Source organism: Stenotrophomonas sp. YJH_SMC_6 (assembly GCF_059371335.1).
The window spans coordinates 226,192-334,211 of sequence record NZ_JCAFUM010000003.1 but is presented as its reverse complement, the minus strand read 5'-3'; the positions used below and the strand labels follow the sequence as shown (position 1 = coordinate 334,211).

Sequence of the window (108,020 nt, the reverse complement as noted above, 5' to 3'; positions counted from 1 at the left end):
CCGTGCCAGGGTACGGCGCAGCGTCCCGCCTGCATCGAGCGTGTCTTCCTTGAGGCGATTGCCGGCATTGTCCAGCGTGTAGTGGATGGTGTTGCCAGCGCTGTCGGCGATGTCCGTCAGCCGCTGCGCGGCGTCGTAGACATAGGTAACGCTGCTGCCGTCAGGCTCGGTGACCTGTTGCACCTGGCCGGTCGGCCAGTAGCTGATCTGGGTAGCCCGGTCCTCGGCTGTGGTCGCGCCGCGCACGGTGATGGAGGTCGGCCAGCCGCGGGGATGGTAGGTGTAATCAGTCACCACGCCGTTGGCGTCCTTGACCGACAACGGCCGCCCGAACGCGTCGTAGGCCGAGGTCTCGGCCGTCTGGCCCAGCGCATTGGTCACGCTGCGCAGGTCGCCCTTGCGATAGGTGCAGGCACCTCCGGTCGCGCACCCTGCATCATCCGCCGAGTAATAGGCATAGGTAACGGCATCGGCCACATCCGTGCGCGGGCCATCCACACTCTTCAGCAGCCCCTCCACCGGGCAGCTGCCTGCCGCTGCCACATCAGCGGCTTCGCAGTACGTGTAGCTGGTGATGCGCGTCTGACCGGAAGCGGTGTCGGTCACAGTGTTGGCCGTCGGTTGGCGTCGGGAATTGAAGGCCGTGCGGGTTTCGCGGCTACCGATCCGGGTGGTCAGTACCGCATTGGTTTCGACGTCGCGCGCCGTGGTCACCACCCGCTGTTCGGGCAGGCCGACCGCTTCGGTCACGGTATGGATGCTGACGGCACGACCGCTCACCGGATCGGTGCCTTGCGCATAGGTGTGCTTGGTCTGGATACCGCGGCGATCGGTGTAGGTATCCAGACGCCGGCGGAAGTCGACACTCTGGTCGTAGTAGGTCCGGCTGACGGTTCCCTGCGAATCCGTCAGGCCGGTCACCTTGCGCGACGGAGCGGTGTCGCCCCCGGGTGTCAGGGTGTAGTCGGTCTGCCGCCCCAGCGCGTCGGTCACCACCGCACCACCATTGGGGCTGTAGGCCAGTGTCACGCCATCGGCACCGCCGGCATGCTGACTGGAGATCACACGGCCGATGGAATCGTAGGTAAAGGTGCTGTAGCGGCGACCGTCCTCGGCGGTGATGCCGGTCAGGTGCTGGGGGAAAGCCTGGTTCTCGTAGTGATACGTACGCACACCGCCACCCGCATAGGTCACCGTGGCGACCTGGTTCTGCGGCGTGTAGGTATAAGTGGCGAGCGCAATGCCTTCGACCAGCACCGAACTGATCAGCGCCTCATAGTCGTTGGACTGGTAGACGAACTCCAGTGTGCGGCCACTGCTGTGGGTGACCGCCGCAAGGCGGTCGCTGTCGTCGTAGATGTAGGTCAGCGACGTGCCATCCGGGAAGCGCTTGGCGGCAAGACGCCCGTCCGCGCCGAAGGTAGAGATGGAATCCGCCGAGTACAGTGTCCAGTTGCCGTTCTGGACCAGACGATCCCCACTGTCGTCGTCCGCCTCATAGGCCTGGCCGATCTTCTTGAACGCCCGCTGGAAACCGGTGCTTTCAATGATGCCAACACTGTCAACACCATCCAGTGCCAGGTGGGCGCCCAGCGAATGGGTCCAGCCATAGCCGAAGCCACCGGATGAAGTAGAAATACCGGAGTGATAGAAGCGCGTCAGTGCGATCCAGCCCAGATCGAAATCCTGTGCGATTTCGTACTTCTCGCCTGTTTTTACGTCGCAAGGGTTGCCTACGGCTCCGTCGCAGGGCGCCTTGTTCGCGGCCTCCCCCTGTTCTTCCGACTCACAATTCGTGCCAGCGCCATCCTTGTCGCACTTCTGCGACTTGGAGGTGATGGTCGCAACGAACTCCTCGTTCACGCAGGCGTTGTGTGTGTTGGACCACTGCGTAAGTGGAACAGGGCAATCAAGCCGGCGTTTGCGGCCGAAGGCCATCTGGCTCACGTAGGGAGCGCAGGGCGATTCGGCCGTGTTCTCCCCGATCATATCGGTGATTTGATAGAACCTGGACTCGACTACGCCTTCCATTTCGGGCACGCCGGAGAACCAGTCACCCTGTGGCGTAACAGCAGCACCCGGACACACAGGGTTACTTGCCTGGACTTCAGCGAGATAACTCGCGACCATCGCCTCTTCGGTCGAAAACTCCGCTGTACTCAGATAGGTCCAGTCTGGATCGGAGGGTTGTGCCTTCCCCATCCAGTAGGTGATCGACGTATTTCCGTTCAAGTCCACGACTTTCGACTTGATCTTGTCGACAGACTGCCAACCGAACTGGAACTCCGGCGGGAACGGACTCGGTGCGGGCAGGCTCTTGATCGCCTGCACCGCCTGCTGCTGGGTCTTGTACTGCGTCGAATTGCCGCCGGGCTGCGAAATACGCCAGGTGATCTTGCTTTCCTGCGCCTGTACAACAGCCGGCGCAATGCAGCCAACGGCAACGATCGTCAGCACGGCACACAAAATGGTCTTCAGTCGTTCCAACATCCCTGTTCTCCTTCCTGGACGAACACAGCGCCGGCGGGAACGAGAACGCGGAGCTGTGCCCCGCGTCATGCTTCGGATCGTCCCTGGTCCGGAATGCGGCAGTGCCACATGCCGCCTTTATCGTTGAGGACGCTTGCACGTTCAAGTGTGGAGCCGCGTAACCGATCACAGATTCAAGCATCCAACGCCATTCAGCGGTCTACGCCCCGTCCCCATGACTTCCTGCACAGGGAGTCGGTGTTATACCTCACTACATTACCAACACGACCTGTCGCGAGGTCGGCAGGCTGTGGCACTCCGCTGCAGACCTGACCCATCGGAAGGGCTGGCACGCGTCACAGCCCAGGGGAATGGCAATGAAGAGCAGCCGAGTGACGTTGTGGGCGCTGGCCGCCATGATGGTCGCAGTGGGCACCGCGCACGCAGGGGAAATCCAGGTGGATCGCGGCGCCTACGCGCTGCAGGCCGAAGAGACCGGGGCCGGCCCGATCACCGTGGTCTTTGAATCCGGTTTCGGGCAGGGCGCGGGCGCCTGGAAGGAGGTGGTTGCCGGTCTGGGGCGCGACTACCACAGCATCACCTACGCCCGTGCGGGACTCGGCAAGTCCGGCAGCGACGGTCACCCCAAGCGCATCGATGCGCATCTGGCCGACCTCACGGCCGTGATCGATACGCTCGCCCCCGGTCGCCGCGTTGTGCTGGTGGGTCACTCCTATGGCGGCCTGCTGGCCACGGAGTTTGCACGCCGCCATCCGGAGCGCCTGCAGGGCCTGGTGCTGGTGGACCCGGCCACGATGGGTCAGCGCCATGCGTTCAAGCAGGCCGACAGTGCCCGCGTGCAGGCAGATGATGCCCGGCTGCGGGCGATGCTGCCGCCAGCCATGGCCGCCGACTACGCCGTGCTGACCGAACAGCTGGATGCACCCGGTGCGGAAACCCCGCGCACGATGCCGGACGTGCCGGTGGCGCTGCTGACTGCAACCCAGCTGGCTGCCGAACCGCTGTTCTTCGAAGAAACCGCAGCGGGCAAGGCGCTCTGGAAAGCACAGCACGCCCTGCTCTTCTCGGGATTCACGCGCGGCTCGCACCGCTACCTGGCAACCGGCCACACCCTCCAGCGCGAGGATCCTGCTGCGGTGGTGGCCGCGATTCAATCGGTCTCCGGCGCCTTGAAGTAGCTGTTCCAGGCAGGCGCTTCCCGGGTTGTTCCCGGCTACTGCCCACGCAGGCGCACCGCAAAGTACCGCGCCGGGGAAAGGCCAAGCGCTTTCTTGAACATCGTGATGAAGGCCGTCACCGACTCATAGCCCAGCGTCTCGGAAACGCGTTGTACCGGTGCACCGGCGGCGAGTTCACGAATGGCGATGAGCAGGTGCAGTTGCTGCCGCCAGCGCCCGAAGGACAATCCCGTTTCCCGTTCGATGAGGCGGGTCAACGTGCGCTCGCCCAGGGCCAGGCGCACGGCCCACTGGCCGATGGTGCTGCGGTCTGACGGATCCGCCGACAGCGCCGCCGCCAGCGCACGCACCTTCGGGTGATGGCTGACCGGCAGCGACAGATGCTCGGCCGGCATCTGTACCAGCTCGTCCAGCAACACCCGCGCCAGCCGGTCGGTGTGGCTGCCATGCGGATAGTCCAGCGGCGCGTCGGCCAGGTGCAGGATCATCTCGCGCAGCATCGGCGAGATGGCCAGCGTCACGCACTGCGCCGGCAGGTCGACGATGCCGGGCTCGACGAACAGGTAGCACAGGCGCGCGTTGGCGGTGGCGCGGTTGCTGTGCGGCATGCCGCCCGGAATCCAGACGCCACACTGGGGCGGCACGATCCACAGCGCATTGGCCACTTCGCAGGTCACCGCCCCATGCAGCGCAAGAATGAGCTGACCCTTTCGATGCTCATGCACCGGAATTTCCGCGTCGTGCTCGGCCACCTGCAGGCGGCTGGCAACCGCCGGGCGATCGGTCTCGTCCGGGTCCAGGTCAAAGCCGGGGAGCGAAATGCGAGCCATTCTCACATTGACCGGTTTTAGTGATTGATTGTCATTGTAGCGAAATTCGCCATGCCGGCCGATCACTAGGATGAGCCGCATGCACTCCTCCAGCCCGCTCCGCCCCCACCTGCTCCAGGCATTTGCGCGGTTTAAAAGCCCTGCCGTCAGCACCGACCAGGAGGCGGTGCTGTTCTCGCTCAAATGCCTGCTCGCCGCGTCGCTGGGGCTCTATGTCTCTCTAAGGGTCGGCCTGAACCGCCCGTTCTGGGTGATCGGCACGGTCTATCTGGTATCACAGCCTCTTTCCGGGGCAACGCTCAGCCGCGGCCTGTTCCGCCTGCTCGGTACCGTGGGCGGGGCCGTCGCCACCGTCGCGCTGGTGCCACGCTTCGCCAATGCGCCCTTGGTGCTGAGCGCCGCGCTCGCCACCTGGATGGCGCTGTGCCTGTACCTGGCGATGCTCGACCGCACGCCACGTGCGTACGCGTTCCTGCTGGCCGGCTATACCACCAGCCTGATCGGGTTTCCTGCGGTCATGGTGCCGGGAGAAGTGTTCACCATTGCCGTCACGCGGGTGCAGGAAATCGCCATCGGCATCCTGGCCGCAACGCTGGTACATGGACTGGTGCTGCCGCGCCGGGTTTCGATGCGCGTGCACGCACGGGTTGCTGCCGTGCTGGAAGATGCGGAACGATGGACACGCGACATGCGCGCCAGTGCATCGGACACGGTGCTGGCGACGGACCGCTCGAAAGTGGCCGCCGACCTGCTCGAGCTGCATGTGCTGTCGATCCACCTGCCCTTCGACAGCGCCCACGGCGTCGCCCAGGTGCAGATCCTGCGTGCCCTGCATGACCGGATGCTGGACGTACTGATGCTGTCCAGCGCGGTGGAAGATTCCATCGCTCGGCTGCGTGCACCGCAGGCCGGCACAATGGATGCAAGCGGCTGGCGCGATCTGCTGCAGGCCAGCCTCGCCGCTCAACAGGCCGAGCTCGACCTCGCCCACTCCCACTGCCGCGTGCTGCAGGCACAACTGCACACTGCCCGCCCCGACTGGCGCCTGCATGTGCCTGACCGTCTTGCGCGGAATGTGCAGGGCGCAGTGATTCACCGGGATCACAGGAACGCCGCGCGCAGCGCGCTGGGCGCGTTCGTCGGCATCCTGCTGAGCTGCGTGCTGTGGATCGTTACCGGCTGGTCGGAAGGCGCCACGGCGGTGTCCATCATCGGCACAGCGTGCGTGCTGTTCGGCACGATCGAAGCGCCGGCACCACATGTCATGCGCTACCTGGTGGGATCGTGCATCGGCGTTGCCGTCGGCCTGGTCTACGGTCTGCTGATCTTCCCCGCGCTGTCCGATATTGTCGGCCTGATTGCCGCGCTCACGCCGGTGCTGCTGCTGTGCGGATCGTTCCTGGCCCGGCCGCCCTTCATCATGGCCGCCCTGGGCGTGGTGCTGACCTTCCCGCTCATCGCAGGCCTGGGTGCGATCAATACGGTCAACATCGTCGGCGCACTCAACAATAGCGTTGCGTTGTTCATCGGTACGGCAATCGCACTGTGCAGCATGCAGTTGTTCCAGACCGCCGATGCGGGCCGTAACCGCGCACGGTTGGAGCGTTCGATCCGTCGGGACATCGCACGACATGCCGCCGGCCATGGTGATGTGACCCGCGCCTGGCTCAGCCGCATGCTGGATCGAATCGGGCTGCTCGCTCCCAGGTTGCAGGGCCGTTCCAGTGCAGCACACGACCTGCGGGCATTGTTTGCGGACGTTCGTGCGGCACGTGCATCCAGCCAACTCCGCGCACTGGACAAGTGCCTGGACACCCCGCACGTTCGGGCGCTTCATGCGGCGCTGATCGAACGCGTCGCCGCACATTTCAGGGTTCGCGCCCACTCACCACGCAGTGTCGACGCCCATCTTCTGGAACTCCTGGACCACATGCGCGAGGCAGCGGCAGCCAGCGCCGAGGCCGATCGAGGGTATCTGCTGCACCTGCTCTGCGGGTTGCGCCGCGATCTGCTGGCCCCCCTGCTCACCCATCGGCACTGACCATGTTTTCTGATATTTCCATTGATGGCGTACTGATCCCCGGCCTGCTCGCCGTGGCCGCCGCCGCGCTGGTGCTGTCAATGCTGACCTCACGCCTGCTCGCCAGCCTCGGCCTGTACCGGTTGTTCGCCGCGAGGCCCTTGGTGGGCCTGTCCCTGTTCGTGATCCTGGCGGAGCTGATGATCCGGCTCTCGCCCCTGCTCGAGAAATGAAATGAAACACCTGCTTGCCGTCATCGGGCGCTGGAGCGCTACGCTGGTTGTATTCGCGATTGCTGTCGTCGCCGCACTGTCCATCTGGAAGCGTTACGAAACACGCCCGTGGACGCGGGACGGGCGGGTGCGCGCCGATGTGGTGCGCGTTGCGTCGGACATGGGGGGACTGGTCACTCAGGTGCTGGTTCACGACAACCAGCGGGTCAGCGCCGGAGAGTTGCTGCTGGTGCTGGATCAACCGCGCTTCGCTGCCGCGCTTGAGAAGGCCGATGCAGCGGTCAGCAGCGCACGCGCGACGCTGGCGCTGGCCCGCCGCGAATCGACCCGGGACAACGCACTTGGCAACCTGGTCGCCTCGGAAACACGCGAACGCAATGCCGCCAAGGTCGATACCGAGCTGGCCGCCCTGGCCCAGGCACGAGCCGAACAGCGCGTAGCCCAGCTCAACGTGCAACGCACCGAGGTGCGCGCGACCACCGATGGCATCATCACCAACCTGGACCTGCACGCGGGCGACTACCTGCAACCCGGTGCGCAGGCACTGGCGCTGATCGACACCCGCAGCCTGCGTATCGAGGGCTACTTCGAGGAAACCAAACTGGGCTGCATCACCGAGGGCGATGCCGCCGTGGCCCGGCTGATGGGCGACGACCACGACGTCCGCGGACACGTTGACAGCATCGCCGCCGGCATTGCCGACGATCAGCGCTCAAGCACGCACAACCTGCTGCCCGCCGTGGCGCCGACCTATACCTGGGTGAGGCTGGCACAGCGCATCCCGGTACGCGTCCGTATCGATGATGCGCCGCCTGATACGCGCCTGATCGTGGGTCGCACCGCAAATGTGACCATCACGCCATCGGCAGCGGGAGCCTGCAAGTGAGCGTGCGGACAGTACGTGGCGGGCTGCTTGCCCTGCTGCTGCCGATGACGGCCTGCGTGTCCGGCCCCGACTATCACCTGCCGGCGAGCGCTGTCGCAGCCTCCCCACGGGCGGCGCGGGCGTTCGTCTCGGGCCAGAAGGCATCGTTCAGCCACGACGCGCCACCGGATCGGTGGTGGCAACTGTATGGCGACCCTCAGCTTGACGCCTACGTACGCGAAGCACTGGCGGCCAATACCGACCTGCGCGCCGCCGATGCCAACCTTCGGCGCGCCAGCGCAACCGTGCTGGAGTACCGTGCGCGCGGTGCCGTGCAAGGGGACGTGGATGCATCGGGCACGCTCACCCATGCCGGTGGCTACACCCAGGCGTCGGCCGCGCCGCAGTCGTACGCGCTGGGCCTCCACCTCTCCTATCCGCTGGATCTCGCAGGTGGCATCCGCCGCGGCATCGAAGCCGCCAACGCGGACGCGGAGGCGGTTGCTGCGGCACGCGACCAGGTCCGCGTGGTCGTCGCTGCGGCCGTCACCCGTGCCTATCTCCAAGTGTGCACAAGCAATCACACGCTCACTGCAACCCGGCAAGTGCTGGCAATACAGCGCGCCACGCTGGAGGCAACCCGACGGCTGGCTGCAGGTGGGCGCGGAACGGACTTCGATGTCAGCCGTGCCGGTGCCGCCGTCAACCGCAGCGCGGCGGGGATACCGCGCCTGCTGGCCGAACGCCAGGCCGCACTGTTCGAACTGGCCGCATTGATGGGCAGGCTCCCGGCAGACTATCCCAGGGAGGCCGAAGCATGCCCGCAGCCCCCTGAGCTGGAGCAGGCGCTACCGGTCGGTGACGGCTGGCAACTGCTCCAGCGGCGCCCTGACATACGCGCAGCCGAACGCAGGCTGGCCGCCGCAACTGCAATGATCGGCGCTGAGACGGCGGGTCTCTATCCGCAGATCACCCTGGGCGCCTCTTCGGGCGTGGCCGGCACACCGGCGCATCTGCTGTCGGCTGACGGCTTCGGTGCGAGCATCGGCCCCGTGCTGTCATGGCACTGGCCCAACCGCCGCGCGGCCAAGGCCCGCATCGCAGCGGCCGGTGCCAATGCAGATTCAGTTCTCGCGTCCTTTGACGGCATCGTGCTGCAGGCATTGCGCCAGACCGAGACCGCGCTTTCTGCCTGCACACAGGAGCTCGAACGCGAGCACAGCCTGGCGCAGGCGCGGATGGACGCAGCGCGGGCCGCCGGGCAGGCACAGCAACTCTACCGTTTCGGCAGGATCGATTTTCTCGACGTGCTTTCGGCCCAGGCCGCGCTGGCAGATGCGGAGTCCGCATTGGCTGCATCGCGCGCGGAGCGCATTGACCGGCAAATGGATCTTTTTCTGTCGTTGGGCGGAGGCTGGGCCGCAACGGACTCGGCCCCGGGCGCGGTCCAATGATCCGCTGCCTGGCGGCGACTGCAGGCCGCGCCGTCCGTTCAGAAAAGCACCGCCTACACCCGCATTCATTCACATGGATTGCCCTATATTCCCGCCACAGCGCCGCATGCTGCGGCCATGACGGAGGCATCCCCATGAAGACCACACGTTTGCTTGCCATCGCATTGAGCGCAGCCACCGCGTTGGCCGCGGCCCCCGCCTTCGCCGATCCGCCGCACCACGCCCGAGGCAACGGCCCGCCGCCGCACGCAGGCGGCCCGCACCACCGCGATGCGCCGCCGCCGGGCTGGCAGAAGAAGGCCTGGCGACGTGGCGAGCGCCTGCCGTGGGCCGAAGTGGACCGCCGCTACTGGGTAGACGATTACGCGCGCTATGACCTGCGCGAGCCGGGCCGCGACCGACGCTGGGTGCGCCAGTCCGATAACGAGTACCTGCTGGTGGAGATCGCCACCGGCTTGATTGTTGACGCGCTGCATCGTTGAATGCGGAGCGCGCCGGGGCCCTGTAGCCGTGGCCCTGGCGCGCTCCCACCACACTGCGGCCGAAATGAATGATGCGAACCACCGGATTCCAGAGCGCGTTTCTCATTGTTGGCCTCATCGCAGGCCAGCCGGCCCACGCAAGCCAGCAGCCATCAGCGGCGGATGTAAAAGCGATCGAACAGGTGGTCGAATCGTTCCGCACCTCGCTGATCAACAAGGACAAGCCGACCTACATGGGCCTGTTCTTCTCCGACAAACCGGAAGACATCGGCTGGCAGTTCGTTTCCGAGGATGTGCGCCTGCAGGACATCCGCAAGGCCAAGCCCGATGCAATCAAGGCACGGCAGATTCCCGCCAACAACTTCATCGCGCTGATCGACGGGGTGGTCGCCTCGCCGAAGCCGAAGGAGGAGACATTCTCCAACACGAAGATCGAGACGGATGGCGATGTGGCTTCGGTGTCGTTTGACTACAGCTTCCACGACGATGGGGTGAAGACCAACTGGGGCAAGGAGATGTGGCAGTTGATCCGCACCGAACAAGGCTGGAAGATCTTCTCGGTGATCTACTCGGTCCGCGATTCACGCAGCCCGGCCGATTGAGCAGGGCTTGATGCGGGCGCCCTCACCCGCGATCCATTCAGCAAGGGCATTGGCATTCGGCGAGCGATCGGGCAGAGTTCGGCCACGCGCAAGGACGCATGCCATGACCCGCCTGCTGATCATCGAAGACAACCCCGAGCTGGTTGCCAACCTGTATGCCTTCTTTGAACCGCTGGGCTACGTCCTGGACGACGCCCGCGACGGCGCCAGCGGACTGCGCCGGGCCACGCAAGACGACTACGACGCCATCCTGCTGGACCTGATGCTGCCGCGGCTGGACGGCATGACGCTGTGCCAGAAGCTGCGCCAGGAGTTCCAGAACCCGGTGCCGATCCTGATGCTGACCGCGCGCGATCCGGTCGAAGACCGCGTGCAGGGCCTGGCCCTGGGCGCGGATGACTACCTGGTCAAACCGTTCTCGCTGACGGAACTGGATGCGCGGATCAAGGCCCTGGTACGACGGGCGCAGGGTCGCCAGGTCCAGAGCGTGCTGGCGTGGAAGGACCTGCAGGTAGACACGCGCTCGCCACAAGCCTGGCGGCAAGGCCGCTGCATTGCGCTGACGCCCACGTCGCACAAGCTGCTGATGTGCCTGGTGCGTGCGGCGCCGGCCGTGGTGCGCAAGCAGGAGATGGAATACCTGGTCTGGGGCGACGAGCCACCGGACAGCGGCGCGCTGCGAACCCACATCCATGAGCTGCGCCTGCAGGTGGACCGCAGCTTCGACACCGCGCTGATCACCACGGTGCACAGCGTCGGCTGGCGCATGCAGGCGTGACCCGTGCCTCCCTCTACCGCCGCCTGAGCCTGCGCACCCGCATCACGATCTCGTTCGTGCTGTTGATGGCCGGTGCCATGGGCTTCATCGTACTGGCCGAACAGGTGGACTACGACCAGGTCCGGGCCGCTGTCGTCGCGCGGACCCAGGACAATGAAGTACGCCGCCTGCAGGACGAACTCGCCCGTGGTCGGCGTCCCGACCTGCCCTCCGGCAGCGCACTGTTCGATGCCCAGGACGTGCCTGTCGTGCTGCGCCAATATGGCCCGGGATATCACGGCGAAGCAGCACCCAACGAGTGGCACCTGCGCGTGTTCGACAGTGCCGGCCAACGTTACTACCTGCTGCAGGACGCAGCGCCCTATGGCTATCTGGAATACCTGATCAATGCCTTTGCGGCACTGGTCATTTCGATCTGCGTGCTTGGCGCCTTCCTGATCGGTCGCAAGGTAGCGACCCACGTCATCGCGCCCATCACACGATTGGCCGATGCGGTGCAGGACGGCCACAAGCCCTTTCCCTACCAGGACGCACGCGATGAGATCGGCGTGCTCGCGCGCGCCTTTGCCCGCCATAGTGACGAGCTCGAACGGTTCCTGCATCGCGAACAGTGCTTCAGCGGCGATGCCAGCCACGAGCTGCGCACGCCCTTGGCCATCATCGGTGGTGCTGCCGAGACGCTGGCCTGCCAGCTTCCGGCCGACAGCCACCTGGTTCCCAGTGCCGAGCGCATCCTGCGCACCACCCAGGAGATGCAGCGCCAGCTGACCTGCCTGCTGCTGCTCTCTCGCGCCCCCAGCACCGTGCCACGCAACGAGGTGGCCCTGCGTGCGCTGATTGAATGCTGCATGGATCGCTGCCAGCCCTGGCTTTCCGGCAAGCCGGTGATCGTTGCGTTTGATGCCCTGCATGACACCGTGCTGCACACCAACGCGGATCTTGCGCGCAGCGTGATCTGGAACCTTCTGCGCAACGCCTGCCAGTACACCGAAAGCGGCGAAGTCCGGATCTCCCTCCACGACGCCGCACTCATCGTCGCCGACACGGGGCCCGGCCTGCCCTCCAGTATCGATCCACAGCTGTTCCAGCGCTTCGTACCCGCTAGCGTGCACAGCGGCGAGGGGCTGGGGTTGTCGATCGTGCAGCGCATCGTCGAGCACCTGGGTTGGAGGATGACGGTGCATTCATCGCAGCAGGGATGCCGGTTCAGCCTGGAGTGGCCCCTCTGACGATTTCCTGACGCACGCGTGCACATGCTGGGGATTGCTCACTTCACGGCGGAAACCGCATGCAGCACCCCAAGGACAGCGGCAAGTACCCGCACGGGAAGACCGGCCTGAGCCGCATCTTCCACACCCTCATCCATTCGCGCGATGGATTCGTCGCCACCTTCCGCGGCGAGGCTGCCTTTCGCCAGCTGCTGCTTCTGCACGCGCTGTTGATCATTGCAGCGTTCGTACTGGACATCAGCGCGGTCGAGCGCGCGATAGTGCTGGCGGTCTGCTTCATCAGCCTGCTGGTAGAACTGCTCAACTCGGCGATCGAAGCGGTGGTTGATCGCATCTCCCTTGAACAGCATCCGCTGTCAAAGAACGCCAAGGATATGGGCAGCGCCGCGCAGACCACCGCACTGTTGATGGTGGGTGCTGTGTGGGGCCTCATCCTGCTGGGCTAGTCCGCCCAACCTGACAACTTCCTGATAAAGCGGTTTCGATACTGCGCGCACTCCCGCTCCACGGAACCTGCTCGTGCGTCAATGCCGCCGTTTTCCACGGCCCCATCCGATCGTTCTGGTCTGGGCCGTCGCACTGTTCTTCACCACGATTGGAAACATCGCCCTCTGGAAGACGCTGTGGGGGCTGGTCGACCTCAACAGCGTGCGCAGCGTGCTGTTCCTGGCCAGCCTGCCGGTGGTGCTGTTCTGCCTGTTCAACCTGTTGCTGACGCCACTGCTGGCACTGCCATTCCTGCGCAGGCCGCTGCTGGTGCTGCTCGTTGTCGTCAGCGCCGCCTGCAGCTACTTCATGCTGCACTACAACGTGCTGATCGATCGCAGCATGGTGCAGAACGTGTTCGAGACCAACCAGGCCGAACTGAACGCCTATCTGTCGCTGCCACTACTGTTGACCCTGCTGGCGCTGGGCGTGCTACCTGCTGCCGGGCTCGCCCTGGTGCGCACCACCAGCGGGGCCGGTTCGATACGTTCGCTGCTGGTGTGGCCGGCCAGCGCTCTGGCGTCATTGCTGGTACTGCTGGCAATCGGCTTCGCGTTCTACAAGGACTACTCCTCGCTGCTGCGCAACAACCGCTATCTCCGTGACCAGGTGCTGCCGTTGAATGTCGTGCGCCATACCCACGGTTATCTGAAAGGCCTCTACAGCGCCCGCCAGCAACCCTTGCGCCCGATCGGCATGGACGCACGGCGCGTACCGGGCCCGCGTCCGAAGCTGGTGGTCATGGTCGTCGGCGAGACCGCGCGATCACAGAACTTCCAGCTCAACGGCTACCCACGCGCGACCAATCCCCGGCTCTCGCGCAAGGAAGGCGTCATCAGCTTCAATGATGTCTCCTCATGCGGAACCGCCACGGCCATCTCGGTGCCGTGCATGTTCTCGCAGATGACCCGAGGCCAATACGACGACGTGCGCGCCGCAACCGAGGAGAACGTGCTCGACATCCTGCAGCGCACCGGCATAAGCGTGCTCTGGCGCAACAACAACAACGGCGGCTGCAAGGGCGTGTGCGAACGCGTACCGACCGAGGACATGCCTGCGCTGAAGGTGGCCGGCCAGTGCGTCAACGCCGACGGCACCTGCTACGACGACGTGCTGCTGCACCAGCTCGGCGCACGCATCGATGCCATCAACGGCGACGCCCTGATCGTGCTGCATCAGCTCGGCAGTCATGGGCCGACCTACTTTGAACGGTATCCCGCAGCGTCGCGGGCCTTCAGCCCGACCTGCGACAGCAACCAGATCCAGCATTGCAGCAACGAGGCGCTGGTCAACACCTACGACAACACCCTGGTCCACACCGACCAACTGCTGGGCAAGGCCATCGACCTGCTGCAGGGCTATGCGGACCAGCGTGATGTCGCACTGATCTATGTGTCCGACCATGGCGAGTCGCTGGGCGAACGCGGGATGTACCTGCACGGCACGCCCTACTTCATCGCCCCGCGCGAGCAGACCCAGGTGCCGATGGTGATGTGGTTCTCACCGGAATTCAGCCGCAACGCAGGCCTGGACCTGGCCTGCCTGCACCAGAATGCCCTGCACCGGGCGCACAGCCACGACAACCTCTTCCACTCGCTGCTGGGCCTGTTCGCGGTCAACAGCGGGGTGTACCAGCACGATCTGGATGTGTTTGCAGGTTGCCGCGCGTCGGCTTCGCCGGCTGTGGCCACCTCACCGGCGAAAGAAAGGCGCCGGCTGATGCCGGTCGCTGCCCGGAACGTGGCGCGCTACTGCGCCGCCAGGGCGAAATCCAGGCCCGCACACACCGCCGCCACCTGGGCGTCGTTGCATTCCTGCGGGTTGGTGCGCGGGCTGTCCGGGTAGACCTCGGTGGTGGTGGCAAAGCGCGCGTCGGTGAAGCCGGCGCAGGCGCCGATCGAACGCGATTCACCCCAGACCACGCCCGGCGACTGCAGCGGCAGGCCGACCAGGTTGCCTTCGGCATCGGCCGGGGCGATATGGGTGACCGGGGCCACGGCGGTGATCAATGCCTTCTGGAACTCGGCCTGCGGATCTTCGCTGTTGCCGATCACGTAGAAGCCATCCGGAATGGTGTCGCGCTCGAACGGCTTGCCATCGCGGGCGCAGCGGGCCGGGTCGAACTCGTGCAGGTCGCTGTCGGTGGTCTCGTGCAGGTCCAGGTGCACCAGCAGGTTCGGCCTGCGCTCGGCCACCCAGCGCATCAGCGCGGCGGCTTCTTCGATCTGGCCGCCGTCACGGAAGCTGCGGTTGGGGTCGATGGCATCCGGGTTCCAGCGCTGGATGCGCTCGTAGCCCCACGGGCTGACGCACGGCGCCACGATCAGGTTCAGCCGGCCCAGGTAACGCTCAGCCTGCTGTTCCAGGAACTGCAGGGCGCCATGCACGCCGCTGGTCTCGTAGCCATGCACGCCACCGGTGATCAGTGCGGTCGGCAGCGCCGGGTTCCAGTCGTGGTTGACCACGGCGAACAGCGGGTAATGGTCCGGCGCATAGTCCAGCTGGCCGTACTGGATCACATCGAAGCTGTCGTCCAGGCGCTCGAGCGCGGCCACCACGTCATCGTGGTAGCTGCGCTGGCGCTGCTGGCGAGCCCGCCACTGTGCGCGTTCCGCGTCGCCCCAGGGCTGTCCGGGGGTGCCGATCGGGTAGAACTGCGCAACGGTCATTGGGTACTCCGGGGGTCGAACGGGATGGGTGCAGCCGGTCATTCTAAGCCTTGTCGCGCCTGCGGGTCCCCTCCCCCGGCCCCGCCTTCATCCAGGCCGGGTCATCTGGTTGTAAAATCAACGGTTTTTGGCCCCTCACCCCTTGATGGCGAACGCAGCGCAGCCGGTCCTGGGTGGACCGGAGTTCCTCCGCCTGCTCGCCCGTCTCAGCGACGGCGCGATGCCGGCCAGCAGTCCCGCCCTGACCGATCGGCTCGGCCAGTGGGTGGACTGGAGCCGTGCCGTGGCCCTGTCCGGGGCGCTCGGCGGACGCCTGCCCGAGCCCGGTGAAGCCGCCGAAGCCGTCCAGGATGTGCTGGCCGACTGCGTCCAGGCGCACACCAGCCTGCTGGCCTCGATCAGTGAGGACGCCGAGGCCGAGCGCCTGCTGGATCTGGCCGAAGCTGCCGCTGCACCCAACTTCGCCTCGCTGCGCCAGCGCTACCGGGTACTGCAGCAGGCCATCCAGACCGCCACCGGGCGCCTGCGCGGCCGCCTGCGCGACCAGCTGGTGCAGGTTTCGCCCGAGCTGGCGCGGCTGGCCGAGGTCGATGCGGTGATGGAACAGACCCTCACCCCGCGCGAGCACAGCCTGCTGGCCACTGCGCCGGCCGTGCTCGGCGCCCGTTTTGAACGCGTGCACGGCCAGCCCGGCTGGCGCGCGGCCTTCCGCCATGACATGCGCACCCTGCTGCTCGCCGAGCTGCAGCTGCGCTTCCACCCGATCGAAGGGCTGCAAGACGCCCTGCGCTCCCACTGACCGGAACACCATGTCCAGAACTGCTTTCCATGTCGTTGTTTTCCTTGTCGGCCTGCTGGCCGTGTGCTGGATCGGCATTGGCTATGTTTCGGTGCATCCGCTGGGTGCAGCGGTGGCGGCGATCATCGCGGCTTGCTACATCGCCGGTGGCGTGGAGCTGTACCGCTACCGCCAGGCCAGCAACGGCCTGCGCAGTGCACTGAACGACCTGTCCAGCGCGAAGGAGAGCCTCGCTCCCTGGCTGGAGCGCGTGCCGGCAGGCCTGCGCAACGCCGTGCGCCTGCGCGTGGAAGGCGAGCGTACCGCCCTGCCCGCTCCGGTGCTGACCCCTTACCTGGTCGGCCTGCTGGTGCTGCTGGGCATGCTCGGCACCCTGCTGGGCATGATGGACACGCTGCGTGGCACCGGACTGGCCCTGCAGAGCGCGACCGACATGGCCGCGATCCGCGGCTCGCTGGCTTCGCCGGTGCAGGGCCTGGCGGTGGCATTCGGCACCTCGATCGCCGGTGTGGCCAGCTCGGCCATGCTCGGCCTGCTGGCGGCGCTGCTGCGTCGTGACCGCCTGCAGGCCGTGCAGCAGCTGGATCGCGCCATTTCCGGCGACCTGCATCCGTACTCGCAGGCCTGGCAGCGTGCCGAATCCCTGCGCCTGCTGCAGGCGCAGTCCGCGGCGCTGCCGGCGCTGGTCGACCGCCTGCAGGCGATGACCAGCACATTTGAACAGCACAGTGCGGCCGCCAATGAGCGCCTACTGGCCGGCCAGGCCGAGTTCCTGACCCAGAGCCAGGCACTGCAGGAACGCCTGGCGGTCTCGCTGCAGCAGTCGCTGCGCGAAGGAGCTGAAGCCAGCGCCGCCGCCATCGGTGGCGCGCTGCAGCCGATGGCCGAGACCACCCTGGCTGGCCTGGCCCATCACGGCGAAGCACTGCATGCCCGCGTCGAGCAGGCCGTGCAGCAGCAGCTGGCCGGCCTGAGCGACGGTTTCGAGCGCAGCCGCGTCGCAACCGAGGCCAGCTGGGCCAAGGTGGTGAGTGAACAGACCCAGGCACAGCAGGCACTGGTGAGCGACCTGCGCCAGCACCTGCAGGCCTTCAGCGATGGCCAGGCCACGCATGCCGAAGCGCTGGTCACACGTATCGGCGAGCGCCTGCAGGCCGATGCACAGGACAATGCGGAGGCCTTGCGTGCTGCCGCCGAACAGCAGCAGGCCCTGAATACTGCGCTGGTCGAACGTCAGCAGCAGGCGTTGATCGCCGCCAGCGAGCATCTGGACGCGCGTGCGCAGGCGCTGCTGCAGGCACTGGAGCAGCAGCACAGCGCCAGCCAGTCGCTGCTGCAGGACCACGAACAGCAGCGTTTGCAGGATTGGCAGGCCGCGCAGGCGGCCGCTGCCACCGCGCACGCCGAACTGCAGGCCAGCCTGGACAGCCGCGAGCAGCAACGCCAGGCGCGCTGGGACGCGGTCAGCGCCGAGTTGCAGCAGGCCCACGCCGCCCTGCAGGCGCAGCTGCAGGCCGGCGACGAACAGCGCCTGCAGCGCTGGAGCGATGCTCTGCAGCACGTTTCCACCGAGCTGGCCGAGCGCCTGCAGGCCAATGGCGAACGCCTGGCCGCGCAGCAGCAGCGCGTCTGCGACACGCTGGCGGAGACCGCACAGCAGATCGGCGAGAACGGTCGCGCACAGGCCAGCGCCACGCTGGCCGAAGTGTCCACCCTGCTGCAGACCGCCGCCGCCGCGCCCAAGGCCGCTGCCGACGTCATCAACGAGCTGCGCAGTACGCTGTCCGAGAGCCTGGTGCGTGACAACGCGATGCTGGAGGAACGCGGACGCCTGCTGGCCACCGTGCAGACCCTGCTGGATGCGATCAACCACGCCTCGCACGAACAGCGCACCGCTGTGGACGCACTGGTCGGTGGCTCGGCCGAGCTGCTGGAACGCGTCGGCAACCGCTTCACCGACCATATCGCCGCCGAGACCGGCAAGCTGGATGGCATTGCCGCAGCGCTCCACGGCAGCGCGGGCGACGTCGGACAGCTGGCCAGCAGCTTCGGCGAAGCGGTCGCGCAGTTCGGCAGCGCCTCCACCGAGCTGTCCGGCCGCCTGGAACAGATCGGCGGCGCACTGGATGCCTCGCTGGCCCGCAGCGATGAGCAGCTGGCCTACTACGTGGCGCAGGCGCGCGAGGTGGTCGACCTCAGCCTGCTGTCGCAGAAGCAGGTGATGGAAGAACTGCAGCAGCTGGCCACGCGCCGCGGCAAGGCCGGTAGCGCATGAGCGACGAGTTGGAGGTCGACGGCGGTTCGCACGCCCCTATCTGGGCCGCCTTCGGCGACCTGATGTCGGTGCTGCTGGGCGCGTTCGTGCTGATACTGGTCGGTGTGGTCGCGGTGCAGCTGGAGCTGTCGCAGCGGCTGGACCAGGAAGTGAAGCAGCGCCAGGCCGAAGCCAAGCGCCTGCAGACACTGGAGCAGGCACTGGCTGGCCCGCTGGCCGCCGGTCGCGTGACCCTGGTCGACGGCCGCATCGGCATCAGCGGCAGCGTGTTGTTCGCGCTGAACTCCGACCAGCTGCAGCCGGAAGGCCAGGAGCTGCTGCGCAGCCTGGCCGCACCGCTGGCCGCCTATCTGGGCAGCCGCGAAGAGATCCTGATGGTCAGCGGCTTCACCGATGACGCACCGGTGCGCGAAGGCAATCGGCGTTTCGCCGACAACTGGGAGCTGTCCGCGCAGCGCTCGCTGACCGTGACGCGTACGCTCATCGCCGATGGCGTACCGGCCGACGCCGTGTTCGCCGCCGCATTCGGCAGCGAGCAGCCGGTCAGTTCCAATGCCAATGAGGAAGGCCGCGCACGCAACCGTCGCGTCGAGATCGCGCCGATTCCCAAGCCCAAGGCCCCGCATGCCAAGTAAGCCGCCAGCGCTGGAAGGCCTGCGCGCACTGGTGCGCGACCTCGATGCGGGGTCGCGCTCGCTGCCGCATTACCCGCAGGTGCCGATGCTGCAGCAGGTGCAGCGCGAGTGGTCGGAGCTGCGCAGCGAACTGCAGGTGCGCCGCTCACTGCGCACCGAGGCCCCGGCCGACGGCGGCCCGCTGAACTCGGCGGTGCTGGTGCAGCGCATGCTGGACACGATGCAGGCCACCAGCCCCGGCTACCTGCGGCACTTCATCGACTATGTGGATACGTTGTCGTGGCTGCAGGCGCTGCAGGACGGTGCCGCCAGCGGTGCAGATACCGCGAAGCCGAAGCGGACACGCAGGCCGCGCTGAACACCAATTGGTAGTGCCGGCCGCTGGCCGGCAGCTATGCATCTTCGCGCGGGTCATGGGGTTGCCGGCCAGCGGCCGGCACTACCACCGAGGGTGCTCTGTGCGCCGGAACGCAATCTGCGCTGCGCTTCGCCTTTGCTTTGGTAGTGCCGGCCGCTGGCCGGCATCACAACCAGACCGACCATCGCCGACGCGCGCGAAAGCGGCGCTGAACAGCGAATGGCCGTGCTGAACATTCACTGGTAGTGCCGGCCGCTGGCCGGCATCACAACCAGACCGACCACGGCCGAGGCGCGCGCAAGCGGCGCTGAACAGTGAATGGCCGCGCTGAACATTGACTGGTAGTGCCGGCCGCTGGCCGGCAGCTATGCATCTTCGCGCGGGTCATGGGGTTGCCGGCCAGCGGCCGGCACTACCATCGAGGCTGCTCTGTGTGCCGGAACGCAATCTGCGCTGCGCTTCGCCCTTGGTTTGGTAGTGCCGGCCGCTGGCCGGCATCACAACCAGGCCGACCATGCATACGGATACTCGCCAATCTGCCCAGCAAGACCGGCGCGCACCGGATTCCCCAGGATGTACAGCGCTTGCTGCGCCAGCGACTCCTCGGCCCTCACGGCATGATCAAAGTAGCCAGACTGCCAGACCGTACATCGACGCCCCACCAGGCGATTCAGGGCGAGCGCGCTCGACGATTTCATCCGGCGCGCGATGTCGGGAAGGTGAGCTGCGCGCAGCTCGAACATCCAGTGGACGTGATCCGGCATGACGACCCATGCGTGTGACTGTACGAGCCCGCGCTGTTCGATGTAGTGGAACTGGTCGATTACACATGCTGCTGCAGCTTCGCTTTCAAAGAGCCGGCTGCGCTGGTGTGTCGTGGTTGTCAGAACGTAGGACTGGCCGATGATCGAGTGACGGCCCAGGCGGAGGCGATGGCTGCTCATGCGCCATGGTGGGTCGATCATTGGGCGTTGGCTGTCGGGCCATGCCTCGATGGAGGTTGGGAGATGTCTGAAGTTGAATGAGGTTGCCGGCCAGCGGCCGGCACTACCGGAGCTGTGGGTTGCCGGCCAGCGGCCGGCACTACCATTGCCGGCAGGCGGCCGTCGGGGCTCAGCCGCGCAGGGTGGCGCCGCCGTCGACGTACAGATCGCTCATCGCCACGTGCCCGGCCTGCTCGGAGAGCAGGAACATCACCGAGTGCGCGATGTCCTCGGGGGTGGCCAGCTTGCGCAGTGGAATGCCGGCCTTGTAGGTCTCCAGGTTACCGGCGATTACCCGCTCGGCACCACGCTCGTCCTGCCACATGCCGGTCTGCATCGGGGTCAACGTGGACCCCGGGGCGACGATGTTGCAGCGGATGCCCAGCGGCGCCAGTTCCAACCCGAGGCAGCGGGTGAACATCGTGGCGGCGGCCTTGGACGCGGCATACGCCGCCATGCCATGCCGCGGCACACCGGCCGCATTCGAGCTGACGGTAACCATCGCGCCCTGCCCGCGCGGCGACATCACCCGCGCCAGGGCACGCCCGACATGGAACACGCCGTCGGTGTTCACCGCGAACACCCGGCGCCAGTCGTCATCGCCGGTCTCGGTCACGCCGCCCACATGCAGCACACCGGCCACGCTGACGGCAAGCATGATTGGCCCGATGCTGGATTCGACCTGGTCCACCAAGGCGTCCACGGCGGCACTGTCGGTCACGTCGAGCGCAAAGGTGTGCACACGCACGTCTGCCGTAACAGAGGCCTCGCGATCGGTCGCCACCACGGTGCAGCCGGCCTCGGCCAACAACCGTACCAGTGCCTCGCCGATGCCGCCGGCGGCACCGGTCACCAACGCCACGCGGCCTTCAAAACCGGTCAACTGCATGTTGCGATCTCCTGTTGCTCGTCCCATTGGCGCAACCGCGCCGACAACCACGGCGCCAGCTGCGCCACCGCATCGCGGCCGGTCAGCTCGGCGTGCAGGAACGGCAGTTCCAGCGCCTGCACCTTGCGCGCGTGGGTCCGCCACAACGCCGACTGCAGCTGCGGCCGCGCGTGGTGATCCCGGCCCGCGCGGACGTGCACCAGCGTGCCGTCGAACGGTTGGTGGATGTGTTCGCGGATCAATCGATTGGTGCCGGTCACCGCGCGCACCACGCCATCGAGCACCACATCCGGCAAGCTGCCGAGTGCACTGCCACCACGCCGCAGGAACGCGAGAATGCGTTCACGGCTGTCCAGTTCCGGATGCGCATCCGGGTCATGACCGGCAATCGCCAGCAGTGCCCGCAATGCACCGATGGCATCGGGTTCCGGCTCGGCCCGCCAGCACTCGCTGGGATAAGCGTCCAGCAGCACCAGCTCGCCAACCTCGCGCCCGATCTCGTGGAGGCGCACCGCCATCGCCTGGGCGAGGATGCCACCCACCGACCAGCCCAGCAGATGCACCGGCCCCTTCGGCTGCAGTGCGACCACGCGCTGTACGTAGTCGTTGGCCATCGCCTCGATGCTGCTTGGCAGCGGCAGCCGCGCGTCCAGTGCCGGCGACTGCAGGCCATACACCGGGCGTGCCGGCTGCAGTGCACGGGCCAGGGTGCGGTAGTTCCAGGCGATGCCACCGGCCGGGTGCGGCACGAACAGCGGCGTGGGCCCGGCAGCGTCGGTCGCGGCCAGCGCGATCACTGGCCCCAGTGCGTGATCGGCCAGCGCGGGCGGCTCGGCAATTCGAACCGCCAGCGCGGCCACGGTGGGCTGCGCGAACAAGGCACCCAGACCCAGATCGCAGCGCCAGCGCTGCTCGATGGCCAGCAGCAGGTGCACCGCCGAAAGCGAGTCACCGCCGAGACTGAAGAAGTCCGCATCCACCGCCACCGGCGCCTCACGCCCAAGCGCCTGGGCGAACAGCAACGCCAGCTCCTGTTCCAATGGCGTGCGCGGCGCCAAGCCGGCAACTTCAAGTTGCGGTGGCTTCGGCAACGCGTTGCGGTCGAGCTTGCCGTTGGCGGTCACCGGCCAGTGGTCCACGCCGACAAACGCCGAGGGAACCATGTAGTCCGGCACACGCGTGGCGAGGTGGCTGCGCAGCATTACGGCATCGGCAAGCGCGGTTGGCACATAGGCCACCAGCCGGGCGTCGCCGGGCGCATCCTGGCGCAGCAGCACTTCCACGCGCTCCATGCCAGGCAGTTCGCGCAGTGCCGCCTCGATTTCGCCCAGTTCGATACGCAGGCCGCGCAGTTTCACCTGGTGGTCGCTGCGGCCCAGGTACTCCACCGCACCATCGCGGCGCCAGCGTGCTACGTCGCCGGTGCGGTAGATGCGCTCGCCCGCCAGGAAGGGATCGGCCAGGAAGCGTTCGGCGGTCAGGTCATCGCGACCGAGATAGCCACGTGCCAGTTGCACCCCCCCCAGGTACAGGTCACCGGCCACGCCTACCGGCACCGGCTGCATCCGCGCGTCCAGCACGTACAGGCGGGTGTTCCAGACCGGGAATCCGATCGGCACCGGCCGCGAGCGATCCTGCGCCGACGCCGGCCAGTAGCTGACATCCACCGCGGCCTCGGTCGGGCCGTACAGGTTGTGCAGCTCTGCGTGCACGTGCGTGTGGAAACGGTCGCGCAATGAGGCGTCCAGCGCCTCACCGCTGGTGAACACCCGGCGCAGCTGCAGCCCTGCCGAAGCCGGCGCAGCGAGGAAGGCATCGAGCATCGACGGCACGAAATGCGCCGTGGTGATCCCATGCCCACGGATCAAGCGCGCCAGTTCGGTGGGATCGCGATGCGCGTCAGGCCCAGCGACCATCAGGGTGGCCCCACACAGCAGCGGCAGGAAGAACTCCCAGACCGAGACATCGAAGGTGGCCGGGGTCTTCTGCAGCACGCGGTCATCGGCGCGAATGCCGTAGTGCTCGCGCATCCACAGCAGGCGGTTGACGATGGCACGGTGTTCGATGACCACGCCCTTGGGCTCGCCGGTGGAACCGGAGGTATAGATCACATAGGCCGCATCGCTGGGCGCCGGATCGGCCCACGGCGCGGCGAAGCTCAGCGCGGTCCACTGCTCCGGCGCGAGCACCGGTACGCCGGCCATGCGCGCCGAATCCTCGGCCGCAGCCAGTACGCACACCGGCTGTGCCGAGGCGAAAATACGTGCCAGCCGCTCATCGGGATGGGCAAGGTCCAGCGGAAGATAGGCCGCGCCTGCGCGCAGTACCGCGACCAGCGCGATCACCAGCTCCAGCGAGCGCGGCAATGCCACCGCCACCACGCTGCCCGGGCCGACATCCATCGCCCGCAGCTGCGCCGCCAGCGCGAAACTGCGCGCTTCCAGCGTTGCGTAGTCCAGCGTAGTGTCGCCGAACACCAGCGCAGGCGCGTGCGGATCCCGATCCATGCCCTGCTGCAGCAGCTCGACCAGGGTCGTCTCCGACAGCGCGTGCGCGGTGGCATTGAATTCCTGCAGCACCTGCTGCGCCTCCTCGGGCGTCGCCAGGGGCACGGCTGCGATATCGTCAGCCTGCAGCGCCGCCGATACGAAATGCAGCAGCCGCGCCGCGTGCGCCTCGACATCCTCGCGACTGTACAGCGCGGGATTGGCCTCGATCTCCAGATCCAGCAGCGCCTGGCCATCGCCACGGAAGCCCAGCGTCAGGTCATCCACCGGCCCGGTGCACAGCACCTCCAGCGTCGCCTGCACGTCGGCCAGCGTCAGCGCCTTGTAGAACGGCTGCACATTCACCAGCGGACCGTGCAGGCGCTGCTGCGCGCCGACCAGGCCCAGGTCCCGGCGCAGCTGCTCACCGCGGTAACGGCCGTGCTTGCGACCCTGGCTGAGCTGCCGGCCCAGGCCGCGGGTGAAGGCCTCCACGCTGCCCTCGCCGGCCGCCACGCGCAGCGGCAACACATTCATCACCATCGCCGGCACCCGCGCCGACGCGTTGCCGAGCCGCCCCATGTAGGGCACGCCCAGCACCACTTCATCGGCCGCGCTCATCCGCCGCAGGTACTCGGCCGACAACGCGGCCAGCACATCCGGCCAGGGCTGCAGCCAACGCACAGAGGCCTGCAGCAGCTGCTCACGGAAGGCCGCATCGAGCGGCTGCACCCAGCGCAGCGCGTCGTCACTGGCCGCGAGCGTGCCGGCCAGGCCCACGCCTGCCGGTGCGCCCTGCATGTGCTCACGCCACCACTGCCCGGCCAGCGCGCGGCGCGGATCGGCACGATAAGCGGCATCATCGGCCAGCACGCCCGCCAGCCCCGGCAGTGGCTCACCCATGCGGCCGGCGTACAACGCGCACACGCGATCGGTGAACAGCGCCATGCCATAGCCATCAGCCGCCAGATGATGCACCCGCAGGTACCAGACCCAGCGCTGCCCGCCCAGCTCAAGCAGCATCTGTTGGCTGATCCGGTCGCGGGCGGGGTCGACCGGGCTCAGCCGGTCGGCGTGCATCAGGCTGCGTGCCGCAGCGGCAGCATCCGCTTCGGCGGAAACATCACGCACCGAGAGCAGCGGCACGTGTGCCGGGTCGTACCACTGCAGCGGCTGGCCATCGGCCCCTTCGGCAAAGCGCAGCGCAAAGGCCTGGGCTTCGAACGCAGCCTGGTCTGCCGCTGCAACGAACGCGGTCACGTCCAGCGGGCCATCGATCCACACCGCGTGCGCGGTATTGAATGACGGATTGTCCGGCGCCAGCCGCTGTGCAAACCACAGTCCGGTCTGGGCCTCGGTCAATGCCACCGGCGTGGCCAGCGCAGCGGCGTTCATGCGTTCTGCGCGGCCTGCAGCGTCTGCACCACGTTCCACCACTGGCGCAGCGTGGTGTGTTCGGCCAGCTGCGAGAACTCAATCGGCAGGCCGGTGTTGCCCCAGGCCAGGACCAGGCCGAGCATGCGCATCGAGTCCAGGTCCAGGTCGATCAGGTTGTCGTCGTCACCGATCTCGGCAGGCGTACATTCCAGAACGCGCGCCACGTCGGCACGCATCCGCTCCAGATCCAGCATCTCAGCGGTGGCAGCCATCACAGCACCTCCAGCAACTGGTCGGTGGTCATCGGCACCCCGCTGGTGCGCGCGATCCAGTGCAGCGCCTGATCGTGATCGGCGCGCGAGAAGTCCGCCACGGCATCGGCGGCAATGAAGGCCTCGATATCACGCTGGAACGCCTCGACCACGGTCGCCGTGCAGCCGATATGGGCGTACACGCCGGTCGCCAGCAGCTGGTCGCGCCCGCGCGCCCGCATCAGCGTCTCCAGGTTGCTGCGCTGGAACGCGCTGTAACGGTGCTTCACCAGCACGTTCTCGCCCGGCTGCGGTGCCAGCGCCTCGATGATCGGTTCATGGTCGGCGCTGCGGCGCATGCCCGGTCCCCACAGGTCGGCCTGCAGGCCACGGTCACGGCGGTCCTGGTCGCCATGCTGGGCCGTGTAGAACACCGGAATGCCGTGCGCGCGGCAATGCGCCAGCAGGCGTGCGATGTTGTCCACGGCCGGCCGCAGCGGTGCGTTGCCGGCGTCGAACGCAGCCAGGAAGTAGCGCTGCATGTCGTGTACCAGCAGCGCGACGCGATCGCGCTGCGGGCGCCACGGGCCGCGTGCCTGTGGCAGCTCGGCGGCAGTCGGCAAGGGGTAATCGGTGATACGGGGCAGCGCCATCAGCGCGTTCCTCCTGTCTGTTGCAGATGACGCGCGCGCAGTTGCGCGCGCAGTTCGCGGCGGCTGATCTTGCCGACCGCGGTGGTATCGAAACTGTCGACGAACACGACCTGGTCGGGCACCTTGAACGCCGCCAGGCCGCGCCCGCGCATCCAGGACTTCAGCGCCGGCGCCTTGAACGGCTCGCCCTGCGCAATCACGAACGCACAGCTGCGCTCGCCCAGATACTCATCGGGAATGGAGACCACGGCGGCATCGAACACGCCCGGATGTGCCAGCAAGTGGTCTTCGATCTCCTCGGCGGAGATCTTTTCGCCGGCACGGTTGATGTGGTCACCGGCGCGGCCCTGCACCACCAGGTAGCCTCCGGGCAGCTGCTGCACACGGTCACCGGTACGATAGAAGCCGTCATCGGTGAACGAGCGCGCATTGGCCACCGCGTCGTTGTGGTAGCCGCGGATGGTGTACGGGCCACGGGTGAGCAGATGCCCCACCTCGCCTTCGGCCACCGGCTGGTCATGGTCATCGACCACGCGCACTTCATCATCCGGACTGATCGGCCGGCCCTGGCAGGCCACGATCAGCTCCTCCGGGTCATCCAGCCGTGTGTAGTTGACCAGGCCTTCGGCCATGCCGAACACCTGCTGCAGCGTGCAGCCAAGACCATCAATCACCCGCCGTGCAGCTTCCGGCACCAGTTTGGCGCCGCCTACCTGCAGTACCTGCAGGCTGGACAGGTCATGCTTGCTCGTAGCCGCGGCCTGCGCCCACAGCAGCGCCAGCGGCGGCACCAGGCCGCAGCAGGTCACCTGCTCGCGGGCGATCAGCGGGAAGGCCGCATCCGGCCCGGAGCCGGGACTGAGCACCACGCGGGCACCGGCATACAGCGCGCCGAAGAAGCCCGGCGAACTCATCGGGAAATTGTGCGCGGCCGGCAGCGCGACCAGATAGACGCTGTCGCGGTCGATGCCGCAGAGGTCATTGCTGGCACGGAACGAGTAAATGTAGTCGTCGTGGGTACGCGGAATCAGCTTGGACAGCCCGGTGCTGCCTCCGGAAATCTGCAGGAACGCCACCGACTGCGGGTCCGGATCGGCCGGCAGCTGGCTGCGATCGCCCTGCAGTGCCTCCAGCGCGACGAACTCCGCCGCATCGCCGTCGATCACCACATGGCGAACGGCCGGCACTTCGGCCTGCAGCGCCCGCGCCAATCCGCGATGATCGAAGCCATCGTGCAGTGTGGTGGTGATGTAGGCACTGGCTTCAGCCTTGTTGGCGAAGTGCACCAGCTCGGTGATGCGGTGCGCCGGCAGCGCGTACACCGGCACCAGGCCGGCGCGGAACAGGCCACAGACCGTGGTGATGAAGCCTGCCGTGTTGCCCAGCTGCACCAGCACCCGTTCGCCGGGCTGCAGACCGAGCGCCAGCAGGCCGGCACCGATCCGTCCGGCCTCATGCCACAGCTGCGCGTAGCTCAGGCGTACGTCGCCGGCGACCACCGCGATGTCGTCGGCATAGCGTTCTGCACATTCGCGCAGGAACGCCGGGAAGGTCTCGCCACGCCAATGACCGGCTTCGCGATAGCGCGCCACCAGCGTGTCGGGCCACACCTGCTGCAGCGGCAGGCGGGAAGAGTCAGTGGAGGTACTCATGCGGCAGGCTCGATGGCGGGCGCGGATTCATGGACACCCAGCGCGTTCAACAGGGCAGCGAACTTCGCTGCGGTTTCGGCCACCTCGGCCTCGGGGTGTGACTCGGCGACGATGCCGGCACCGGCATACAGGCGCAGCTGCGTGCCCTGCAGGCGCGCGCAGCGGATCGCCACGTACCAGTCGCCGTCACCCTGCGCGTCCAACCAGCCCACGGCACCGGCGTAGAAGCCGCGCGGCACCGGTTCCAGCTCGCGGATGCGCTGCAGCGCCGCCAACCGTGGCGTACCGCAGACTGCCGGCGTGGGGTGCAGCTGCGCCAGCAGTTCGGCGGCAGACGCCTGCGGATCCTTCAGGGTGGCGTGGATGCGGGTGCCCAGGTGCCACATGCTGGCGGTGGCATGCAGCACCGGGCGCGGCTGCGCATCGATGTGGCTGCAGTACGGTGCCAAGCCCTCGACGATGGCTTCGACCACGTGGCGGTGCTCGTCGTGGTCCTTGGTCGAGGCCAGCAGCGCCTGCGCCGCACGCTCGTCCTCGGCGGCATCGGCGCTGCGCCGCGCGGAACCGGCCAGCGGATGCGACAACAGCTCGGCGCCGCGCTTGCGCAGCAGCAGTTCCGGCGTCGCCCCCACCAGCCAGGCCGGTGCCTGGCCCAGCTCCACCGGCAACGGCACCGCGTAGGTCGCCACCGACGGATCTGCGCCCAGGCGTGCCAGCAGCACGTCCGGAGACAGCGCCTGGCGGGTGCGTGCCAGCAGGCTGCGCGCCAGCACCACCTTCTGGAGGTTCAGTTCGGGCGCGCGCAGTACCTGCACCGCCGCGGCAACCGCTGACGCATAGTCCTGCGGCGCAGGCTCGGCCTTCAGGGAACCGTCCAGCGGCGGTGCGGCCTGCGGCTGCAGTGCCAGTGCCGGCAGCAGGCGCTCGGGCTGGAATAGCGCATCGTCCGCACGCGGTTCGAACGGCACTGCGCCAACCAGCAGGCCCGGGCCGCCACGCTGCCGGGCAAAGAACGCCGAGACGCGTTCTGCCAATGTCGCCAGTGCACCGGCCGGCAGCGTGGCGCGGCAGCCGCGTGCATGCACGTGCTGGCCGGCATGCTGCAGCAGGAACAGCGACGCGCCGTCGGTGCTGTCCAGTGACGCTGGCGCAGCCTCCGGCCACGCGCCCTGCATCAGGGAATCGTTCATGGGGTCTCCTTCGTCCGATGCGCTGCAGCCAGCGCGCACAGCAACAGCAGCAGCGCACCGACCAGCAGGTAAGGCAGGCTCGGCCCGCCGCGATACAACAGCGTGCCGAGCATCGGCCCGGCCACCATGCCCAGCCCCTGCGCGGCAGCGACGGTGCCGGCGGCGGCGCCCTGCTCGTGCGCCTCCACCGCATCGGCGGCCAGCGCCTGGAACGAGGGGAATACGAAGCCCATGCCAAACGCGGCCAACGCGTACGCCGCCGGCAACTGCCAGCCCTGCTGCACGCCCGCCACCGAAGCAAAGCCAATGCCGGAAATCAGGGCGCCAAGGACGATCCAACGGCGTGGATGTACCTCCAGCTTCATCACCAGCGCCTGCGCCAGGATCAGGCCGACACCGACCGCGGTAAGTGCGATGCCGGCCATGCGTGCACCGGCCGCCGCATCCAGGCCCAGGCGATCAATCGCGAAGAAGCCGACCGTGACCTGCGCGATGGTCACCGAGACCATCGCGATGAACGCTGCCAGCTGCGGCAGGCGCAGGCGCGCGTCGAGACGGCTCATCGGCGTGCGGCGCTGTGCGGACGCGCCCACCACCGGTGGTGTAGCCGGCAGCCGCCAGGCCAGCAATGCCAGTGCCAGCAACGGCAGCAACGCGGCCACGTACAGCGCCAGCGAAAGATTGGTATAGGCCAGCCAGCCGGCAGCGGCCGGACCCAGTACCATGCCCAGCGCGTTGGCACTGCCCAGCCGGGCGAGGAAACTGGCGCGCTGCCCGGTCGGTGCCTTGTCGGCAATCAGCGCAGCGGCCGTGGGCGGCACGGCCGCGTAGAACAGCCCGATCAAGCCGCGCGCGCCGACCAGCACCAGCACCGACACCAGTACCGGCGGCACCGCCTGCAGGGCGACGTCGATGAACACCGCCAGTGCGATGTAGACCGCCGTATAGGCACTCATCGCCAGGATCAGCACGCGCTTGCGCCCAATGTGGTCGCTGAGCTGGCCCCAGGGGCGCGCGGCCAGCATCCACAACACGCCTGCGGCGGTGACCGACAGGCCGGCATGCCACTCGGACAAGCCGAGCATGCGGACCACCGGGCCGATCACGGCGACGAAGGACATCATCGCCATGGTGCCGATCAGGGCAGCCAACACCAGCGCCGGCAAGCCGGGAACGACGGGACGTGCGTGCATGGAACACCAGCCGTAACAGGAAAGGATGGCCGGGCACGCCTGCGCACCCCGCCCGGCACCGGCCCTGCTCAGGACCGGACGCCACCCTTAAATGATAACGGCTCGTATTTGCATTTGATACCCATTCTCTTGAATGGGCGCGCAACAGTGGGTTCAGCGCATTGCATGCAGGCCGAGCAGGCCACGGCGCTTGAACCACCACTCCAGCGGCAGCGTCACCAGCGGCGGGATGGCTGCCAGCAGCGCCAGCGCACTGGCCCACCACGGCCAGCGCAGGCGCACCGCCGCGAACAGGGTGACTGCCACATAGACCAGGAAGGCCACGCCGTGCAGCGGCCCGAACAGCTTCACCAGCGCCACGTTGGCCATCGGGCCGTACTTCATCCACATGCCGATGAGCAGGCCGGCCCAGGTCACGGCCTCGATGAAAGCGACCGCGGCGAACAGACGTCCGGTCGGGTGCATGGGGGAATGTTGGGTCACGTGGGGCTCCGGCATCGGGGTATCAAATGCGAATGATACGCAGATGCGAACCCCATGTAGAGTCGAGCCGTGCGCGACTGCTGGAGCGTGCCCACCGAGGTGGACAGCTACCGGAGCGTGTGTGGCAGAACGTGCTCCCCGATCTCACGCAGCACCGCGTCCATCGGCCGCCCGTTGTCGACCAGGTTGAACATCACGTGCGCCACGCCCTGCGCATGCACGCGCAGCAGGTAATCACGCAGGCCATCGCGGCCGACCTTCAGCCCCAGCGGCAGCGGCTCGGCTGGCGCCTGCGGATCGGCCTGCAGGTCCAGCAGCATCGACTGCACGAACGGCTTGGCTGGCCCACCACGCTGCACCAGCGCCTGCTGCCACAGGCCGATGCGTCCTTCCTGCGCGGCCTCCTCGCGGTGATAGGTGGCCCAGCCTTCGGCCTCGCGCGCGATCCACTGCAGGCTCTGCCGCGCGGTACCCACCACCAGCATCGGGATGCGGGTGGCCGGCGCCGGCAGCACGTCGAAGCCGCCCGTCGCCTGCAGTACGGCGGTCCGCTCATCGGCCTCCGGTGACAGCGCCGCGCGCAACAAGGTCCAGCGCGCACGGAACGTCGCCGCCCTGCCCTCCAGATCCTCGCCGAATGCGGCGAACTCTTCCGGTCGGTCACCCGAACCCAGGCCCAGCACGAAGCGCCCGCCGCTGATCCGGTCCAGGCTCAAGGCCGACTTCGCCACCTGCAGCGGCTGCCGCAATGGCAGCACGATGGCCGCGCTGCCGACCACGATGCGTCCGGTCGCGGCAGCCAGCATGCCCAGCCACAGAAACGGATCATCCAGCGCGCTTGCTGTCGCGTCCGGACCCTGCGGCACCATCAGTGGTACATCACGCGTCCACAATGCGGCAAAGCCCAGATCATCGGCCAGTCGCGCAATGCGCCGCGCCTCATTCGGATCGGCCAGTCCATGCGCGGCGACAGGCGTCATCAAGCCCAGGCTCAGGCCCTGTTGCGGAAACAAGGCAGCGTAAGCAGGATTGAAATCACTCATGCCGCCAGCTTAGCGTGCAGGCCTGCGGCAACGATGACGCGCCGCCCACTACCGGAAGAACACTGCATGCCGACGATCCGCCCTGCCCACGTCGATGACCTGCCTGCGATCAGCGCGGTGTGCCTGGCCGCGTTCACTGCGGCGGTCGCGCCTTCGCTCAGCGCGGCCGGCATCGCCACCTTCGGCAGTGTCGCCGCTGCCGAAGCGTTCGGCGCGCGCCTGCGCGGTGACAACCACATCCTGGTGGCCGAGCAGGACGGCCGTGTCATCGGCGTGATCGAACTGAAGGAGGGTCGGCATCTTGCGATGCTGTTCGTCGATCCCGCCTGCCAGGGCCAGGGCATCGGCCATGCTTTGTTCGAGGCGGTGCTTCCACAGGTGCGCGAGCCGGTCCTGACCGTGCGCGCCTCGCTCAATGCAGTACCGACCTACCTGCGCTATGGCTTTGCGCTGGACGGTGACGTCGGCGAGTTCAATGGGTTGGTGTATCAGCAGATGGTGCGGGCAGCGGCCTGAAGGCATCCGCCCGGCGTTGCCCGGCAATGCCCGGTGGGCGTCATGCCCTGCAGCACGCCCGTCATGAGCAAACTGAATCAGCGGGCTCCCCGGCGGTTCCTACAATGGCCTGTCACCCTGCCCTTCGAGATGCTGCCGATGCGCGTCGCGCTTTCCGTGTTGCTGCTGGCTTCGGCGCTGAGCGCCTGCACCCCGGCCCCGGTTTCCACCGCCAACTCCGCTGAGGCACCCGCGCCGGCGTCCGCCATCGCCTGGCGCCAGGGCGATGTGGACGATGCCTTCGCCGAAGCCGCCGACAGCGGCAAGCCGGTGCTGCTGTACTGGGGCGCGGTCTGGTGCCCACCGTGCAACCAGCTCAAGGCGGGCCTGTTCAAGGACCCGGCCTTCATCGCGCTGACCAGCAAATTCGTGCCCGTCTATCTGGATGGCGACGAAGAAGGTGCGCAGGCCTGGGGCGAACGCTTCGGCGTACGCGGCTATCCGACCCTGATCGTGCTGGACCCACAGCGCAACGAAATCACCCGCGTGGCCGGCGGCAACGACGCCGCCGAACTGACCCGGGCACTGACCGTTGCCGCAGGCCGCCGCAGTGCTGTTGCCGCCACCTTGGCCACCGCGCTGGCGACGCCGGACCGCCTGGCCGCCGAAGACTGGCAGGTACTGGGCGACTACGGTTGGGAAGTGGACGCCAACCGCCTCGCCGGCGAGCGCAAGAGCCAGGACGTACTGCGCCAGTTGTCCAAGGCGGCACCGGATGCCGCCCTGCAGCGTCGCTTCGCTCTGCTTGCCTTGGCAACCGCCGAAAAGCCCGATGCCTCGCCCACCGAAGTACGCGAGCTGCTGCAGGCGGTGCTGGCGCAACCGGCGGAAGTGCGCCGCAACCGGGAGCTGCTGGGCTATGCGGGCGTGCAACTGGTCAAGCAGGCCAGTGCCGGGCCGGCCACCAGCAACACGCTGGGACAGCAGCTGCTGGTCGCACTGGAGCGCGCAGATGCCGAGCGCGGTGATCGCGCCGACGACGCGTTGTCGCGTGCGCTGACCGAAGTATCGCTGGCCCGCCAGCAGCAGCCGAAGGGTGCACTGCCCGCGGCCCTGGTTGATCGGGTCAAGCAGCGCGTGGCCTCTGCCGATGCCGCCGCCACCGATGCGCATGCGCGCCAGGCCACGATCAGCAGCGCGGTCCATGCGCTGCGCGAGGTTGGCGACGACGCCGGTGCCGAGGCGCTGTTGCTGGCCGAGCTGAAGCGCAGCGAACAGCCGTATTACTACATGCCCGAGCTGGCCGAACTGGCCGAGCAGCGCGGCGATACCGCCGGTGCACTGGAGTGGTTGAAGCGCGCCTACGACGGTGCACAGGGCCCGGCCACCCGCGTGCAGTGGGGCGTGCTGTACGTGGAAGGGTTGCTGAAGCTGGCACCGGACGACGCACCGCGCATCGAGCAGGCCACCGCCTCACTGATCGCCGAACTGGAAGCGCAGCCGTCGGGCTACCACCAGCGCACCCGCCAGCGCTTCGAGCGCCTGGCCGGGCAGTTGAAGGCGTGGAGCGGCAAGCACCAGGGTGCGGAGACGCTGGCGCGGCTGCAGCAGCGGATGCAGCAGGCGTGCGGCGAACAGGTTGATGGTGCGTGCAAGGACTGGTTGAGTTGAGTTGATGAAAGCGCTGGCGGCTGGTTCGCCTGCCGGCGCTTTTGTTGATATCGGTTATGGCGGGGGAAGGGGCTGGCCGGGACACGCCGTAAACCCATCCATGGGGGCTCGATGGCGCCATCCATGGCGCCAACGGTCCCGGCCAGCCCATTCCCCCGCCATCGGACGGTTTCCTGCGAGCGCGGGCAGCACATCAGCGCGCCGGTGAGGTTCGAAAAGCGGGTTCTGGTAGTGCCGGCCGCTGGCCGGCAACCCTACCTTGCCCGCATGCCGGCCAGCGGCCGGCACTACCATGCCGCTCCTGCTCCTGCCTTTGACTCCGTCTCCGCGCAAGCGTACGGAGCTGTCCTGCAGGGGCTGATGGGTCAGCGCAGGACCGTTGGCGCCATGGATGGCGCCATCGAGCCCCCATGGATGGGTTCACGGCGTGTCCTGCGCTGACCCATCAGCCCCTGCCTACCAGAAAGAAACAAAGCGATGAACGCGCACGCATTTCAATCCCGCCCCTTGACCTCAACCAATGTTGAGGTGCGATAACGATCTCCCCACGGCCAGCCCTCTGGCCTTCCCCACGGAGATTGCTTCGATGTCGTACTCGCTTCCCCCGCTCCCCTACGCCTACGACGCCCTCGAGCCGCATTTCGATGCGCGCACGATGGAGATCCACCACAGCAAGCACCACCAGACCTACGTCAACAATCTCAACGCCGCCATCGAGCAGTCCGGCATCGCCGAGCAGCCGGTCGAGGCGCTGATCGCCAACCTGGATGCCGTGCCCGAGGCCCAGCGTGGCGCGGTCCGCAACAACGGCGGTGGCCACGCCAACCACAGCCTGTTCTGGACCGTACTCAGCACCCACGGTGGTGCACCCGATGGTGAGCTGGCCGCCGCCATCGACCGCGATCTTGGCGGCTTCGATGCCTTCAAGGACGCCTTCACCAAGGCGGCGCAGACCCGCTTCGGCAGCGGCTGGGCCTGGCTGACCAGCGATCGCGATGGCCGCCTGCAGGTGGAAAGCAGCGCCAACCAGGACAGCCCGTTGATGGGTGCAGCCGTGGGCCTGTCGGGCAACACCCCGATCCTCGCACTGGATGTCTGGGAACACGCCTACTACCTGCACTACCAGAACCGTCGCCCGGACTACATCGGTGCGTTCTTCAACATCATCAACTGGGCCGAGGTCGGCCGGCGCTACCGCCAGGCCAGGGCCTCATGAGCGGCGAGACACTGCCGTACGCCGGGCCGTGGGCGGGGGTGTTCCCCGCCCCGGCCCCGGTGCCGTCGGTCGAGATGCCGCCGCGCGCACTGCGGCGGCTGCTCGGCCACTTTCCTACCGGCGTGGCCATCGTCTGCGCACGCGATGCGCAGGGCAAGCCCATCGGCCTGACCATCAATTCGTTCGTGCCGGTGTCATTGCAGCCGCCGCTGGTGCTGTGGAACCTGGCATTGCACGCGCAGAGCCTGTCCACCTTCCAGCGCGCCACCCGCTTTGCGATCAGCGTGCTGGCGGCCGACCAGGAAGCGCTGGCCCGGCGCTTTGCCGATCCGCAGGTACGCAACCGCTTCGACGGCCTGGCATTGCTGGATGACGATGAGGACGCCCCACCGCGCATCGCCGGTGCGGTCGCCCATCTCACCTGTACCCGCCACGCACAGTGGCCGGTGGGTGATCACCTGCTGCTGGCCGGCCGCATCATCGAAGTGCACGAGAACGGCGGCGCGCCGCTGCTGTTCCATCGCGGCCGCTTCCAGCCCGGCCCAGCCGAGCTGCTGGTGGAGGTGCGCTGATGAACATTGAAGCTCTGGAATGCATGCTTGCCGCCGGCAAGGACGGCGCGCTGCTGCGCTTCGGCCTGGGCAAGGGCTGGCTGGATGCCGGCAACCCGGTGCGCGCGGCCACCCATCTGGGCCGTTGCGTGGTGCTTGATCCGCAGTACTCGGCGGCCTGGAAGCTCCTGGGCAAGGCCTGGCTGGCCAGTGGCCAGCCGCAGGCGGCGCGCGAAGCATGGCAACGCGGCCTGAGCGTGGCCGGCAGCAAGGGCGACCAGCAGGCACGCAAGGAAATGCAGGTGTTCCTGCGACGCCTGGACCGCGAGCAGGCGGACCTGGCGAAAGCGGGCTGAGTCGATCAGCCCGCGTTGGCCGATGCCGGTGCGGACATGATGTCCGACATCGGCAGGCGGCGCGGCTTGCTCGGGAACGCGTGACGCAGGATGCGCCAGACCACCTGGCCGAACTGGCGCGGCAGCGAGCCGTTGTTGTAGTGCTGGCCGTAGCGGCGGCAGATGTCCTTCACTTCCTTGGCGATGGCCGCATAGCGGTTGGCCGGCAGGTCCGGGTAGAAGTGGTGCTCGATCTGGTGGCTGAGGTTGCCCGACAGCACGTTGATCAGGAAGCCGCCGCTGATGTTGGACGAACCCCGCAGCTGGCGCAGGTACCAGTGGCCGCGCGATTCATTGCGCAGGCATTCCTTCGGGAAGGTTTCCGATTCGGCGGTGAAGTGGCCGCAGAAGATGATCACGTAGGTCCAGATGTTGCGCAGGCCGTTGGCGACCAGGTTGCCCAGCATCACGGTGAGGAAGAACGGGCCGGCCAACAGCGGGAAGAACACGTAGTCCTTCAGCACCTGGCGGGCCATTTTCCGCGCCACCGGGCGGGTCTGCATCCACATCGCACGGCCGCTGATGCGGCCCTTCAGCCAACGGCCCAGGCGCAGGTCCTGCGCGGCCACGCCCCACTGGAACAGCAGCGCGAAGATCGGTGCGATGATCGGCTGCAGCAGGTAGAACGGCTTCCAGCGCTGTTCCGGGAAGATGCGTAGCAGGCCGTAGCCGATGTCATCGTCCATGCCACGCACGTTGGTGTAGGTGTGGTGGCGGAAATTGTGGGTCTTGCGCCAGTTGTCGGCGGTGGCAACGATGTCCCACTCATAGGTGTTGCCGTTGAGCTTGGGGTCGCCGGTCCAGTCGAACTGGCCGTGCATGACGTTGTGGCCCAGCTCCATGTTCTCCAGGATCTTTGACAGCGCCAGCAGCAGCGTGCCGGTGATCGCAGCCGGCCACAGCAGCGGCATCCAGAACAGTGGCGAGAACGCCGCCAGGAACAGCAGGCCACGGCCGCCCACGCCGAACCAGCGCACGGCGGCGGCAACGCGGCGGATATAGCGGGTGTCGGAGGCGCCGAGGCTGCCGATCACACGGTCGCGGATCGCGTCGAGTTCCTCACCGAAGGCATGCATCTCGGCAGTACTCAGGGCACGGTCGGTAGCGCGGGTCATGGCAGGCGTCCTCAGAGATCCAAAGTCAGGTCGGTGGTCGGTGCGCTCACGCAGATCCGCACCGGCTGTGCCGATTCGGACTGCAGGTCGCCAGTGCGCAGATGGCGGGTGGCGCCACTGACGCGATCACAGGTGCAGGTATTGCAGATGCCCATGCGGCAACCATGCTTGGGCTTGATGCCATGGGCTTCCAGGCTTTCCAGCAGCGAGCGGCCACGCGGCACGCTCAGCTGGCGGCCACTGCGCGCGAGCGTCAGCGACACCTCGCCTTCGCTGCTGGCATCGCGCAGCGGCGCCGGCGGGGTGAAGGCTTCGGCCTGGAAGCCAGCCACCTGGTGCGCCAGGCGCTCACGCGCGGCAGCAACGAAGCCGTCCGGGCCGCAGGCCAGCACATGGCGCTGCGCCAGCGGCGTGTCATCGCCGGCCACCTGCAGATCATGGGTATCGATTCGCGCGGCCGGCGCCTCACCCTCGCGGGTGGTCAGCAGGTGCACGCGCAGGTTCGGATGGGCCGCGGCCAGCGCCTGCAGTTCATCACGGAACTGCAGATGGGCGGCGGTGCGCTCCCAGTAGAACAGGTCCACCGGCGCTGCCAGCGGGCGCTGGCAGGCGTCGCGCAACAGGCTGCGCATCGGCGTGATGCCACTGCCAGCCGCCAGCAGCAGCACCGGCGCCGCGGCCGGCATATGGAACTCGCCGAAGGCGGCATCGAGGCGGAACAGTTCGCCCGGCTGCGCGTGGTTGACCAGATGCTGGCTGACCCGGCCGCCGTCGATCGCCTTGACGGTGATCGCCAGCTCGCGCCGACCCAGCGCGGTGGGGCTGTAGCTGCGCTGCCACAGGCGTCCTTCAATCTCGACGCCGATGGTGACGTGCTGGCCGGCACGCATGCCGGCCCAGTGCCGGTTGGTGCGCAGGATCAGGGTCGCCGCGCCCTCGCCGGCCGGCTCACGCCGGACCAGGCTGGCCACCGGCTCACGCAGGGTCCACAGGGGATTGAGCTGGCCCGCCCAGAAATCGAACAGCGACGGCGAGACCCAGCGGTACGGAGAGAACAGGGACGGACGGACGACAGCGCTCATGAGCGAACTATACGGGCGCACATACACCTGTGTATACATGTGTATATTGAACCGGATTGGGTATGATTCAGCCTCGCCCCACCGGAACCCCCATGGCCGCCGCCACCGCCTTGTCGACGCCCGAAGATGCCAACAGCCCGGCCCGCCGTACGGTGAGCCGCGAGGATCTGCTGGCCGCCGCCCTGAAACTGATCGGGCCGCACCGCAGCCTGTCGACGCTCAGCCTGCGCGAAGTGGCACGTGAGGCCGGCATCGCGCCGAACAGCTTCTACCGTCAGTTCCGCGACATGGATGAACTGGCCGTGGCGCTGATCGACGCCGCCGGCCGCTCGCTGCGCACCATCATCGGCGAGGCCCGCCAGCGCGCCACCTCCACCGCCACCAGCGTGGTGCGCGTTTCCGTGGAGACCTTCATGGAGCAGCTGCGCGCCGACGACAAGCTGCTGCACGTGCTGCTGCGCGAAGGCGCGGTCGGCTCGGACGACTTCAAGCACGCGGTCGAACGCGAACTGCACTACTTCGAGGAAGAGCTGCAGCACGACCTGGTGCGTCTGGCCGCACTGGATGGCGCCGTACTGCATGCCCCGGAACTGGTGGCCAAGGCCATCACCCGGCTGGTGTTCGCGATGGGCGCCACCGCCATGGACCTGCCGCCGGAGAAGGATCCGGAGCTGGTCGAACAGATCTCCACGATGATCCGCATGATCATCGTCGGCGCCCGCACCCCCGCCGCGTTCCGCCGCGGCTGATCAATCTCTCCCTGGGCCGGATCCCTTTCCGCAGGAAAGGGCCCTGCCCCGCACACCCCGACTCCAGCCTCCCACACGGCACCGCCGTGCCGGTGAACTGCGGGCGCCATCACAGATCTGTGTCGCAAATGCGCAGGTTGGACATCCTGCACGCGCCATTCACTGCGCTCTCACGCACGCTGAATTATTCAGACCCGCGCTCCATTCAGTTTGGTGAGTTATTGAACGACGTTTGAATCCGGCAAGTGCCGCTGCAGTCGTTTCAGATTAATTGCATGGCCCAGGCAAGACCCGATCCGCACAGTGCCGCCTCCGGCCCTGCGGATGCAGGTCCCACCCCAATGAGCTTCAAGGAGAAACACCCATGCGCATGATGCAGTTCACGCCGATGCTTGCTTCCACTCCCCCGGTGCGCTCACGACTTGGCCTGGCCGTAGTCGCCTCCTTGCTCTTCAGTGCCGCAGGCGTAACCGGCGCAGCAACCGTCAACCCCGGGCAGACAGTAACTGTCACGCCTGGCAGCACGCTGGAAGGTGAGGCCTTCTCCGTCAATGGTGGAGCGCTGATCGTCCAGAACGCCAGAACTTCCACGATCACCGGTCGCTACGCGGGCAGCGCCCCTGCTTCCATCGCGCTGCAGGACGCCACGGTCACCGGCGGAGGCATAAACAGCCTGGTCAACAGCAACGCCGTCATCCAGGACTCGAATATTGACGGCCGTATCACGCTGTCCACGACTGTGGGCGCTTCTGCGCTTCCACGCTCTCACGTGTCGTTGATTCGAAGCACCGTTGCCGGATCCGGAGGCATCTCTTTCGCCGCATCGGCGGGTGGTCGCCTCGATAGCGAAGCCACCCTGTTCAACAATCGAATTCTCGTCACCGGCGCCACGGTCAATCTCAACGCCGGGACGTCCGTCAAAGGGGATACCAACGGCATCTCCGTCAATTACAACGGTGATACAAGATTTGCGGAGAACTTCAGCGAGTGGGGACTGACAATCGATGGATCCTCGGTCGCCGGAACCGCAGGGAGTGCGATCCTCGTCACCCGCGGTAGCGGTGACGAGACCGTACGCATCACCGCTCAGAACGGCGCCACGCTCACGGGCGGCAACGGCGTAATGATCGAAGCGCGCGACAACGCCCTGCTCGACTTCACCGCCCGCACCTCCACACTCAAGGGCGATATCACCATTGCCGATACCGCCACCGCAAAGGTCAGGCTGCTTGACGGCCTCGACCTCACCGGCCGCATCCTCGGCCCGGCCGACGTCATCGTCGACCAGGGCGGCCGCTGGACACTGTCCGGCGACAGCAACACCGGCAACCTCACCCTGGGTGCAGGCAGCAACATCTTCCTCGGTGCAGCGGGCACTGCGGCCTATCCGCAGCTGACCGTCAACGGCAACTACAGCGGCAATGGCGGCACCCTGCACTTCAACACCGTGCTGGCCGGCGACGACGCAGCAAGCTCGCGCGTGCATGTCACCGGCGATACCAGCGGCACCACCCAGGTCACCGTCAACAACATTGCCGGTGCTGGCGCACAGACCGTCAACGGTATTCCGCTGGTGCAGGTGGACGGTGCCAGCAATGGCCACCTCGCGCTGCAGGGCCGCGCCATCGGTGGCATGTACGAGTATTTCCTGCGCAAGGGCACTCCGGGCGCGACCAACGGCAACTGGTACCTGACGTCGGCCTACACCGGCAATCCGTGCGATATCAATCCGTCGCTGCCGGAGTGCCAGGGCACTGGTCCGGTGGATCCGGTCGATCCTGTGGACCCGGTCGATCCGGTGGACCCGGTCAATCCCGTCGATCCGGTCCCCGTGCTGCGTCCGGAGCCGGGCGCGTACCTGGCCAATCAGGCCGCGGCCGTGCAGATGTTCCAGCTGCGCCGCCATGACCGCGGCGAGCCCGGTTTCGACCGCGCCCGCATCGGCACCTGGGTGCGCGCCGGGCGTGACCAGCTGCAGGCCAACGTGGCCGGCCAGGTCGATGCCCGTACCCACATCAACACCCTGCAGCTGGGCAGCGATGTCTGGCGCTGGGGCGATGGCCGTGGCCAGGTCGGCGTGATGCTCGGCACCGGCGACGCGACCACACAGGCGGTGTCGACGCTGAGCGGTTATGGCACCCGCGGCAAGGTCAAGGGCAAGTCGGCCGGTGTCTACCTGGGCTGGGTGCAGGATGCACAGAGCAGTGCCGGCCTGTATGTGGACGGCTGGCTGCAGGCGGCGCGCTTCGACAACGAAGTGCAGGGCGAAGGCATCGCCCGTGAAACCTACGACTCCAGGACCCGCAGTGCATCGCTGGAAGCCGGTTATGCCTGGGCCATCCGCAGCAGTGAGGCCAGCACGCTGTACCTGCAGCCGCAGGCGCAGCTGACCTGGACCGACTACGACGGCGACAGTCTGGTTGAAAACAATGGCACCACGGTCGAAGACGGTCGCGGCGGCGGCCTCAACAGCCGCCTCGGCGTACGCCTGTTTGGCCAGGGCACGCTGCAGGGCAACCGCGTGCAGCCGTTCCTGGCGGCGAACTGGCTGCGCGGGCAGCGCGATGAGGCCATGCGCTTCAACAGTGAGTCGTTGAGCGCGAAGACGCCGGAGAACCGCTACGAAGTGCAGGCCGGTGCCCAGCTGCAGCTGGGCCAGCGTTGGAGCGCATGGGGTGACCTGCGTGTGCAGCGCGGCGACAGCGGCTACCGCAACCATGGTGCTCAGGTGGGTCTGCGCGCCGCCTGGTAAGGCCAACGCCGCCCCGGGCCCAGGCCCGGGGCGGCGTTCCTCAACTCCCCTCGCACCCTGCCGGGCATGACATCCGGCAGGGTTCTGGCGCTTACTTGTACTGTTATAACATCGTCGTCCGCGATGTTCTGATCCCGCTTTCGGCTTCGTGATTGCACGGACTTATTTATATAGCCGTTGCTATATCTATAACCCTCTGCTTTCATATGCGTCAGCCAGGTCGCCCTCGCCGCCTTTCCTCTCCCAAGGACGACGCCTTCATGCCCGTTGCCACACCCCTCTTCCATCGGCTGCCCCTGGCCGCCGCCATCGCCCTGACCCTGCCGCTGCCCGCACTGGCCGCCACACCGAAGCCGACCGAGCTGGACCGCGTGCAGGTGAAGGTCAGCACCGCCACCCGCAGCGAACGCCTGCTGTCCGATGTCCCGATCCGCACCGAAGTGCTGCGCAAGGAAGACATCGCGTTGCGCGCGGCCACCGACTTCTCCCGTGCCGCCGAGCTGATCAACGGCCTGCGCGTGGAAAGCAACTGCCAGAACTGCAACACCAGCGAAGTACAGCTGCTGGGCCTGCCCGGTGCCTACAACCAGCTGCTGTTCGATGGCATCCCGCTGCTGTCCACGCTGGGCAGCGTGTACGGCCTGGAACAGATCCCGGCCGGGTTCGTCGACCGCATCGAAGTGGTCAAGGGCGGTGGCTCGGCGCTGTACGGCCCGGGTGCGGTTGCCGGTGTGATCAACCTGATTCCGCCGCTGCCGGCGCGCAGCGGTGGCCATGTGCAGGCCGGCGTGGATGTCCTGAAAGGCACGCCGCAGAAGAACGCCGACGTGCGGCTGGACCTGGTGGCCAAGGAAGCAGACGCCGGCCTGTCGGTGATTGCCCAGCGCAACTGGAACAGCGGCATCGACTACAACGGTGACGGCTACACCGAAATCACCCGCAAGAACCTCAAGGTCGGCGGGCTGCAGGCCTGGTACGCACCGACGCCGGGAACGCGGCTGCGCCTGGACCTGCAGGTGACCGATGAAACCCGGCGTGGCGGCAACCGCCTGGACCAGCCGGAATACCTGGCCAACATCGCCGAATCGCTGGATACGAAATACCGCCGCGGCAGCGTGTCGTGGGACCAGGAAGTCAATGCCGACGTCGATTTCCGCCTGGCCTACGCCTTCGCCGACATTGACCGCGACAGCTTCTATGGCGGTCTGGGCGACGTCGTTACCGATCCGTCCGCGCCGGGCTATGACCCGTCGCAGCTGGACCCGAACGTGGCCGGCAGCGCGGCCTCGCGTTCGTGGCGCCAGTACGGCCGCACCCACAACCCGCTGCACTACATCGACAGCCAGTTGAACTGGCGGCTGGGCGCGCACGCGCTGGCCTTCGGCGTGCAGTACAAGCATGAGGCGCTGCGCGACGACAACCGCACCGGGGATGGCCAGCGCCTTGCGGTGCTGGAAGACGCCACCTTCCACAACCTGGGCGCCTTCATCCAGGACGAATGGAGTCTGCGCGACAACGTCGACGTGGTGCTGGGTGCACGCGTGGACAAGAGCTCGGAGCTGGACAGCGCGGTGTTCTCGCCGCGCATCGCGCTGGCCTGGCAGGCCACGCCGAACCTGAAGTGGCGTGCCGGCATCGCCACCGGCTTCCGTGCACCGGAAATCTTCGTCGAGGACGTGCATGTCGACACGCTGGGTGGCGAACAGGTGCGCGTGCGCAACACCGACGGCCTGAAGGAGGAGCGCGCGTTGACCACCCTGTTCGGCTTCGACTGGCGCTCGGACCCGGCCAATCCGGTATGGAGCTGGGATGCCACCGCCTCCTATGCACGCATCCGCGACACCTTCGCGCTGGGCGAGATCCAGCGTGGCGATGACGGACAGCTGAGCCAGCTGCGCTACAACGCTTCCGGCTCCAACGTGCTGGGCGCGGAAACCAACCTGGGCTGGCAGCCGTCGCCGCAGTGGCGCCTGACCGCGGGTGCCTCGTGGTACCGCTCACGCTTCCGCGAACCACAGCGCATCTTCGACGACACCGGCGATGGAGGCGACACCGTGATCGAAAGCCGCGACTACCTGAAGACCCCGCGCTGGACCGGCCTGGCCCAGCTCAGCTGGATGCCCGCCGAGCCGTGGGAAACCTTCGTCGCGCTGCGCCACACCGGCCCGATGTCGGTGCTGAACAACCGGCTGGGCGAGCTGCACCGTACGCGCTCGTTCCTGGTCACCGATCTCGGGGCGCGCTGGCACCGGCATCTGGGCGCGCAGGCGCAGCAGGAAGTGTCGGTAGCCGCTGGCGTCAAGAACGTGTTCGATCAGCGCCAGAAGGATCTGGAAGTGGGCGCGCTGCGTGACAGCGACTATGTCTACGGGCCGCGCTTCGCGCGCTCGTGGTACGTCAACCTGCGCTATGCGTTCTGAAGCACTGCGAGCGCTGCTGCTGGCCTGTGCCGTGCTGCTGGCCGCTCCGGCGATGGCTGCGGACCTGCACGCGCAGGTTTCGGCCTCGTTGATGCGGCCGGAACAGCGCTCGCTGCGGCCGATGCAATGGACGCCGCCGCCGAAGCTGGTGGCGCTGTACTTTGGTGCCGACTGGTGTGCACCGTGCCATGCCTTTGTACCCACCTTGCGCAGCGTGCGCGACGCGTTGCGCGAGGCCGGCGCCGATACCGAAGTGGTGTACGTCAGCCTGGATGAGAGCGAGGCCGCGCTGCGCCGCTACATGCACGCGCAGGACATGCCGTGGCCGGTGCTGGACCCGCGCCGCACCGCGCGCATGCCGGCACTGCAGGCGTTGGCTGGGCTGGCACCGCCGAATCTGGTACTGATCGATGCCGACGGCACGGTGCTGGCCAATGGCTGGCAAGGGCGACGCTACGACGGCCTGCAGCCAGTGCTGAAGGAATGGACGAAACGGGCGTGCGCGCAGGAACAGGCACGCTGCCCGCCTGGATTGTAGGGTCGCGCGAAATGCCGCCGGGCATGGCCCGGCGCTACCGTTACAGCGCCCCGCCCTCGGCCTTGCGCACGAACGCTTCAAACAACGCCAGCGTCTGCTCGCTCACATGGTGCTCGATGCCCTCGGCATCGCGCCGCGCGGTATCCGCGTCCACGCCCAGCGCCAGCAGGAAACGCTCCACGGTCTGGTGGCGCTGGCGGCTGGCGTGGGCCAGCGCCTCGCCTTCCGGGGTCAGGAACACGCCACGGTACGGCCGCTGTACCACCCAGCCATCACGGGCCAGGCGCCGCAGCATCTTCGCCACGGTGGGCTGGGCCACGCCCAGGCGGGTGGCGATGTCGACCTGGCGGGCCTCGCCGCCGTCGGCCAGCAGGTCCGAAATCAGCTCGACATAGTCCTCCACTAGCTCCATCCGGTGCGCCTCGCGCACTTGCCGGAAGCTCTCGACCTGGCGCTCGGCCTCGATCAAGGGGGTGCTTTTCAGCGATGTCGAATCGTCGGTCTTGCCCACGCCTGCGCCTGTCCTTCCGGGGTGATCCGGTGTTGAACCTGAATTCTGGACCAGTAACGCGATAAAGACGATTGTTTCACATTGCTAATGACTATAGCAGGTGCTATATTCGGACCCATGAACACCCTGGCACCCCGCGACCCTTCGGCCTCCACTGCGGCCAGCCTGGGTGCGCTCAACGCCTCGGTGGCGGTGCCCGACAAGGGTCACTGGTGGTTCCGCTTGCTGGCCTTCCTCGGCCCGGGCTACATGATCTCGGTCGGCTACATGGACCCGGGCAACTGGGCCACCGACCTCGCCGGCGGTTCGCGCTTCGGCTACCTGTTGTTGTCGGTCATCCTCATTTCCAACCTGATGGCGGTGATCCTGCAGGCGCTGTCTGCGCGGCTCGGTATCGCCACCGGCATGGACCTGGCCCAGGCCTGCCGCGCGCGTTACCCGAAGCCGGTGAACCTGGCGCTGTGGGCGCTGTGCGAGGCGGCGATCATCGCCTGCGACCTGGCCGAAGTGATCGGCACCGCGATCGCATTGAAGCTGCTGTTCGACCTGCCGCTGCTGTGGGGCGCGGTGATCACCGCCCTGGACACGCTGCTGGTACTGCTGCTGATGAACCGCGGCTTCCGTGCGCTGGAGGCCTTCGTGATCGCGCTGCTGATGGTGATCTTCGCCTGCTTCGTGGTGCAGATCGCGATGGCTGCGCCGCCGGTGATGGCAGTGCTGGGCGGCTTCATTCCGCGCGCGCAGGTGGTGACCGATCCGCACGCGCTGTACATCGCGATCGGCATCATTGGTGCCACGGTGATGCCGCACAACCTGTACCTGCATTCGTCCATCGTGCAGACCCGTGCCTACCCGCGCACCGATGAGGGCCGTCGCAGCGCGCTGCGCTGGGCGGTGACCGACAGCACCCTTGCGCTGACCCTGGCACTGTTCATCAACGCCAGCATCCTGATCTTGGCGGCGGCGGTGTTCCATGCCAATGGCCGTTTCGACGTGGAAGACATCGAGCAGGCCCACCAGCTGCTGGCGCCAATGCTGGGCGTGGGCGCGGCGGCGACGTTGTTCGCGGTGGCCCTGCTGGCCTCGGGCCTGAATTCGACAGTGACCGCCACGCTGGCCGGCCAGATCGTAATGGAAGGTTTCCTGCACCTGCGCCTGCCGCCGTGGCTGCGGCGGCTGATCACGCGCGCACTGGCAATCATTCCGGTGGTGGTGGTGATCATGCTGTTCGGCGACCAGGGCGCGGTAAAGCTGCTGGTGCTGAGCCAGGTGGTGCTGTCGATGCAGCTGCCGTTCGCGATCATCCCACTGGTGCGGATCGTGACCGACAAGGTGACGATGGGCGCGTTGGTAGCCCCGCGCTGGCTGGGCGCGATCGCCTGGGTGATCGCGCTGGTGATCGTGGGGTTGAACGTGAAGCTGCTGGTCGACACCTTCAGCGGCGGGTAATGCCAGATCCAGGGGTTGGACCCAGTAGATCCACGCCATGCGTGGATGCCTTTACACGATGCGGGGTCAGAGCCCTTGCCTCTGGCAAGGGATCCGCCCCCGCCATCTCCACGCTACAGATGCAACGCGATCGCGGCCTCGATCTGTTGCGGCGACTGGAATCCGGCCAGGCGCGTGCGTTCGTCGCCGTCACGGAACAGCGACAGCGTCGGCGTCTGCCGCAGCCCCAGCTCCCTGAAGAACGCCTCACCCAGCACTTCCAGCTGCACGCGCAGCAGGGTCGTGCCCTGCCCCGCCATGCTGTTGGCCACCCGGTGCAACGACATCTCCAGCATCCGGCACCCCGGGCACTGGTCCTTGTGGAAATCCACCAGCACCCGCGGGTGCTCGGCCAGCAGCTGCCGGAACTGCTCAGGCGTGGTGGCGTCGATGATCTGCATCGGTGTTGCTCCAATAGTGGGCCAGGACCGCGTCGGTCCAGGCCTCGATGGCCCCCGCATGGCGTTGACCATGCGGCATCTGTTCGATTTCCAGCGGCGGATAGTCGCTGCGGAAGTAGCGGATCAGGCGGTGCACGGCGCCGCAGTAGTACTCCTGCCCCCACTGCGTTTCGCCGGTGCCGAACACCGCCAGCTGCCGCGGCCGCTCGCCGCGCTCGGCGATGCCGGCCACCCATGCCTTCATCTCCGACGGCGTGCGGCCGGCGTTGTCGGTCCAGCAACCCAGCAGCACCAGGTCAGCCTCGTCGGCCGCCAGCGGCGGCGCTTGGCGCAGATCGTCCGCCTCCTGCCAGTGAACCGAATGACCTGCGGCGCGGCAACGCTCGGCGATCTGCCGGCCGAGCTCGCGGGTGTTGCCGCTCAACGAGGCGACCACCACCAGGATGCTCAGCGCGGCGCCGGACTCACAGGTCGTCGAAGCCGTTGTCGACGTTGGTCTTCTTGTAACTTGCATTGCGCATCTCGAAGAAGTCGGTCTTGGTTTCGGTGAAGTTGTCGGCGTAGGCCTTGATCCACGGCATCACGTTGTCGGTGGTGTCGCTGTACAGGCGTTCGATGCCGAGCATGCCGGCCATCTTGTTGGCGCGGTACTTCACGTAGCGCACCATCTCGTCCACGTCGATGCCGTCGATGCCATCCAGCACCTCCGACGACCACTGCGTCTCCAGCTCGATGGCATGCTCGAACGATTGGTGTACGTAGGCGGTCAGCTCATTGGTCTGCAGCTCCGGGTTCTCGCCGATGATGGCGCGGATCAGCTCGCTGATGAATTTGGTATGCGCCAGCTCGTCGCGGTTGATGAAGCTGATGATCTTGCCGGTGCCATTCATGCGGTTCTGCCGCACCATGTTGTAGAAGTACGCGAACCCGGAATAGAAATTGATGCCCTCCAGGATCGAGGACTGGATCAACGACTTGAGCAGAGTCTCGGCGGTCTTCTCGCGCATGAAATCGTCATACGCCCCCATGATCGGCGCATTGCGCTTGATGATGGTCGGGTGGGTACGGGCGATCTCGAAGATGCGGTTCTGGTTCGGCAGGTCGGTGATCGAGGCCAGCACGTAGCTGTAGCTCTCGTTGTGGATCACTTCCTGCTGCCCGATGATCGCCGCATTGGCGTGCGCGGCCGGGTCGGTGATGTACTCCGCGACGTTGTAGATGAAGCGCGTCTGCGGTGAATCGAGCGTGGCGAGCAGGCCAATGATCGAGTCGTAGGCGTTCTTCTCGCGCGCGTTCAGCTCGCCGTACTGGCGGGCGTCCAGCTTCATGTCGACCTCGTCGGGAATCCAGAAATTGGTCGACAGCTCCTTGTAGGCCCGATAGAACGACGGGTACGGGATGTCGTTCCAGTTGAGGATGCCGCTGGTCTGGCCGTTGATGATGCCGGTGCTGCGGTTGGGATGGCGAGGTTCGAGGATCTTGATGCGGTCGAGGGGAGTTGCCATGGTTTTCTGCCTTCGTTCTCTTTCTATCGTGTTGCCGGCCAGCGGCCGGCACTACCGAAGATCGCGGGGTTGCCGGCCAGCGGCCGGCACTACCATTGATCAGCTGGAGCACCATTCGCATTCGCTGATGTCGATGTCGTTGGAGCGCACGTAGTAGGTGGTCTTCAGACCTTCGCGCCAGGCGCTCAGGTGCAGCTCCAGCAGCGTGCTGGCGCGGATGGTGCTGGGCACGTACAGGTTGAAGCTGATCGACTGGTCGACATGGCGCTGGCGGCGCGCGTTCTGGCGAACGCTGGCGAACTGGTCGACCTTGTAGGCGCCCTTCTCGTAGTACGGCCAGGTCTCCAGCGACAGGCCCGGCGCCGCCACCGGCCGCCGGAAGTCTTTCTTTTCCTCGTAGTAGAACGCGCTGTAGATCGGGTCGATCGAGGCGGTGGAACCGGCAATCTGCGCCGTGCTCATATTCGGCGCCACCGCCAGCAGCCAACCGTTGCGCAGGCCGTGCGTGGCCACTTCGCGGGCCAGGCTGTCCCACGCGGCGCCACTGTAGTCGCGGTCGCGGAAGTAACGCCCGTTGTGCCAGTCACTGCCAGCGAACATCGGGTAGCTGCCCTTCTCCTTCGCCAGCTGCGCGCTGGCCTGGATGGTCAGGAAATTGATGCGTTCGTAGAGCCGGTCGGCCAACGCCTCGGCATCCGGTGATTCCCATTGGATTGCCTGCTGCGCCAGCAGGTGGTGCCAACCGAACGTGCCCAGGCCGATGGCGCGATACTTGCGATTGGTGATCGTGGCCTGCGGCACCGGCAACGCATTGAGGTCGATCACGTTGTCGAGCATGCGCACCTGGATCGGGATCAGGCGCTCCAGCACATCGGTGGCCAGCAGGTCATCCGGTGCGCTGATCGCCCGGCCGAGGTTGATCGAGGACAGGTTGCAGACCACGAAATCGCCGGCACGGCGTGTGGTGACGATCTGGTCGCCGCTGACGATCTCCTGGATCATCCGCGTCGGGCTCATGTTCTGCAGGATCTCGGTGCACAGGTTGCTGGAATAGATCATGCCCGCGTGCTTGTTCGGGTTCCGGCGGTTGACCTCGTCGCGGTAGAACAGGAACGGGTTGCCGGTCTCCAGCTGGCTGAGCATGATCCGCTTGAACAGATCGATGGCCTTCACCGTGCGGCGGCTGATGCGCTCGTCGGCCACCAGTTCGGCGTAGCGGTCGCGGAAGCTGCCCGCGCCGCGCGTCTCGTCGTAGAAGTCCTGCAGGTACCAGCCCTTGGCCTGCTTCACCTCGTGCGGGTCGAACAGGTACCAGTCGGCGCGGCGCTCCACCGCCTCCATGAACAGGTCGGGCACGCACACCGAGGTGAACACATCGTGCGCGCGCAGGCGCTGGTCGCCGTTGTTGAGGCGCAGGTCCATGAACGCTTCGATGTCGCGGTGCCAGATGTCCAGGTACACCGCCACCGCGCCCTTGCGCTGGCCAAGCTGATCGACCGACACCGCGGTGTTGTTGAGCTGCTTGATCCACGGCACCACGCCGCCAGAGGAATTGGCCACGCCACGGATCGGCGCGCCGCTGCTGCGCACATAGCCCAGGTATGCGCCAACGCCGCCGCCATGCTTGGACACACGGGCGATATCGGTGTTGGAGTCATAGATGCCCTGCAGGCTGTCATCCACCGTGTCGATGAAGCAACTGGACAGTTGCCCACCCACCTTGCCGGCATTGGCCAACGTTGGTGTGGCGACCGTCATGTACAGGTTGGACAGCGCCCAATACGCCTCGCCGACCAGCTGCATGCGCCGCTCACGCGGTTTTTCTTCCTGCATGAGGTACAGCGCGATGGTCAGCCAACGCTCCTGCGGCAGCTCGTAGACCTCGCGGCTGCGATCGCTGGCCAGATAGCGCGTGGCCAGCAGGTACAGGCCGTTGTAGGCGAACAGTCGGTCGCGCTCCGGATCGATCATCTCGCCGGCCTGCTGCAATTCTTCCTTCGAGTAGCAGCGCAGGATGTCGTTGCTGTAGATGCCGCGGTCGGCCAGGCTTTCCTGCAGGCCCACGTAGGAGCCGTACTTCAGGCCGACGTCATAGAAGCGGTTGCGGCTGGCGCGCTTGTACAGGCGGCGCAGGTAGATGCGCGCGGCAAACTGTTCCCACTCGGGTGCGACCAGGTCCACCCGCGACTCGGCCTCGCGGATCAGCAGATCGACCAGGTCATCGGCGCTGAGGCTGGGCTTGCGCTCGACCATCGCCTGCACCACGCGGCGGTATTCGCTCACGTCCAGCTGCGGGAACTCGGCATGCACGGCGTCGATGCTGCGCTGCAGGCGTTCGGCCTCGAACGGCAGGCGGCGGTTGCCGGCCTCCTTGGTGATCCAGGTCGGCACGCGCTCGCCACCGGCGCGCAAGGCGTCGCCAGCGCCGGCCAGATCGGCCACGCGGAAGGTACTGTCGGTCATGGTGGTGAAACTCCAGGCTCGCGCGCGCGTTGGCGGTCGATGCCATGGCGGCCCTGAACGCGATACCGGCGCACGGGGCGAACGGGTGGGATTGCCAGGGCACGGGAACGTAGGTCGTCGGCATCTGCCTGCGCCTGCGGCCGGTATCCGGGCCGTGGGGGCGACCTGCGTCCGCACGATGGCGGCCGCGTCGACACGGCGAGCCTCAGGGGCGGGCCGCGGGACGTTTGCTGCATGTCCGGCGGCGGCGGCTGACCGGGAGTGACGGCCACAACATAGTGGGGATATCCGAACTCGTCAACACAAGATGCGGTAATCAATACATGTCGCGACGATCAGTCGCAGGATGCCGTGTTGCACCTGCGGCGCCTTGTCGACAGCGCCTGCGTCCCCAGTTCGGTACAACATCAACTTTCCCCGGAACACCGCCCATGCGCGCTGCCCAGTACCCCTCCTTCGGCAACCCGGCCGACGTCCTTGCCATTGCCGATGCGCCGCTGCCCGAGCCCGGCCCCGGCGAGGTGCGCATCCGCACCGTGCTGGCCTCGATCCACAACCACGATCTGCTGACCGTGCGCGGCCTGTACGGCTACAAGCCGACCCTGCCGGCGATCGGTGGCAGTGAAGCACTGGGCGTGATCGATGCACTCGGCGATGGCGTCGACGGCCTGCAGGTCGGCCAGCGGGTGGCCGCTGCCTCGGTGCACGGCACCTGGGCCGAAGCGTTCATTGCGCCGGCACGCATGGTGATTCCGATGCCGGAGGCGATCCCGGACGAAATGGCCGCGCAGCTGATTGCCATGCCGCTGAGCGCGCTGATGCTGCTGGAGTTCCTGCACGTCGAGCCGGGCCAGTGGATCGTGCAGAACACCGCCAACGGCGCGGTGGGCAAGTCGCTGGCGATGCTGGCGCGGGCGCGTGGCGTGCTTGTGGCCAACCTGGTGCGCAATGCCGATGCAGTCGCGCAGTTGCAGGCGCTGGGCATCGATCATGTATTCGACACCTCGGTGGACGGCTGGAAGGATCGCGTGCGTGAAGCGACCGGCGAAGCACAGGCCGCGGCCGCGGTGGATTCCATCGGCGGCGACGCCAGCGGTGACCTGGTCGACCTGCTCGGCCACCACGGCACGCTGGTGTCGTTCGGAGTGATGAGCGGCGAACCCATGCGCATTCCCGCCGGCGGCCTGATCTACAAGGAAGCCACGGTGAAGGGGTTCTGGGGCAGCAAGGTCAGCCAGGCGATGGCGGTTGAGGACAAGCGCCGGCTGGTTGGCGAGCTGCTGAAGCGTGCGGCGCAGGGGGAATTGACCCTGCCGGTGGAGCAGATCTTCGCGCTGGATGATATCGCCGAGGCAGTGAAGGCTGGCGCTGGGTCGGGACGCAATGGCAAGGTGCTGCTGCGGCCGTGATGCGGCAGCAGACGGCGCTGTCCCGGTAATGGCGCTGCCCCGGTAGAGTCGACTGTCAGTCGACTCTCGCGCGTAGCGCGAGGGGATGAGGTTTCCGGCAAGGGGACGGAAGAGCAGTCGACTAACAGTCGACTCTACCCAGTCGACTCTACCTCCTCCTCGGTTCCGGGAACGCCTGGCGCAGTTCCATCCCAGAACCCAGACGCGCACGAAAGGGGCATCCCGGTCGTTAAGAACCTGTGATGTATAACTGAATGCGCTTTCGTCATTGGAAGGCGCACGTGCCTGCGTGCGGTACTGACGGCTCCTCCCCCGTTCGGCGTTGTCGCTTCCATGTACCGCACCACCCTGAACCTGCTTGCCGGCGCGATCGCGCTGGGCCTCACCGCCGGCGCTGCCGGCGCCGCTGAATCCGCCGATACTGGCAAGGACAGCACCACCCTCGGCGCCGTGCTGGTGACCGGCTCCAACATCAAGCGCAGCGATACCGCCGGGCCGAACCCGGTGCAGATCGTCAGCCGCGAACAGATCGAGCAGACCGGCCGCTCCACCCTCACCGACGTGCTGCGCAACCTGTCGGCCAATGCCGGCAACAGCTTCGACGAACAGTACACCGGCAGCTTCGCCGCCGGCTCGGCCTCGATCGGCCTGCGTGGCCTGTCTCCGAAGAACACGCTGGTGCTGGTCAACGGCTACCGCGTCTCCAACTTCGGTTTCGCGCTCAACACCCAGGACACCTTCGTCGACCTCAACGCGCTGCCGATCAGCGCGGTCGAACGCATCGAAGTGCTGAAGGACGGCGCTTCGGCGGTGTACGGTTCCGATGCCATCGCCGGTGTCATCAACATCATCCTGCGCAAGAACTTCCAGGGCGTGGAAGTCGGCGGCGGCTTCGGTACCGCCACCCAGGGCGGCCTGAACGAGCGCAAGGCCAGCCTGCTGGCTGGCTTCGGTGACCTCGAACAGCAGGGCTGGAACGTGCTGTTCGGGCTGGACCTGCTCAAGCGTGATCGCCTCGACGCCGACCAGCGTGCCTACACCCGCAGCGGCGATTTCCGCGACAAGCCCGGCGGTCGCCTGGCCGGTTGGTCCACCGCCGGTGGCAACTGGCTGTCCAACCCGCGCGCACCGCAACCGTTCGCCAACTGCCCGGATGGCAGCCAGCTGCGCCCGTACAGCGATTTCGGCAGCACCCTGCCCGGCCAGGCCTGCGCCTTCAACGCCCAGCCGTTCAAAACCCTGCAGCCCGGCGCCGAGCGCCTGCAGGCGTCGTTGAGCGCGACCTACCGCTTCAACGACAGCGTCGAAGCCTTCGCCGACGTACTGTACAGCCACAACAAGGCCGACCAGATCTTCAGCGCGCCGCTGACCGTCGGCCCCGGCCTGCGCGCGTACAACCCGGCCACCGGCACCCTGATCGACGTGCCGGCGGTGCTGCCGGTCGGCCACCCGAACAATCCGGGCAGCACGCCGCTGCCGTTCGAGTACACGTTCTTCGACCTCGGCCCGCGCCTGAAGGACAACACCCAGGTGTTCTACCGCGCCTTGGCCGGCGTGCGTGGCAGCGGCGAGCGATGGGACTGGGAGGTGGCGGCGCTGACCTCGCAGAGCGCGCAGCGCGAATACGTCGACAACTTCGTCAACCGCTACGCGTTCGAGCAGATCCTGCGCGATGGCAGCTACAACTTCCTCAACCCCTCCAGCACGCCGGGCGCGCTGGATGCACTGCGCCTGCAGACCAAGCGTCCGGGCTGGTACAAGCTGCATTCGTTGAACGTGAAGGCCTCGACCTCGCTGTGGGAGCTGCCGGCCGGTGCGGTCGGCTTCGCCTGGGGTGCCGAGTTCCGCAAGGAATCACTGGACGCGCGCACCAGTGCGCAGGTGCTGTCGGGCACCGAACTGCGCCCGGCCATCAACGTGGTCAACGGCGAGCGCCAGGTCAGCGCCGCCTACGCCGAACTGAGCGTGCCGCTGCACCGCACGCTGGAGCTGCAGGTGGCCGGTCGTGGCGACCACTATGACGACTTCGGCAACGCGTTCTCGCCGAAGGTGGCGCTGCGCTGGCAGCCGTTGGACAGCCTGCTGCTGCGCGGTTCGTTCTCGCGAGGCTTCCGCGCACCGTCGCTGCCGGAGATCGCGCCGGGCCAGACCGTCAGCTACGGCTCGGTGATCGATCCGCTGGACCCGCTGCAGCCCGGCGGCAGCCGTGGCGTCACCAACATCCGTACCGGCAACCCGGACCTGAAGGCCGAACGCTCGCGCAACTTCAACGTCGGTGCAGTGTGGTCGCCGGATGGCGACACCAGCATCGGCCTGGACTGGTACCGCATCGAGCAGGACAACCTGGTCAAGCCGGACAGCGCGCAGTTCATCGTCGACAACCCGACGCTGTTCCCCGGCCGCGTGCAGCGTGATGCACAGGGACGCATCCAGTTCATCACCAACCAGTATGCCAACCAGGGCGAACTGACCACCTCGGGCCTGGATCTGGAAGCCAACCGCACCTTCCGCACCGAAGGCTGGGGCAACTTCACCGTGGCCGGCAGCTGGACCCATCTGCTCAGCTTCAAGCAGCCGCTGGTGGCCGGTCAGGCACCGTATGAAGGGGCCGGCAACAACCGCCACGGCGCACTGCCGCGCACCCGCGGCACTACGTCGCTGAACTGGGCAGTGGGCGACTGGAGCAGCACGCTGAGCCTGCAGTACGTGAGCGGCTATGACCAGCGCGTGGCGACAGCGACCAGCAACCCCGGCCTGCGTGATCGCATCAAGCCGTATCACCAGCTGGACCTGTACGTGGCGTACGAAGGGATTCCCAACACCACGCTGTCGCTGTCGGTGCTGAACCTGACCGACAAGGACCCGCCGTTCGACCCGGCCGGTGGCTCCAATGGTTTCGACATCAGCCAGTACAACCTGCGCGGGCAGTTCATTTCGCTGGGGGCGCGCTACCGGTTCTGATGGGCCACCTGCAGAGCCGAGCATGGGCTCGGCTCTGCAGGGGTGTGCGGACCAACGGTCCGCACCCACCGCATCACCGGCTCAGGTGCAGGAACTGCAGGTGCCGTTCGTACTGGCTGATGATGTCGTTGATGATCTGCTTGCGGCTGTAGCCCACCAGGTCGTAGTCCTGGCTGCCTTCGAACAAGTGCACCTCGGCGCGGTAGTAGCGCTGGTTGCGCAGCTGCTGGGCCGCGAACGACGGGGTCAGGTAGCCACTCAGGATCACCCGGTACAGGAAGTCCTGCTGCTCGCCGTGATTGACCGTCAGCTCCATGTCGCCGGCCTCGAAGCGCGTGGCCACATCCCAGCCCTGCCCGCGCAGCTGTTCGGCCACCGCTTCCATCGCTGGCTTCACCGTGTCGTCCATGAAGCGGTAGACCTGGTCGCGCACCGGGAAATGCATGGCCTGGCTCAGGCGCTGGCGCCAGCCCTGGTGGTGGCGGTCGTCGCCGATCAGCGGCGAGGGCCGGTACTGCAGCGCGCGCTTGCGGTGCGACTCGTCACTGAAGGCGCGGGTCAGCCCCCACATCATCAGCAGCAGGACCGCCGAGAACGGCAGCGAGGCCAGCACCACCGCCGATTTCAGCGCATCGATGCTCCCAGCCAGCAGCAGCCCGGCGGTCAGCACGGCGATCACCGTGCCCCAGAACACGCGAAGCCAACGCGGACCATCATCCTCCGGCGCGCCGCCGTGCGAGGACAGCGTGGACAACACCACCGCTCCCGAGTCGGCCGAGGTCACGAAGAAGATGAAGCTGACCAGCACCGTCACCGCGATCACCGTGCGGCTCCACGGGTAGCCATCCAACAATGCATACAGCACCGTCGGTGGATCATCCACCGCCAGCTGTGCCAACTGCTGCTGGCCGTGGTGCAGCACCTGGTCCAGCGCGCTGTTGCCGAAGATCGACAGCCAGGCCAGGGTGAAGCCCAGCGGGATCAGCAGCACGCCGAACACGAATTCGCGGATGGTGCGGCCACGTGAGATGCGCGCGATGAACAGGCCGACGAACGGCGCCCAGCCGATCCACCACGCCCAGTAGAACACCGTCCAGCCGCCCAGCCATTCGGGGCGGCCGCCATAGGCATACACATCAAAACTCTTGCCGACCACGCTGCCCAGGTAGTCGCCCAGGTTCTGCATCAGCGTGCTGAACAGGTACTGCGTCGGCCCGGCAAACAGCATGAACAGCACCAGCGCGATCGCCAGCAGCATGTTGATGTTGGCCATCCAGCGCACGCCCTTCTCCACGCCGGAGACGGCCACGGCCACCGCCGCGCCCATCATGCTGACCACCAGGATGATCTGCACCAGGTTGGAATGCGGGATGTTGAACAGGTGCGACAGGCCGGCGTTGAGATGCAGCACGCCGAAGCCCATGTCGGCGCCGATGCCGAACACGGTAGCGACAATGCCCAGCGCGTCCACGGTGTAGCCGATCGGGCCATTGATGCGCTTGCCGATCAACGGGTACAGCGCCGAACGCAGCGCCAGCGGCAGGTTGTGGCGGTAGGCGAAGTAGGCCATCGCCATCGCCGCCAGCGCGAACACACCCCAGCCGTGCAGGCCCCAGTGCAGGAACAGCAGCTGCATGGCCTGGCGCGCGCCGGCCTCGCCCGCGGCCGGATCGCCCTGCGGCGGCTGCAGATAGTGGGTCAGCGGTTCGGAAACGCAGAAGAAGAACAGGGTGATGCTGATGCCGGCAGCGAACAGCATGCCGGCCCAGGAAAGGTAGCTGAACTCCGGCTCGTCATGGTCGGCGCCGAGCTTGATGCCACCGTACTTGGACAGCGCCACGCCGACCACGAACACCAGATAGAGGGTCATCGCCAGCAGGTAATACCAGCCGACATTGAGTGCGGCCCAGTCCTGTGCCTTCAGCAGAAGGCGGCCCGCACCAAGCGGGAACAGGCTGACGAACAGCGCGAACGCCACGACAACGATCGCCGCGAAGGCGAACACAGGCCGAAGGGTGCGCACCGGGGATTGTTGCGGCTCCAGTACATCCATGGGGCGGCGTTCTCCGGTAGATCAAGGGGTTAGCCGGTCGATTCTGGCTGAACCGCAGTGGACAGAGCATGAAGTTGCGGCCTGTGGTCACAGGCCCGGCCCGCCATTCCGTGTTATCACGCGCGCGCCGAAGCATATCTGCGAGCGCAGCCGCGCGCGGACCGCGTGCATCGCGGCCACGCGCGTACTGTCCAATCACGACATCACATGCACCACATGCACCGCGCACAGCTTGTTGCCGTCCGGGTCGCGCAGGTAGGCCAGGAACAGCTGGCGCCCGGCCATGCTGCGGATGCCAGCCGGGTCTTCGATGGCCGTACCCCCATGGGCCACGCCAGCATCCTGCCAACCGCGCACGGCCTCGGCACTGTCGAGGGTGAAACCAATGGTGCCGCCGTTGGCATGGCATGCAGGCTGCCCATCGATGGGCGCGGTGACGCCGAACATCCGCCCATCCTTGAAGTACAGCAGCCGACCCTTTTCGTCGAACACACCCGGACGTGCCCCCATCGCGGCGAACAGGGCATCGTAGAAGCGGCGCGCGGCATCCATGTCGTTCGTTCCTACGGTGATGTGGCTGAACATGCGGGCACTCCTTGTGGAAAGCCGCAGTGTCGGCGAGCACGCCGGGCATCGCAAATCCAGCGATCTCTCCTGCTGCGGCATGCGCAGGATTTGTCGTGCGCCGCCCGATCACCTTATAATGGGAATCATTCTCATTAATGACCCATGCCGATGGCCGTGCCCGCCGCCTCCAGCACCGCGCTGGCGGGGTTCTACCGCGAACACCATGGCTGGCTGCTGGGCTGGCTGCGCCGCCGCACCCACAACGCCGACTGCGCCGCCGATCTGACCCAGGACACCTTCCTGCGCCTGCTCAGCCGGCGCGTCGATCCGTCCGAACTGCGCCTGCCGCGCGCCTATCTCAGCACCATCGCGCACGCGCTGCTGGTCAACCACTGGCAGCGCGCGGACCTGGAGCGCGCCTATCTGACCGCGCTGGCCGCACAACCGGAGCCGGTGCATCCCTCTGCGGAGGAGCGTACGCAGGCGCTGCAGCTGCTGCATGCCATCGCTGACATGCTGTCCGGCCTGGCCGAGCGGCCACGGCGTGCCTTCCTGCTGGCCCGGCTGTCCGGACTGGGCTATGCGGAGATCGGCCAACAGCTGGGCGTGTCCGAGCGCATGGTCAAGAAGTACATGGCGCAGGCGATGCTGTATTGCCTGCGCCTGTCCGGCGACGCGGCGGCATGAGCACGGCAGTGGCCGGCCCGGCGCTGGAGCAGGCGGCAGAGTGGTTCGCGCTGCGCCAACAGGGCTGGAGCGACGACGACCAGCAACACTGGCGTGCGTGGCTGCAGGCCGACGCCGGTCACGCCGACGCCTGGCGCCGGGTCGAGGCGGTCTGGCAGTCGTTCGCCCCGCTGTCGGCACCGGCAGCAGCAACGGCGCTCGATGCCGCCGGCCATCGCCGCCGCCGCGCACTTCGCAGTCTCGGCGGCGCGCTCGGCATCGGTGCGGTCTCGCTTCTCGGCCTGCACGGGCTGCAGGCGCAGCGCCACCTGCAGACGCAACGCACTGCTGCCGGGCGCACCGGTCATTGGACGCTGGCCGATGGCAGCCAGTTGTGGCTCAACGCCGGTAGCGAAGTGACCGTCGACATCGGCAACGGCAACCGCGCCCTGCATCTGCTGCGCGGCGAACTGCTGCTGCAGACCGGCCACCACCCAGCATTCACCGGGTTGCCCCTGAGCGTGCATGTACCCGGCGCGCGCCTGCAGCCGATCGGCACCCGCTTCGCGGTCGGCCGCGAAGCCCAGCACAGCCGCTTGGACGTGTTCGAAGGCGTGGTGCGGTGCCTGCCGATGTTCGGCGCGGCGCTGGATGTGCCTGCGGGAAGTGCGCTGCAGATCGGACCGATGGGGGGGGCTCACAACGGTCGCTGCCGATCCTCTGCGCGGCGACTGGCAGGACGGACGCCTGCAGGTGCAGGACACGCAACTGATCCGGGTGATCGACGAACTGGCCCGTCACCATCGGGGCTATCTGGGCTGTGATCCGGCACTGTCCGCATTGAATGTCACCGCGGTATTGCCGCGCCTGGACAGCCTGCAGGCCCTGAAACTGCTGGCGCGCGCCCTGCCGATCCGCATCGAGCAGCGCTGGCCATGGTGGACCGTTGTGCGTCCGCGTTGAAATCGCGGTTCCCTTTCTGCGCGCTCGGCGGGCACTACAAGGGAACCCATTGCGGATGTCGCCGCCCCCATGAAACTACCCTGCCCTTCCCCTCGCCCGCTTGCCATCGCGCTGTGCCTGGCCCTGGCCACGCCGTGCCTGTTGCCGGCCGCCGCCCACGCACAGAATGCTGCCTCCGCCGTTCGCTGGCAGATCCCGGCCGGTCCGCTTGACCAGGCCTTGACCGCGTTCGGTCAGCAGTCCGGCCTGTCCATCGCTGCCGATGCGCGCCTGACCCGCGGCCGGCACAGCGGTGGCGTGCAGGCCTCGCTCAACACCGAGGCCGCGCTGGCACAGCTGCTCACCGGCACCGGCCTTTCGTTCCAGCGTGATGCCAGCGGCGTGGTGCTGCAGGCCGCCCCGGCCACCGACGCCGGCGTACGCCAGATCGGCACCCTGCGCGTGGCCGGCCAGGCCAGCGAAGGTGCTTCGCCGTGGGGGCTTGCCGATGCCGATGCTGTCTACCGTGACAGCGGCTCGCGCGTGCACCTGGACCACCAGCAGCTGGAACGCTTCCGCGGCCAGTCGATCGGCGATGTACTGGCCGGCGCAGTCGGCGTGCACATCGGAGACGTACGCAATGGCGGCGCGCTGGACGTCAACATCCGCGGCCTGCAGGGCCAGAACCGGGTGCCGGTGATCATTGATGGTGGCCAGCAGGCCATCGACGTGTACCGCGGCTATGCCGGCGTGCAGCAGCGCAGCTACCTGGACCCGGACCTGATCAGCGCGATCAGCATCGAGAAAGGGCCGAGCCTGGCCGCCAATGCCGCCAGCGCGATCGGTGGCGTGGTCTACATGGAAACGCTGAAGGCCGAGGACATCCTCGACGACGGCCAGGACTGGGGCCTGCGCGTGCGTGGCGGCGTGGCCGACAACAGCATCGACCGCACCCGTACCTTCAAGCAGATCGCGCGTGGCAGCGACAACCACAACAGCCTGCGCGACCCGCGCGACTGGAACGGCAGCGTGGCCTTCGCCGAGCGCGGCGAAGACTGGCAGCTTGTCGCAGCCTACGCACGGCGCCGCCAGGGCAACTACTTCGCCGGCAGCAACGGCGCCCACCGCTACGACGACCAGCACCTGTCCAGCGGCGGTACCGGCATGTCCAGCCAGGCCGTTTCCAAGCTGTACCACCCGGGCGATGAAGTCCTGAATACCCACACTGACAACGAATCGGCGTTGCTGAAGTTCACCTGGACGCCCAACCCGGACCAGCGCCTAGAGCTGAGCCACCGCTTCTTCAACTCCAGCTTCGGCGAAATCATGCCGTCGGCGATCGGCCGCGTGGGTGAGTCCAACGAATGGGTGACCTACGTGGACAAGGCCAACACCATGTACCAGTTCGAGCCCGGGAAGATGCGGGTCAACGCCACTTCGCTGCGCCATCGTTACCGCCCCGAGGCGCACCCGTGGCTGGACCTGAACAGCACGCTGTGGTTCACCACGGCCACCAGCCGCATGTTCAACAGCAATATCGCCAACACGCCGCTGTTCAAGGACGTGCCCAACGACCAGATGCCCGACACGCTGGGCGAGACCTACGGCCCTGGGCTGCAGTCGGACGTGAAGACCCGGCGTTGGGGCCTGGACAGCAGCAACACCACGCGTTTCAGCAATGATCTGGGCGACTGGACGCTGCGCTATGGCGCGTCCTTCCAGCATGAAGACACCGCACCCAACTCGCCGGTACTGCCGGTGGACTACAACAACAACCGTTACCTGCGATCGGGCACGCGCCGCGAGGCCAGCGTGGTGGCGTCGTTGCAATGGCAGCCGTGGGACTGGCTGTCGCTGACGGCCGGCGGCCGCTTCATCGACTACCGCACCCGCGACCGCAACCGCGTGGCCTTCGTCAGTGAATCGCGCGACCTGCGCTATACCTTCGCGCGCCTGAGCAAGGGCGGCCAGCTGCTGCCAGGCTGGTACAAGGAGTGGTACCCGGATGCACAGGGCAACTACACCTACGACTCGCTGCGGGCCACGCCGTACGGCGACAGCACGCTGGGCCAGAGCTACGATTTCGACGGATTCATCCGCGATCCGCGTGGTGCCAATGGCTTCTACACCAAGCAGATTCCCACCGCCTGGGGCTACAAGCCGGCGATCCGGCGCTCGGGCCACGGCTTCGCACCCTATGCCGAGGCCCGCTTCAACCTCGACGCGGACATGTTCTTCTACGTGAAGTACGCGCAGGGCTGGAAGATGCCCAGTCTGTTCGAATCGACGTTGGGCAACAGCACCTCGGCCCCGGTGGCCGACCTGAAGCCGGAGAAGAACCGTTCCTGGGACATCGGCTTCAGCCTGCTCAAGCAGGACCTGTGGCGTGACGGTGACCGGCTGGCGTTCAAGGTGGCCTGGTTCAAGAACGATATCGACAACGCCATCACCCGCCGCTTCGATTCCAGCAACTGGGCCTTCTACGTCGACAATGTCGACAACTACACGGTGTCGGGCTACGAGCTGCAGTCCGGCTATGACGCCGGCATCGCCTACCTGGACCTGTCGGCCAGCTATTACCAGCGCGCGCGCACCTGCGATGCGGCCACTGCCAAGCGCATGCGCGAAGACCCGTATGCGAAGTGGAGCAAGCTGGACACCACACCGGACTGCGTGGACGGCGGCTTCGGCACCTCGTTCGTCAACGCGCAGAACCCGCCGAAGTACTCGATCCACAGCACGCTGGGCGTCCGCCTGTTCGATAAGCGACTGGATACCGGCATCCGCCGCACCTACAACAGCGGCCCCACCCATGAACTGGACAAGCCCTGGAACACCACCGGCTCCACCGGCCTGCAGAACATCTACCTGCCGACCGCGATCTATGACTTCTATGCGCGCTGGCAGTTCACCCCGAAGGCCGAAGTGGAACTGGTGGTCAGCAACCTGCGCAACGTCTATTACATGGACACGCTGGCGATGAGCCTGATGCCGGGCCCGGGCCGCACCACGCGGCTGAACTTCACCGCACGGTTCTAACTGCTGCAGAAACAGCAACGCCCCGGAGAGATCCTTCGGGGCGCTTGCCTGCGGCGGCTCACGCTCTGGCAGGTGCCAACCTGGGTTGGCACAGCGCTTCCGCACCGGTAGATGCCAGCCTTGGTTGGCACGGCGACGCGTTACTTCGCGGTACTCAGCAGCAGTACCGAGACGGTCACCAATGCGATGCCGACCCAACCGATCGGACGCAGGCGATTGCCGAACAGCAGGCGGCCGCAGGTGGCGGTACCGATCACGCCGATCGCCCCCCACATTGCATAGGCGGTGGCCAGGTCCATGTAGCACACAGCCTGGCCCAGCAGGGCAAAGGCAATCCAGACCATGACGATCGCTCCAACGCCCCAGCGCCAGCGGCGGAAGCCCTCCGACTTGGCCACCATCATGTTGGCGGCGACGTCGATCAGCGCCGAACAGATCACGAAAAACAGGGCCAGGGTGTTCATCAGTGTGCCTCCCCGAGAGTGACGCAGACGATGCCGACCACCGCCAGCACCAGGCCGGCCAGCTGCTGCAGCGACAGGCTTTCACCGAAGACGGTGAGGCCGACCACGGTCAGCAGGGTCAGGCCCAGGCCTTCCCATACCGCGTAGGCCACGCCCACCGCGATGCGGCGCACCGACTGCGCCAGGAAGAAGTAGGACAGCGCCAGCGCGCCGGCCATGACCAGATAGCCGGTCCAGCCGCCATCGCGGGCGGCGTGGGCCATGAACGAGGTGCCGACCACTTCGGCGACGATCGCCACGGTCAGGCAGGCCCAGGCGACCAGCGCGCCACGGGCGGGAACAGTACGGGACATGTGAAGCTCCTTGCAGGGCGGGGACCACGCCGCCTCATCAATGGATCCACGCCGAGCGTGGAGGGTCCGGAACGCCCCGCAGACAGGGGCGACGGCGGCCAGTATCATCGCCTTTTACGGTGGAATCAAAATGGATTCCATCGACAGGAGCGATGGATCAATGCCCTACTCCCCTGAATCCCTGCAGGCCTTCGTGGAAGCCGCGGCGCTGGGCTCGTTCTCGGCTGCGGCGCGACGCCTGCGCAAGACCCAGTCGACAGTCAGTACCGCCATTGCCCACCTGGAAACCGACCTGGGCGTGAGTCTGTTCGATCGCAGCGGGCGCTACCCGCAGCTGACCGAGGCCGGGCGCCAGGTGCTGGGGCACGCGCAGGAGATCCTGGCTGCCGATGCGCGCCTGCAACAGTTGAGCGTGCGCCTGGCCGCACCGGTCGAAGCGCGACTGACCGTGGTGTTCTCCGATGTCTATCAGCTCGATCCCGAACAGCGGATCCTGCAGCGCTTCTCCGAGGCGTTCCCGGAGATCGAACTGGAATGGCTGGATGCGGAGGGTGAGGACGTGCTGGAGCTGGTCGGAAGCGGCCGCGCCGCACTGGGCCTGCTGCCACGACAGGAACACTATCCAGATGGCCTGATGGCCCGGCCGCTGGCCCACCACAGCGAACTGTCGGTGTACGTGGCGCGCGACCATCCGCTGGCCAGCGCCGGGCGTCGCGCCGCCGCTCAGCTGGCGCGGCATCGGCAGGTGCGCCTGAGCGCGGAAGTCGATCAATCGCGCGTGGTCACCGGCCTGGCCTGGACCGCCACCGACTACCTGATGGTGATGGAGATGGCCGAGGACGGCATCGGCTGGGCCGAGCTGCCCCGCGCGCTGGTGCAACGCTACGACCGCGGGCAACTGGTGGAACTGAACCTGCCCGGGTGGCCGCGGCGCATCCACAGCGACCTGCTGTGGCGCCGCGACACGCCTCCCGGACCGGCCGCACTGTGGTGGGCCGACGCGCTTGGATGAGGTAGTGCCGGCCGCTGGCCGGCAATCCCAGTGTCCCGTGGTTGCCGGCCAGCGGCCGGCACTGCCGATCAACGATGGGCGAGCGCGTAATCCAGCGCCGAGCACACCGCCGCCACCTGTGCGTCGTTGCACTGCTGTGGCGCCGCGACACGCCGCCCGGACCGGCCGCACTGTGGTGGGCCGACGCGCTGGGATGAGGTAGTGCCGGCCACTGGCCGGCAATCCCAGTGTCCCGTGGTTGCCGGCCAGCGGCCGGCACTACCGATCAACCATGGGCGAGCGCGTAATCCAGCGCCGAGCACACTGCCGCCACCTGCGCGTCGTTGCACTGCTGTGGCGTCGCGACATGCCGCCGGGACCGGCCGCACTGTGGCGGGCCGACGCACTGGGATGAGGTAGTGCCGGCCGCTGGCCGGCAATCCCAGTGTCCCGTGGTTGCCGGCCAGCGGCCGGCACTACCGATCAATGATGGGCGAGCGCGTAGTCCAGCGCCGAGCACACCGCCGCCACCTGTGCGTCGTTGCACTGCTGTGGCGTCGCGACACGCCGCCCGGACCGGCCGCACTGTGGTGGGCCGACGCACTTGGATGAGGTGAGGTAGTGCCGGGCGCTGGCCGGCAATCCCAGTGTCCCGTGGTTGCCGGCCAGCGGCCGGCACTACCGATCAACGATCGGCGAGCGCGTAATCCAGCGCCGAGCACACCGCTGCCACCTGCGCGTCGTTGCACTGCTGCGGGGTCGCCCGTGGGCTGTCCGGGTAGACCTCGGTGGTGGTGGTGTACTTCGCACCGGTAATGCCGGCGCACAGGCCCAGCTTCACCAGCGGGTACTCGATCACGCCATGGGCCACCACCGGCGAACCGATGATCTCGCCCTTGTCGTCAGCCGGCGCGATGTGGGTGACCTTCTCCACCGCGGCGATCACCGCCTGCTGGAACGCCGCCTGCGGGGCCTCGCTGTCATCCACCAGATAGAAGCCATCGGGAATCAGGCCCGGCTCGAACGGCTTGCCGTCACGCGCGGCCAGCGCCGGGCGGAACTCGCTCTCGTCGCTGTCTGTGGTTTCGTGCAGGTCGATGTGCAGCACGAACTGGCCCTTGTACGGCGCGATCAGTTCGATGACGGCGGTCGATTCGCGGGCCGGGCCGTCGGCGCGGAAGTTGCGGTTCGGGTCGATCGCATCGAAGTTCCAGCGGTTGATGCGCTCGAAGCCCCACGGATTCACGCACGGCGTCACCAGCAGGTTGGCCTTGCCGGCATAGTCGGCGGCGTGCTTTTCGAGGAACTCCAGCGCGCCCATCACGCCGCTGGTCTCATAGCCGTGCACGCCACCGGTGACCAGGGCAGCCGGCAGCGCCGGGTTCCAGTCGCGGCTGCGCAGGGCGAACAAGGTGTAGGTCTCGCCCGCGTAGTCGAGCTGGCCGTAGGCCACCTTGTCAAAGCGCGAAGCCAACGCCTCGATGCGCGGCAGCACCTCTTCGTCATAGCGACGCAGGCGCTGCTGGCGGCCACGCCACGCCTCCCGCTCCGCCGCTCCCCACGGCTGGCCAGGGGTTCCGACGGGGTAGAAAGCAGCTTGGGACATGGCGGATCTCAGCGGGTCAGGAAGCAATCGCCCACTCTACCACCGGGACATCGGCATGAACCGGAGGCGCATTCCAATAGCGAATGGAATCAGCAATAATTCTCATTTACGACCTTCCATAACCCGCACCGATGCCCAACCACGCCCTGCAACCGGCCCGCCTGCCCCTGGCTGCCGCCCTCGCCCTGTGCCTGCTCCCGGCCACCCGCGCCTTCGCCCAGGACGGCGCCACCACGCTGGACAGCATCCGGGTTTCCGGCAGCTGGCTGGGCACCGGCCTGCATGACAGCGTGAAGAGCTTCGCCGGCGCGCGCACGGTGGTCGACCGCCAGCGCATCGAGGCCAGTGGCGCAGCCAGCATCGGCGATGCCATGCGCCGCATCCCCGGCGTGCAGGTCACCGACAACTCCGGCACGGCCGGCAGCTCGGTCTCGCTGAACATCGGCGTGCGCGGCCTGACCGGGCGCTACTCGCCACGCTCGACCGTACTGCTGGACGGCGTGCCGCTGGCGGTGGCGCCGTATGGCCAGCCACAGCTGTCGTTCGCACCGACCAGCCTGTCCAACATCGAATCGATCGACGTGGTGCGCGGCGGCGGCGCGGTGCGCTACGGCCCACAGAACGTGGGCGGCATCATCAACTTCAGCACCCGCGCCATTCCGACCGGCGCGGGCCTGCACGGCGAAGCGGGTGTGCGCTACAGCGCCTACGACCATGGCGGCGGTGACAGCACCCAGTACAACGCCCTCCTCGGCGGCACCGGCGGCAACGGCCTCGGCGCGGCGCTGCTCTACTCCGGCCAGGACGGGCGTGGCTGGCGCCAGGGCAGCGATGACCGCTTCAACGACCTCGCGCTGAAGTTCGCCTATGCCATCGACGAACAGCAGGAACTGCGCGCCAAACTGTCCTACTACGATGTGCGTTCGCTGACCCCGGGCGGCCTGACCCGCGCCCAGTACGAGGCCGATCCGTTCCAGAACACCCGCCCCACCGATTTCTGGAAGGGCCACCGCACCGGCATCGACCTGGGCTACACCAACACGCTGTCGGCCAACAGCGAGTTCGAGGTGCTGGCCTATTACAACGAAAGCAGCCGCGCCAGCTCGCTGATCAACGCCGCCAACACCCAGCTGACCGTGCAGCCGCGTGACTACCGCGTACTCGGCATCGAGCCGCGCTACACCCAGCGCCTGCACTGGGGCGCCAGCGTGCACGACATCACCGCCGGCTACCGCTTCCTGCGCGAACGTGGCAACGACCGCAGCTACGTCGTCACCCGCCGCACCGGCGTGGCCAGCGCCACCAACCGCTTCGACAACGCCACCGACGCCCACGCATTCTACATCGACGACCGCATTGCGATCGGCCAGTGGCGGATCACCCCGGGCGTGCGCATGGAATGGATCGACATGGACCGCCGCCAGGCCGGTGGCACGGCGACCTTCAGCAGCCGCAACGACAAGGCCCTGCCCTCTCTCAACATCGCCTACCTGCTGACCCCGCAGCTGACCGTGTTCGGCAACTACACCACCTCGTTCGGGCCGGTGCAGAACATCCAGCTGAATTCGCAGACCGCCAGCAATCCGCTGAACCCGGAAGTTGCAAAGACCACCGAACTCGGTGCGCGCTGGCAGGACGGTGCACTGCGCGCGGAAGTAACCGTGTTCAAGATGCGCTTCGACAACCAGATCCTGCAGGTGCCGGGGATCACTCCGCCGACTTTCCAGAACATCGGCGCCACCGATCACAAGGGTGTGGAGAGCGCACTGGAATACCGCTTCGCCGAGGACAGTGCGCTGGCCGGGCTGGAGCTGTACGCCAACTACACCTGGACCAAGGCGATCCAGCAGTCCGGCGACAACCGTGGCCTGGACGTGCCCTTCTACGCGCGCGACACCGACAGCGTCGGCGCCCGCTACGCACTGGCCGGCTGGACCTTCAATGTCTCCAGCACCCACCAGAGCGGCCAGTACGCCGACGCCGCCAACACCTGGGCCGAGAGCGCCGATGCGCGCGTGGGCCGCGTGCCGGGTGTTCGCCTGTGGAACGCGCAGGTGGCCTGGCAGGTGCCGGGACTGGGTGACAGCGAGATCGCGCTGGGCGTGAACAACCTGGCCGACAAGCGCTGGTACACCCGCAACGTCGATGGCAACGCCGGCCGCATGGTGGCCGCGCCGCGTACCTTCTACGTGCAGGGCCGCTACCGCTTCTGAAGCGGTAATCGCCCGATGCAGTGACGGTGGCGATCACGGTGGCGGCGTATCATGCCGCCACCATGTCACCGTCTGCTTTGCCATCGCGCCTGCATCTGGCCTTCCAGGGCCTGCGCCTGCGACTGCGTGGCAGTGATCTGTGGTTCATCGCACTCGCGCTGCTGGTCGGCCTGATCGCCGGCTACCTGACCCTGCTGCAGTCGGGCATCGCGCGCTGGTTGCAGGGCACGCTGTATGGGCTGGATGAAGGCATGCGCCTGAGCTCCCTGCCCTCGCTGACCTGGACCGCGCTGCTGGTGCTGCCACTGGGCGGCCTGCTGGTCGGCCTGGTCAGCCTGGCCGCGACGCGGCTTAAGCGCCCCCTGCTCGATGCGGTGGAAGCCAATGCCCTGCATGGCGGCCGCATGTCGATGCGCGACAATCTGATCGTGCTGACCCAGACCCTGCTGTCCAATGGCTGCGGCGCCTCGGTCGGGTTGGAGGCTTCGTATACGCAGATGGGTGCCGGCAGCGGCTCGCAGCTGTGCCGGGTGATGCGCCTGCGTCGCAACGACGTGCGCATCCTGGTCGGTGCCGGTGCCGCCGGTGCCATCGCCGCCGCCTTCGGTGCGCCATTGGCTGGTGCGTTCTATGCCTTCGAAATCGTCATTGGCGCCTACACCCCGGCCGCACTGGCACCGGTGGCCGTCGCCGCGCTGGCCGGTGCGTTCGTGGCCGACCAGGCTGGCATCGAGGCCTACCTGCTGCCCGCTGCCTCTACCATCGACGTGCGCGCCGCCGACTACGCCATCTACGGCCTGCTCGGCTGCTGCTGCGCGATGGTCGGCATTGTCATCATGCGCCTGATCGCTTCGATCGAAGGCACGGTCAAGCGCAGTCCATTGCCGCTGTGGGGTCGCCCGGTGGTGGGCGGCCTGCTGCTGATCCCGCTGGCCCTGGCCAGCCCGCAGGTGCTCTCGTCCGGCCATGGCGCGCTGCACCTGGACCTGACTACCCACCTGCCGTTGATCTGGATCGGCGGCCTGCTGACCCTGAAGTGCCTGGCCTCCGGCATCTCTCTCGGGTTTGGTTTCCGTGGCGGCCTGTTCTTCGCCTCGCTGTTCATGGGCACCCTGGTCGGCGCCCTGTTCGCCGGCCTGCTGGCGATGGCCACCGGCGTGCCGGTGGTCGACGCCACGTCCGCCGCGCTGGCCGGCATGGCAGCGTTGGCCGCGGCGGTGGTCGGCGCGCCCATGACCATGGCCATGCTGGTGCTGGAAGGCACCCACGACTTCCTGCTGACCAGCGTGGTGATGAGCGCGGTGCTGGTGTCCAGCACGCTGGTACGGCAGTGGTTCGGCTACTCGTTCTCGACCTGGCGCATGCACCTGCGCGGCGAGACCATCAAGAGCGCCCGCGACGTCGGCTGGGTGCAGAACCTCAACGCCGGCCGGCTGATGCGCAAGGGCGTGGCCACCGCGCCGGCCGATCTCGATGCCGCCGCGTTCCGCCAGCGCTTCCCGCTGGGTTCGGGCAGCCGGGTGATCCTGATCGACAGCGAAGGCCACTACGCCGGCATCGTGCAGATTCCGCGCGTCTACGGCGACGGCGTGAAGCCGGAAACCACGATTGGCGAGCTGGCCGAGAACCGTGATGTGTCGCTGTCGCCAGCCGCGGACGTGGTCAGCGTGATGCAGCGCTTCGACCAGACCCAGGCCGACGAACTGGCCGTGGTCACCGCCGACGGCCAGGTGCTGGGCGTGGTCTCTGAAGCCTTCGTACGCAAGCGCTACGCCGAGGAACTGGACAAGCGCCAGCGCGAACTGATGGGCGAGCGCGTCGAGGACACCGACTGATCCCGCAAAAAGGGGACGGAGGGGATTAAGTCGTTTCTGGCACCTGACTAACCACGCGTGGCGTGGACCGCTGGAAATCCACGCATGGCGTGGCTCTACTGTCACCTCGACCGGGTAGACTCCGGCCATGCGCTTCATTGAGACCTTCCAGGCCGGTCCCTTCGCCGACACCGTGGTGAGCCTGCTGGCCGCCTTCGTGCTGGGCACGCTGATCGGCGCCGAGCGCCAGTACCGGCAACGCACCGCCGGCCTGCGCACCAACGTGCTGGTCGCCGTCGGCGCCGCGGCCTTCGTCGACCTGGGCATGCGCATCGCCGGCAGCGCCGAGGCGGTGCGGGTGATCTCCTACGTGGTCTCCGGCGTCGGCTTCCTAGGTGCCGGCGTGATCATGAAGGAAGGCATGAACGTGCGCGGCCTGAACACCGCCGCCACCCTGTGGTGCTCGGCGGCGGTGGGCAGCTGCACCGGCGCGGACATGCTGGCCGAAGGCGTGCTGCTGACCGTGCTGATCATCGCCGGCAACACCCTGCTGCGGCCGCTGGTGAATGCGATCAACCGTATCCCGATCAACGAGGCCGCCACCGAAGCCACCTACGAAGTGCGCCTGAGCGTGGATGCCGAAGCCGTGCCGCGCGTGCGCGAGCGTCTCGTCGATGCGCTGGAGGCTGCGCAGTATCCGGTCGGCGACGTGCAGGTCGTCGAGCATGCCGATGCGCCCACCGATGTGATCGCGGTACTGGTCAGTACCGCCGTGAGTGCCGATGAGCTGGATGTGGTGCTGGCGCGGATGGAGCACGTGCCGGGCGTGCTGCACGCCACCTGGGAAGTCAGCACCCGCGATTGATTCATCCACGCATGGCGTGGATCTACCGAGGTCGTGGTGAAGTAGATCCACGCCATGCGTGGATGCTCTCTCACCCGCCCGCCATGCGCTGCTGTGCGCGCAGCAGCTTGCGGAATGAACCGCACTGCCGCGCGTCCTGCGCTTCCGGGCAGGCCGCCGCGCGCTGCAGGTGCCGGCGCACCCGCTGCAGCTGGGCGATCTGCCGCTGCAGCACATCGGCCTGTGCCAGCAGCGCCTCACGGTCCAGCGAGATACATCCATCCTGCGGCGGCAGCGACAACCCGATCTGCTGCAGCGACAACCCGGCCGCCTGGCCAAGACCGATCAGCGCCAGCCGTTCCAGCACGCGCTCGTCGTACTGCCGGCGCAGGCCGCGACGGCCCAGTGCCTGCAGCAGCCCAAGCTGTTCGTAGTAGCGCAGGGTCGAGGCCGGCACGCCACTGCGCTTGACCACCTCGCCGATATCCAGTTCACGCACGGGCTTGACCTCAAGTGACCTTCAAGCGCCAACCTATGGGCGACTTCCCCGCAAGGCAAGACCATGACCAGTACATCCCCCGTTGATCAGAACGCGCTGTGGAACGGCCCCGGCGGTCAGATCTGGGTTGCGCAGCAGGCCATCCTCGACGGCCTGTTCCAACCCCTGGCCGACCTGCTGGTCGACGAACTGCCCGACACCGTCACGCAACTGCTGGATGTAGGCTGCGGGACCGGTGCCAGCCTGCTGGCATCAGCCGCCGCACGCCCGTCGGCGCACTGCACCGGCCTGGACATCTCCGCGCCGATGCTGGCGCTGGCCCGTCAACGCGCCGAGGCGGCAGGACTGGACGCAGACTTCATCGTCGCCGACGCACAGCAGCATCCGTTGCCCACCGCGCACTTCGACTGGATCCAATCTCGGTTGGGCGTGATGTTCTTCGAAGATACCGAGGCCGCCTTCGCCAACCTGCACCGTGCCGCGCGACCGGGTGCCGGCCTGCGTTTCATCGCCTGGCGCAGCGCAGCGGAGAACCCGTTCATGACAACGGCCGAACGCGCCATTGGCGATGAACTCGATCTACCCCCACGCGCGCCCGGCGCACCGGGCCAGTTCGCCTTTGCCGATGGCGAGCGTGTGCAGCACCTGCTGCAGGCCGCCGGCTGGAATGACGTGGAGGTTGTTGCGGTAGACCTGCCCTGCTCGCTCGCCCGCGAAGACCTGCCGACCTATGTCGGCCAGCTGGGCCCGTTGGGCCTGGCACTGCGCAATCTGCCCGAAGACCGGGCCACCTCGCTCCGGAACAAGGCGGTAGCGGCATTCACCCCGTTCATCGAGGGCGACCGCGTACGCGTGGATGCCGCCTGCTGGCTGGTCCGCGCCCGCGCCTAGGAAAAGGGGACGGAGGGGATTAAGTCGCTCTTGCCCCGAGCGTGCCGGAAACGACTTAATCCCCTCCGTCCCCTTTTTCCCTACAGCGCCTCGCCGGCGTCGGCCAGGCGCGATTCGATCAGCGCATACCACTGCTGCAGCACGTCGATCAGCATGTCCAGCTCGGCGTCGGTACGCTGTGCGCGGCCACTGCGCAGGCAGGCCTGGGCTTCCTGCAGCTGGGCCAGGAACCCGGCCACGGTGTCTGCCTGCAGGATCAGCCCCGGCAGGCGCCGCCCGGGAATGCGTACCACGGCATGGTTGCCGAGCTGGCCGTACACGCTGAGTGTGGTTTCCGTCTTCATGGAAAGAGGCAGGAATTGAGCGTTCATCGCGTGCACCATGGGAAACCTGAGCCGCCGGCAGGCGTGGTCAACGGGGGAGACGTAACCACGTCCTGCCGACGGTCAGGGGGGACTCGGGATACCGGGGCATGGCCCCGGTGCGGGACTCTCAGCGCGGTTGGGCGATCCCAGCGATCTGCACGCGACGGTTCGGCGCCAGGCAGGCGATCAGCTCGCGCCGATTGCGCTGCTCGCACTGCACGATCGGCTCGGCTGCGCCCCGCCCTTCGGCGCTGATGCTGGCCGCAGGCACCCCGCCCTGCACCAGCGCGCTGCGTACGGCCTCGGCACGTCGCTGCGACAGGGTCTGGTTGTAGCTGGCACTGCCGATACGGTCGGTGTACCCGGTCACCCGGATCGACTGCACCTGCGCAGCCTCGCGCACCTGCGCCAGGATGCCCTGCACCGCCTGCTGGCCTTCGGCGCTGAGTACCGCGCTGTCGAATCCGAACAGCGCGTCGGCCGACAGCCGCAGGGGTTGCTCCGGCAGCGGTGCCGGTGCAGGCGGCGCCGGTGGCCGTGGCGGTTCGATCACCGCCGCGCACGATTCCGGCTTCCAGTAGCCCCCCTGGGCGATGCCCTTGCTGTCGAAGCGCACCTGGAACTGGCAGGTGAAATACTCCGCGCCCTGCGCGGTGCGGAAGTTGAACAGGTAGTTCCACTCGCGCACGCCCCACATGCCTTCGTTGAAGTGCGGCGTGCCCAGCAAGGTATACAGCTGCCGCTTGCTCATGCCCGGCGCGAATCTGCGCAGGTCGGCGACGTCGGGATAGATGCCCTCCTTCAACGAAGCCTTCGACGCCTCCGGGAACTGCACGGCGGTGGTGTCGGCAGGACGGTCGGCGGCCGGCGCATGGCTGCGGCAGGCGGCCAGCAGGCCCATCCCCAGGACCAGGCCAAGCACTGCGGCCATCTGGCCGGTGCGGGCGATGCGATGCTGTTTCATGTCATTCCCCCCTTTGGACGTTTCCGCGATGCCGGGCCGCGCGTGCGGCCCGGCCGCGGGGATCACCACTGGATGCCGGCACCGACGGCCACACCGGCCTCGCCACGGCTGTTGGTGGAGCCGCTGAACTTGTAGATCCAGCGACCACCTTCAGAGACACCGGAGATACCGATCGCCACGCCGGACTCGCCGTTGTAGCTGCCAGCGGCGACCGAGGCCATGCTGCGGCCCGCTTCGCTGGGCTGCGGCAGCGCTGCGGTGGCCATCGCCGACGCGATACCGGCCGACGCGCGGTTGTCGGTCTTGCGCAGGTCGCGCTCGAAGCCGCCCATGCGCTCGTCGGTGTACGCCTTCGACCAATCCAGGGTCTGCGCCATGCCCGACTTCAGCTGGTCCACGTTGACCGCGTCGGTACCGGCGGTGCCGGCGGCGACGTTGCGCACCGTGGTCGGGCCGCTGCTGGTGCTGCCCAGGGTGACGCTGTTGTAGTTGGTCGCACCGTTCACCGTGGTGTCGTAGCGGATCGTGCCCTGCTGCGAGGCCTGCAGCTGGCGTACGTTGACCGCATCGGTGGCCTGCGAACCGTCGGCCACGTTGACCACCTGGCGTTCGGCACCAGCGGCACCCACCGAGACCGTGTTGGCCCGGTTCGCCACCGAACCCGCACCCAGCGCCACCGAGTTGTCGGCCTGCGCCTGCGAACCATTGCCCAGCGCGGTCGAGTTGGCGCCGGCTGCGGTTGAGCCTGCACCACCGGCGGCCGAGTTGGCACCGCTGGCGGACGGGTCGGCCAGGTTGTTGGTGTTGTTGGCGCGGAAGCTGCCGGCCACGTTGGTGATGTTCTGGATCTTCTGGTCGGTGTACTTCTTCGATTCGTCGATGGCGTAGTTCACGCCGTTCTTCAGCTGGCCGACATTGGTTGCGTCGTACGTATCGGAACCGTCGGCGACATGGGTGATCTTGCGCTCGCTGCCAGTATTGCCGACCGAGACCTCACCGGCCGAGTTGCTGGCGCCGGTCTGGCCGTAGGCACCGGTGTAGCCGCTCTGCGCACCGACGCTGGCCACCGAACCTGCACCCAGTGCCACGCTGTTGCCGGCACTGGCGCTGGCGCCGTTGCCGACCGCCACGCTGTTGGCACCGGCCGCACTGGCCTGCGGGCCGACCGCCACCGCCTCCGCCCCGGCCGCCGTTGCGGCCGCTGCCGTCGAGTTCACCGCCAGGTAGGCACTGCCACCGCCGCCGTTGGTGATGCGCTGGTTGAGGACCTTCAGCGAGCCGTCCACCGCAGTGAAGGCGGCGGTGACATTGTTGTAGTCGCCGCTGGTGAAAGTGCCATCGGTGGCGATGCTGGAGATGCTGAACTTCGGCGCGGTCCACACGTTGGTGGTGCCGTTGTACGCGGTGGTGCCACCGAAGTAGTTGGCGATGGTGCTGTGGGTGCTGAACAGCTGGTCGCCGGTGATGGCATCGCTGCTGCCGGCCAGGATGCTGCCGGCGGCGACGTTGGTGATCTTCACCGTGCCGGTACCGGTGCCCGTCAGCGTCACGCTGTTGAGCACGTTGCCGCTGCCGTCGATGTCGTACTTCACGGCCAGCTTGTCGATCTCGCCGGTCTGGTCGGCAACGTTGGCCAGCGAATTGCTGACCGCGTCGAAGGCGGTACCGACGTCGTTGTAGTTGCCCTTGGTAATCGTGCCGTTGGCGGCCACGTTGTTGATCGAGTAGGTCGGTGCGGTCAGCACGCCGCTGGCGTTGACCGCCGCGCCACCTCCGAGGTGGGTGGCAACGGCCTGGTTGGCCGCAAACAGCTGGGCACCGTTGATGGCCTCGCTGCTGGTGGCGCTGACCTGGCCCGGGCCCAGGTTGCGCAGCGTGGTGGCGGTGCCGCTCTGGCCCAGCGTGGCACTGGCGTAGTTGACGCTGCCGTCGCCGTTGAGGTCATAGCGCAGGGCGCCCTGCTCCGACGCCTGCAGCTGGCCCAGGTTGACCGCATCGGTCGCGGCGGTACCGGCGGCCATGTTGGTGACCTGGCGTTCGGCACCGGCCGCACCGATGGACACGCTGTTGGCACGGTCGGCCAGGCTGCCGGCACCCACCGCGATACTGTTGGCGGCGGTGGCGCGGGCGTTGGTACCGACCGCGATCGAGTCGGCGCCGGTGGCCAGCGCCTCGGTACCGGTCGAGTTCACCCGCAGGTACTTGGTGCCACCGTTGCGGATATCGGTGATCTGCGTGTTGAGATTGACCAGCGAGCCGTCGACCGCGGCGAAAGCATCGGTGGCGTTCTCATACAGGCCCTTGGCGATGGCGCCGCCGGTGGAGATGGTGCTGATCTCGAACAGCGGTGCAGTGAACGCGCCGCTGGCCGGATCGAAGGCCGCGCGGCCGCCGAAGAAGCTGGCGATGGCAGCATTGGTCGCCGCCAGCTGGCCGCCATTGACCGCTTCCAGACTGCCGGCAGTGACTGCGCCGCCGGCGAGGTTGCCGATGGTGGTGGTGCCGGTGCCCGCCCCGAGCGTGACACGGCGATAGTTCGGATTGCCGCCAGCATCCAGGTCGTAGGTGACGGCGGCATCGGCCACGCCGTTGATCAGGCTGATCGCGCCCTTCAGCTGGGCTACGTTGACCGCATCGGTGTTGACGCTACCGGCAGCCACGTTGGTGATCTGGCGCTCGCCACCACCGGCGGTGCCCACCGACACTTCGCCCGCCGAAACCTGCGGAGCAGTCAGGCCGTAAGCACTGTAGCTGGCCTGCGCGCCGCGCAGTGCGGCCGAGCGGTAGCCCAGTGCGACCGAGTTGGCCTGGTTGGAGGTGGCTTCAGCACCGAGCAGGGTCTGCCCGTTTGCGGTACCGACGGCACTGTCGCCGACGATCACCGAATGGCCCATGCGCGCAGCGTAGTCGGCGGTCGGCACACCGGTCGGATTGCTCGGGTCGTTGACCCCATCACCCGGGAAGGCGACGTTGGCATCGACCTTCGGCAATTCGTGCCGTGCATTGGCACCGATCACCACTTCCTTCGAACCGTTGGCGAAGGCGCCATCGCCCATCAGCACCTGGTAGTCCTGCGCGGCGTTCACGGCCCAGCACGAGATGTCAGCCAAGGCGACGTCCAGGCACTTGGCGGCCCACGCCGGCGAGTCCTTCGGCAGCAGCAGGCCCAGCAGGCCACCCGGATTGCCGTTGTTGATGTTGTAGATGTAGCTGTCGGAGGTGACGCCACCGATCAGGGTCAGGTGCGAGCTGCCACCGGTAGCGGCACCGCCCAGCCCGTTGAGGGTGCTGCCGACCGGCGACAGGTTGACCACGGGCAGGCCCAGCACATTGACCGTCGAGTAGGTCTGCATCACGTTGGCATTGCTGAGCTTGAGGTTGCCGTTGCTCAGGTAGCCATCACCACCGAACAGGCTGGTGGTGGTCGGGCCGATCAGCTGCCCGACATTGCCGACCAGGCCGCCGGTGCCGATGATCAGGCCCGCGTTCGGATCGGCCGGAGCCGGCGCCTTCGGGCTGGTGGGCGGGATCGCCGAGGGCTTGGTCAGGCCGAGGCCGCCGAGCGTGCCGCCGACCAGGCCGCCGACCGCGCTGCCCAGATTGCCGAGGGTGCCATTGAGGTTGCCGTTGAGCAGGTTGCCCACGGCACTGCCGACGTTGCCGAGCGTGTTGCCCAGCAGGCCACCCAGGCCAGTGCCGGAGCCGGTGGCGCCATTGAGCAGACCGCCGACGGAACCGACGGTGTTGTTGAGCGTGCCGCCGACCGCAGTGCCGACGCTGCCAACCGTGCCGCCGACTGCGCCACCCACGCTGCCGACGGTGCCATTGAGGGCACCACCGACCGTGCCACCGACGCTGCCTACGGTGCCGTTCAGTGCGCCGCCAACGGCGCCCACGGTGTTGTTGAGCGCGCCGCCCACGGCACCGCCGACGCTGCCGACAGTGCCATTCAGGGCTCCGCCGACCGCACCACCGACGCTGCCTACGGCGCCATTCAGTGCGCCACCCACCGCGCCTACAGTGTTGTTGAGCGTGCCGCCCACGGCACCGCCGACGCTGCCGACCGTGCCATTCAGGGCTCCGCCGACTGCGCCACCCACGCTGCCCACGGCTCCGTTCAGTGCGCCGCCAACGACGCCCACGGTGTTGTTGAGCGTGCCGCCTACGGCGCCGCCCACGCTGCCAACCGTGCCATTCAGGGCACCACCGACCGTACCACCGACGCTGCCTACGGCGCCGTTCAGTGCACCGCCTACGGCGCCCACGGTGTTGTTGAGCGTGCCGCCCACGGCACCGCCGACGCTGCCGACCGTACCATTCAGGGCGCCGCCGACCGCACCACCGACGGTGCCTACGGTGCCGTTCAGTGCGCCGCCAACGGCGCCCACGGTGTTGTTGAGCGCGCCGCCCACGGCACTGCCGACGCTGCCGACCGTGCCATTGAGGGCACCACCGACCGTACCACCGACGCTGCCTACGGTGCCATTCAGTGCGCCACCCACGGCGCCCACCGTGTTGTTGAGCGTGCCGCCTACGGCGCCGCCCACGCTGCCGACCGTGCCATTGAGGGCACCACCGACCGCGCTGCCGACCGTACCGACGGTGCCGTTGAGCGCACCACCGACGGCATTGCCTGCGGCGCCGACCGCACTACCCACCAGCCCACCGACACCCAGTGCGCTGTTCTGCGCCGCAACCGTTGCCTGGCCGGCCAGTTTCAGATTGCGATCGGCAACCACTTCCTGGCCATTCGGCGCCTGCACGCGCACCTTGCCGGCAGCACCAGCATCGAATGCTGCGGTGATCGCGCGATCGTGGGTTTCTCCCGGCAGTTCCTCCTTGGCGGGCAGCGTAATCGCCGCCGTCGCCTTTACCTGGCCCTGGGCGTCGATCTGGTGGCCTGCCACCTTCAGCTTCGAATCCAGCGCCCCATCCACAGAAGCCTTCAGACCCCGCAGTGCGCCCGTCGGCGCGCCGCTGATGCCGGCGGCCGCCTTTGCACCGGTATCGATTGATGCCACCTGCGCGCCGCCAAGACCGATGTTGGCATTCGCTCGGACATCAGCGGCAAGCCTTGGCACGGCGACCTGCTTCGGCGCCGTGTTCGCGGCCAGCTTGACCTGCACGGAGGCCGGCAGCACGTCACGCACCACCGGCAGCGACGCGGTGCTCAACTGCAGGCCGACACGCGCATCCGCGCTGATCGCCGGGCTGCTGTGGGCCTGGCTTGCGGCAGCCGCGAGGGCTACCTCGGCATCGACCTTGACTGGCATTGGCTGGGTGTACTTGGCTGCAAGAGCCTGCAGATCACGCAGCGACTGATTGGATTCGGATGCTCCCGCGTGGCCACTGGCCATCACGCACAGCAGGGCCAGGGCGAGCGTGGTGGGCATCAGCAGGAAGGCGCGCGGATCCCGCGCGGCACTGCCGCCGCTGTCGCCGGTGGCCAGTTCCGAGGCCACAACCAGAGCATTGAGCTGGCGGTTCCATACACGCCGGTAGATGCGATTCATGAGCACTTCCCCCGTAGGCGAACAACTTGAATGTCAGTGGACTTGCCGTTAGGCAGGTGACTGACATTTCAGCGTTTGCAACGGTGGCTGCGCACTTCATTCCGGCACGGCAATCGCGCATTCCGGCAAATCCACGGCCGGAATCGGCAGCGGGCTATGCAGAAGCGGCAACGATATCGGCAAGCGCATGGGCAATTCCGGCAGAAACCACCCCGAAACCCTTGCGGCGCTTGATTCAGGCCGGCTGGCCGATCTGCGCGGGAGCACGCATCAGCGTATCGCGCGGCAGCTCGCCGAAAACCTTGCGGTAGTTGTCGGCAAAGCGGGAGAGGTCCCATAGGCCACAGCTGAGGGCGATCGCCTTCACCGAACGGCGGCTGGAATCGGCCATGGACAGGCTGCGGCAGGCAGCGCACAGGCGCAGCATCGACAGATAACGGTTGGGCGAAGTTCCGAACAGATCCTCGAAGGCATAGCGCAGGCCGCGTTCGCTGACACCCGCCGCGTCGCATATCTCGTTCATGTAGATATTGCGGCGCAGGTTGAGCCGCATGAAGTTCTCCGCCCGCTGCGCGATCAGATAATGCGTGCGCCGGGCGCGGCTGCAGCCGGGGCGATCGGCGGCGCCTGCACCGAGCAGGGCCTGCACGTGCTCGTGCAGCAATCGTTCGGTTTCCTGCGGCTGCAGGCCAGCGCCCTGGCCGAGCTGAAGATGCAGCTGCTGATAATGATGGGCGAGTGGCGCCGAATCGTTCGCCAGATTGAACAGTGAAAGTGCCTGGCCCGCGGGCGGTGTGCTGCGCAGGCTGAGTTCGGTCAACTTGCGTTGCACCCGTGCGACCGGCACCAGCATCAGGGTCATGTGCGTACCGGGGCTGAGCGTAAACTCGCTGATGCCTTCGGGCATCACCGTCAGCGCCATCCCCGGTGCAAGCGGCACCCCGTGGCACCAGCTCAGTGTTTCATCGGTGGCGTGCAGATACCCCAGCATCGCCCAGTCGGGTGGCAGCATGAAGCGGCCACGGCAGTGGAAACCGCAACTGATGCTGCAGAACAGGGCTTCCTCATGCACGCGCGAAGCGAAGGCCGCCCGCGGCCCGTTGCCATCGAGCAGCAGCAGTTCGACATCGCACACGCGAAGTACGCCGCCCAGCGTCGCCAGATCGATCGATCGCAGGCCGCTGTCGTCGCTGTCTTCTACCCCACCATCGACCATGACAGTGTCGTCCCCCCGTTGATCCGCAACTCGCTGCGGCCCCCACTGCCTGACAGGGCCACACCATTCCTCCAGGAACCTTCGCCATTGCCGGGATGGCCGCGGCCGGTGCCGCGCGACCAACCCGGTTGAAAGCAGCAACGTGAGAGCGAGTATGCCCGATAATCATCGAAGGTAAACCCGAACTCCGCATTGAAGAAAATAGATACAGAGATGAAGAAAATGTCGTCGCCAGTGGCACGATATTCGCATGCACCATTTGCGCCATCACAATATCTGCACGTCGATGAATCGTTTTGCCAGCGAACGGATACGCGTCACAGAAACAACCTGAAAGTTTAATGGCTGCCGCGTTTCTGCCGAATTTGCATATAGGTTCCAGTTGCAGCCAACCGCCATTCAGGCAAAGTCGACGACACGGTGATCCGGTCGCTTCAAAAACGACCACACCTGGGGGAGCGTATGACCACGACCGTATCGCAGAACAGTTCGACCGCCGGCGCATCGCCGCGTGGTTGCGACGTTGCGGCCGGCATTTCCCCCGGGGCAGATCACCAGGAATGAGCACGGCGGGTCATTCCCGTCATGCCACCCCGCCAGGATGTGCGGGGCCCACGGACGATCCCGGCGGAGCCGGGCCACCGCCCAACAGGTGTCCTGCATCTGCAGACAACAAGTAGAGGGAGACAAGGCCATGAACGCATCCATCCGCAAGTTCCTGAAGGAAGAAGATGGCGTCACCGCGCTCGAGTACGGGCTGCTAGCCGCCGTCATCGCCGGCATCCTGATCGCGGTCGGCAACAAGGAGATCAAGGGGTTCTTCGAGACGCTGTTCAAGAACCTCTCCGAACTCGCCACCAAGGCCTCCGGGTCGGCACCTGCGACCGGCGGCTGAGCCTGCGTGCATCGCACATCCCTGCAGCGGTGCTGGGATGTGCCCGGTGGCAACTGCAGACTGTCCAATGACGGACGACGGAGTGTGCGATGACGTTGCTGGGACTATTGTCCATCGGCGTATGCCTGCGGATCGCGATCAGCGATCTGTATGCCCGCCGGGTGCCCAATGCCTGGCTGTTGTCTGCGTCCATCATTGCCGTCGCATTGATCATCGCGGGGCAGTTCAGCACGCCGCGCCAGCCGTGGCTTGCCCACGCAGCGGGCGCGGCGCTCGGCCTGGTGGCCTTGCTGCCGTTCTATGCCATCCGCTGGATGGGCGCCGGTGACGTCAAGTTCTTCGCGGTATTGGGGCTGATGCTGGGCTGGAAAGCCCTGCTGCCGATCTGGATGGTGGCCAGTCTCGCGGCCGGCCTGCACGCGGCGGTGATCATTGTTGGCCGCCGCCTGGGCGTGATGCTGCCCACAGGCCTTCAGATGCAGGTCAACCGCGCCAGCAGCCAATGGCAATCGCACCCCGCCCTGCGCGACATGCAGGCCGCGCGCCAGGGACGACATGGCATTCCCTACGCAGCCTACCTGGCCATCACCGGCATCGGCTGGGTCCTGGCAAGCGTCTATGGAGGTGTGGCATGAACATCCGCAATCCACGGCGTCAACGCGGCGTGGCCAGCATCGAATTTGCCCTGATGCTGATGCTGGGCCTGCTGCCATTGCTGCTGTTCACGTTCTCCGGCGTGATGATCATGGCCGCGCAACAGACATTGGCAACGGCCTCGGCCGAGGGCGCTCGCGCTTCATTGCGCTATGGCAGCGCCAATGAACGGCGTACCGCAGCCTGCGTCGCAGCCCGCAGTTCGATGCAGTGGCTGTTGAAATTCTCTGGACAGGGTGTCGACTGCAGCAATGGCGGCAGCAACGCCATCGTGGTCTCCGCGCAGGCACCCTGCGCCGGCCTGGCCACTGCCCAGTGCATGACAGTGACGGTCAGCTATGACTACGCCAGCCATCCCTTCCTGCCGGGCACCGCCACGCTTTACAAGTGGGTGATGCAGGCTCCCATCCGTAGTGTCGCGGTCGCCCAGCTCGACCTCGGCAGCGGCAACTGACGATCGGTACAGGAGACGGTTCCATGCTCAAGTTGACCCGCATCGCTGCCGTCGCCCTGATCGGGCTGGCCGTGCTGCTGGCAGTGATCGCCCTGATGATCGGGCGCAAACCGGCCGCGCCAGCGACGGCCGCCCCCGTCGCGCACAGCGAAGCCCAGGCGATCACCGTGGTCGAAGCCGTGGCCCGGCTGCCTGCCGGTGAACCGATCACCGCCAACGGCCTGCGCCTGGCGCAGCGGACCACGGCGGTAGCCGGTGCCGCCACCAGCATCTCGGCCGTGGTCGGCAAGGTACCGGTGCAGGACATTGCCGAGGGCACCGCCATCAGCAGCAGCGCCCTGGCACAGGGATTCTCGCTGCAGCTGCGCCCGGGCGAACGCGCACTGGCCGTTCCGGTGGACGAACTGGTCGGCGCCGGAAACCGCATCCTGCCGGGTGATTTCGTCGATGTCTTCCTCAACCTGCGCAATGCCCAGCCCAACGCCAGCGGCCCGGCAGAGGCCGCGCAGACCCGCCTGCTGCTGTCACGGCTGCGCGTGCTCAGCTACGGCCAACAGGACATCGCTCCGGTCACCGGCGATGCCGTCGCCGGCAACGAAGGCGATACCCGCAACGACCCCCGCGCCGCGGACATCACAGGCAATGGCAGCAGCCATGGTTCGGGCAGCGAGGCCACCCAGCCGGCACGCAGCGCGGTGCTGGCAGTGCCGGTGGCCGATGCCAACCGGCTGCTGCTGGGGGCGCAGCAGGGAAAGCTGTTCCTGGCCCTGCGCAACCCGGCTGATACGGGGCAACCTGACCTTGCACTGTTTCCACAGGCGCGTGGCGTGATCGATCCCTTGCGTGGCCTCGATGCCGAACAGCAGCTCGCACTGCAGCGGCCGGAGAACCACGCCTTCGCCGGCATCGATGGTGATGCCCTCGCCGGCCGCGGCAACACCGCGGCCCGCAGCAGCCCGGAGGCCCCGGCGCGTGCGCCGGCGGCTCGGCGCAGCGCACCGCGTGCGTCGGGCATCGAGATCATCCGTGGCGACAGCTCCGCCCCCCGTGGTTCCCTTTGACCTGCATCGAGCGCATCCATGACCGAACGCCGCCGCCCACGCCCCTCTCCCCGCCAGCGCTGGCTGGCCCTGCTGCTGGTGCTGCTGGCTCCGGCGACAAGCGTGGCCGCCGACGATCTCGTGCTGCAGGCGCGTGAACAGCGCCCATGGACCCTTCCGGCCGATCTGGAACGGGTCGCCATCGCCGACCCGGGCGTCGCGGACATCGTGATGCTGCGTGGGCAGCGCCAGGCGCTGCTGGTCGGAAAGGCGCCGGGTACGACGACGCTCCTGCTGTGGCACCGCAAGCAGGCCGAGCCGCAACGCCTGCAGGTGCGCGTACAGAGTGCCGTGCAGGGCGCCGCAGACACAGGCTCGAATGGGCTGGTGTTCACCCAGCAGGACAACCAGGGCCTGCTGCAGGGAAGCACCGACAGCGTGCTCTCGCACATGCAGGAGCAGAAGACCGCCGCCATGGCGCTGGGCAAGGACGGGCTGCTTGCTGATGCGTCGACGGTCAGCAGCGGCGGCGTGGTCCAGGTCGAGGTCAAGGTGGTCGAATTCAACAAGACCGCGTTGAAGCAGATCGGCATCAGCTTCCAGAACCGCAATGGCAACTTCGCCTACGGCTTCGCCCGCCCGGGTGGCCAGCTGCCGGGCAATACCGGCATCCTGCCGGGCATGAAGGAAGGCAACTCCGGCAATGAGGCCGAGTCGCCCATTTCTTCGGCCTTCCGCCTGGTGTTCGGCTCGACCAAGGGCCTGTGGAACGCCGATGTCGACCTGCTGCAGAGCAACGGCATGGCACGCGTGCTGGCCGAACCTACCCTGGTCGCATTGTCCGGCCAGAGCGCCAGCTTCCTGGCCGGCGGCGAACTGCCGATCCTGGAGCCGCAGGGGCTGGGCACCACCACCATCACCTACAAGCCCTTCGGCATCGGCCTGACCGTGACCCCAACGGTGCTGGCCCCAAACCGCATCGCGCTGAAGGTCGCACCCGAAGCCAGTGATCTGGACTACAGCAACGCCATTGCCCTCAATGGCGTGCAGATCCCATCGATCACCACGCGTCGTGCCGACACCACGGTCGAACTGGGCGACGGCGAGAGCTTCGTGATCGGTGGCCTGGTCAGCTCCAATGTCGTCTCCAACGTCGGCAAGATCCCCCTGCTTGGCGACCTGCCGATCATCGGTTCGTTCTTCCGCAACTTCGACTACAAGCGACAGGACAAGGAGCTGGTGATCATCGTCACGCCACGGCTGGTGCAACCGCTGGCGCGCAATACCCAGCTGCCGTTGCCTGGCGAACGCGAAGCCAAGCCGAACCTTCCCGAGTGGGGGGCCTGGCTGCTTGGCCCGATCAGTCAGGATCCGGTACCTGGCTTCTCACGCTGATTCTCATGATGCCTGCGATATCACGCCCATGCCCTACGCCACCGCCCAGCCGCTGCATCCGCAAGGACCACCGATGAATCTGGTCCTGTACGGAATGGATCGCGAACTGCTGCCCCGGCTGGCGGCGAAACTGCCGCCAACCACCACCCTGCACTGGCAGGACAGCAGCATGCCGACCTCCGCACAGGACCTGCAGCGCGGGCCACAGAGCCTGGTGCTGCTTGACTTCCGCCCGGAACACGCCGCGGCCTCCAGCCTGCTGGCGCAGCAGCTGCAGCAGACCCAGCCCGACCTGCCCCTGGTCGCGGTCGGCGCCACCAGCGCCGCCCAGGTCGAAGGCGTGGTGATCGCGCTGCGTGCCGGCCTGCGCGATGTACTGGACCTGGACAGCGACAACATCGGCATCGAGGCGGCATTGCGCCGCGCCCTGTCGCCGCGTCCAGCCGCTACCGCCCAGCATGCACACAAGGCGCGCCTGATCGTCCTGCTCGGCGTGCGTGCCGGGGTCGGCACCAGCACCCTTGCCGCGCATCTTTCGGTACTGGCCCAGCAGACCCGCGCACTGGCCCAGGGCGAGGCCCTGCAACAGGACGGCCTGTTGATGGAACTGGCGCAGCCGTCCGGCGACCTGGCGCTGTACCTCAACCTGGACAGCCGCTTCCACTACGAAGATGCGCTGCGCAACGCCAGCCGCATCGACGCCACCCTCGCACGCACCGCGATGGCTCGGCACGACACCGGCCTGGTGCTGCTCGACCGTGCCAGCGGCAATGATGCCGTGCCGCCGTCGGACCCGGGCGCACTGCTGCAGCGCCTGCGCAGCGTGTTCGCCAGCGTGCTGTGCGATGCCGGTGGCTGTCCGCTGCGGCAGCTGCCGCCCCTGCTGCTGGACCAGGCCGACGAGATCTGGCTGGTCACGGACGCTTCGATCGCCACGCTGGTTTCGCTCGACCAGGCCTTGAAGCACCTGGCCGGCCAGCGTGAACGCGAGAAGCGCCTGCAGCTGGTGATCAACCGCCACGACGACAGCAGCGGCATGAGCCCCGACCAGATCGCGCGCCGCTTCGAAGTGCCACTGCTGGCCACGCTGCCCGAACGCCCGCGCGTGCGCCTGGCCGCCAGCCAGGGGCATCTGCTGCTGCAGGACGCACCGCGCGACCCCTACCTGCGTGCCCTCGCCCCGCTCGTGCCGCGCCTGGATCCGGCTGCCTGCCCGGTCCAGGCCCATGGCCTGCGGGAAAGACTCTCCCTTGCCCTGGGTGGATCGCAATGGAAGACAAGGTAACCCCATTCCCGCATGCCGCCACCCGCCCGGTGCTGCCCGACAGCGCCCCGGGCCACCTGCCGTTCGCGCAGACCGAGCAGTACCAGAAGGTGCTGTCGGCCGCCCACGAACACCTGCTCAACAGCATCGAGGACGAGCGCATCGACATCGATTCCTGGGCGCCCGACACCATCGCCCGCTGGGTGCAGGTGCAGACGGTCGGCTTCATCCAGGAATGGCGCATCCCGATCAACGAGGAGGAGATGCAGGTGGTCGCCGAAGGCCTGGTCAAGGAGCTGACCGGCTTCGGCCCGCTCGACGACCTGCTGCACGACCCGACGATCGAAGACATCCTGATCAACGGATTCAAGGATGTGCACGTCTCGCAGGGAGGGCAGCTCAAGCGCGCCACCCAGCGATTCACCGACGACACCCACCTGCTGCGCATCCTGCGCCGCATCCTCGCGCCGCTGGGCCGCCGCCTGGACGACTCCAACCCGATGGTCGACGCGCGCCTGCCCAACGGCGGCCGCCTCAACGCGATCATCTCGCCGCTGGCGGTGGATGGGCCGATGGTCTCCATCCGCAAGTTCCGCAAGGACCCGTTCACCCCCGACGAGCTGCTGGCCAAGGGCACCTTCGATGCGCCGATGCAGGCGCTGCTGAAGGCGATGGTGCTGGGTCGCTGCAACATCCTGGTGTCCGGCGGCACCAGCTCGGGTAAAACGTCGCTGCTGAACGCCCTGGCCAGCTACGTTCCGCCCAACGAGCGCGTGATCACGGTCGAAGACACCGCCGAGCTGTCACTCAACCATCCGCACGTGGTCCGCCTGGAAAGCCGCATCGGCGGCGCTGAGGGCCATGGTGCGGTGAGCATCCGCGACCTGGTCCGCAACAGCCTGCGCATGCGCCCGGACCGTATCGTGGTCGGCGAGGTGCGCGGCGCCGAGGTACTGGAAATGCTGCAGGCGATGAACACCGGCCATGACGGCTCGATGGCGACCATCCATGCCAACTCTCCGCGCGACTGCCTGTACCGCATCGAGATGCTGGCCGGCTTCGCCGGGTTCCAGGGCAGCGAGGACAGCCTGCGCCGGCAGATCGCCAGCGCCATCGACTTCATCGTGCAGATCTCGCGGCTGGGCAGCGGCCGGCGCGTGCTGGTCTCGATCACGGAGATCACCGGTGTCAGTGACAACCTGATCACGACCCAGGAAATGTTCCGTCACGAACTGCAGATCGATGGCAACGGCAAGGAAATCGATCGCTGGATCGGACTGGGCTTCCACCCGCATTCGCACAAGCTGGAGCCGTTCCGGCAGCAGTTGCGCGAATCGTTGTACGGAGACTTCTGAGCATGGGCACGGGCCTGCTGCTGGGTGTACTGAGCATCATCTCGGTGCTGCTGGCGCTTGCGGTATGGCTGTGGGGCACCGCCAGCAACCGGGAGCAACGCCAGGCTTCGCTGCAGCACGCCGAGCAGCAGCTGGCTCGCGGAGGCGCCAGTGGCGGAGCCCCGGCCGGGGCATCCGTAGCTGCCGCCAACGACCCGGCGCGACCGGCAAGTGCCGGGCGCCGGGTGTTGCCGCTGGACGGCCTGCTGCAACGTGCGGGCCTGCAGACGGGTTGGAAGCTGCCCATCATGGTGCTGGTGCCGGGACTGGTGCTTTCGGTCGTGGCCATGCTCAGGCTCGGTACGGCGTGGATGTTCCCCCTGACCCTGCTGCTGTACCTGCTGGCCTGCTGGCTGTGGGTCATGCGCCGCACCACGAAACTGCGTGCACAGCTGCTGCACCAGCTGCCCGACTTCCTCGACAACCTGGTGCGGCTGACCGCGCTCGGCAACAGCCTGCAGGCTGCCTTCCAGGTGGCATCGATGCAGACCAGCGCGCCGCTGCGCGGACTGCTGGACACCACCGTGCGCTACGCGCGCAGCGGCATGGACCTGGACCGTGCCCTGAGCCTGGCGGCACAGCCCTACCGGATGGATGTGCTCAAGGTGCTGTCCGTCGTGATCGGTGTCAGCGTACGCATCGGCGGACGCTCCGATCAGATCCTGCAGCGCATGGGCGATTTCATGCGCGACCTGGAGCAGGCCCAGCAGGAGCTGGCCGCGACCACGTCGGAAACGCGCATGTCAGCCTGGGTGCTCGGCCTGCTGCCACCGGCCAGCGCGGTGCTGATGGCCATATCGAGCCCCGAATTCTTCCAGCCGGTGCTGCACGATCCGCTGGGTCACAAGATCCTGTTGATCGCGCTGGGGCTGGAGCTGTTTGGCGCGTTCCTGCTCTACCGCCTGGCCAAGTCGCTATGACCACCCGGGTCCGCCACGGAGGTGCCCGATGAGTGCCAGCACCTGGTTTGCCCTGTCGCTGCTGGTTCTGGCCGCCGGTGTTGCCCTGCTGGGCATTGCCGGATGGGTACGCAGCCATCGCGAACAGCGCACCTCGGCCACCCTGAAGACCGCACTGCAACCGCGGGATGAGGCGCGCGACACGGAGGCCGCGCGCCGTGATTCGCTGGGTTGGCTGGAACGCTTCGGGCGCGCGCTCAGTGGCGGCCGCCTGGAATCTGCATTGCTGGCCAATGAAGACCGGCTGCTGCTGGACCTGGCGGGTTGGAACACACGTCGTGGCACCGCCATCTATCTTGGCCTGCGCCTGCTGCTGGGCGTGCTGGTGCTGGTGCTGGCCCTGGCGTTCAGCAGCGCCCAGGGGCTGGCCAGGATGATGGTTGTGATCGGTGCGCTCGCGGCAGGCCTGCTGCTGCCGAAGTTCATCCTCTCTTCGTGGGTGAAGCGGCGCCGGCGCGCCGTCGACAACGAGCTGCCCCTGCTGATCGACCTGCTGCGCCTGCTGCAGGGCGTGGGCTTCAGCATGGACCAGAGCCTGCAGACGCTGGGCGACAAGCTGCGCGACGCGTTGCCGGTGCTTGGCGGCGAGTTGCAGGAGGCCAACGTCGCGTACACCCATGGCCGCACGCGCGCGCAGTCCCTGCGCCGGCTGAGCGAGGTCTACGCGGATGATGACCTGACCAGCCTGATGCAGTTGATCCTGCAGGTGCACGCGCACGGCGGCGCAGTGCAGGAACCACTGCGGCAGTTCAGCATCCGGTTGCGCGAACAGCGCCGCAACGCCCTGAAGGAAAAGGTTGGCAAACTCTCGGTGAAGATGACCGTGGTGATGATGCTGACCCTGCTGCCAGCGCTGATGCTGGTTCTTGCCGGACCGGCGCTGGTCGCGCTGGCCACCACCATGTCCAAGATGGGATCGCCCTGATGCCTGCCCTGCGCACCTCCTGCCTGTTGCTCGCCCTTGCCGCCGTCGCCAGTGGTTGTGCGTCGACTACGCCGAAGTACCTGCGCGCGCCCAGCCTGGCCGCGCCCGAACCGGCGCCGCAGGACAGCCGCAATGCCTACCTGGAACTGATCGGGCGCATGCAGCAGCAGGGTGCCTGGTATGCCTCGCTGGCCCACGTCGATGCCTTCCGCCAGCGCTATGGCGACCCGCCGGCATTGCGCCTGCTGCGGGCCGACGCCCTGCGCGAGACCGGGCAGGCCGACGCTGCCATCACCCTGTACCGCGAGCTCTCCACTGGCCCGCAGGCCGCTGCAGCCGCGCACGGCCTGGGCCTGATCGCGGCGCGCCGTGACGACGATGGCGGCAGCGAGGAGGCACTGGCCCGGGCCACGCAGCTGCAGCCCTTGAACACCGACTACCTGGGCGATCTCGGCTATGCACGCCTGCGTGCAGGCCAGTTCGAACAGGCCCGTGAACCGTTGGCCAAGGCACTGGAGCTGTCTCCAGGCAACCCCAAGGCCACGGCCAACCTTGCCCTGTGGGCCGTGCTGCGCGGCGACGCCGCCACCGCAGAGCGCCTCGCCGAGCAGGCCAAACTCAACGAGGACACCCGCCGCAGCATCCAGCAGCAGGCCGCGCAGATCCGTGCTCGCCTGCAGCAGCGCCAGGCCGCCGCGGCAGCTGCCGCAGTCGTGCCGGCCCCTGCGCGTGCTACCGCCAGCGATGCCGCCAGCAACCGGCCCGGCGCCACGCGACTGGCGGCGGAACCACACCGCGACAGCCGCGATGAACGCGATCCGCAGCGCCTGCCGCCCTCGATGCTGGAACGCTTCAGCACCTCCGATCAGCCGAACGGGAACACTCCATGAGCGCGATGCCCCTGACCCGACGCCTGTTGCCTGCACTTGTCTGCCTGCTGATGGCCGGCGGCGCGCAGGCGCAGCAGCAACCCCTGACCGGGCAGATGCTTGGCGGCAGCACGCCCGCTGCGCCGCCTTCGCAGCTGCTGCAGTCCGAGTCACTGGCCACCGTGGACCTGGCGGCCCCGCCGGCACCGGTGCCGCAGGCGGCGCCTGCAGCGGTCGCCATCACCGACGGCAACACTTCAGCCGCGCGACCCGGCCGCAGCCAGATCGGCGACACCACGCGCGACCTGTTCCGCCTGCAGGCATCAGGGCAGCAGGCCGGGCAACGCCTGCCGATCCTCGGCGACCAGGCTACGTTGAGCTACGCCCGCTACATGAAGAGCTTCGAACACGAGATCCCGGACTTTTTCGAAACCGATGTCGCCAAGTCCAAGGGAACATCCTCATCCGGACGCTGAGGTAGGCCATGAAACGCCCACGCCAGTTCAGTTTCAGCCGCCCACGCGGCGGCATGTCGGTCACCATGATGCTGGTCATGCTGGCGCTGCTCGCCATGCTGGGCCTGATCGAGATCGGCTACCTGTTCTGGGCCAAGCGTGACGCACAGAAGGTCGCAGACCTTGCTGCACTGGCCGGTGCACAACGGCTGGAACTGTGCACGCCTGACAACAGCGACAACAGCGCGGCGCGGCAGAGCGCGGTCACCCAGAACAGGTTTGCAGGCACCGTGCAGATCCGCTGCGGCAACTGGAGCGCCACACGCAGCACGTCGAACCGCTTCGTCACCACCATCGATGCCAGCAACCCGCGCAATGCCGTGCAGGTAGTCGCGCAGCGCAGCGTGCTGCCGTTCTTCGGCCAGAACACCGGCCTGCCCACCGTCAGCGTGGAGGCCGTAGCCCGCCGTTCCGAACCGACTGCGGTGTTCGCGGTCGGTTCGCAGCTGCTGCGCACCAATGGCGACTCGGTACTGTTGTCGACCCTGCGTCTGGTCGGCCTGGATGTGACCAACGCCACCGTGCTCTCCTATGACGGCCTCGCCCAGGCCAACATCACGCCGTCGGGCCTGCTCAAGGCATTGAACATCCCGGTCAGCGCCAACCTCAGCGTGGCTGACTTCAACCGGCTGCTGTCGGTCAACAAGATCTCGCTGGCACAGCTGGTCGATGCCACCGCCACCGTGGTCGGCCGCGACAGCACCGTGGGCGTACAGCTGCGTGCACTGTCCGATCTGGTCGCCACCCAGCTGGACATCAACAAGCTCAACATCGTGCTGGGCAGCCAGTCCGGTGGCGGCGGTCTGTTCGCCGAAGTGGTCTCGCCCGATGGCACGATCGGTAGCGCGCTGGAAACGAAGGTCAACGTGCTCAACCTGATCAGTACCGCCATCTCCATCGCCAACGACGGCAATGGCGTTGCGGTGAAGGGACTGGACCTGCTGGGCATCAACATCCAGGCCGGCGTGGTGGAACCGCCCTCGATCGCCATCGGTGGCGTCGGCACACGCGCGTACAACGCGCAGGTGCGGCTGATGGTGGACGTGGACAGCAACAACCTGTTCGCGGTGGGCCCGTTGCTGAACCTGCTCGGCACGCGCCTGCACCTGCCACTGCATGTCGATGTCGCCAACGCGATGGGCACGCTGACCGGTATCCAGTGCGGCGCCAGTCCACCCAAGGCCACCATCCAGGTCGATTCGTCGGTGCTGCGCGCCTGCGTCGGTAATGTCGACCCGGCGCAACGCTTTTCCAGGAGCAATGTCTGCGACGCCACCCTGAAGAACGAGCAGTTGCTGAGACTACTCGGACAACCCTTGATCAATGACAGGATCACCCTGCCCGCCCTGACCAGCTCCCAGAACCTGACCCTGGCCGCCGGCGAGACCGCCTCGACCCGGATCAACCCGCTGGCAGTAGGCAACGCGGTGTCGGACCTGGTCAATGAACTGCTGCGCGTGCTGTCAGGCATGCTCAGCTCACCCAAGCAGGGCATGAGCGCCAACGACACCGCCAAGGCACTGGCCGACCGCTACCTGCAGGCCACCTTCCCGCCGAACACCCGCTATGAGGTGGACAAGTTGATTCCACTGCTGCGCGATGGCGACGCAAGCCGGCAACTGGCCCCGCTCAACAGCTGGACCGTACCCGGAGGCCTGCCCTACGCCTGCGGCCTGCTGAACCTGGCCACCTGCCACAAGGACGGTCCGGTCTGGGACGCGTTCAAGGTGACCGTCACCGGCCAGGGACTGGGCGTGCTCGATGGGCTGCTGGGATCGCTGGTGGGCGGCCTGCTGATCAACCGCTGCGACAGCCTGCTGGGCAACCTGATCGACTACAACGGGTGTGTACGCAACAACCTGGCCTCGTACATCCAGACCGCGCCGGCCGGCTTCCTCGATGGTACCGGTGGAACCGGCGTCACCAATCCGGATGGCAGCGTGAGCTGCAGCGGCCTGCTGTGCACGCTGCTCAAGCCGATCCTGACCGCCCTGCGGCCGGTGCTCAACAGCGTCGGCACCCTGCTGACCAACCTGCTGGCGAGCGTGCTGGGCCTGGAACTGGGCCGCACCGACGTCAACGTGCAGTCCATCCAGTGCAGCGCGGCGCAGCTGGTCTACTGACCCGTGACGGGCGCCCTTGGCGGCGCCTGCGCCCATGCTAGACTCCCGGCGGGGAACCACCTTCATCTCAACCCACACTCATCCGTGGATGGTCTAGACATGCGAGAAACTTCAGGGGGCGCGGTCTTCGCCCGGCACGCGCGCGGCGCGGCACTGCTGGCCGTGGCCATGATGCTGGTGGCACCTGCGGCCATGGCTGCCCGTGGCGACCGCGAAGCAGCAGAGCCGGCCGCACGCAGCGCGCCGGTGGTGCGCAACACCGTTGACGAGCTCAAGCAGCTGATGGATTCGCGCCAGCTGACCGAGCTGCGCACGACCTACAACGGCAACTATGGCGCCAGCCTGCTGTTCAACGCCAACACCCTGACCTACTACGTCGCCCTGTTCCAGGAGAAGAACTTCTGGCGGGTGATCAAGACCGATGCGGTCGACAACGCCGAGCGCGTCTACCGCACCTTTGCCCAGCAATCGGAACAGCTGGCGCAGGTCTACATCGATACGACCCGCCTGGAAGCCGGCAAGCGCTACACCGAGCGCCTGGTGGCCTACAACGAGGAGCGCCTGCGCACCCTGCAACAGGAAATGGAACAGCAGCAGGCGCAGTCGGCCCAGGTCAGCGCCGCCCTGCAGCAGGCGCAGCAGCAGGCAGTCAGCCTCAGCACCGACGTGCAAAGCACCAACAGCCAGCTGGATGCGCTGCAGCGCCGCATCCAGATCCTGCAGGCCGAACAGGGCAACCCGGAGCTGAGCCTGCCCAAGCCGGAAGGCGTGCCCTCGCCGGCACCGGCTGCCGCCAGCGACGGGCGCTGAGGCCAGCGCGCAGTAGTCCCGCACGACGGCGCCCTTGGGCGCCGTTGTCGTTTCCATCATTACCGGATTCAGCGGCACGCGTCGTACACCGCGTCATCGAGCTGCCGACGCTGTACGAAGTCCAGGCGCTTGACCTTGGCCAGCACCTCCCCGCGGCGCTGTCGTGCGCGCTCACAGGCTCTGGGGTCCGTGCTGATGGGTATCAGCGCGGCCTGCGGCCGCCCCGAGCGCACGGTGCGCGGTCGCGCCGGCACCGCGCTGCCCGCGCCGGCCGGCTTTGGCACCGGTCCGCGTGACAGCGACTGCTCTTCGGGCACCTCCCAGCGCCATTCCGCATGCCCCTGGCAGGGTGTCTGCTGATAGACCGGATGTGGCCCGTCCACGCATTTGTAGACGTTGGTCTGCGCATGAACCGCCGTGACCAGCATCAGGCACAACAGTGGGCTGCATCGCATTCTCGGCATCGGGGGCTCCTCGACCAGCTGCCGCCATCGTCTGTGCGGTGGCCGCTTCATGCCAGAGCGATACGCGTCACAGTCCGGGCAATCCAGCACAGCCGTGCAAGCCGTCCGATGTGCACTGCGATGTACTGCCGAAGGCACCGGCACCGCTGCCAGTGCCTTCCCTCCCTTCCGCCAAGGAACCCGCAATGAGCAATTACGTCACCGTCGCCGATGGCGCCCGCATCTTCTACAAGGATTGGGGCACCGGCCAGCCGGTCGTGTTCGCCCACGGCTGGCCGCTGTCGTCCGATGCCTGGGACCCGCAGATGCTGTTCATGGGCCAGAACGGCTTCCGCGTGATCGCCCACGACCGTCGCAGCCACGGCCGTTCGAGCCAGACCTGGGATGGCAACAACATGGACACCTACGCCGATGACCTGGCCGCGGTGATCGAGGCGCTGGGCCTGAAGGACGCGATCCTGGTCGGCCATTCCACCGGCGGCGGCGAAGTGGCCCACTACATCGGCCGCCACGGCAGCAAGCGCGTGTCAAAAGTGGTGCTGGTCGGCGCCGTGCCGCCGCTGATGCTGAAAACCGACGCCAATCCGGCCGGTACCCCGCTGGACGTCTTCGACGGCATCCGCAAGGGCACGGGCGGTGACCGCTCGCAGTTCTTCAAGGACCTGACCACACCGTTCTTCGGTGCCAACCGCGATGGCAATACCGTTACCCAGGGCATGCGTGATTCGTTCTGGCTGCAGGGCATGCTCGGCGGCGTCAAGGGCCAGTACGACTGCGTGCACGAATTCTCGGAAGTGGACTACACCGAGGACCTGAAGAAGATCGACGTGCCGGCGCTGGTGGTACACGGCGATGACGACCAGATCGTCCCGTTCGATGCCTCGGCGAAGCTGTCCTCGCAGATCATCAGGGATGCCGAGCTGAAGGTGTACGCCGGTGCGCCGCATGGCCTGACCGTCACCCACGCCGACCAGTTCAACGCCGACCTGCTCGCGTTCGCGCGCAGCTGATGTACCGCGGCGGCGCCGCACCGGCGCCGCCGCCCCTTCGGTAGTGCCGGCCGCTGGCCGACAACCCGATCACCATCGTGATCACGCGCAGCCGGCCAGCGGCCTCTGCTTCGGTAGTGCCGGCCGCTGGCCGGCAACCCAATCACCATCGTGATCACGCACAGCCGGCCAGCGGCCGGCTCTACCACCGGCGGGTCAACCGCCTCTGCTTCGGTAGTGCCGGCCGCTGGCCGGCAACCCGATCACCATCGTGATCACGCGCAGCCGGCCAGCGGCCGGCTCTACCACCGGCGGGTCAACCGCCTCTGCTTCGGTAGAGCCGGCCGCTGGCCGGCAACCCCATCACCCATCGTGACCACGCGCAGCCGGCCAGCGGCCGGCTCTACCACCGGCGGGTCAGATGTCGGTGTGGTGATGCGGCACGGCGGCAGGCAGCGGGTCATGCCCACCCACGAAGTGACGCACCACGGGGGCACGCTCACCGCGATGCAGCTCCCGCAACACTTCCTGGATGGCCTTGTCATCAGCGGTGATGCGTTCGTGCTGGCGCAGGTGCTCCAGCCACGACGGGGTCACGAAATACTCCAGGTGGATGCCTGGACTGGCCACGTCCTCGACCACGCCCCAGACCACCGCGCCATCGCGGCGGCGGATCGTGCCCAGCGCGCGCATCTGCGACTGGAACGCGGCACGATCAGCACCGTCGATGCGGTACTCGATGGTGACCAGCACCGGGCCGCGATCGTTCGACACCGGCACCGACAGCTCGGGTGCGGGCCAGTGCCCGGCCGGACGCAGGTTCAGATCCTCGGTGCCAGCAATCCGCACCCGCCACACCAGCAGTCCGCCGATCGCCGCACCTGCGGCAGCCACCAGCAACGCCAGCTCCGGCGAGGTGCGCTGTGCCAACGCGCCCCAGCTCAGGCCACCGGCCGCCATGCCGGCCGAGAACACCATGATGTACAGCGCCAGCGCACGCGCACGTACCCATGCCGGCACCGCCGTCTGAGCGGCGATCTGCAGCGACGACAGCACGGTGATCCAGGCGAAGCCATTGACCAGCATCACAGCCGGAAGCACGTACCAGCTGCGGGTCAGCGCCAGCCCGACCAGGCTGAGCGCCAGCGACAGCGTGGCCAGCAGCACCAGCAGGTCGCGATCCAGCTGCGCGCGCAGCTTCGGCAGCAGCAAGGCACCACCTACGGCACCGATACCGATGCAGCCCAGCAGCATGCCGTACTGCCCCGCCCCACCCTGCATCTGGCCGCGTACCACCACCGGCAGCAGTGCATTCATCGCCGCAGCAAAGAAGAAGAAGCCCACCGACTTGATCAGCACGGCCTGCAGGCGTCCAGCGCGGCTGGCATAGCGCAGGCCCGCCTTCAGCCCTGCACCAAAGCCTTCCGGTGGCAGGCTGGATTGCTTGGGATCACGCTTCCAGCCCCACACCACGAACAGCATCGCGGCAAAGGTGATGGCATTGAAGCCGAACGCCCACACCGCACCCAGCTGCGCCACGATCACGCCACCAATGGCCGGGCCGATCGAGCGGGCGATGTTGATGCCGATCGAGTTCAGCGCCACCGCCGAGGCCAGCATCGGCTGCGGCACCAGCTCGGACACGATTGCGGCCTGCGCCGGCATTGCCATCGCTGCACCGCAACCCATGCAGAAGGTCAGCAGTACCAGCAGTTGCGGAGTCAGCATGTCCATCGCAGTCAGCGCCGCCATCACGGCCGCGACCAGCAGCAACCAGCCCTGGGTCGCCAACAGGTACCTGCGGCGATCGACGATGTCGGCCAGCGTTCCGGCGGCGAGTGCCAGCAGCACGATCGGCACCGTGGTGGCCGACTGCACCAGCGCCACCATCAACGGCGAACCGGTACGTTCGGCCATGACCCAGGCGGCCGCCACGTCATTGACCCAGGTGCCGATGTTGCTGGCCAGGATCGCCAGCCAGATCGAGCGGAACATCTGGATCTTCAGCGGGGACCAAGCACCTGCGGCCTGTACGGGGGGTTGCGACGCGCTTGCGTTCACCATTGCCATGCTCCAACGATCGAGGCGAACAGCGTGTCCTGGCCACCGGCCTGCTTCAGCGCAGGACCGGCATCGACCCAGGCCAGCTGCAGCTGCCATTGCCAGTGTTCGCTGGCCTGCCAGCGGGTTTCGGATTTGTATTGATTACCGATGCGGCGCGCAGCACCGGCACTGCCTGGCAACGCCACCAACGGCGCCGGCGTGGTGTAGACCGCATCGGCGCGACGATGCTTCCAGGCCATCTGTACGCCCAGCTCCGTCGTCACCGTGTCATGCAGGCGCAGGCTCAGGGTTGGCTGCACGTCCATCAGGTTGGCCGGGGCCAGCAGGCTGGCCTCGCTGAAGTAGGCCGATTTCGGGAACAATGCATTGAAGGTCCCCAGGCTCCCGTCTCGCGGATTGCCATCGCCACTGGCGATGTCGGCCTTCAGCCCCAGACGCGGCTGAAGCGGCAGCTCCGTCCAGCGCCACCCTGTATCGGTGGCCAGCGTCCAGGCGCGGATATCGAGCGTGCCGACGGCCGTTCGCAGTTCACCGCCCTGCGCCACCAGCTCGCTGTTCCAGTCCAGTGCACCGGCCTGGCCGAACCAGCGTGTACCCACGGTCTGCCGGCGTTCGATGCCGGAGCCCGCCGCGAAGCGCGCACCCTCGCGGCGATAGTCGAGCAGATACAGGTCCCACTGTCCCGCGCCCTGCCCGCGTGCCGTGGTGGCGTAGGCACCCCACAGGTGGGCACCGTGTTCCCCTCGATCATCAAAGGCACCCGGCCGGTTCTGCACCGGTCGCAGTGCCATCAGATCAAGCGTGCCGAGGCGGCCCTTCCAGCCCAGGCGCGCACCATCGAAGGCCAGGCGGATGTTCGGCCCATCGCGCACCGACAACAGCCGTGAGCTTCCGTAGCCGGCTTCCTGCCGACCGAGCTGCAGGTGGAAGCCGCTGCGCTGCCAGCGCCAGTACGCCTGCTGCACGTCCAATGCGCTGCGGTCGGTGCGTCCCGGGCCGCCGGCCTTGCCATTCTCGGCATGCACGCCCAGCTGCAGCTTTGCCTGCCAGCGGTCCTCCACATAGGTGGCCGAGGCCAGCGCACGCAGCAGGCCATGGCCATCTTCGCTGCCACCGATACCGAACCGGGTCGGATCGTAGTACAGGCTACGCAGGCGCAGTGACGCATCCCACTGCAATTGGCCGTCACCGGCGTCAGTGCAGCGGCCAGCCCCGCACGCCAGCGCCAGCGATGGCACGGTCAGCAGCGCCAAGCTCAGAACGCGAAGCACGAGCATCCCATCGCGCCCCAGAACGCGGTCAGGTCATCAGTGGGCGCCGCATGCTGCGCGGCGTGACCGTGAGCGCCATGCGTACTGCAGGCCACGCCGTGATGGTGGCGATGGGCGGTGGCCAAGCCGGTGGCGGCACCGCCGACGTGGTAGCCACCGAACCGGTTGACCGGCGACCAGTCCGGCATCGCCGGCGGCAGCTGCGGCGCGAGCCCTACATAGTCGGCATCTGCATGCACGATGCGTCCGCCGACCACGGTCAGCACGCTGGTGATGTCGGCGATCTGCGCGTCATCCACGCGGAAGAAGTCGGCCGAGAGCAGGATGAAATCAGCCAGCTGACCGGCTTTCAGCGTGCCCTTCATCGCTTCGTCGCCGGAGAACCAGGCACTGCCCTGGGTCCACAGGCGCAGCGCCTGCTCGCGTTCGAGCAGGTTCTCATCGCCATACAGGGCCAGACCGCCCACGGTGCGCCCGGTCACCAGCCAGGACAACGCCACCCACGGGTTGTAGCTGGCCACGCGGGTGGCGTCGGTACCGGCACCGACCGGTACGCCTTCGGCCAGCATGCGCTTGACCGGCGGTGTATGCCGCGCGGCCTGCACGCCATAGCGCTCGACGAAGGCTTCGCCCTGGTAGGCCATGCGGTGCTGCACGGCAATGCCGCCACCCAGCGCACGGATGCGTTCGATGTTGCGCGAGGTGATGGTCTCGGCGTGGTCGATGAACCAGTGCAGGCCATCGAACGGCACCTCGCGGTTGACCTGTTCGTACACATCCAGGATGCGGGTGATGCTCTCGTCGTAGGTGGCGTGGATGCGGAACGGCCAGCGCTTCTCGACCAGCAGCTTCACCACGTCGTGCAGTTCCGGCTCAAGCTCCGGCGGCAGTTCCGGGCGGGGCTCGTTGAACAGTTCGAAGTCGGCGGCGGAGAACACCAGCATCTCGCCGGCACCGTTGTGGCGCAGCAGGTCATCGCCCTGGCGCGGCTGCAGGATCTCGCTCCAGCCACGGAAGTCATCCACTTCCTTGCCCTTGTTCTGGGTGAACAGGTTATAGGCAATGCGCACCGTCAGCTGATCATCGCGGTGCAGCTGCTCGATGACCTGGTAATCCTCGGGATAGTTCTGGAAGCCACCGCCGGCGTCGATCACCGAGGTGATGCCAAGCCGGTTCAGTTCGCGCATGAAGTGGCGCGTCGAGTTCGCCTGGTACTCGATCGGCAGGCGCGGGCCCTTGGCCAGCGTCGCGTACAGGATCAACGCATTCGGCTTGGCCAGCAGCAGCCCGGTCGGGTTGCCCAGCGAGTCACGCACGATCTGCCCGCCCGGCGGATCCGGCGTGTCCTTGCTGTAGCCGCAGGCGCGCAGCGCGGCACGGTTGAGGAGTGCGCGGTCGTACAGGTGCAGCAGGAACACCGGCGTATCCGGCGCGATGTCGTTGAGCTCCTGCAGGGTCGGCAGGCGCTTCTCGTTGAACTGTGCGGCAGTGAAGCCACCGACCACGCGTACCCACTGCGGTACGGGCGTGCGGTCGACCTGGGCCTTCAGCATGTCCAGCGCGTCACCCAGCGAGCGCAGTCCGTCCCAGCGCAGCTCCAGGTTGTAGTTCAGGCCACCGCGGATCAGGTGGGTGTGGCTGTCGTTGAGGCCGGGCAGCAGGCGCCGGCCCTGGGCGTCGATCAAGGTCGCTTCATTGCCCCAGCCACGCATGATCTCCTCGTCGCTGCCGACGGCAACGATGCGCCCTTCCTGCACGGCCAGCGCCTGCGCATGCGGCTGCTGCGGGTCAAGGGTGGTGATGCGGGCATTGCGGATGACCAGCGTGCTCATGCGACGCTCCTTGGAAGTGGAATCGAGTGCGGCACCGGCACGGCCGGCCAGACCGAGCGCAACAGCGGCGCCACTGGCCAGCACCACGTTGCGGCGGCCGTGATCGAGGGGATCGTGACTCATGCGAGGTCTCCCGGAAGACGGTGGACGTCCAGTGCCCAGGTGCCGGGCCCGGCCAGCGCGATGGCCAGCAGTACCGTGGTCCACATCAACGGGTACTCACTGCCACCGCGCATCCAGAACCAGCCCCTGGGCAGGGCCAACAGGACGGTGAAGCCGATGAAAGCAGCCGCTGCAAGCGCGGCGATGCGTGTCTGCCATCCCAGCAGCACGGCCAGCCCGGACAGCACCTGCAGCAGGGCCAGCAACACCGGCAACGGTGCCACCGCTGGCAGCCCGAAGCCGCGCAGCTCGGTAGCGAAGCCGGACAGCCCCGGTCCACCGAACCACCCGAACAGCTTGCCCAGTGCGTGCGGCAGCAGGAAGCCTCCTGCCGCCACGCGCAGCATCAGCAGGGCCAGGTCGAGGCCATGGCCAGCCAGCATGCTCAGTGCCCGCCTTCCTGCGCGCCGAACATGCGCTTGGCGTACTGGATGCCGATGCCGTAGCCGCCGGCATGGTCGCGGGCAATGCCGGTGGTCAGGTCGTAGGTTTCACCGCGTGCCCAGTCGCGCTGCAGTTCGAGCAGGTACTGCACGCTGGTCATCGGCACCGCGCCGGCCTGCACCATGCGGGTGATCGCACGCTCGTGCGCTTCTTCGCTGACATCGCCGCAGGCATCGGTGATCACGTAGACCTCGAAACCCTGCGCCAGCGCCGACAGCGCCGGCCCGACGATGCAGACGCTGGTCCAGAGGCCGGCAAGCACTAGGCGGCGCTTGCCGATGCTGTTGATCTCATCGATCACCGGCTGGTCTTCCCAGGTATTCATCGAGGTGCGGTCGAACACCGGCTGGCCAGGGAAGATCTGCGGCAGTTCCGGGAACATCGGGCCGGAGAACGACGCTTCTGCAACCGTGGTCAGCACCACCGGCACATTGAAGCCCTTGGCACCCTTGCTGATCAACGACACGTTGTTGCGCAGCGCGGAGATGTCGATGGTATGGGTAGCGAATGCCATCTGTGACTGGAAGTCGATCAGCACCAGGGCATGGTCGGTGGGCGACAACAGGGCCGGGGCGGGCGTGGCGGTGGCAAGGCTCATGGGTGAACTCCGTTGGAAACACGATCAGGGGGAAGCAACAGGGCTGCATCGCCGGCCAGGTACTGGCCGGGGCTGCAGCCGGTCTCGGCGCGGAAGCTGCGGACGAAATGGCTCTGGTCGAAGAAGCCGAGCTGCTGCGCCAGGCAGGACATCGGCAGGTGCTGGGCCGACAACAGCTGGCGCGCACGTTCGATACGGCGACGGCGTACATAGCGCAGCGGGCTGGCGCCGGTACCGCTGCGGAACAGGCGCACCAGATGGAAGCGACTGACGCAGGCGACGGCCGCCAGTTCGGTGACCCGCAGCGGCTGTGACAGGTGTTCATCGACATAGCGCAATGCACGCTGCAATGCGGCGACCTGCTGCGGCGCCAGTGAAGCGGCGGGCGGATCAGGCGGAAGGATGGTGGCCATGCGGGACGCCGCGAAGGGATGCCCCATGGTGCGTGACCCCTGCGTGATGCCCTACCCCCGTCGGTCGAGGCCAGCACCTACCCGAATGGGGGAGGCCGACGGCCGAGCAGGCGGCGCCCGAACAACCGCGCATCCAGTGAATAAGCGCCAGGGCCCAGCGCCAGCAAGGCCAGCGGCAACACCACCAGTGGCCACGGCAGTGCCTGTGCATACAGGCCCAGTGTTGCCGGCACTACCGCCAGCGGCGTCAATACGCCCAGTGCAAGCATCGCCACCGCCAGCAGGCATAGCGCCGACAGCCAGCCCGCGTGCGTGCCCGGCGTGCACAATGCAGCGGCCACGCACAGCCGCAGCCACAGCAGGCCGATGCCCGGCCCGCGGTCGGGGAACATCACGAACAGGCGCTGCATGGCCGGACTCCACAGGACATGCCGGCGTGATAGCCGACCACGGCACCAGGCGCCTACCCCGTTCGGGTCACCCGCGGCTGCCCCGCACCTGCCAGAATGCGCGCCATGCACCGCCGCCCCTTCCCGTTCCTGCGTCGCCTGCCGGCGCTGCTGGCGTGCCTGCTGCTGTGGACCGCCCTGCCCGCCCTCGCCGTGCAGCGGCCGGCCGTGAGCAGCGGGTTGCCCGGCTACGAGCACACCGCCTGGCGGGTCGGCCAGGGTGCACCCGGTGACATCTGGGACATCAGCCAGGACCGTGACGGCCTGTTGTGGTTGGCTACCGGTTCGGGCCTGTACCGATTCGACGGACGTCGCTTCGAACGGCAGGCGCCACCGGCTGGCACCCGCTACCCGTCCACCAACATGGTCACGTTGGAACACAGCGCCGATGGCGCACTGTGGATCGGCTACTTCCAGGCAGGCATCAGCCAGTTCGCGCGCGGCCAGCTGTACAACTACGGCCGCGGCCAGGGCGTGCCGGTTGGCGTGGTACCGCACTTCAGCCAGGACCGAGACGGCCGCATGTGGGCAGCCATCAATGGAGGGCTGCGCGAGTTCGATGGCCAGCGCTGGCAGCCGCTGCCCGCAGACACGGGCGTTCCGGAACACCGCGTGCAATGGGTGCTGCACGACAGCCGTGGCACCTTCTGGGTACTGGCCAACCTCAGGATCTGGATGCGTCCTGCAGGCCAACCGCGTTTCGAGGACACCGGCATTGCTGTATCCCAGATGGCGACGCTGACCGAGAGCCCGCAGGGCGAAGTCTGGCTGGCCGACCGTGTGCGCGGCACCTCGCCGCTGGCCAATGCGCAGGGCCTGCTGCCGGACAGCGAACGCGAAGCGCGACGCCTGCCGGACCTGGTCGCCGCACGCCTGCAGTTCACTGCCGACGGCGCGTTATGGGCCACGATGAGTCCGCATGGCGGTGTGGCCCGGGTCACGTTCGACGGCAGCCGCGCCGTGCGCATGGAGCGCTTCGATTCGCCGCACGGGCTGACCGCCACCTCGGCCGTGCCGATCATCGCCGACCGCGAAGGAAATCTCTGGGTCGGCACCAATCTGGGCCTCAACCGCTTCCGCGTGCGCAGCGTGCACACGCTGGCGGTCGGCCCCAGTGATCCCTATCGCTCGCTGGTGCGGGCCAGCGATGGGCGTGTGTACGGCTACGGCGAGGACCTCAAGCCGTACGACCTGCGCCGGCCACTGCTGGAAGGCAGCGCCGCACAACTGCAGGCGGCCGCGCGCCGGGCGCCCACGCCGATCTGGCAGTTCGACTGGGTCAACCTGGCACGCACGGTGGCAGGCCACACCACGCTGATTCCGCTGCCCGAGCCCTTCACCGGGCAACCGCTGCATGCCCTGCTGTTCGCCGATGACGACCAGGCCTGGGTCTGCACCGGTGAACGTGGCGTGCTGCACTATCTGCACGGCCAGTGGCAGCGCGAAACGCGCCTGCCCGAACAGGCCTGCTCATCACTGGCGCTGGATGCCAATGGCCAGCTGCTGCTCGGCTATGCCGACGGTCGGCTGCGCAGCATGGACGCGACCCGCATCGAAACCTTCGATGCCAACCACGGGCTGTTGGTCGGCCCGGTCACCGCGCTGCTGCACCACCAAGACCTGTTGCTGGTGGCCGGTGAGGCCGGGCTGGCCGCCCGCCTCGGCAATGGCCGCTTCATGCCGGTCAACACCGACATGGCCGGCGTGCTGGAGGGCATCACCGGCATGGTTGCCGATGCGCACGGTCACCTGTGGCTCAATGGCAGTCGTGGCCTGGTCCGGTTGGGGAGCGATCAGTTGCGGCGGGCGCTGCGTACCGGGCAGCCGGTGACGCCACGCCTGTTCGATGCGGTGGATGGCATGCCGGGCATCGCCCTGCAGAGCGGACCGATCCCCACCGCCGTGCTGGCCGACGACGGCCTGCTATGGCTGGCCACCAACCAGGGCCTGGCCTGGCTGGACACCACCCGGTCGCACGTCAATACGATGGCTCCCAGCGTGCGCATCGGCGACGTGCTGCATGGCAGCGAACGGCAACCACTGCGGGACGGCCTGCGCCTGCCGGCCGGCACCAGCCAGCTGCAGATCGACTACGTGGCGCTGTCGCTGGCACGCCCGGAACGCAACCGCTACCGCTATCGCCTGTCCGGCGTTGACGATGGCTGGCAGGACGCGGGCAGCAGCACCCGCGCGTATTACACCAACCTCGCGCCAGGCAACTACCGGTTCGAGGTGGAAGCCGCCAATGAGGACGGCATCTGGAGCACCGCACCGGCCAGCCGCAGCTTCCGCATCGCGCCTACCTTCATCCAGACCGTGTGGTTCAAACTGCTGTGCACCGCCGCCGTGCTCGCACTACTGGTGCTGGCAGTACGCATCCGCAGCGGGCAGCTGGCCGCGCTGTTCCGTGCGCGCCTGCAGGAACGCAATGGCGAACGCGAACGCATCGCGCGCGACCTGCACGACACCCTGCTGCAGGGCAGCCAGGGCCTTATCCTGCGCCTGCATGCGATCAGCCAGTCACCCCAGACCCCCGAGCCGGTGCGCAGCCAGCTGGAGTCGGCGATGCAGCTGGCCGAGCGCAACCTGGCCGAGGGCCGCGAGCGGGTCAATGCGCTGCGCGAGGGGCCGTTCGCGGGTCACGACCTCGCTTCGGCACTGGCCGATGTGCACGCCGAGTATGCCGGGCACGGCACCAATCCGCTGCGCCTGACCGTGGAAGGCCCCCACCCACCGCTGCAGGCCGATGCCGCCGAGGAAGTGTTCCTGATCGGACGCGAGGCGATCCGCAACGCGCTGCGCCATGCCAATGCCAGCGCCATCGAAGTGGAGCTGTCCTACGGCACGCGGTGCTTCCTTCTACACGTACGCGATGATGGCGTGGGCATCGCCGACGAAAATGCCGGCCATGGCCATTGGGGCCTGCAGGGCATGCGCGAGCGCGCGCAGCGCCTTGGCGCGGAACTGCAGCTGTGGACCCGCCCCGGGCTGGGGACCGAAGTCGCGCTGGCAGTTCCCGCCCGGCGCCTGTATCACCACCGCCCATCACGTTGGCGCTGGCCCTGGAGTAGAACGAGCCATGACTGAAACCCCTGCCCCGATCGGCGTACTGGTGGTCGACGACCACCCGCTGCTGCGTGACGGCCTGGCCGCCCTGCTGGGCGCACAACCCGATCTGCGCCTGCTCGGTGAAGCCGCCGACGGCGAGGAAGCCATCGCACACTATCAGCAGCTGCAGCCGGACGTGGTGCTGATGGACCTGCAGATGCCCCGCCTGGATGGTGTGGAAGCCATCGTGCGGATCCGCGCAATGGACCCGCGCGCGCGCATCATCGTGCTGACCACCTACCGCGGTGACGTACGTGCGGTGCGGGCGTTGCAGGCCGGCGCCAGCGCCTACCTGCTGAAGGACATGCTGCGCCACGAGCTGGTCGACACGATCCGCATGGTTGCGGGCGGCCGGCGCGCGCCGATTCCACCAGCGGTGGCGGCGAGCATCGCCGCGCATGTGGTGGAAGACCGGTTGTCGCCGCGCGAGACCGAAGTGCTGCGGCACGTGGCCGGTGGCCTGTCGAACAAGCGCATCGGCGAGCGCATGCAGATTTCAGAGCAGACGGTGAAGGCGCACATGAAGAGCCTGATGGACAAGCTGGGCGTGGGCGATCGCACGCACGCGGTGACCCAGGCGCTGCGGCGCGGCATCATCAGCCTGGACGACAGCGGTCACGATTAGGGGGTTGTTCGGCAGGGCTGCAAGCCCTGCCGAACAACCCCCTTACTTCAAGCGCAGGAGCAGGCTGCCGCCCGCACACACCACTGCCAGCCAGGCCACGCCGGGCCACCCCCACTGCGCCAGCGCCAGGCTGCCCAGCGCACCACCGGCGGCCATGCCGATGAACATGCCCGTGAACAGCAGCGCATTGAGGCGGCTGCGGGCCGGCGGCACCAGGCCATAGACCAGCGTCTGGTGCGCCACCAGCGCCGACTGGAAACCGAAGTCGAACAGCAGCGCACTTACCACCAGCAGCGGCAGCAGCGCAACGGCCGGCAACCAGGCTTCGGCCAGCAGCAGCCCGAAACCCACCAGCGCCACTGCGATCGCCAGCCGCGCCACCGCATGGCAACCCAGGCGATCGGCGAAACGTCCTGCAAACGGCGCAGCCAATGCGCCGGCCGCGCCGGCGATACCGAACGCACCTGCCGCCGCACTGCCCAGCCCCAGGCGGGCATGCAGCATCAGCGCCAGCGTCGACCAGAACGCGCTGAAGCCCACTGCCAGCAACGACTGGCTGGCCACCGCACGGCGCAGCTGCGGCTGCTCGCGCCACAACGCCAGCAACGAACCCAGCAACGCCGGATAGCGCAGCGTGCTGGTCGGTGCGAAACGCGGCAGCGCGCGCGCCATCACCGCGCCCATCACCGCCACCGATACCGCGGCCAGTACGAACTGCGTGCGCCAACCCCATGCTTCAGCCACCACGCCACTGACCACGCGCGACAGCAGGATACCGAGCAGCAGGCCGGTCATCACCCGGCCGACGATCTGGCCGCGTTGTGCATCCGGCGCCAGCACCGCAGCGGCGGGCACGATGTCCTGTGCCAGCGTGGCCATCAACCCGACCAGCAGGCTGGCCATCAGCAGGCCCGGCAGGTGCCCGGCCATCGCTGCAGCGCCCAATGCCAGTGCCAGCAACGCGGACTTCAACAGGATCAGGGTGCGGCGGTCGAAGCGGTCGCCCAACGGCGCCAGCAGCAGGATGCCAAGCGCATACCCAAGCTGGGTCAAGGTCGGCACCAGGCCGGCGGCGCGCTCGCCTGCGCCGAGGTCCTGGGCGATCAGGCCCAGCATCGGCTGGCTGTAGTACAGCGAGGCGACCGAGAAGCCGGCGCCAGCCGCCATTGCCAGCACCAGCGGGGTGGAGGGTGCGGTCGCGGGCGCGGCGACGGATAGCGAAGGGGTAGACATTGGGGGAGTCCGGAGGAGGAAGTGGGCGTATCCTGCCGGTATTCGCCCGGCGTCTGTAGTAGGCTCCTGCACATACACTTCATACGTGAAACGCATGAATGACCTTGCCACCGGCGCGGATCGCCTGGATCTGCTGCGCACCTTCCTGCGCATCGTCGATGCCGGCAGCCTGTCTGCTGCTGCCGTGCAGCTGGGCACCACCCAGCCGACGGTCAGTCGCCGCCTGCAGGCACTGGAGCGACAGCTCGGCCTGCGCCTGCTGCAGCGCTCCACCCACGGCCTGCAGCTGACCGAAGATGGCCTGCGCTGCCAGCGCCATGCGCAACGCGTGGTCGACGAATGGGAGTCGCTGCAGGCCGAACTGCACGGCGAACCGGAAACGCTGCGCGGACGCCTGCGGGTAATGGTGCCGCACGCCTTCGGCCAGGCGCAGCTGCTGCCGACCATGCTCGCGTTCCTCGCCCAGCACCCACAGCTGAGCCTGGAGTGGATCCTTGAAGATCGTCGCCCGGATTTCATCGCCGAAGGCATCGACTGCGCGGTGCGGGTGGGTCCGGTCGACGAACCGCGCATGGTCGCACTGCCGCTCGCCGAAGTGCCGCGCATCGTCGTGGCAGCGCCGTCGCTGGTGCAGGCCACCGCGATCAGCACACCAGAACAAGCGCAGGCACTGCCGTGGATCTCACTGGTCACCTACTACCGCGAACGCCTGCTGCTGCATGACGCACAGGGCCGCGCGCATACGCTGTCGATCAGCCCACGCCTG

General features: G+C 67.4%; 90 protein-coding genes and 1 pseudogene (1 of these 91 running past the window's edge). 52 read left to right on the top strand and 39 right to left on the bottom strand.

The features are described from left to right. Positions 1-2,490 (bottom strand): RHS repeat domain-containing protein (locus AC5P9N_RS05005; protein WP_495223815.1); only part of this gene is annotated, 2,490 nt, incomplete at its 3' end. A 356-nt stretch (positions 2,491-2,846) separates the two neighbouring features. Between AC5P9N_RS05005 and AC5P9N_RS05000 the strand changes: the two genes are divergently transcribed. Then, the gene (locus AC5P9N_RS05000; RefSeq protein WP_049470086.1) at positions 2,847-3,668 is read left to right on the top strand and encodes an alpha/beta fold hydrolase; all 822 of its coding nucleotides are present in this window, start codon (positions 2,847-2,849) and stop codon (positions 3,666-3,668) included. A 35-nt stretch (positions 3,669-3,703) separates the two neighbouring features. Here the strand turns inward: AC5P9N_RS05000 and AC5P9N_RS04995 are convergent, their stop codons facing one another. After that, complete coding sequence (locus AC5P9N_RS04995) at positions 3,704-4,498, bottom strand: AraC family transcriptional regulator (RefSeq protein ID WP_033835087.1); 795 nt, start codon at positions 4,496-4,498, stop codon at positions 3,704-3,706. Positions 4,499-4,664: 166 nt separating this feature from the next. On the opposite strand from AC5P9N_RS04995, the gene AC5P9N_RS04990 reads away from it, so the two are divergent. From AC5P9N_RS04990 to AC5P9N_RS04945, 10 genes are all read left to right on the top strand, one after another. Continuing rightward, positions 4,665-6,539 (top strand): FUSC family protein, encoded by a 1,875-nt coding sequence (locus AC5P9N_RS04990; RefSeq protein ID WP_099484243.1) that lies wholly within the window; start codon positions 4,665-4,667, stop codon positions 6,537-6,539. Positions 6,540-6,541: 2 nt separating this feature from the next. Beyond that, a complete protein-coding gene (locus AC5P9N_RS04985; RefSeq protein ID WP_043033274.1) occupies positions 6,542-6,751 on the top strand; it encodes a DUF1656 domain-containing protein in 210 nt (69 codons plus the stop codon). A 1-nt stretch (position 6,752) separates the two neighbouring features. Next, positions 6,753-7,637: an HlyD family secretion protein gene (locus AC5P9N_RS04980; protein WP_099484244.1), complete on the top strand. Its 885-nt coding sequence runs from the start codon at positions 6,753-6,755 to the stop codon at positions 7,635-7,637. Then, the gene (locus tag AC5P9N_RS04975; RefSeq protein ID WP_164212743.1) at positions 7,634-9,070 is read left to right on the top strand and encodes an efflux transporter outer membrane subunit; all 1,437 of its coding nucleotides are present in this window, start codon (positions 7,634-7,636) and stop codon (positions 9,068-9,070) included. The genes AC5P9N_RS04980 and AC5P9N_RS04975 overlap by 4 nt, the downstream gene beginning before the upstream one ends. A 134-nt stretch (positions 9,071-9,204) precedes the next feature. Further along, on the top strand, positions 9,205-9,552 hold the full coding sequence (locus AC5P9N_RS04970) for an RcnB family protein (RefSeq protein ID WP_005409930.1): 348 nt from the start codon (positions 9,205-9,207) through the stop codon (positions 9,550-9,552). A gap of 71 nt (positions 9,553-9,623) precedes the next feature. Then, a complete protein-coding gene (locus AC5P9N_RS04965) occupies positions 9,624-10,154 on the top strand; it encodes a Cif family virulence factor (protein WP_099484246.1) in 531 nt (176 codons plus the stop codon). Between the two features lie 103 nt (positions 10,155-10,257). Further along, the gene (locus tag AC5P9N_RS04960) at positions 10,258-10,932 is read left to right on the top strand and encodes a response regulator transcription factor (RefSeq protein WP_012480497.1); all 675 of its coding nucleotides are present in this window, start codon (positions 10,258-10,260) and stop codon (positions 10,930-10,932) included. Continuing rightward, positions 10,929-12,161 carry a sensor histidine kinase gene (locus AC5P9N_RS04955; protein WP_049397968.1) on the top strand — a complete coding sequence of 411 codons (1,233 nt, stop codon included), beginning with the start codon at positions 10,929-10,931 and terminating at the stop codon, positions 12,159-12,161. Before AC5P9N_RS04960 ends, AC5P9N_RS04955 begins: the two co-directional genes overlap by 4 nt. A gap of 59 nt (positions 12,162-12,220) precedes the next feature. Then, positions 12,221-12,607 carry a diacylglycerol kinase gene (locus tag AC5P9N_RS04950; protein ID WP_012480499.1) on the top strand — a complete coding sequence of 129 codons (387 nt, stop codon included), beginning with the start codon at positions 12,221-12,223 and terminating at the stop codon, positions 12,605-12,607. A 73-nt stretch (positions 12,608-12,680) separates the two neighbouring features. Then, positions 12,681-14,492: a phosphoethanolamine transferase gene (locus AC5P9N_RS04945; protein WP_099484247.1), complete on the top strand. Its 1,812-nt coding sequence runs from the start codon at positions 12,681-12,683 to the stop codon at positions 14,490-14,492. Here the strand turns inward: AC5P9N_RS04945 and AC5P9N_RS04940 are convergent. Next, positions 14,396-15,316, bottom strand: coding sequence for a M14 family metallopeptidase (locus AC5P9N_RS04940; RefSeq protein ID WP_062606573.1), 921 nt, complete (start codon positions 15,314-15,316; stop codon positions 14,396-14,398). The two genes, AC5P9N_RS04945 and AC5P9N_RS04940, sit on opposite strands and share 97 nt — an antisense overlap. A gap of 145 nt (positions 15,317-15,461) precedes the next feature. Between AC5P9N_RS04940 and AC5P9N_RS04935 the strand changes: the two genes are divergently transcribed. From AC5P9N_RS04935 to AC5P9N_RS04920, 4 genes are read left to right on the top strand one after another with little or no spacing between them, the layout of a single operon-like run. After that, entirely contained in the window at positions 15,462-16,115 is a 654-nt protein-coding gene (locus tag AC5P9N_RS04935) for a DUF3348 family protein (RefSeq protein WP_099484248.1), read from the top strand. 10 nt (positions 16,116-16,125) lie between these two features. After that, positions 16,126-18,390, top strand: a complete 2,265-nt coding sequence (locus AC5P9N_RS04930; protein ID WP_099484249.1) for a DUF802 domain-containing protein — start codon at positions 16,126-16,128, stop codon at positions 18,388-18,390. Next, positions 18,387-19,025 carry an OmpA family protein gene (locus tag AC5P9N_RS04925; protein ID WP_099481283.1) on the top strand — a complete coding sequence of 213 codons (639 nt, stop codon included), beginning with the start codon at positions 18,387-18,389 and terminating at the stop codon, positions 19,023-19,025. The genes AC5P9N_RS04930 and AC5P9N_RS04925 overlap by 4 nt, the downstream gene beginning before the upstream one ends. Beyond that, complete coding sequence (locus tag AC5P9N_RS04920; protein ID WP_329749651.1) at positions 18,943-19,383, top strand: DUF2894 domain-containing protein; 441 nt, start codon at positions 18,943-18,945, stop codon at positions 19,381-19,383. Before AC5P9N_RS04925 ends, AC5P9N_RS04920 begins: the two co-directional genes overlap by 83 nt. A gap of 497 nt (positions 19,384-19,880) precedes the next feature. Here AC5P9N_RS04920 and AC5P9N_RS04915 read toward each other — a convergent pair whose 3' ends face one another. The 10 genes from AC5P9N_RS04915 to AC5P9N_RS04870 all read right to left on the bottom strand — a co-directional run bounded on the left by AC5P9N_RS04915 (position 19,881) and on the right by AC5P9N_RS04870 (position 31,583). After that, on the bottom strand, positions 19,881-20,327 hold the full coding sequence (locus tag AC5P9N_RS04915) for an REP-associated tyrosine transposase (protein WP_099484251.1): 447 nt from the start codon (positions 20,325-20,327) through the stop codon (positions 19,881-19,883). A gap of 169 nt (positions 20,328-20,496) precedes the next feature. Next, positions 20,497-21,255: a 2,3-dihydro-2,3-dihydroxybenzoate dehydrogenase gene (locus AC5P9N_RS04910; protein WP_099484252.1), complete on the bottom strand. Its 759-nt coding sequence runs from the start codon at positions 21,253-21,255 to the stop codon at positions 20,497-20,499. Further along, on the bottom strand, positions 21,246-25,136 hold the full coding sequence (locus AC5P9N_RS04905) for an enterobactin synthase subunit F (RefSeq protein WP_099484253.1): 3,891 nt from the start codon (positions 25,134-25,136) through the stop codon (positions 21,246-21,248). Before AC5P9N_RS04905 ends, AC5P9N_RS04910 begins: the two co-directional genes overlap by 10 nt. Next, the gene (locus AC5P9N_RS04900) at positions 25,133-25,390 is read right to left on the bottom strand and encodes a phosphopantetheine-binding protein (RefSeq protein WP_005409947.1); all 258 of its coding nucleotides are present in this window, start codon (positions 25,388-25,390) and stop codon (positions 25,133-25,135) included. Before AC5P9N_RS04900 ends, AC5P9N_RS04905 begins: the two co-directional genes overlap by 4 nt. Continuing rightward, complete coding sequence (locus AC5P9N_RS04895; protein ID WP_099484254.1) at positions 25,390-26,022, bottom strand: isochorismatase family protein; 633 nt, start codon at positions 26,020-26,022, stop codon at positions 25,390-25,392. Before AC5P9N_RS04895 ends, AC5P9N_RS04900 begins: the two co-directional genes overlap by 1 nt. Continuing rightward, positions 26,022-27,674, bottom strand: coding sequence for a (2,3-dihydroxybenzoyl)adenylate synthase (locus AC5P9N_RS04890; protein ID WP_099484255.1), 1,653 nt, complete (start codon positions 27,672-27,674; stop codon positions 26,022-26,024). The genes AC5P9N_RS04895 and AC5P9N_RS04890 overlap by 1 nt, the downstream gene beginning before the upstream one ends. Further along, positions 27,671-28,864 (bottom strand): isochorismate synthase, encoded by a 1,194-nt coding sequence (locus AC5P9N_RS04885; protein WP_099484256.1) that lies wholly within the window; start codon positions 28,862-28,864, stop codon positions 27,671-27,673. The genes AC5P9N_RS04890 and AC5P9N_RS04885 overlap by 4 nt, the downstream gene beginning before the upstream one ends. Next, on the bottom strand, positions 28,861-30,057 hold the full coding sequence (locus tag AC5P9N_RS04880; RefSeq protein WP_062606205.1) for an MFS transporter: 1,197 nt from the start codon (positions 30,055-30,057) through the stop codon (positions 28,861-28,863). The genes AC5P9N_RS04885 and AC5P9N_RS04880 overlap by 4 nt, the downstream gene beginning before the upstream one ends. A 153-nt stretch (positions 30,058-30,210) precedes the next feature. After that, positions 30,211-30,522: a DUF3817 domain-containing protein gene (locus AC5P9N_RS04875; RefSeq protein WP_005413704.1), complete on the bottom strand. Its 312-nt coding sequence runs from the start codon at positions 30,520-30,522 to the stop codon at positions 30,211-30,213. A 125-nt stretch (positions 30,523-30,647) separates the two neighbouring features. Next, positions 30,648-31,583, bottom strand: coding sequence for a TIGR03571 family LLM class oxidoreductase (locus AC5P9N_RS04870; protein WP_099484257.1), 936 nt, complete (start codon positions 31,581-31,583; stop codon positions 30,648-30,650). A 66-nt stretch (positions 31,584-31,649) separates the two neighbouring features. On the opposite strand from AC5P9N_RS04870, the gene AC5P9N_RS04865 reads away from it, so the two are divergent. From AC5P9N_RS04865 to AC5P9N_RS04845, 5 genes are all read left to right on the top strand, one after another. Continuing rightward, on the top strand, positions 31,650-32,099 hold the full coding sequence (locus AC5P9N_RS04865) for a GNAT family N-acetyltransferase (protein ID WP_099484258.1): 450 nt from the start codon (positions 31,650-31,652) through the stop codon (positions 32,097-32,099). 129 nt (positions 32,100-32,228) lie between these two features. After that, the gene (locus AC5P9N_RS04860; RefSeq protein ID WP_099484259.1) at positions 32,229-33,749 is read left to right on the top strand and encodes a thioredoxin family protein; all 1,521 of its coding nucleotides are present in this window, start codon (positions 32,229-32,231) and stop codon (positions 33,747-33,749) included. Between the two features lie 586 nt (positions 33,750-34,335). Then, on the top strand, positions 34,336-34,965 hold the full coding sequence (locus AC5P9N_RS04855) for a superoxide dismutase (protein ID WP_049470596.1): 630 nt from the start codon (positions 34,336-34,338) through the stop codon (positions 34,963-34,965). After that, a complete protein-coding gene (locus AC5P9N_RS04850) occupies positions 34,962-35,537 on the top strand; it encodes a flavin reductase family protein (RefSeq protein WP_033833194.1) in 576 nt (191 codons plus the stop codon). The genes AC5P9N_RS04855 and AC5P9N_RS04850 overlap by 4 nt, the downstream gene beginning before the upstream one ends. Further along, entirely contained in the window at positions 35,537-35,872 is a 336-nt protein-coding gene (locus AC5P9N_RS04845; RefSeq protein ID WP_005409958.1) for a tetratricopeptide repeat protein, read from the top strand. The genes AC5P9N_RS04850 and AC5P9N_RS04845 overlap by 1 nt, the downstream gene beginning before the upstream one ends. A gap of 5 nt (positions 35,873-35,877) precedes the next feature. On the opposite strand, the gene AC5P9N_RS04840 is transcribed toward AC5P9N_RS04845, so the two are convergent. Beyond that, complete coding sequence (locus AC5P9N_RS04840) at positions 35,878-37,026, bottom strand: fatty acid desaturase family protein (RefSeq protein ID WP_024957648.1); 1,149 nt, start codon at positions 37,024-37,026, stop codon at positions 35,878-35,880. A gap of 11 nt (positions 37,027-37,037) precedes the next feature. Beyond that, positions 37,038-38,108 carry a ferredoxin reductase gene (locus AC5P9N_RS04835; protein ID WP_180863587.1) on the bottom strand — a complete coding sequence of 357 codons (1,071 nt, stop codon included), beginning with the start codon at positions 38,106-38,108 and terminating at the stop codon, positions 37,038-37,040. 92 nt (positions 38,109-38,200) lie between these two features. Between AC5P9N_RS04835 and fabR the strand changes: the two genes are divergently transcribed. From fabR to AC5P9N_RS04815, 4 genes are all read left to right on the top strand, one after another. Next, entirely contained in the window at positions 38,201-38,857 is a 657-nt protein-coding gene (gene fabR, locus AC5P9N_RS04830; RefSeq protein WP_005409961.1) for an HTH-type transcriptional repressor FabR, read from the top strand. A 364-nt stretch (positions 38,858-39,221) separates the two neighbouring features. After that, positions 39,222-41,609, top strand: a complete 2,388-nt coding sequence (locus AC5P9N_RS04825) for an autotransporter family protein (RefSeq protein WP_180863586.1) — start codon at positions 39,222-39,224, stop codon at positions 41,607-41,609. A 260-nt stretch (positions 41,610-41,869) separates the two neighbouring features. Then, positions 41,870-44,029, top strand: a complete 2,160-nt coding sequence (locus tag AC5P9N_RS04820) for a TonB-dependent receptor plug domain-containing protein (protein WP_099484262.1) — start codon at positions 41,870-41,872, stop codon at positions 44,027-44,029. Then, positions 44,019-44,567, top strand: coding sequence for a thioredoxin-like domain-containing protein (locus tag AC5P9N_RS04815; RefSeq protein WP_099484263.1), 549 nt, complete (start codon positions 44,019-44,021; stop codon positions 44,565-44,567). The genes AC5P9N_RS04820 and AC5P9N_RS04815 overlap by 11 nt, the downstream gene beginning before the upstream one ends. Before the next feature lie 40 nt (positions 44,568-44,607). Here AC5P9N_RS04815 and mntR read toward each other — a convergent pair whose 3' ends face one another. Beyond that, complete coding sequence (gene mntR / locus AC5P9N_RS04810) at positions 44,608-45,078, bottom strand: manganese-binding transcriptional regulator MntR (protein WP_005409965.1); 471 nt, start codon at positions 45,076-45,078, stop codon at positions 44,608-44,610. A 117-nt stretch (positions 45,079-45,195) separates the two neighbouring features. On the opposite strand from mntR, the gene AC5P9N_RS04805 reads away from it, so the two are divergent. Beyond that, on the top strand, positions 45,196-46,527 hold the full coding sequence (locus AC5P9N_RS04805) for an Nramp family divalent metal transporter (RefSeq protein ID WP_099484264.1): 1,332 nt from the start codon (positions 45,196-45,198) through the stop codon (positions 46,525-46,527). Positions 46,528-46,640: 113 nt separating this feature from the next. Here the strand turns inward: AC5P9N_RS04805 and AC5P9N_RS04800 are convergent, their stop codons facing one another. The 4 genes from AC5P9N_RS04800 to AC5P9N_RS04785 all read right to left on the bottom strand — a co-directional run bounded on the left by AC5P9N_RS04800 (position 46,641) and on the right by AC5P9N_RS04785 (position 50,935). Next, on the bottom strand, positions 46,641-46,967 hold the full coding sequence (locus AC5P9N_RS04800) for a thioredoxin family protein (protein WP_099484265.1): 327 nt from the start codon (positions 46,965-46,967) through the stop codon (positions 46,641-46,643). After that, complete coding sequence (locus AC5P9N_RS04795; protein ID WP_080240911.1) at positions 46,939-47,406, bottom strand: flavodoxin; 468 nt, start codon at positions 47,404-47,406, stop codon at positions 46,939-46,941. Before AC5P9N_RS04795 ends, AC5P9N_RS04800 begins: the two co-directional genes overlap by 29 nt. Positions 47,407-47,431: 25 nt before the next feature. Beyond that, positions 47,432-48,472, bottom strand: coding sequence for a ribonucleotide-diphosphate reductase subunit beta (locus AC5P9N_RS04790; RefSeq protein ID WP_005413719.1), 1,041 nt, complete (start codon positions 48,470-48,472; stop codon positions 47,432-47,434). 99 nt (positions 48,473-48,571) lie between these two features. Next, entirely contained in the window at positions 48,572-50,935 is a 2,364-nt protein-coding gene (locus AC5P9N_RS04785) for a ribonucleoside-diphosphate reductase subunit alpha (protein ID WP_495223814.1), read from the bottom strand. A gap of 431 nt (positions 50,936-51,366) precedes the next feature. Between AC5P9N_RS04785 and AC5P9N_RS04780 the strand changes: the two genes are divergently transcribed. Both AC5P9N_RS04780 and AC5P9N_RS04775 read left to right on the top strand, forming a co-directional pair. Beyond that, positions 51,367-52,344, top strand: coding sequence for a zinc-binding dehydrogenase (locus AC5P9N_RS04780; RefSeq protein WP_099484267.1), 978 nt, complete (start codon positions 51,367-51,369; stop codon positions 52,342-52,344). Between the two features lie 333 nt (positions 52,345-52,677). Continuing rightward, entirely contained in the window at positions 52,678-55,305 is a 2,628-nt protein-coding gene (locus AC5P9N_RS04775) for a TonB-dependent receptor (protein WP_099484268.1), read from the top strand. Positions 55,306-55,378: 73 nt separating this feature from the next. Here AC5P9N_RS04775 and betT read toward each other — a convergent pair whose 3' ends face one another. Both betT and AC5P9N_RS04765 read right to left on the bottom strand, forming a co-directional pair. Beyond that, positions 55,379-57,358 carry a choline BCCT transporter BetT gene (gene betT / locus AC5P9N_RS04770; protein ID WP_059034659.1) on the bottom strand — a complete coding sequence of 660 codons (1,980 nt, stop codon included), beginning with the start codon at positions 57,356-57,358 and terminating at the stop codon, positions 55,379-55,381. A 195-nt stretch (positions 57,359-57,553) separates the two neighbouring features. Continuing rightward, positions 57,554-57,943 (bottom strand): VOC family protein, encoded by a 390-nt coding sequence (locus tag AC5P9N_RS04765; RefSeq protein ID WP_005413725.1) that lies wholly within the window; start codon positions 57,941-57,943, stop codon positions 57,554-57,556. Positions 57,944-58,093: 150 nt separating this feature from the next. On the opposite strand from AC5P9N_RS04765, the gene AC5P9N_RS04760 reads away from it, so the two are divergent. The 3 genes and pseudogenes from AC5P9N_RS04760 (at position 58,094) to AC5P9N_RS04750 (ending at position 62,572) form a co-directional block, all read left to right on the top strand. Beyond that, positions 58,094-58,612: a sigma-70 family RNA polymerase sigma factor gene (locus tag AC5P9N_RS04760; RefSeq protein WP_099484269.1), complete on the top strand. Its 519-nt coding sequence runs from the start codon at positions 58,094-58,096 to the stop codon at positions 58,610-58,612. Continuing rightward, positions 58,609-59,554: pseudogene (locus tag AC5P9N_RS04755) on the top strand (FecR family protein). The gene AC5P9N_RS04760 and the pseudogene AC5P9N_RS04755 overlap by 4 nt, the downstream one beginning before the upstream one ends. Positions 59,555-59,623: 69 nt before the next feature. After that, positions 59,624-62,572, top strand: a complete 2,949-nt coding sequence (locus AC5P9N_RS04750) for a TonB-dependent receptor (RefSeq protein WP_099484270.1) — start codon at positions 59,624-59,626, stop codon at positions 62,570-62,572. Between the two features lie 140 nt (positions 62,573-62,712). On the opposite strand, the gene AC5P9N_RS04745 is transcribed toward AC5P9N_RS04750, so the two are convergent. Beyond that, on the bottom strand, positions 62,713-63,036 hold the full coding sequence (locus AC5P9N_RS04745; RefSeq protein ID WP_099484271.1) for a DMT family transporter: 324 nt from the start codon (positions 63,034-63,036) through the stop codon (positions 62,713-62,715). After that, positions 63,036-63,389, bottom strand: coding sequence for an SMR family transporter (locus AC5P9N_RS04740; RefSeq protein WP_005409979.1), 354 nt, complete (start codon positions 63,387-63,389; stop codon positions 63,036-63,038). Before AC5P9N_RS04740 ends, AC5P9N_RS04745 begins: the two co-directional genes overlap by 1 nt. 160 nt (positions 63,390-63,549) lie before the next feature. Here AC5P9N_RS04740 and AC5P9N_RS04735 point away from each other — a divergent pair, with 160 nt between their 5' ends. Next, entirely contained in the window at positions 63,550-64,401 is an 852-nt protein-coding gene (locus AC5P9N_RS04735) for a LysR family transcriptional regulator (protein ID WP_060380116.1), read from the top strand. A gap of 664 nt (positions 64,402-65,065) precedes the next feature. Here the strand turns inward: AC5P9N_RS04735 and AC5P9N_RS04730 are convergent. After that, positions 65,066-65,986, bottom strand: coding sequence for a M14 family metallopeptidase (locus AC5P9N_RS04730; protein ID WP_099484273.1), 921 nt, complete (start codon positions 65,984-65,986; stop codon positions 65,066-65,068). A 131-nt stretch (positions 65,987-66,117) separates the two neighbouring features. Here AC5P9N_RS04730 and AC5P9N_RS04725 point away from each other — a divergent pair, with 131 nt between their 5' ends. The 3 genes from AC5P9N_RS04725 to AC5P9N_RS04715 all read left to right on the top strand — a co-directional run bounded on the left by AC5P9N_RS04725 (position 66,118) and on the right by AC5P9N_RS04715 (position 70,878). Continuing rightward, positions 66,118-68,199 carry a TonB-dependent receptor family protein gene (locus AC5P9N_RS04725; RefSeq protein ID WP_099484274.1) on the top strand — a complete coding sequence of 694 codons (2,082 nt, stop codon included), beginning with the start codon at positions 66,118-66,120 and terminating at the stop codon, positions 68,197-68,199. Between the two features lie 62 nt (positions 68,200-68,261). After that, positions 68,262-70,034: a chloride channel protein gene (locus AC5P9N_RS04720; protein ID WP_239498903.1), complete on the top strand. Its 1,773-nt coding sequence runs from the start codon at positions 68,262-68,264 to the stop codon at positions 70,032-70,034. 127 nt (positions 70,035-70,161) lie between these two features. Further along, the gene (locus AC5P9N_RS04715; protein ID WP_005409984.1) at positions 70,162-70,878 is read left to right on the top strand and encodes an MgtC/SapB family protein; all 717 of its coding nucleotides are present in this window, start codon (positions 70,162-70,164) and stop codon (positions 70,876-70,878) included. A gap of 70 nt (positions 70,879-70,948) precedes the next feature. On the opposite strand, the gene AC5P9N_RS04710 is transcribed toward AC5P9N_RS04715, so the two are convergent. Next, entirely contained in the window at positions 70,949-71,356 is a 408-nt protein-coding gene (locus AC5P9N_RS04710; RefSeq protein ID WP_043035273.1) for a MerR family transcriptional regulator, read from the bottom strand. 63 nt (positions 71,357-71,419) lie between these two features. Here AC5P9N_RS04710 and AC5P9N_RS04705 point away from each other — a divergent pair, with 63 nt between their 5' ends. Then, the gene (locus tag AC5P9N_RS04705) at positions 71,420-72,247 is read left to right on the top strand and encodes a class I SAM-dependent methyltransferase (protein WP_049430205.1); all 828 of its coding nucleotides are present in this window, start codon (positions 71,420-71,422) and stop codon (positions 72,245-72,247) included. Positions 72,248-72,327: 80 nt separating this feature from the next. Here the strand turns inward: AC5P9N_RS04705 and AC5P9N_RS04700 are convergent, their stop codons facing one another. From AC5P9N_RS04700 to AC5P9N_RS04685, 4 genes are all read right to left on the bottom strand, one after another. Beyond that, on the bottom strand, positions 72,328-72,618 hold the full coding sequence (locus AC5P9N_RS04700; RefSeq protein WP_019659952.1) for a DUF6959 family protein: 291 nt from the start codon (positions 72,616-72,618) through the stop codon (positions 72,328-72,330). A gap of 121 nt (positions 72,619-72,739) precedes the next feature. After that, positions 72,740-73,576 (bottom strand): OmpA family protein, encoded by an 837-nt coding sequence (locus AC5P9N_RS04695; protein WP_005409988.1) that lies wholly within the window; start codon positions 73,574-73,576, stop codon positions 72,740-72,742. A gap of 62 nt (positions 73,577-73,638) precedes the next feature. Further along, entirely contained in the window at positions 73,639-79,089 is a 5,451-nt protein-coding gene (locus AC5P9N_RS04690) for an ESPR-type extended signal peptide-containing protein (RefSeq protein WP_099484275.1), read from the bottom strand. A 235-nt stretch (positions 79,090-79,324) separates the two neighbouring features. Then, entirely contained in the window at positions 79,325-80,305 is a 981-nt protein-coding gene (locus AC5P9N_RS04685; protein WP_005409990.1) for an AraC family transcriptional regulator, read from the bottom strand. Positions 80,306-80,999: 694 nt separating this feature from the next. On the opposite strand from AC5P9N_RS04685, the gene AC5P9N_RS04680 reads away from it, so the two are divergent. The 13 genes from AC5P9N_RS04680 (at position 81,000) to AC5P9N_RS04620 (ending at position 93,602) form a co-directional block, all read left to right on the top strand. Next, positions 81,000-81,200 carry a Flp family type IVb pilin gene (locus tag AC5P9N_RS04680; RefSeq protein WP_005409991.1) on the top strand — a complete coding sequence of 67 codons (201 nt, stop codon included), beginning with the start codon at positions 81,000-81,002 and terminating at the stop codon, positions 81,198-81,200. A gap of 89 nt (positions 81,201-81,289) precedes the next feature. Continuing rightward, on the top strand, positions 81,290-81,835 hold the full coding sequence (locus AC5P9N_RS04675; RefSeq protein WP_099484276.1) for an A24 family peptidase: 546 nt from the start codon (positions 81,290-81,292) through the stop codon (positions 81,833-81,835). Continuing rightward, positions 81,832-82,308 (top strand): TadE/TadG family type IV pilus assembly protein, encoded by a 477-nt coding sequence (locus AC5P9N_RS04670; protein ID WP_005413739.1) that lies wholly within the window; start codon positions 81,832-81,834, stop codon positions 82,306-82,308. Before AC5P9N_RS04675 ends, AC5P9N_RS04670 begins: the two co-directional genes overlap by 4 nt. 23 nt (positions 82,309-82,331) lie before the next feature. Further along, complete coding sequence (cpaB, locus tag AC5P9N_RS04665) at positions 82,332-83,369, top strand: Flp pilus assembly protein CpaB (RefSeq protein ID WP_099484277.1); 1,038 nt, start codon at positions 82,332-82,334, stop codon at positions 83,367-83,369. 18 nt (positions 83,370-83,387) lie between these two features. Next, positions 83,388-84,743, top strand: a complete 1,356-nt coding sequence (locus AC5P9N_RS04660) for a type II and III secretion system protein family protein (protein WP_099484278.1) — start codon at positions 83,388-83,390, stop codon at positions 84,741-84,743. A 28-nt stretch (positions 84,744-84,771) separates the two neighbouring features. After that, on the top strand, positions 84,772-86,028 hold the full coding sequence (locus AC5P9N_RS04655; protein WP_099484279.1) for a CpaE/TadZ family protein: 1,257 nt from the start codon (positions 84,772-84,774) through the stop codon (positions 86,026-86,028). After that, the gene (locus tag AC5P9N_RS04650) at positions 86,013-87,362 is read left to right on the top strand and encodes a TadA family conjugal transfer-associated ATPase (protein ID WP_099484280.1); all 1,350 of its coding nucleotides are present in this window, start codon (positions 86,013-86,015) and stop codon (positions 87,360-87,362) included. Before AC5P9N_RS04655 ends, AC5P9N_RS04650 begins: the two co-directional genes overlap by 16 nt. A gap of 2 nt (positions 87,363-87,364) precedes the next feature. Further along, complete coding sequence (locus AC5P9N_RS04645; protein WP_076740129.1) at positions 87,365-88,321, top strand: type II secretion system F family protein; 957 nt, start codon at positions 87,365-87,367, stop codon at positions 88,319-88,321. 28 nt (positions 88,322-88,349) lie between these two features. Then, positions 88,350-89,285 (top strand): type II secretion system F family protein, encoded by a 936-nt coding sequence (locus AC5P9N_RS04640; protein ID WP_005409999.1) that lies wholly within the window; start codon positions 88,350-88,352, stop codon positions 89,283-89,285. Next, a complete protein-coding gene (locus AC5P9N_RS04635) occupies positions 89,285-90,175 on the top strand; it encodes a tetratricopeptide repeat protein (RefSeq protein WP_099484281.1) in 891 nt (296 codons plus the stop codon). Before AC5P9N_RS04640 ends, AC5P9N_RS04635 begins: the two co-directional genes overlap by 1 nt. Next, positions 90,172-90,630 (top strand): DUF3613 domain-containing protein, encoded by a 459-nt coding sequence (locus AC5P9N_RS04630; protein WP_154329482.1) that lies wholly within the window; start codon positions 90,172-90,174, stop codon positions 90,628-90,630. Before AC5P9N_RS04635 ends, AC5P9N_RS04630 begins: the two co-directional genes overlap by 4 nt. An 8-nt stretch (positions 90,631-90,638) precedes the next feature. Next, positions 90,639-92,792: a TadG family pilus assembly protein gene (locus AC5P9N_RS04625; protein ID WP_099484283.1), complete on the top strand. Its 2,154-nt coding sequence runs from the start codon at positions 90,639-90,641 to the stop codon at positions 92,790-92,792. Positions 92,793-92,891: 99 nt separating this feature from the next. Next, a complete protein-coding gene (locus AC5P9N_RS04620; protein ID WP_043035226.1) occupies positions 92,892-93,602 on the top strand; it encodes a DUF2968 domain-containing protein in 711 nt (236 codons plus the stop codon). 68 nt (positions 93,603-93,670) lie between these two features. Here the strand turns inward: AC5P9N_RS04620 and AC5P9N_RS04615 are convergent, their stop codons facing one another. Next, positions 93,671-94,066, bottom strand: coding sequence for a hypothetical protein (locus tag AC5P9N_RS04615; protein ID WP_043035225.1), 396 nt, complete (start codon positions 94,064-94,066; stop codon positions 93,671-93,673). 185 nt (positions 94,067-94,251) lie between these two features. Between AC5P9N_RS04615 and AC5P9N_RS04610 the strand changes: the two genes are divergently transcribed. After that, positions 94,252-95,076, top strand: coding sequence for an alpha/beta fold hydrolase (locus AC5P9N_RS04610; protein ID WP_099484284.1), 825 nt, complete (start codon positions 94,252-94,254; stop codon positions 95,074-95,076). Between the two features lie 396 nt (positions 95,077-95,472). Here the strand turns inward: AC5P9N_RS04610 and AC5P9N_RS04605 are convergent, their stop codons facing one another. The 7 genes from AC5P9N_RS04605 to AC5P9N_RS04575 all read right to left on the bottom strand — a co-directional run bounded on the left by AC5P9N_RS04605 (position 95,473) and on the right by AC5P9N_RS04575 (position 102,249). Continuing rightward, positions 95,473-97,119 carry an MFS transporter gene (locus AC5P9N_RS04605; protein ID WP_099484285.1) on the bottom strand — a complete coding sequence of 549 codons (1,647 nt, stop codon included), beginning with the start codon at positions 97,117-97,119 and terminating at the stop codon, positions 95,473-95,475. After that, positions 97,113-98,396, bottom strand: coding sequence for an alginate export family protein (locus tag AC5P9N_RS04600; protein WP_099484286.1), 1,284 nt, complete (start codon positions 98,394-98,396; stop codon positions 97,113-97,115). Before AC5P9N_RS04600 ends, AC5P9N_RS04605 begins: the two co-directional genes overlap by 7 nt. Beyond that, entirely contained in the window at positions 98,375-100,222 is a 1,848-nt protein-coding gene (locus AC5P9N_RS04595; protein WP_180863590.1) for an amidohydrolase, read from the bottom strand. Before AC5P9N_RS04595 ends, AC5P9N_RS04600 begins: the two co-directional genes overlap by 22 nt. A 119-nt stretch (positions 100,223-100,341) precedes the next feature. Next, entirely contained in the window at positions 100,342-100,767 is a 426-nt protein-coding gene (locus tag AC5P9N_RS04590) for a DoxX family protein (protein ID WP_059034678.1), read from the bottom strand. A gap of 2 nt (positions 100,768-100,769) precedes the next feature. Next, positions 100,770-101,426: a hydrolase gene (locus AC5P9N_RS04585; RefSeq protein ID WP_099484288.1), complete on the bottom strand. Its 657-nt coding sequence runs from the start codon at positions 101,424-101,426 to the stop codon at positions 100,770-100,772. Next, positions 101,423-101,866 (bottom strand): helix-turn-helix transcriptional regulator, encoded by a 444-nt coding sequence (locus tag AC5P9N_RS04580; protein WP_012480559.1) that lies wholly within the window; start codon positions 101,864-101,866, stop codon positions 101,423-101,425. Before AC5P9N_RS04580 ends, AC5P9N_RS04585 begins: the two co-directional genes overlap by 4 nt. A gap of 50 nt (positions 101,867-101,916) precedes the next feature. Continuing rightward, complete coding sequence (locus AC5P9N_RS04575; protein ID WP_005413754.1) at positions 101,917-102,249, bottom strand: hypothetical protein; 333 nt, start codon at positions 102,247-102,249, stop codon at positions 101,917-101,919. A 96-nt stretch (positions 102,250-102,345) separates the two neighbouring features. On the opposite strand from AC5P9N_RS04575, the gene AC5P9N_RS04570 reads away from it, so the two are divergent. After that, complete coding sequence (locus AC5P9N_RS04570; protein WP_012480560.1) at positions 102,346-105,375, top strand: sensor histidine kinase; 3,030 nt, start codon at positions 102,346-102,348, stop codon at positions 105,373-105,375. Next, positions 105,368-106,021, top strand: a complete 654-nt coding sequence (locus AC5P9N_RS04565) for a response regulator (protein ID WP_012480561.1) — start codon at positions 105,368-105,370, stop codon at positions 106,019-106,021. The genes AC5P9N_RS04570 and AC5P9N_RS04565 overlap by 8 nt, the downstream gene beginning before the upstream one ends. Before the next feature lie 42 nt (positions 106,022-106,063). Here the strand turns inward: AC5P9N_RS04565 and AC5P9N_RS04560 are convergent, their stop codons facing one another. Next, complete coding sequence (locus AC5P9N_RS04560) at positions 106,064-107,254, bottom strand: MFS transporter (protein WP_495223813.1); 1,191 nt, start codon at positions 107,252-107,254, stop codon at positions 106,064-106,066. Positions 107,255-107,348: 94 nt separating this feature from the next. Here AC5P9N_RS04560 and AC5P9N_RS04555 point away from each other — a divergent pair, with 94 nt between their 5' ends. Further along, positions 107,349-108,020: the 5' portion of a LysR family transcriptional regulator gene (locus AC5P9N_RS04555; protein WP_043035217.1), read on the top strand. Its footprint extends 258 nt past the window's final position; only the first 672 of its 930 coding nucleotides appear in the window; the start codon lies at positions 107,349-107,351; its stop codon lies off the right edge, out of view.

What these genes read in the sequence shown, in the direction of transcription:
- AC5P9N_RS04650 (WP_099484280.1), top strand. Translation starts at nt 86,013, where the DNA reads ATGGAAGACAAGGTAACCCCATTCCCGCATGCCGCCACCCGCCCGGTG.
- AC5P9N_RS04660 (WP_099484278.1), top strand. Translation starts at nt 83,388, where the DNA reads ATGACCGAACGCCGCCGCCCACGCCCCTCTCCCCGCCAGCGCTGGCTG.
- AC5P9N_RS04825 (WP_180863586.1), top strand. Translation starts at nt 39,222, where the DNA reads ATGCGCATGATGCAGTTCACGCCGATGCTTGCTTCCACTCCCCCGGTG.
- AC5P9N_RS04875 (WP_005413704.1), bottom strand. Translation starts at nt 30,522, where the DNA reads ATGCACCCGACCGGACGTCTGTTCGCCGCGGTCGCTTTCATCGAGGCC.
- AC5P9N_RS04735 (WP_060380116.1), top strand. Translation starts at nt 63,550, where the DNA reads ATGCCCTACTCCCCTGAATCCCTGCAGGCCTTCGTGGAAGCCGCGGCG.
- AC5P9N_RS04635 (WP_099484281.1), top strand. Translation starts at nt 89,285, where the DNA reads ATGCCTGCCCTGCGCACCTCCTGCCTGTTGCTCGCCCTTGCCGCCGTC.
- AC5P9N_RS04965 (WP_099484246.1), top strand. Translation starts at nt 9,624, where the DNA reads ATGCGAACCACCGGATTCCAGAGCGCGTTTCTCATTGTTGGCCTCATC.
- AC5P9N_RS04645 (WP_076740129.1), top strand. Translation starts at nt 87,365, where the DNA reads ATGGGCACGGGCCTGCTGCTGGGTGTACTGAGCATCATCTCGGTGCTG.
- AC5P9N_RS04845 (WP_005409958.1), top strand. Translation starts at nt 35,537, where the DNA reads ATGAACATTGAAGCTCTGGAATGCATGCTTGCCGCCGGCAAGGACGGC.
- AC5P9N_RS04840 (WP_024957648.1), bottom strand. Translation starts at nt 37,026, where the DNA reads ATGACCCGCGCTACCGACCGTGCCCTGAGTACTGCCGAGATGCATGCC.
- AC5P9N_RS04835 (WP_180863587.1), bottom strand. Translation starts at nt 38,108, where the DNA reads ATGAGCGCTGTCGTCCGTCCGTCCCTGTTCTCTCCGTACCGCTGGGTC.
- AC5P9N_RS04910 (WP_099484252.1), bottom strand. Translation starts at nt 21,255, where the DNA reads ATGCAGTTGACCGGTTTTGAAGGCCGCGTGGCGTTGGTGACCGGTGCC.
- AC5P9N_RS04655 (WP_099484279.1), top strand. Translation starts at nt 84,772, where the DNA reads ATGCCCTACGCCACCGCCCAGCCGCTGCATCCGCAAGGACCACCGATG.
- AC5P9N_RS04575 (WP_005413754.1), bottom strand. Translation starts at nt 102,249, where the DNA reads ATGCAGCGCCTGTTCGTGATGTTCCCCGACCGCGGGCCGGGCATCGGC.
- AC5P9N_RS04855 (WP_049470596.1), top strand. Translation starts at nt 34,336, where the DNA reads ATGTCGTACTCGCTTCCCCCGCTCCCCTACGCCTACGACGCCCTCGAG.
- AC5P9N_RS04730 (WP_099484273.1), bottom strand. Translation starts at nt 65,986, where the DNA reads ATGTCCCAAGCTGCTTTCTACCCCGTCGGAACCCCTGGCCAGCCGTGG.
- AC5P9N_RS04600 (WP_099484286.1), bottom strand. Translation starts at nt 98,396, where the DNA reads ATGCTCGTGCTTCGCGTTCTGAGCTTGGCGCTGCTGACCGTGCCATCG.
- AC5P9N_RS04960 (WP_012480497.1), top strand. Translation starts at nt 10,258, where the DNA reads ATGACCCGCCTGCTGATCATCGAAGACAACCCCGAGCTGGTTGCCAAC.
- AC5P9N_RS04725 (WP_099484274.1), top strand. Translation starts at nt 66,118, where the DNA reads ATGCCCAACCACGCCCTGCAACCGGCCCGCCTGCCCCTGGCTGCCGCC.
- AC5P9N_RS04705 (WP_049430205.1), top strand. Translation starts at nt 71,420, where the DNA reads ATGACCAGTACATCCCCCGTTGATCAGAACGCGCTGTGGAACGGCCCC.
- AC5P9N_RS04745 (WP_099484271.1), bottom strand. Translation starts at nt 63,036, where the DNA reads ATGAACACCCTGGCCCTGTTTTTCGTGATCTGTTCGGCGCTGATCGAC.
- AC5P9N_RS04865 (WP_099484258.1), top strand. Translation starts at nt 31,650, where the DNA reads ATGCCGACGATCCGCCCTGCCCACGTCGATGACCTGCCTGCGATCAGC.
- AC5P9N_RS05000 (WP_049470086.1), top strand. Translation starts at nt 2,847, where the DNA reads ATGAAGAGCAGCCGAGTGACGTTGTGGGCGCTGGCCGCCATGATGGTC.
- AC5P9N_RS04680 (WP_005409991.1), top strand. Translation starts at nt 81,000, where the DNA reads ATGAACGCATCCATCCGCAAGTTCCTGAAGGAAGAAGATGGCGTCACC.
- AC5P9N_RS04610 (WP_099484284.1), top strand. Translation starts at nt 94,252, where the DNA reads ATGAGCAATTACGTCACCGTCGCCGATGGCGCCCGCATCTTCTACAAG.
- AC5P9N_RS04715 (WP_005409984.1), top strand. Translation starts at nt 70,162, where the DNA reads ATGCGCTTCATTGAGACCTTCCAGGCCGGTCCCTTCGCCGACACCGTG.
- AC5P9N_RS04640 (WP_005409999.1), top strand. Translation starts at nt 88,350, where the DNA reads ATGAGTGCCAGCACCTGGTTTGCCCTGTCGCTGCTGGTTCTGGCCGCC.
- AC5P9N_RS04815 (WP_099484263.1), top strand. Translation starts at nt 44,019, where the DNA reads ATGCGTTCTGAAGCACTGCGAGCGCTGCTGCTGGCCTGTGCCGTGCTG.
- AC5P9N_RS04885 (WP_099484256.1), bottom strand. Translation starts at nt 28,864, where the DNA reads ATGAACGATTCCCTGATGCAGGGCGCGTGGCCGGAGGCTGCGCCAGCG.
- AC5P9N_RS04625 (WP_099484283.1), top strand. Translation starts at nt 90,639, where the DNA reads ATGAAACGCCCACGCCAGTTCAGTTTCAGCCGCCCACGCGGCGGCATG.
- cpaB (WP_099484277.1), top strand. Translation starts at nt 82,332, where the DNA reads ATGCTCAAGTTGACCCGCATCGCTGCCGTCGCCCTGATCGGGCTGGCC.
- AC5P9N_RS04585 (WP_099484288.1), bottom strand. Translation starts at nt 101,426, where the DNA reads ATGAGCCTTGCCACCGCCACGCCCGCCCCGGCCCTGTTGTCGCCCACC.
- AC5P9N_RS04870 (WP_099484257.1), bottom strand. Translation starts at nt 31,583, where the DNA reads ATGAGTGATTTCAATCCTGCTTACGCTGCCTTGTTTCCGCAACAGGGC.
- AC5P9N_RS04615 (WP_043035225.1), bottom strand. Translation starts at nt 94,066, where the DNA reads ATGCCGAGAATGCGATGCAGCCCACTGTTGTGCCTGATGCTGGTCACG.
- AC5P9N_RS04620 (WP_043035226.1), top strand. Translation starts at nt 92,892, where the DNA reads ATGCGAGAAACTTCAGGGGGCGCGGTCTTCGCCCGGCACGCGCGCGGC.
- AC5P9N_RS04820 (WP_099484262.1), top strand. Translation starts at nt 41,870, where the DNA reads ATGCCCGTTGCCACACCCCTCTTCCATCGGCTGCCCCTGGCCGCCGCC.
- AC5P9N_RS04890 (WP_099484255.1), bottom strand. Translation starts at nt 27,674, where the DNA reads ATGAGTACCTCCACTGACTCTTCCCGCCTGCCGCTGCAGCAGGTGTGG.
- AC5P9N_RS04800 (WP_099484265.1), bottom strand. Translation starts at nt 46,967, where the DNA reads ATGCAGATCATCGACGCCACCACGCCTGAGCAGTTCCGGCAGCTGCTG.
- AC5P9N_RS04565 (WP_012480561.1), top strand. Translation starts at nt 105,368, where the DNA reads ATGACTGAAACCCCTGCCCCGATCGGCGTACTGGTGGTCGACGACCAC.
- AC5P9N_RS04925 (WP_099481283.1), top strand. Translation starts at nt 18,387, where the DNA reads ATGAGCGACGAGTTGGAGGTCGACGGCGGTTCGCACGCCCCTATCTGG.
- AC5P9N_RS04580 (WP_012480559.1), bottom strand. Translation starts at nt 101,866, where the DNA reads ATGGGGCATCCCTTCGCGGCGTCCCGCATGGCCACCATCCTTCCGCCT.
- AC5P9N_RS04630 (WP_154329482.1), top strand. Translation starts at nt 90,172, where the DNA reads ATGAGCGCGATGCCCCTGACCCGACGCCTGTTGCCTGCACTTGTCTGC.
- AC5P9N_RS04985 (WP_043033274.1), top strand. Translation starts at nt 6,542, where the DNA reads ATGTTTTCTGATATTTCCATTGATGGCGTACTGATCCCCGGCCTGCTC.
- AC5P9N_RS04785 (WP_495223814.1), bottom strand. Translation starts at nt 50,935, where the DNA reads ATGACCGACAGTACCTTCCGCGTGGCCGATCTGGCCGGCGCTGGCGAC.
- AC5P9N_RS04685 (WP_005409990.1), bottom strand. Translation starts at nt 80,305, where the DNA reads ATGGTCGATGGTGGGGTAGAAGACAGCGACGACAGCGGCCTGCGATCG.
- AC5P9N_RS04920 (WP_329749651.1), top strand. Translation starts at nt 18,943, where the DNA reads ATGCCAATGAGGAAGGCCGCGCACGCAACCGTCGCGTCGAGATCGCGC.
- AC5P9N_RS04895 (WP_099484254.1), bottom strand. Translation starts at nt 26,022, where the DNA reads ATGGCGCTGCCCCGTATCACCGATTACCCCTTGCCGACTGCCGCCGAG.
- AC5P9N_RS04805 (WP_099484264.1), top strand. Translation starts at nt 45,196, where the DNA reads ATGAACACCCTGGCACCCCGCGACCCTTCGGCCTCCACTGCGGCCAGC.
- AC5P9N_RS04690 (WP_099484275.1), bottom strand. Translation starts at nt 79,089, where the DNA reads ATGAATCGCATCTACCGGCGTGTATGGAACCGCCAGCTCAATGCTCTG.
- AC5P9N_RS04970 (WP_005409930.1), top strand. Translation starts at nt 9,205, where the DNA reads ATGAAGACCACACGTTTGCTTGCCATCGCATTGAGCGCAGCCACCGCG.
- AC5P9N_RS04935 (WP_099484248.1), top strand. Translation starts at nt 15,462, where the DNA reads ATGGCGAACGCAGCGCAGCCGGTCCTGGGTGGACCGGAGTTCCTCCGC.
- AC5P9N_RS04750 (WP_099484270.1), top strand. Translation starts at nt 59,624, where the DNA reads ATGAAACTACCCTGCCCTTCCCCTCGCCCGCTTGCCATCGCGCTGTGC.
- AC5P9N_RS04765 (WP_005413725.1), bottom strand. Translation starts at nt 57,943, where the DNA reads ATGTTCAGCCACATCACCGTAGGAACGAACGACATGGATGCCGCGCGC.
- AC5P9N_RS04900 (WP_005409947.1), bottom strand. Translation starts at nt 25,390, where the DNA reads ATGGCTGCCACCGCTGAGATGCTGGATCTGGAGCGGATGCGTGCCGAC.
- AC5P9N_RS04790 (WP_005413719.1), bottom strand. Translation starts at nt 48,472, where the DNA reads ATGGCAACTCCCCTCGACCGCATCAAGATCCTCGAACCTCGCCATCCC.
- AC5P9N_RS04775 (WP_099484268.1), top strand. Translation starts at nt 52,678, where the DNA reads ATGTACCGCACCACCCTGAACCTGCTTGCCGGCGCGATCGCGCTGGGC.
- AC5P9N_RS04950 (WP_012480499.1), top strand. Translation starts at nt 12,221, where the DNA reads ATGCAGCACCCCAAGGACAGCGGCAAGTACCCGCACGGGAAGACCGGC.
- AC5P9N_RS04915 (WP_099484251.1), bottom strand. Translation starts at nt 20,327, where the DNA reads ATGAGCAGCCATCGCCTCCGCCTGGGCCGTCACTCGATCATCGGCCAG.
- AC5P9N_RS04760 (WP_099484269.1), top strand. Translation starts at nt 58,094, where the DNA reads ATGGCCGTGCCCGCCGCCTCCAGCACCGCGCTGGCGGGGTTCTACCGC.
- AC5P9N_RS04570 (WP_012480560.1), top strand. Translation starts at nt 102,346, where the DNA reads ATGCGCGCCATGCACCGCCGCCCCTTCCCGTTCCTGCGTCGCCTGCCG.
- AC5P9N_RS04560 (WP_495223813.1), bottom strand. Translation starts at nt 107,254, where the DNA reads ATGTCTACCCCTTCGCTATCCGTCGCCGCGCCCGCGACCGCACCCTCC.
- AC5P9N_RS04605 (WP_099484285.1), bottom strand. Translation starts at nt 97,119, where the DNA reads ATGGTGAACGCAAGCGCGTCGCAACCCCCCGTACAGGCCGCAGGTGCT.
- AC5P9N_RS04695 (WP_005409988.1), bottom strand. Translation starts at nt 73,576, where the DNA reads ATGAAACAGCATCGCATCGCCCGCACCGGCCAGATGGCCGCAGTGCTT.
- AC5P9N_RS04670 (WP_005413739.1), top strand. Translation starts at nt 81,832, where the DNA reads ATGAACATCCGCAATCCACGGCGTCAACGCGGCGTGGCCAGCATCGAA.
- AC5P9N_RS04780 (WP_099484267.1), top strand. Translation starts at nt 51,367, where the DNA reads ATGCGCGCTGCCCAGTACCCCTCCTTCGGCAACCCGGCCGACGTCCTT.
- AC5P9N_RS04905 (WP_099484253.1), bottom strand. Translation starts at nt 25,136, where the DNA reads ATGAACGCCGCTGCGCTGGCCACGCCGGTGGCATTGACCGAGGCCCAG.
- AC5P9N_RS04940 (WP_062606573.1), bottom strand. Translation starts at nt 15,316, where the DNA reads ATGACCGTTGCGCAGTTCTACCCGATCGGCACCCCCGGACAGCCCTGG.
- AC5P9N_RS04595 (WP_180863590.1), bottom strand. Translation starts at nt 100,222, where the DNA reads ATGAGCACGCTGGTCATCCGCAATGCCCGCATCACCACCCTTGACCCG.
- fabR (WP_005409961.1), top strand. Translation starts at nt 38,201, where the DNA reads ATGGCCGCCGCCACCGCCTTGTCGACGCCCGAAGATGCCAACAGCCCG.
- AC5P9N_RS04700 (WP_019659952.1), bottom strand. Translation starts at nt 72,618, where the DNA reads ATGAACGCTCAATTCCTGCCTCTTTCCATGAAGACGGAAACCACACTC.
- AC5P9N_RS04930 (WP_099484249.1), top strand. Translation starts at nt 16,126, where the DNA reads ATGTCCAGAACTGCTTTCCATGTCGTTGTTTTCCTTGTCGGCCTGCTG.
- AC5P9N_RS04860 (WP_099484259.1), top strand. Translation starts at nt 32,229, where the DNA reads ATGCTGCCGATGCGCGTCGCGCTTTCCGTGTTGCTGCTGGCTTCGGCG.
- AC5P9N_RS04590 (WP_059034678.1), bottom strand. Translation starts at nt 100,767, where the DNA reads ATGCTGGCTGGCCATGGCCTCGACCTGGCCCTGCTGATGCTGCGCGTG.
- AC5P9N_RS04675 (WP_099484276.1), top strand. Translation starts at nt 81,290, where the DNA reads ATGACGTTGCTGGGACTATTGTCCATCGGCGTATGCCTGCGGATCGCG.
- AC5P9N_RS04880 (WP_062606205.1), bottom strand. Translation starts at nt 30,057, where the DNA reads ATGCACGCACGTCCCGTCGTTCCCGGCTTGCCGGCGCTGGTGTTGGCT.
- AC5P9N_RS04995 (WP_033835087.1), bottom strand. Translation starts at nt 4,498, where the DNA reads ATGGCTCGCATTTCGCTCCCCGGCTTTGACCTGGACCCGGACGAGACC.
- AC5P9N_RS04980 (WP_099484244.1), top strand. Translation starts at nt 6,753, where the DNA reads ATGAAACACCTGCTTGCCGTCATCGGGCGCTGGAGCGCTACGCTGGTT.
- betT (WP_059034659.1), bottom strand. Translation starts at nt 57,358, where the DNA reads ATGGATGTACTGGAGCCGCAACAATCCCCGGTGCGCACCCTTCGGCCT.
- AC5P9N_RS04720 (WP_239498903.1), top strand. Translation starts at nt 68,262, where the DNA reads ATGTCACCGTCTGCTTTGCCATCGCGCCTGCATCTGGCCTTCCAGGGC.
- AC5P9N_RS04740 (WP_005409979.1), bottom strand. Translation starts at nt 63,389, where the DNA reads ATGTCCCGTACTGTTCCCGCCCGTGGCGCGCTGGTCGCCTGGGCCTGC.
- AC5P9N_RS04850 (WP_033833194.1), top strand. Translation starts at nt 34,962, where the DNA reads ATGAGCGGCGAGACACTGCCGTACGCCGGGCCGTGGGCGGGGGTGTTC.